The organism is Fluviicola sp. (assembly GCF_039596395.1).
Lineage (GTDB): Bacteria > Bacteroidota > Bacteroidia > Flavobacteriales_D > Crocinitomicaceae > Fluviicola.
This window is the reverse complement of record NZ_JBCNJT010000002.1, coordinates 922,003-1,037,345: the sequence shown is the minus strand read 5'-3', so window position 1 is coordinate 1,037,345 and position 115,343 is coordinate 922,003. Positions and strand designations below refer to the sequence as shown.

Annotated in this window: 96 protein-coding genes (2 of these 96 only partly in view); 64 read left to right on the top strand and 32 right to left on the bottom strand. The window is 43.4% G+C overall.

Annotation, left to right across the window (positions count from 1 at the left end; all coding sequences use genetic code 11):
- Window positions 1-106: the 5' portion of an ATP-dependent endonuclease gene (locus ABDW02_RS13380; RefSeq protein ID WP_343635215.1), read on the bottom strand. It extends 1,988 nt beyond the left edge of the window; the window shows 106 of its 2,094 coding nt (coding positions 1-106); the start codon lies at window positions 104-106; the stop codon falls past the left edge of the window.
- A 16-nt stretch (window positions 107-122) separates the two neighbouring features.
- A complete protein-coding gene (locus tag ABDW02_RS13375; protein ID WP_343635213.1) occupies window positions 123-1,118 on the bottom strand; it encodes a hypothetical protein in 996 nt (331 codons plus the stop codon).
- A gap of 422 nt (window positions 1,119-1,540) precedes the next feature.
- Between ABDW02_RS13375 and ABDW02_RS13370 the strand changes: the two genes are divergently transcribed.
- Together ABDW02_RS13370 and ABDW02_RS13365 are read left to right on the top strand one after the other, a co-directional pair.
- Window positions 1,541-2,584: a hypothetical protein gene (locus tag ABDW02_RS13370; RefSeq protein WP_343635211.1), complete on the top strand. Its 1,044-nt coding sequence runs from the start codon at window positions 1,541-1,543 to the stop codon at window positions 2,582-2,584.
- A 24-nt stretch (window positions 2,585-2,608) separates the two neighbouring features.
- The gene (locus ABDW02_RS13365) at window positions 2,609-3,232 is read left to right on the top strand and encodes an NADAR family protein (RefSeq protein WP_343635209.1); all 624 of its coding nucleotides are present in this window, start codon (window positions 2,609-2,611) and stop codon (window positions 3,230-3,232) included.
- A gap of 15 nt (window positions 3,233-3,247) precedes the next feature.
- Here the strand turns inward: ABDW02_RS13365 and ABDW02_RS13360 are convergent, their stop codons facing one another.
- Window positions 3,248-3,484 (bottom strand): helix-turn-helix transcriptional regulator, encoded by a 237-nt coding sequence (locus ABDW02_RS13360; RefSeq protein WP_343635207.1) that lies wholly within the window; start codon window positions 3,482-3,484, stop codon window positions 3,248-3,250.
- 464 nt (window positions 3,485-3,948) lie between these two features.
- Here ABDW02_RS13360 and ABDW02_RS13355 point away from each other — a divergent pair, with 464 nt between their 5' ends.
- The 4 genes from ABDW02_RS13355 (at window position 3,949) to ABDW02_RS13340 (ending at window position 5,979) form a co-directional block, all read left to right on the top strand.
- A complete protein-coding gene (locus ABDW02_RS13355) occupies window positions 3,949-4,272 on the top strand; it encodes a hypothetical protein (RefSeq protein WP_343635205.1) in 324 nt (107 codons plus the stop codon).
- A gap of 164 nt (window positions 4,273-4,436) precedes the next feature.
- A complete protein-coding gene (locus ABDW02_RS13350; protein ID WP_343635203.1) occupies window positions 4,437-4,904 on the top strand; it encodes a hypothetical protein in 468 nt (155 codons plus the stop codon).
- A 75-nt stretch (window positions 4,905-4,979) separates the two neighbouring features.
- On the top strand, window positions 4,980-5,270 hold the full coding sequence (locus ABDW02_RS13345) for a DUF3892 domain-containing protein (protein ID WP_343635201.1): 291 nt from the start codon (window positions 4,980-4,982) through the stop codon (window positions 5,268-5,270).
- 337 nt (window positions 5,271-5,607) lie between these two features.
- The gene (locus ABDW02_RS13340) at window positions 5,608-5,979 is read left to right on the top strand and encodes a four helix bundle protein (RefSeq protein ID WP_343635200.1); all 372 of its coding nucleotides are present in this window, start codon (window positions 5,608-5,610) and stop codon (window positions 5,977-5,979) included.
- Between the two features lie 48 nt (window positions 5,980-6,027).
- Here the strand turns inward: ABDW02_RS13340 and ABDW02_RS13335 are convergent, their stop codons facing one another.
- Both ABDW02_RS13335 and ABDW02_RS13330 read right to left on the bottom strand, forming a co-directional pair.
- Window positions 6,028-6,486, bottom strand: coding sequence for a hypothetical protein (locus tag ABDW02_RS13335; RefSeq protein ID WP_343635198.1), 459 nt, complete (start codon window positions 6,484-6,486; stop codon window positions 6,028-6,030).
- Between the two features lie 114 nt (window positions 6,487-6,600).
- On the bottom strand, window positions 6,601-7,359 hold the full coding sequence (locus ABDW02_RS13330; RefSeq protein WP_343635196.1) for a membrane metalloprotease: 759 nt from the start codon (window positions 7,357-7,359) through the stop codon (window positions 6,601-6,603).
- A gap of 117 nt (window positions 7,360-7,476) precedes the next feature.
- Between ABDW02_RS13330 and ABDW02_RS13325 the strand changes: the two genes are divergently transcribed.
- Window positions 7,477-9,021 carry an acyl-CoA carboxylase subunit beta gene (locus ABDW02_RS13325; protein WP_343635194.1) on the top strand — a complete coding sequence of 515 codons (1,545 nt, stop codon included), beginning with the start codon at window positions 7,477-7,479 and terminating at the stop codon, window positions 9,019-9,021.
- 61 nt (window positions 9,022-9,082) lie between these two features.
- Here the strand turns inward: ABDW02_RS13325 and recJ are convergent, their stop codons facing one another.
- Entirely contained in the window at window positions 9,083-10,807 is a 1,725-nt protein-coding gene (gene recJ, locus ABDW02_RS13320; protein ID WP_343635192.1) for a single-stranded-DNA-specific exonuclease RecJ, read from the bottom strand.
- Between the two features lie 25 nt (window positions 10,808-10,832).
- Between recJ and ABDW02_RS13315 the strand changes: the two genes are divergently transcribed.
- The 10 genes from ABDW02_RS13315 to ABDW02_RS13270 all read left to right on the top strand — a co-directional run bounded on the left by ABDW02_RS13315 (window position 10,833) and on the right by ABDW02_RS13270 (window position 20,111).
- Window positions 10,833-11,477, top strand: a complete 645-nt coding sequence (locus tag ABDW02_RS13315) for a hypothetical protein (protein ID WP_343635190.1) — start codon at window positions 10,833-10,835, stop codon at window positions 11,475-11,477.
- 10 nt (window positions 11,478-11,487) lie between these two features.
- Window positions 11,488-11,850 carry a hypothetical protein gene (locus ABDW02_RS13310; RefSeq protein ID WP_343635188.1) on the top strand — a complete coding sequence of 121 codons (363 nt, stop codon included), beginning with the start codon at window positions 11,488-11,490 and terminating at the stop codon, window positions 11,848-11,850.
- A 117-nt stretch (window positions 11,851-11,967) separates the two neighbouring features.
- Entirely contained in the window at window positions 11,968-12,141 is a 174-nt protein-coding gene (gene tatA, locus ABDW02_RS13305; RefSeq protein WP_343635186.1) for a twin-arginine translocase TatA/TatE family subunit, read from the top strand.
- Window positions 12,142-12,168: 27 nt separating this feature from the next.
- Complete coding sequence (gene gatA, locus ABDW02_RS13300; protein WP_343635184.1) at window positions 12,169-13,575, top strand: Asp-tRNA(Asn)/Glu-tRNA(Gln) amidotransferase subunit GatA; 1,407 nt, start codon at window positions 12,169-12,171, stop codon at window positions 13,573-13,575.
- 13 nt (window positions 13,576-13,588) lie between these two features.
- The gene (locus ABDW02_RS13295) at window positions 13,589-15,190 is read left to right on the top strand and encodes a LysM peptidoglycan-binding domain-containing protein (protein ID WP_343635182.1); all 1,602 of its coding nucleotides are present in this window, start codon (window positions 13,589-13,591) and stop codon (window positions 15,188-15,190) included.
- Between the two features lie 10 nt (window positions 15,191-15,200).
- Window positions 15,201-15,956: a glycosyltransferase family 2 protein gene (locus ABDW02_RS13290; protein ID WP_343635180.1), complete on the top strand. Its 756-nt coding sequence runs from the start codon at window positions 15,201-15,203 to the stop codon at window positions 15,954-15,956.
- Window positions 15,943-16,959, top strand: a complete 1,017-nt coding sequence (locus ABDW02_RS13285) for a glycosyltransferase family 9 protein (protein WP_343635178.1) — start codon at window positions 15,943-15,945, stop codon at window positions 16,957-16,959. The genes ABDW02_RS13290 and ABDW02_RS13285 overlap by 14 nt, the downstream gene beginning before the upstream one ends.
- A 1-nt stretch (window position 16,960) precedes the next feature.
- A complete protein-coding gene (locus ABDW02_RS13280) occupies window positions 16,961-17,776 on the top strand; it encodes a hypothetical protein (RefSeq protein WP_343635176.1) in 816 nt (271 codons plus the stop codon).
- Window positions 17,777-17,893: 117 nt separating this feature from the next.
- Entirely contained in the window at window positions 17,894-19,087 is a 1,194-nt protein-coding gene (locus ABDW02_RS13275) for a phosphoglycerate kinase (RefSeq protein WP_343635174.1), read from the top strand.
- A gap of 169 nt (window positions 19,088-19,256) precedes the next feature.
- Complete coding sequence (locus ABDW02_RS13270; protein WP_343635171.1) at window positions 19,257-20,111, top strand: hypothetical protein; 855 nt, start codon at window positions 19,257-19,259, stop codon at window positions 20,109-20,111.
- A 99-nt stretch (window positions 20,112-20,210) separates the two neighbouring features.
- Here ABDW02_RS13270 and gatC read toward each other — a convergent pair whose 3' ends face one another.
- Together gatC and ABDW02_RS13260 are read right to left on the bottom strand one after the other, a co-directional pair.
- The gene (gene gatC, locus ABDW02_RS13265) at window positions 20,211-20,504 is read right to left on the bottom strand and encodes an Asp-tRNA(Asn)/Glu-tRNA(Gln) amidotransferase subunit GatC (protein ID WP_343635169.1); all 294 of its coding nucleotides are present in this window, start codon (window positions 20,502-20,504) and stop codon (window positions 20,211-20,213) included.
- Window positions 20,505-20,531: 27 nt separating this feature from the next.
- Window positions 20,532-21,290 (bottom strand): lysophospholipid acyltransferase family protein, encoded by a 759-nt coding sequence (locus ABDW02_RS13260; RefSeq protein WP_343635167.1) that lies wholly within the window; start codon window positions 21,288-21,290, stop codon window positions 20,532-20,534.
- A 121-nt stretch (window positions 21,291-21,411) separates the two neighbouring features.
- On the opposite strand from ABDW02_RS13260, the gene trpS reads away from it, so the two are divergent.
- The 3 genes from trpS to ppk1 all read left to right on the top strand — a co-directional run bounded on the left by trpS (window position 21,412) and on the right by ppk1 (window position 26,571).
- Window positions 21,412-22,380 (top strand): tryptophan--tRNA ligase, encoded by a 969-nt coding sequence (gene trpS / locus ABDW02_RS13255; RefSeq protein WP_343635165.1) that lies wholly within the window; start codon window positions 21,412-21,414, stop codon window positions 22,378-22,380.
- Between the two features lie 225 nt (window positions 22,381-22,605).
- Window positions 22,606-24,324 (top strand): ABC transporter substrate-binding protein, encoded by a 1,719-nt coding sequence (locus tag ABDW02_RS13250; RefSeq protein WP_343635163.1) that lies wholly within the window; start codon window positions 22,606-22,608, stop codon window positions 24,322-24,324.
- A gap of 147 nt (window positions 24,325-24,471) precedes the next feature.
- The gene (gene ppk1, locus ABDW02_RS13245) at window positions 24,472-26,571 is read left to right on the top strand and encodes a polyphosphate kinase 1 (protein ID WP_343635161.1); all 2,100 of its coding nucleotides are present in this window, start codon (window positions 24,472-24,474) and stop codon (window positions 26,569-26,571) included.
- A 51-nt stretch (window positions 26,572-26,622) separates the two neighbouring features.
- Here the strand turns inward: ppk1 and ABDW02_RS13240 are convergent, their stop codons facing one another.
- Entirely contained in the window at window positions 26,623-28,524 is a 1,902-nt protein-coding gene (locus tag ABDW02_RS13240) for a histidine kinase (protein WP_343635159.1), read from the bottom strand.
- A 114-nt stretch (window positions 28,525-28,638) separates the two neighbouring features.
- Complete coding sequence (locus ABDW02_RS13235; protein WP_343635157.1) at window positions 28,639-29,442, bottom strand: outer membrane beta-barrel protein; 804 nt, start codon at window positions 29,440-29,442, stop codon at window positions 28,639-28,641.
- 261 nt (window positions 29,443-29,703) lie between these two features.
- On the opposite strand from ABDW02_RS13235, the gene ABDW02_RS13230 reads away from it, so the two are divergent.
- Window positions 29,704-30,582, top strand: coding sequence for a hypothetical protein (locus ABDW02_RS13230; protein ID WP_343635155.1), 879 nt, complete (start codon window positions 29,704-29,706; stop codon window positions 30,580-30,582).
- 120 nt (window positions 30,583-30,702) lie between these two features.
- Window positions 30,703-32,445: an aspartate--tRNA ligase gene (gene aspS / locus ABDW02_RS13225; RefSeq protein WP_343635153.1), complete on the top strand. Its 1,743-nt coding sequence runs from the start codon at window positions 30,703-30,705 to the stop codon at window positions 32,443-32,445.
- Between the two features lie 65 nt (window positions 32,446-32,510).
- On the opposite strand, the gene ABDW02_RS13220 is transcribed toward aspS, so the two are convergent.
- Together ABDW02_RS13220 and ABDW02_RS13215 are read right to left on the bottom strand one after the other, a co-directional pair.
- On the bottom strand, window positions 32,511-32,993 hold the full coding sequence (locus tag ABDW02_RS13220) for a copper resistance protein NlpE N-terminal domain-containing protein (RefSeq protein WP_343635151.1): 483 nt from the start codon (window positions 32,991-32,993) through the stop codon (window positions 32,511-32,513).
- Window positions 32,986-34,032, bottom strand: coding sequence for a zinc-binding dehydrogenase (locus ABDW02_RS13215; RefSeq protein WP_343635149.1), 1,047 nt, complete (start codon window positions 34,030-34,032; stop codon window positions 32,986-32,988). Before ABDW02_RS13215 ends, ABDW02_RS13220 begins: the two co-directional genes overlap by 8 nt.
- Before the next feature lie 94 nt (window positions 34,033-34,126).
- Here ABDW02_RS13215 and ABDW02_RS13210 point away from each other — a divergent pair, with 94 nt between their 5' ends.
- Window positions 34,127-34,948, top strand: coding sequence for a universal stress protein (locus tag ABDW02_RS13210; RefSeq protein WP_343635147.1), 822 nt, complete (start codon window positions 34,127-34,129; stop codon window positions 34,946-34,948).
- A gap of 43 nt (window positions 34,949-34,991) precedes the next feature.
- On the opposite strand, the gene rsmI is transcribed toward ABDW02_RS13210, so the two are convergent.
- The 4 genes from rsmI to ABDW02_RS13190 form a co-directional block, all read right to left on the bottom strand.
- Entirely contained in the window at window positions 34,992-35,663 is a 672-nt protein-coding gene (gene rsmI / locus ABDW02_RS13205) for a 16S rRNA (cytidine(1402)-2'-O)-methyltransferase (RefSeq protein WP_343635145.1), read from the bottom strand.
- Between the two features lie 11 nt (window positions 35,664-35,674).
- Window positions 35,675-36,427: an RDD family protein gene (locus ABDW02_RS13200; protein WP_343635144.1), complete on the bottom strand. Its 753-nt coding sequence runs from the start codon at window positions 36,425-36,427 to the stop codon at window positions 35,675-35,677.
- Between the two features lie 96 nt (window positions 36,428-36,523).
- Window positions 36,524-37,558: an endonuclease/exonuclease/phosphatase family protein gene (locus tag ABDW02_RS13195; protein ID WP_343635142.1), complete on the bottom strand. Its 1,035-nt coding sequence runs from the start codon at window positions 37,556-37,558 to the stop codon at window positions 36,524-36,526.
- Window positions 37,559-37,575: 17 nt separating this feature from the next.
- On the bottom strand, window positions 37,576-38,619 hold the full coding sequence (locus ABDW02_RS13190; RefSeq protein ID WP_343635140.1) for a M42 family metallopeptidase: 1,044 nt from the start codon (window positions 38,617-38,619) through the stop codon (window positions 37,576-37,578).
- Between the two features lie 302 nt (window positions 38,620-38,921).
- Between ABDW02_RS13190 and ABDW02_RS13185 the strand changes: the two genes are divergently transcribed.
- The 8 genes from ABDW02_RS13185 (at window position 38,922) to ABDW02_RS13150 (ending at window position 52,152) form a co-directional block, all read left to right on the top strand.
- Window positions 38,922-41,075 (top strand): PKD domain-containing protein, encoded by a 2,154-nt coding sequence (locus ABDW02_RS13185; protein WP_343635138.1) that lies wholly within the window; start codon window positions 38,922-38,924, stop codon window positions 41,073-41,075.
- 72 nt (window positions 41,076-41,147) lie between these two features.
- The gene (locus ABDW02_RS13180) at window positions 41,148-43,559 is read left to right on the top strand and encodes a TonB-dependent receptor (protein WP_343635136.1); all 2,412 of its coding nucleotides are present in this window, start codon (window positions 41,148-41,150) and stop codon (window positions 43,557-43,559) included.
- 45 nt (window positions 43,560-43,604) lie between these two features.
- Window positions 43,605-44,261, top strand: coding sequence for an SCO family protein (locus tag ABDW02_RS13175; protein ID WP_343635134.1), 657 nt, complete (start codon window positions 43,605-43,607; stop codon window positions 44,259-44,261).
- Window positions 44,262-44,374: 113 nt separating this feature from the next.
- On the top strand, window positions 44,375-46,141 hold the full coding sequence (locus ABDW02_RS13170; protein ID WP_343635132.1) for an MFS transporter: 1,767 nt from the start codon (window positions 44,375-44,377) through the stop codon (window positions 46,139-46,141).
- 175 nt (window positions 46,142-46,316) lie between these two features.
- Window positions 46,317-47,276, top strand: a complete 960-nt coding sequence (locus ABDW02_RS13165; protein WP_343635130.1) for a succinate dehydrogenase cytochrome b subunit — start codon at window positions 46,317-46,319, stop codon at window positions 47,274-47,276.
- Window positions 47,277-47,294: 18 nt separating this feature from the next.
- Window positions 47,295-49,307 carry a fumarate reductase/succinate dehydrogenase flavoprotein subunit gene (locus tag ABDW02_RS13160; protein WP_343635128.1) on the top strand — a complete coding sequence of 671 codons (2,013 nt, stop codon included), beginning with the start codon at window positions 47,295-47,297 and terminating at the stop codon, window positions 49,305-49,307.
- A gap of 72 nt (window positions 49,308-49,379) precedes the next feature.
- Entirely contained in the window at window positions 49,380-50,144 is a 765-nt protein-coding gene (locus ABDW02_RS13155) for a succinate dehydrogenase/fumarate reductase iron-sulfur subunit (protein WP_343635126.1), read from the top strand.
- Window positions 50,145-50,361: 217 nt separating this feature from the next.
- Window positions 50,362-52,152, top strand: coding sequence for a PA domain-containing protein (locus tag ABDW02_RS13150; protein ID WP_343635124.1), 1,791 nt, complete (start codon window positions 50,362-50,364; stop codon window positions 52,150-52,152).
- Window positions 52,153-52,258: 106 nt separating this feature from the next.
- Here ABDW02_RS13150 and ABDW02_RS13145 read toward each other — a convergent pair whose 3' ends face one another.
- Genes ABDW02_RS13145 through ABDW02_RS13135 form a run of 3 tightly spaced genes read right to left on the bottom strand, consistent with a single transcriptional unit; the run spans window position 52,259 to window position 57,680 of the window.
- The gene (locus tag ABDW02_RS13145; protein WP_343635122.1) at window positions 52,259-55,867 is read right to left on the bottom strand and encodes an ATP-binding protein; all 3,609 of its coding nucleotides are present in this window, start codon (window positions 55,865-55,867) and stop codon (window positions 52,259-52,261) included.
- Window positions 55,852-56,469, bottom strand: coding sequence for a hypothetical protein (locus tag ABDW02_RS13140; RefSeq protein WP_343635120.1), 618 nt, complete (start codon window positions 56,467-56,469; stop codon window positions 55,852-55,854). Before ABDW02_RS13140 ends, ABDW02_RS13145 begins: the two co-directional genes overlap by 16 nt.
- Window positions 56,466-57,680: a hypothetical protein gene (locus ABDW02_RS13135; RefSeq protein WP_343635118.1), complete on the bottom strand. Its 1,215-nt coding sequence runs from the start codon at window positions 57,678-57,680 to the stop codon at window positions 56,466-56,468. The genes ABDW02_RS13140 and ABDW02_RS13135 overlap by 4 nt, the downstream gene beginning before the upstream one ends.
- 52 nt (window positions 57,681-57,732) lie before the next feature.
- On the opposite strand from ABDW02_RS13135, the gene ABDW02_RS13130 reads away from it, so the two are divergent.
- From ABDW02_RS13130 to ABDW02_RS13085, 10 genes are all read left to right on the top strand, one after another.
- Window positions 57,733-58,380: a thioredoxin family protein gene (locus ABDW02_RS13130; RefSeq protein WP_343635116.1), complete on the top strand. Its 648-nt coding sequence runs from the start codon at window positions 57,733-57,735 to the stop codon at window positions 58,378-58,380.
- 22 nt (window positions 58,381-58,402) lie between these two features.
- Window positions 58,403-60,676 carry a T9SS type A sorting domain-containing protein gene (locus tag ABDW02_RS13125; RefSeq protein WP_343635114.1) on the top strand — a complete coding sequence of 758 codons (2,274 nt, stop codon included), beginning with the start codon at window positions 58,403-58,405 and terminating at the stop codon, window positions 60,674-60,676.
- Between the two features lie 62 nt (window positions 60,677-60,738).
- Window positions 60,739-62,100, top strand: a complete 1,362-nt coding sequence (gene radA / locus ABDW02_RS13120; protein WP_343635112.1) for a DNA repair protein RadA — start codon at window positions 60,739-60,741, stop codon at window positions 62,098-62,100.
- Window positions 62,101-62,212: 112 nt separating this feature from the next.
- Complete coding sequence (locus ABDW02_RS13115; protein ID WP_343635110.1) at window positions 62,213-64,597, top strand: T9SS type A sorting domain-containing protein; 2,385 nt, start codon at window positions 62,213-62,215, stop codon at window positions 64,595-64,597.
- Between the two features lie 84 nt (window positions 64,598-64,681).
- Window positions 64,682-68,158 (top strand): T9SS type A sorting domain-containing protein, encoded by a 3,477-nt coding sequence (locus ABDW02_RS13110; RefSeq protein WP_343635108.1) that lies wholly within the window; start codon window positions 64,682-64,684, stop codon window positions 68,156-68,158.
- A 174-nt stretch (window positions 68,159-68,332) separates the two neighbouring features.
- Entirely contained in the window at window positions 68,333-71,728 is a 3,396-nt protein-coding gene (locus ABDW02_RS13105) for a T9SS type A sorting domain-containing protein (protein ID WP_343635106.1), read from the top strand.
- A gap of 121 nt (window positions 71,729-71,849) precedes the next feature.
- Entirely contained in the window at window positions 71,850-73,175 is a 1,326-nt protein-coding gene (locus ABDW02_RS13100; RefSeq protein WP_343635104.1) for a PhoH family protein, read from the top strand.
- 38 nt (window positions 73,176-73,213) lie between these two features.
- Window positions 73,214-73,819 (top strand): hypothetical protein, encoded by a 606-nt coding sequence (locus ABDW02_RS13095; RefSeq protein ID WP_343635102.1) that lies wholly within the window; start codon window positions 73,214-73,216, stop codon window positions 73,817-73,819.
- Between the two features lie 97 nt (window positions 73,820-73,916).
- The gene (locus ABDW02_RS13090) at window positions 73,917-74,618 is read left to right on the top strand and encodes a DUF1003 domain-containing protein (RefSeq protein WP_343635100.1); all 702 of its coding nucleotides are present in this window, start codon (window positions 73,917-73,919) and stop codon (window positions 74,616-74,618) included.
- Entirely contained in the window at window positions 74,615-75,808 is a 1,194-nt protein-coding gene (locus tag ABDW02_RS13085; RefSeq protein WP_343635098.1) for an oxygenase MpaB family protein, read from the top strand. Before ABDW02_RS13090 ends, ABDW02_RS13085 begins: the two co-directional genes overlap by 4 nt.
- Before the next feature lie 7 nt (window positions 75,809-75,815).
- Here ABDW02_RS13085 and ABDW02_RS13080 read toward each other — a convergent pair whose 3' ends face one another.
- Window positions 75,816-76,214, bottom strand: coding sequence for a hypothetical protein (locus ABDW02_RS13080; protein WP_343635096.1), 399 nt, complete (start codon window positions 76,212-76,214; stop codon window positions 75,816-75,818).
- 42 nt (window positions 76,215-76,256) lie between these two features.
- Here ABDW02_RS13080 and ABDW02_RS13075 point away from each other — a divergent pair, with 42 nt between their 5' ends.
- Window positions 76,257-76,478 carry a hypothetical protein gene (locus tag ABDW02_RS13075; protein WP_343635094.1) on the top strand — a complete coding sequence of 74 codons (222 nt, stop codon included), beginning with the start codon at window positions 76,257-76,259 and terminating at the stop codon, window positions 76,476-76,478.
- 181 nt (window positions 76,479-76,659) lie between these two features.
- Here the strand turns inward: ABDW02_RS13075 and ABDW02_RS13070 are convergent, their stop codons facing one another.
- From ABDW02_RS13070 to metG, 4 genes are all read right to left on the bottom strand, one after another.
- Window positions 76,660-77,826 carry a T9SS type A sorting domain-containing protein gene (locus tag ABDW02_RS13070; RefSeq protein ID WP_343635092.1) on the bottom strand — a complete coding sequence of 389 codons (1,167 nt, stop codon included), beginning with the start codon at window positions 77,824-77,826 and terminating at the stop codon, window positions 76,660-76,662.
- Window positions 77,823-83,492: a hypothetical protein gene (locus ABDW02_RS13065; RefSeq protein ID WP_343635090.1), complete on the bottom strand. Its 5,670-nt coding sequence runs from the start codon at window positions 83,490-83,492 to the stop codon at window positions 77,823-77,825. The genes ABDW02_RS13070 and ABDW02_RS13065 overlap by 4 nt, the downstream gene beginning before the upstream one ends.
- Before the next feature lie 189 nt (window positions 83,493-83,681).
- Entirely contained in the window at window positions 83,682-84,104 is a 423-nt protein-coding gene (locus ABDW02_RS13060; protein ID WP_343635088.1) for a hypothetical protein, read from the bottom strand.
- A 202-nt stretch (window positions 84,105-84,306) separates the two neighbouring features.
- Window positions 84,307-86,364: a methionine--tRNA ligase gene (metG, locus tag ABDW02_RS13055; protein WP_343635086.1), complete on the bottom strand. Its 2,058-nt coding sequence runs from the start codon at window positions 86,362-86,364 to the stop codon at window positions 84,307-84,309.
- Window positions 86,365-86,567: 203 nt separating this feature from the next.
- On the opposite strand from metG, the gene ABDW02_RS13050 reads away from it, so the two are divergent.
- The 15 genes from ABDW02_RS13050 to ABDW02_RS12980 all read left to right on the top strand — a co-directional run bounded on the left by ABDW02_RS13050 (window position 86,568) and on the right by ABDW02_RS12980 (window position 99,513).
- On the top strand, window positions 86,568-86,927 hold the full coding sequence (locus ABDW02_RS13050) for a VOC family protein (protein ID WP_343635084.1): 360 nt from the start codon (window positions 86,568-86,570) through the stop codon (window positions 86,925-86,927).
- Between the two features lie 32 nt (window positions 86,928-86,959).
- Window positions 86,960-87,484: a hypothetical protein gene (locus ABDW02_RS13045; RefSeq protein WP_343635082.1), complete on the top strand. Its 525-nt coding sequence runs from the start codon at window positions 86,960-86,962 to the stop codon at window positions 87,482-87,484.
- A gap of 34 nt (window positions 87,485-87,518) precedes the next feature.
- The gene (locus ABDW02_RS13040; protein WP_343635080.1) at window positions 87,519-88,229 is read left to right on the top strand and encodes a hypothetical protein; all 711 of its coding nucleotides are present in this window, start codon (window positions 87,519-87,521) and stop codon (window positions 88,227-88,229) included.
- A gap of 478 nt (window positions 88,230-88,707) precedes the next feature.
- The gene (locus tag ABDW02_RS13035) at window positions 88,708-89,427 is read left to right on the top strand and encodes a hypothetical protein (protein ID WP_343635078.1); all 720 of its coding nucleotides are present in this window, start codon (window positions 88,708-88,710) and stop codon (window positions 89,425-89,427) included.
- Between the two features lie 13 nt (window positions 89,428-89,440).
- Entirely contained in the window at window positions 89,441-89,911 is a 471-nt protein-coding gene (locus ABDW02_RS13030) for a hypothetical protein (RefSeq protein WP_343635076.1), read from the top strand.
- Window positions 89,908-90,282 (top strand): VOC family protein, encoded by a 375-nt coding sequence (locus ABDW02_RS13025; protein ID WP_343635074.1) that lies wholly within the window; start codon window positions 89,908-89,910, stop codon window positions 90,280-90,282. Before ABDW02_RS13030 ends, ABDW02_RS13025 begins: the two co-directional genes overlap by 4 nt.
- Window positions 90,279-90,632: a hypothetical protein gene (locus tag ABDW02_RS13020; protein WP_343635072.1), complete on the top strand. Its 354-nt coding sequence runs from the start codon at window positions 90,279-90,281 to the stop codon at window positions 90,630-90,632. Before ABDW02_RS13025 ends, ABDW02_RS13020 begins: the two co-directional genes overlap by 4 nt.
- Before the next feature lie 101 nt (window positions 90,633-90,733).
- A complete protein-coding gene (gene xseA, locus ABDW02_RS13015) occupies window positions 90,734-92,185 on the top strand; it encodes an exodeoxyribonuclease VII large subunit (protein ID WP_343635070.1) in 1,452 nt (483 codons plus the stop codon).
- Between the two features lie 38 nt (window positions 92,186-92,223).
- Window positions 92,224-92,430: an exodeoxyribonuclease VII small subunit gene (xseB, locus tag ABDW02_RS13010; RefSeq protein ID WP_343635069.1), complete on the top strand. Its 207-nt coding sequence runs from the start codon at window positions 92,224-92,226 to the stop codon at window positions 92,428-92,430.
- An 83-nt stretch (window positions 92,431-92,513) separates the two neighbouring features.
- Window positions 92,514-92,732, top strand: a complete 219-nt coding sequence (locus ABDW02_RS13005) for a FeoA family protein (RefSeq protein ID WP_343635067.1) — start codon at window positions 92,514-92,516, stop codon at window positions 92,730-92,732.
- Window positions 92,732-94,675 carry a ferrous iron transport protein B gene (gene feoB, locus ABDW02_RS13000; protein ID WP_343635065.1) on the top strand — a complete coding sequence of 648 codons (1,944 nt, stop codon included), beginning with the start codon at window positions 92,732-92,734 and terminating at the stop codon, window positions 94,673-94,675. Before ABDW02_RS13005 ends, feoB begins: the two co-directional genes overlap by 1 nt.
- Window positions 94,675-94,821 (top strand): hypothetical protein, encoded by a 147-nt coding sequence (locus tag ABDW02_RS12995; protein ID WP_343635063.1) that lies wholly within the window; start codon window positions 94,675-94,677, stop codon window positions 94,819-94,821. The genes feoB and ABDW02_RS12995 overlap by 1 nt, the downstream gene beginning before the upstream one ends.
- Window positions 94,822-94,919: 98 nt before the next feature.
- Entirely contained in the window at window positions 94,920-97,178 is a 2,259-nt protein-coding gene (locus tag ABDW02_RS12990) for a VWA domain-containing protein (RefSeq protein WP_343635061.1), read from the top strand.
- A gap of 90 nt (window positions 97,179-97,268) precedes the next feature.
- Window positions 97,269-97,787: a LemA family protein gene (locus ABDW02_RS12985; RefSeq protein ID WP_343635059.1), complete on the top strand. Its 519-nt coding sequence runs from the start codon at window positions 97,269-97,271 to the stop codon at window positions 97,785-97,787.
- Window positions 97,768-99,513: a DUF2207 domain-containing protein gene (locus ABDW02_RS12980; RefSeq protein ID WP_343635057.1), complete on the top strand. Its 1,746-nt coding sequence runs from the start codon at window positions 97,768-97,770 to the stop codon at window positions 99,511-99,513. Before ABDW02_RS12985 ends, ABDW02_RS12980 begins: the two co-directional genes overlap by 20 nt.
- Window positions 99,514-99,515: 2 nt before the next feature.
- Here the strand turns inward: ABDW02_RS12980 and ABDW02_RS12975 are convergent, their stop codons facing one another.
- The 3 genes from ABDW02_RS12975 to ABDW02_RS12965 are packed head-to-tail and all read right to left on the bottom strand — an operon-like array spanning window position 99,516 to window position 101,975.
- Window positions 99,516-101,216 carry a carbamoyltransferase C-terminal domain-containing protein gene (locus ABDW02_RS12975; RefSeq protein WP_343635055.1) on the bottom strand — a complete coding sequence of 567 codons (1,701 nt, stop codon included), beginning with the start codon at window positions 101,214-101,216 and terminating at the stop codon, window positions 99,516-99,518.
- A gap of 29 nt (window positions 101,217-101,245) precedes the next feature.
- A complete protein-coding gene (locus ABDW02_RS12970) occupies window positions 101,246-101,641 on the bottom strand; it encodes an RNA-binding S4 domain-containing protein (protein ID WP_343635053.1) in 396 nt (131 codons plus the stop codon).
- Window positions 101,622-101,975 (bottom strand): MmcQ/YjbR family DNA-binding protein, encoded by a 354-nt coding sequence (locus ABDW02_RS12965; protein WP_144332320.1) that lies wholly within the window; start codon window positions 101,973-101,975, stop codon window positions 101,622-101,624. Before ABDW02_RS12965 ends, ABDW02_RS12970 begins: the two co-directional genes overlap by 20 nt.
- Before the next feature lie 63 nt (window positions 101,976-102,038).
- Between ABDW02_RS12965 and ABDW02_RS12960 the strand changes: the two genes are divergently transcribed.
- From ABDW02_RS12960 to ispG, 5 genes are all read left to right on the top strand, one after another.
- Complete coding sequence (locus tag ABDW02_RS12960) at window positions 102,039-102,944, top strand: zinc-dependent peptidase (RefSeq protein WP_343635050.1); 906 nt, start codon at window positions 102,039-102,041, stop codon at window positions 102,942-102,944.
- 52 nt (window positions 102,945-102,996) lie between these two features.
- Window positions 102,997-103,422, top strand: a complete 426-nt coding sequence (locus tag ABDW02_RS12955; RefSeq protein ID WP_343635048.1) for a hypothetical protein — start codon at window positions 102,997-102,999, stop codon at window positions 103,420-103,422.
- 4 nt (window positions 103,423-103,426) lie between these two features.
- Complete coding sequence (locus ABDW02_RS12950; RefSeq protein ID WP_343635046.1) at window positions 103,427-103,825, top strand: hypothetical protein; 399 nt, start codon at window positions 103,427-103,429, stop codon at window positions 103,823-103,825.
- A 173-nt stretch (window positions 103,826-103,998) separates the two neighbouring features.
- A complete protein-coding gene (locus ABDW02_RS12945; protein ID WP_343635044.1) occupies window positions 103,999-104,301 on the top strand; it encodes a helix-turn-helix transcriptional regulator in 303 nt (100 codons plus the stop codon).
- Window positions 104,302-104,339: 38 nt separating this feature from the next.
- The gene (gene ispG / locus ABDW02_RS12940; RefSeq protein WP_343635042.1) at window positions 104,340-106,250 is read left to right on the top strand and encodes a (E)-4-hydroxy-3-methylbut-2-enyl-diphosphate synthase; all 1,911 of its coding nucleotides are present in this window, start codon (window positions 104,340-104,342) and stop codon (window positions 106,248-106,250) included.
- A 260-nt stretch (window positions 106,251-106,510) separates the two neighbouring features.
- On the opposite strand, the gene ABDW02_RS12935 is transcribed toward ispG, so the two are convergent.
- The 5 genes from ABDW02_RS12935 to ABDW02_RS12915 form a co-directional block, all read right to left on the bottom strand.
- Window positions 106,511-107,386 (bottom strand): class I SAM-dependent methyltransferase, encoded by an 876-nt coding sequence (locus ABDW02_RS12935; protein ID WP_343635040.1) that lies wholly within the window; start codon window positions 107,384-107,386, stop codon window positions 106,511-106,513.
- 6 nt (window positions 107,387-107,392) lie between these two features.
- Window positions 107,393-109,264: a tRNA uridine-5-carboxymethylaminomethyl(34) synthesis enzyme MnmG gene (gene mnmG, locus ABDW02_RS12930; RefSeq protein ID WP_343635037.1), complete on the bottom strand. Its 1,872-nt coding sequence runs from the start codon at window positions 109,262-109,264 to the stop codon at window positions 107,393-107,395.
- 147 nt (window positions 109,265-109,411) lie between these two features.
- Window positions 109,412-109,852, bottom strand: coding sequence for an rRNA maturation RNase YbeY (gene ybeY, locus ABDW02_RS12925; protein WP_343635035.1), 441 nt, complete (start codon window positions 109,850-109,852; stop codon window positions 109,412-109,414).
- Window positions 109,852-110,265 (bottom strand): ATP-binding protein, encoded by a 414-nt coding sequence (locus ABDW02_RS12920; protein WP_343635033.1) that lies wholly within the window; start codon window positions 110,263-110,265, stop codon window positions 109,852-109,854. The genes ybeY and ABDW02_RS12920 overlap by 1 nt, the downstream gene beginning before the upstream one ends.
- Before the next feature lie 26 nt (window positions 110,266-110,291).
- Window positions 110,292-113,630, bottom strand: a complete 3,339-nt coding sequence (locus tag ABDW02_RS12915; RefSeq protein WP_343635031.1) for a hypothetical protein — start codon at window positions 113,628-113,630, stop codon at window positions 110,292-110,294.
- A 181-nt stretch (window positions 113,631-113,811) separates the two neighbouring features.
- On the opposite strand from ABDW02_RS12915, the gene gltX reads away from it, so the two are divergent.
- The gene (gltX, locus tag ABDW02_RS12910) at window positions 113,812-115,338 is read left to right on the top strand and encodes a glutamate--tRNA ligase (protein WP_343635029.1); all 1,527 of its coding nucleotides are present in this window, start codon (window positions 113,812-113,814) and stop codon (window positions 115,336-115,338) included.
- A protein-coding gene (gene folB, locus ABDW02_RS12905) for a dihydroneopterin aldolase (protein ID WP_343635027.1) crosses the window boundary here: on the top strand, window positions 115,335-115,343 show its 5' end (the start). 354 nt of this gene lie beyond the right edge of the window; the window shows 9 of its 363 coding nt (coding positions 1-9); the start codon lies at window positions 115,335-115,337; the stop codon falls past the right edge of the window. The genes gltX and folB overlap by 4 nt, the downstream gene beginning before the upstream one ends.

Below are 115,343 nucleotides of genomic sequence, written 5' to 3'. Positions count from 1 at the left end.
TCCCTGTATTGTTTTTGCCAATGATTAAGGAAAGTCCTTGTTCCAAATCCATTGAAAAGGCTTTAAGAAGTCTGAAATTGTCTACCTCTATTTTGAATATTTTCATTTGTTCTTTTTTGTGGTTATTCATTAATCGAATCCGGGATAATTTCTTGTTCGCTTGTCCAACAATTGATATATACAAACTCTTCCAGGTGACTATTTAAATGATGTCTATAAGATGACTCTGCTGCGGATTTTTGTATAGGCTCCAATCTCTCTAATTCTTCTACATGTTTCTGGTATGCCTGAAGAGATCTTTCATCCGTGGCTTTATATAATGTGACGAATTCATTGGAATGGAAGTCTGTTGCAAGCAAGTTTCCGTTTTCTATACGGACATTTGTTAAGAAAAATCTAAATGGGGATCCAAAACTTCCTCTACTGAAGGATTCATAAGTATCTGTGAGTATAGGATTTGCTTTCCAGTACTCACAATTGGTGGATTCCAATTCAATATTTTGGAGAAATTCAAGGCCATGGACTAAGATTTTTTTTCCATCATAAGAGTGAATGAACACATTATTTGAGAAGATGTTTTTATCTCTCCGCATTTGGGTATCGTTATTTATCTGGAGAGTCAATTTATTAGGGTCAAGAAAAAGCCGGTTGATTATATTGATTCCAGGCATGATTGCAACTTTTTTAATTGCTCCAGCAAAATGATGCCCATCAGGATGTGATTCCTGATTTCTTAATTTTCTCAACCAATGCAGATCACGAATCACAAAACCCGGATATCCAAAGTTTTTTAATTCTTTTATCAATCGCCATAATTCTTTATCCTTAGTTTCATCACTACGATCTTGATATTGCAATGGATTGTCGAGTTCTTTCGATCTTAATTTTACAGCCATTTCAAAAATGGAAAGCAGTTTTGCAAGTACCTGGTCATACATCTGCCAATGATAATAGGCATGAGCCATTAGGTATTCAACTGTTTTGAAACTATTGATTACATCTTCGTGAACTCCGGAATGGAAGTTTCCTTTGATTACATATTTTTTTACGTAATCATCCTGATTTTCGATTTTCAAATCTGTTAACCAAATTGGATCGGGAGTATAGTAGTCGGGCATGATATGATTTAAGAGCTATTTCCAGTGAATAATATGATTGCATATTCTTTCTTGCAATCCTTCAGCAAAGGAAATAATTATTTTGTTCCATAAACCAAAACACATCAGAAAAGACTAAAAATTATTGTGTTAGGTATTTAATTGATATTGTTTCTAGCTAATTATACCAGGATTTGAGATTTTAAGTTGTCCTGAGCAGCGTTAATGAAAAGTTCTTCTTTTGGAAGCAAGAATATATTGAATGACTATAAATTGTAATTGAGTACAGAAACAATTACATATTATCCAATCGTTTTCTATTAACTTTACAAAAAAATCACTATTTCATATTTTAAAACCTTATAATTCCTATAGATTCCATGATAAATAAAGTTATTACCATTACCGCTTCACTTTCTGAAATGCACACCAATTAAGATGATATGAAAGATTTGGCAAACAGTGTTTTAGAAAAAATTAAGGATTACAGAAATAGTGATGGTATTCAAATAACAGTGGAAAGTATTCTGAAATGGGCAGAACAATTTGGAAAGGATGCTGAGTTCATGTTAACTGAAATCAATCACATATTGCCACAAACATATATACCTCTTGAAATTGCGAGAAACTGGATCAAAAGCCATATTGAAACAATGCTTAGTGATTCCAAGTATGGATCAATCACTGAGTTTTTATCAGAAACTGAATTTCTCGATATGCAGCCAATTGGAAAGAGCCAGAATGTAATCCTTGAGTTGGTGGACGAAGTACTCGTTGCTGAATACCAGCATTCATTCAAAGATTATGTGACTTTCCCAAAAACCAATTTTGTTTATTTTGATGATGTGCTGGCTTCAGGAGGTACAATAGGCGGACAAGTTATCGACTGGCTCAAATTAAAGAATGATGGACGTAATGAGAATCATTTGAGAATTTCAAAGGATGAATTCCGGCTGTCGATTCACCTGTTTTGCTTACATACATGGGGACATTCTTTTCAAAAAATCAGGATATCTAAAACATTCTCTCAAGCACTGGAAAGAAAAATCAAATGGTACAGGAATTTCGAAATTCAGAATCATATCAAATTCCATGGGGAAGAATTGAATATTGCTATTCCGGTCAAAGATCAGCCTAACAATGCTAAAACTTATCTGGCTAACTTGAACGCACAAAAATATGAAGATTATGCTTACCGACCGGATAATATTCCAGCTAAAGAAAGCTTTTTTTCTTCTCCGGAAAACAGAGTCAAATATGAAGGAATATTGCTTCAAAAGGGGCTGTTGATTATTGACATGATTCAAGGTCCAGTTTCGCCCAATATCAGACCATTGGGGTTCATCAATCCTAATTACAAGACTTACGGTTTGGGTACTCACTTTTTTACCTGGCGCAATATCCCGAATAATGCACCGTTAGCGTTGTGGTGGGAGGTTCCGGGGCATGACTGGCATCCATTGTTTCCAGCGAGACGAAGAAATTAATAAAATTCATTATCTTAGTGTAGCATGAAGGTATCACAAAGAACATATATTGCATCCGAAGTCATTACATTTAGTAATACAAAAGGAAAATTTGGTGGGTTGTCAAACATGGCACCTGATTATACTCTTTTTGTAAATGAAATTATTATTCCCAATGTGGAGGCATTGTATCAGGCTTGCAGATTTCCTTTGTTTCCTGAATTACAAAAGAAGATAATCAGCCAATCAAGCCCGATGGATGCGAAGCGGATCAGTAGGGAATACACACAGTACACACGACAAGATTGGGAAAACGTGAAGTTTGAAATTATGCGTTGGTGTGTGATGGTAAAGCTGGTGCAAAACTGGGAATCGTTCGGCTCTCTTTTACTCAGCACAAGCAACAAGCCGATTGTTGAATATTCCACTAAAGATCAATTTTGGGGAGCAGCACCATCGGATGATAAAACCCTGAAAGGTGTAAACGCACTCGGAAGGTTATTAATGGACATTAGGGAAAAGTATGTGGTAGATGGTTCAAAAATAAATTCAATATCACCTCCAAATATTCCTGGTTTTTTACTATTTGATCATATTATTACAACTGTTTATGATCCGTCCTATGTATCCATGGATTTTGAAAACAGATATGCTATGGAATTAGCATAAACTAATGTGTTTTTTCTAATCTCTAGTTTTTGCAGGTGTTGGCACCAATAATTCCTGAACATTTACTTCAAGTGCTATTGCAATATCTCTAAGAAATTTGACTGTCGGTTGACTTTCATTGTTACAAATTCGCGTAATGGTATTGGGAGTCTTATTTACCATTTCAGCTAAAGCCTTTTGAGAAATATTCAATTCAGCCAAAACAACTTTTATCCTGTTCATTCGAATCTTCTCTTCTTTGTCTTTAGTCATCGTAATTTGTTTTTTCACTCTAAAATATCCATAAAATGAATGAAAGCATACGTTTTACAAAGAGATCAGAAAGACTAGTGAATCTCAAAAAATACATTTTATGGATTATTTAATTCATAAAATTTGTATTAAAATTCATTTTATGTATCTTAGCATTGTTTAAAACTTTTTTATTTCATGTAAAAACAATTAAAATATGTCAAATCGTACCTTTGTGAAAGAACAAAGAAGGTACTTCTAAATATTAAGAGTAGCGTTAGCTATTAGGTCTTGTCTCACGAAATCGCCAAATTTAGTACACAAGAACTGATAGACTAACCACTCCCAAGAAACGGGCGTGGTTGTCTTTGGTTTATTGTGTACAAGGCGTTTGGCGATGCCTGTGAGACAGTAAGCTGAGCACCACGCCTGCTTGTTTATCAACGTTCTGTTTTGGTGCTGAACAGAAATTAACCCTCCTTCTAATGGCACTTCCAACTCCTTCACAAAACACTTTCATCTGTAATAAGACTATCATAATCAATCTAATAAAGCAGGATTTGATTAACTGGAAAATGATCTACTCACTTCAAAAGATGCAGATTCGTGCGGATGATTATCAACTGGATATAGGACCGATCATCTTTGAAATGATGGACCTAGAAAATCGCAATGATGCAAGTGAAATCTTTGATAAATATGTGGAAATGTCAAAGCCGATACTAAAGACGAAAGCAAATCAATCAAATCGAAGAATTGATCTACTTGCTTCCAAAATATATAATTACCTAGAAAGCTTAAGTCAATAATAAACTGCTAGTTAACACTAGCGAAACCGCTTTTCAAATTGGATGGTGGGGTTTATGTTTTTACTCAAATTGTCTTCGAAAAATTACACTCAAAAATGTTTTCTAGAATTTTGAGTATAGTCATTTTCTTATATCTTCGATGACTATTAACCATATTCCACTCCATGAGCGAAAAGACAGTCCATATCCAAACCATTGGTGAAGCTATAACAACTATTGCGACCTCTAATATTGATCTTATACTTTGGTACAGCTTCTCAATAACTATAATAGCCATTATAATGGTTGTAAGAATACTTAGGAAAGAAAGTAAGTATAGGACTTGGAAAACAGATAAAATAAATCTTTTTGGATTGTATGAGCGAGAATGGTCTGCTACTGAAGACGAAGTTCTCCGGCAGCTTTGGGATGAGAACCAACGGCTTGAAGGTTCTGTTGCTGAATACAAGCAAAAGTACAGAGCAGCACGTACTACTAACATTATAATTGCAGTCATTTTAATGATTTATGCTTACATCTTTGTTACAGATCATAAACATTTTGGAAATAAACTATTCGCATGGACGATCAGGATTGCAATAATTTGTTCAGTGATTCTTTTGGTTAATTATACTGTTAGGGTTGTGAAGTAAAAAGTTTCTAGAAATACAATTGGTTTTTGAAAATCAAATATTTAGATTCGTCACTTAACTATTATTCATTGAAACATGGCAACAACAAAACTTGAAGTAAAATGCATTAAGAGAGCTGGAAACGTAAATGCACATGAACATATAACTCATATAGGAGGAATCCATCTAAATCAAAAATGGGAGGTTTCCGTACCAAATGCAATTGCCAGAATAGAAGCTGGAACTCACCAGTTCTTTGTAACTCAAGGATTCAACACTGCTGAAATAGGGGTTGTAAATATGTCAAATGGAACCAAGTATCTAAGAACAATAAAAGATGGAACACTTACAGATAATCTCTTGAGTTTACCCGAATGTTCAATTTGATGATTGATTTGAGATTGGCTCATTGTTCATAATATACGAGAAGATCAACTTCATTGATTACAAAACAGTTCTTCTTTTATTCCGACCATAATTCTCTATCTAGATTTTTCAAGGAGTTAAAAGTTCGGATTGTAAATATGAAAATTACCGCTGCACCGAATTAATCTGACCCCTAATCAAACTATCTTAAACTTTTTAATACCTTTATTTTCCAGTAGGATTTCAATTCATAACCTTTTTCTGTACCCATAGTGTGAAAAGAATCAAAACATGAGTGTTTTCGGCAGTTATAGGATATTTTCATGACTTACTTAAATAGGAAACAGTTATAAAACCCATGAAAAACACAGAATTCGACATCAAGAAAAGAACCTTTCAATTTGCTCTGGAAATATTACTTCTTTGTAAACAAATCCAGGAAACAGATCGCGAATATATTCTAACCAAACAATTGATTCGTTCTGCGACATCCGTTGGCGCAAATATTCGTGAATCCCGAAGTGCTCAAAGTAAAAAAGACTTCATTCATAAAGTTAGTATTGCACAAAAAGAATGTGATGAAACAACCTACTGGATTGAACTTTTATTGGCTTCAACTGCTAATTACGAATCAAAACTTAAGCCCTTACATCAAGAATCGGAAGAATTAATGCGCATACTTAGCGCAACGATTATAAAGTCAAAAGCAAACCTGCACGCTACCAAGTGAATTTACATTTCATTTTTACTTTTAACATTTCATCATTTTACATTTTAACTACTTCGTATTTTGAATCCCCAGATAAACCAGCAAAGCCGGCACAACAACGGTCACCAACGTTACGATCGCATTGATGTTGAACTTCTTCTGATCCACCTTTGAATCGGTAGGCCTTGACTCAAACCGGTATGCCACATCGGTGGAATCGTAATAAGCAACCAGGTCCATGTATTTCCCGATCTTTTTCTTCCCATTTGTTTCCTTCAGCATAAATGGAATGGTTTTGCGGTCCGTGGTGCGGTATTTATAAACAAATGACCGGTATCCGGTAGAATCGTAGATATCCATATCGTAGGGCTGTATTCCCAGCCGGGCGTTTACGGTATCCAGAGTCATACCGGTTTTCAATTGCATGACTTGTTCTACATGCGTGTACTTAGGTGCCGAGATAATGCACGACTGAACCAGCATTGCCGGAATGAGAATAACTGTCAGGATCTTATTTCCTTTTTTCATAGCGAATCACTAATTGGTAAGAGGCATCCAATCAGGCAAATCGAGGAAACTGCATCAGCAGGGAGTCACAAAATACAAAAAATGAACAGGAAGGAAGATTTAAAAAAGCTTAATTTATCTTCCGCCATTCTCTTTTAAATCTCTCAGGCAATTTTCATCAAAGGCCGGAACCGGGGAATTCCCGATCAGGTTATTGAAGACATTTCCGGTTTCTACTTCCCAGTACATCAAACAATCCGTATTATCGCAATGAGCACCGTGAGCTGTATCCTGGTGAGAACTATACATGGTGGAACCCAGATTCACCAGGCCTAAAATATGGCCGAATTCGTGATTGATCACCGTACTTTCCAGTTTGTACAATTCAGGCTCGCCGAAACCACCGGCATTATCTTTCAGGGATTTTTCATAAATCACCATGGACGTATTGAAATAAGCCTGCCCCAAAACCATGGCGGAACCTTCGTTTTCAGCCGAAGGGCCGTCGAGGAAGATAAAACAGGTTGCAAGGTCTTTCTTATAGGTAAATTCCTGCCGGTTATCATTTTCAATCGTTTTTACATCTTCGATGGAATAAGAACTTTTTCCCTGTGCCACAATTTCACGAAGCACCACATGAATTCCTTCCGGCTTATTGCAGACATTCGTTACCAGTTGTTTCAGGTTCTCAACCGCCTGGTCCGTGGGTTGGAACCCGGTCATGTAAATAATTTCAATTGTAATCGATTTATATTTCTTGTCCGAAAGGATATCGTTGGCGGAAGAACCTACGTCCTGCCGGTGGAATTTCCGGATTCTGCGGTCGCTGTCTTTTTTGCAGGAATAAGGCACAAATGCCAGGAAGAGCACGAAAACGAAGTGGAGAGTACGCATAACTGATCTTTTTGAGAAAGATATCATTTTTCCCGAAAGAAAAAAATACCGCCTTTTAAATCGGTAAGATGATTTTTAAGCTGAAAGTGTATCTTTGGTGCCCACAAACCTTTTTTCATGAAAGAAAAGAATGCTGAACTGATTCAAAAACGCGACGCTGCACAATTAGGCGGTGGCCAGGCACGAATTGATAAACAACATGCGCAAGGGAAACTAAGCGCAAGAGAACGAGTGACCTTATTGATGGATGAAGGATCATTCCAGGAAATCGGGATGTTTGTGGAGCATCGTGCTACTTCCTTCGGATTGGATAAAACAAAAAGTCCGGGTGACGGTGTAATTACCGGTTTCGGTACGATCCACGGAAGAGTGGTTTACGTGTTCTCGCAGGATTTTACGGTTTTGGGTGGTTCACTTTCCGAAACACATGCTCAGAAAATCTGTAAAGTATTGGATTTGGCCATGAAAAACGGCGCTCCTGTTATCGGTTTGAACGACTCTGGTGGCGCACGTATCCAGGAAGGTGTTGTTTCCCTGGCAGGTTATGCAGATATTTTTTACCGCAACACCCGCGCTTCCGGAGCAATTCCGCAAATTTCCGTGATTATGGGACCTTGTGCAGGTGGAGCGGTTTATTCCCCGGCATTAACCGATTTCGTTTTCATGGTGGAAGATACTTCGTATATGTTCGTAACCGGGCCAAACGTTGTAAAAACGGTCACGCACGAAGAAGTTAGTTCGGAAGACTTAGGTGGGGCGAAGGCTCACGCTGAAAAATCCGGAGTTACGCATTTCACCGCTGCAAACGACGTGGAATGTTTACGCAAGGTTCGCGAACTATTGACCTACATGCCTCAAAATGCCATGGAATTGGCACCGCAATTCGGAACAGCTTTGTTTGCAAAAGAAAAATTGAGCCGCATTCAGAATATTGTTCCGGATAATTCCAATTTACCATACGACATTCGTGAGATCATCGATTGTTTGATCGACGACGACACCTTCCGCGAAGTACAGGCAGATTTTGCGCCTAACATTGTAGTTGGTTTTGCACGCCTCGACGGAAGATCCATCGGAGTTATTGCCAACCAGCCCGCATCCATGGCCGGAGTATTGGATATTGACTCTTCCCGAAAAGGTGCGCGTTTTGTGCGTTTCTGTGATTCCTTCAACATTCCGCTGCTGGTATTGGAAGACGTACCCGGATTCTTACCGGGAACCGACCAGGAATGGAGAGGAATTATCACCCACGGGGCAAAATTATTGTACGCATTCTCCGAAGCAACCGTTCCAAGAATTACGGTAATTACGCGTAAAGCTTACGGTGGTGCATTCGACGTAATGAACTCCAAAAACATCGGGGCAGATTTGAACTATGCATGGCCGACTGCAGAAATTGCAGTAATGGGGGCAAAAGGTGCTGCGGAAATTATCTTCAAATCCGAAATTGCCGCTGCAGAAGACAAAGAAGGAAAATGGAAAGAAAAAGAAGCGGAATACGCCGATATGTTCGCCAATCCTTACCGTGCAGCAGAAAGAGGTTTCGTGGATGCGGTTATTTTACCGGAAGAAACCCGCGCAACATTGATTGCGGCATTCCAATCCCTGGAGAAAAAATCCGAAACATTACCGAAGAAAAAACACGGAAATATCCCGTTATAAAATAAGGGCGAAAAATTTTTCGCCACACGTAGGCACGCGACGCATCGCGTGCCTACGTGTTTTATAACGTTTCCCGGATATCCCGCACCTGGATTTGTAAAGTCGTTCGGTTTTGCCAGGTATTGGTTTCAAGCGTAAAGGCACAATCAAACGCACAACCCGAAGCAATCAAATCCGCTTTATCCGGCATATTGAAGCCGATCGCGGAAAGTTCGATTCCTGAAACAGGATCTACCAGGTCGAATTTCAAATGCGCTTCTTTCAGCACTTTTCGTTTACTCGCATAGGCATTCCGGATACAGAAAACCGGTTTGTCATTTCCCGGCCCGAAAGGTTCCATTTGTTCCAGCATGCGGTAAATTCTCGGTACCTGGTGCACCGATTCTCCCGCCAGGAACAAATCCGAAGCCTTAATTTCCAGGTCAATCACCAAATCTTCCACCTCATCCAATGGCTGGATGTTCTGTTGAACATATGCATCAAAATGTTCGGTGAACAGCGCAATATTTTCCAGAGGCAAAGTCAGTCCTGCGGCGTGCTGATGTCCGCCGTATTGTGTCAGTAAGTGTTCGCAAGCCGAGATGGCCTCGTACACATTGAACCCTGAAACCGAACGTGCCGAACCGGTTGCTTCGCCCTTGTTCTGGGTCAAAACAATCGTCGGACGGTAATGATGTTCAATTAACCGCGAAGCAACAATTCCGACAACACCTTTGTGCCAGTCGGATTGGAAGACCACCGTTGATTTGCGGCTGATAAACAATTCATCTCCCTGAATGATTGCCAACGCTTCCTGCGTTGTTTGCGCATCCAGGATCCGTCTCTCGGAATTGTACTCATCGATTTCCAGCGCAATACTTTTTGCCTGTTCCCTGGATCCTGCCAATAACAACTCAACCGCCCGCGAACCGCTTTTTAAACGTCCGGCGGCGTTGATGCGCGGTGCAATGGTGAAAACCACATTCGACAAATCAAGCGGGAAAGAGCGTTGCGCCTGTTCTACCAAAGCAGCAATTCCCGGGCGCGGATTTTCATTCATGCGCTGAATGCCATGTTTACACAAAATCCGGTTTTCACCCGTTACGGAAACGATGTCCGCACCGATGGCAACTGCCACCAAATCCAGGTATTCAAACAATGTTTCTTCCGGTTTACCGGTTCTTGAAAACCAGGCTTGCAATAATTTAAACCCGACACCGCATCCGCACAATTCCTTGAAAGGATATGCGCAATCTTCCTGCTTGGGATCCAAAACAATGCAATCCGGAATAATTGCTCCGGGAGTATGATGATCACAAACAATGATGTCCAGGCCTTTTTCCCGTGCATAAGCTACTTTATCCACTTCTTTTATTCCGCAATCCAATGCGATGAGCAGGCTGCATCCGTTTTCCAGTGCCGTGTCAATTCCTTTGTATGATAAACCGTATCCTTCTTCATAACGGTCCGGAATGTAAAAATCTACGGAAGCATATGTTTTTAAAACGCTGTATACCAAAGCTACCGAAGTCGTTCCATCCACGTCATAATCTCCGAAGACCATTACACGCTGGTTTTTTTCTATAGCCGTTTGTAACCTTTCTACCGCTTCTTCCATATGTAACATCAAAAAAGGGTCGTGCAGATCGCTTAACTGTGGAGTAAAAAATGAACGAATTTGCGGAAGTGTTGTAAGATCTCTTTGAGTAAGTAAGGATGCCATGACCGGGCTCACTTTCAGGTTGTCAACTGCGGCTTGAATATTGTCGGGACTAGGTGTTTGTTTGATAAACCAGTGTTTTTGCATAAATTTCCGTTTTCTAATATAAGTTATGAAAAAAGTTCTTCTTGTTTTTACCCTTTCCCTTCAATTTTTCAGTTTTTCCCAAAAAAGTGTTCAGTTCTCAGACCCGCTTCCTTTCGGAAGCAGTGCCCAGCTGACAACAGACAAAATTCACTTTGGAAAATACAAAAGTAGTGATTCGCAGGTGACCTATGTCATTGATGAAAAAGGTATCTCCATTGTTACCGTTGCTATTGCCAGCATTTCACGCGAACAGGTACGTGAATCTTCCAAATTACAGGTAAGAGGAAATTATTTGTTCGGGATCAAGGCCAATGATTCTGTTCCCTGCGTGCTGGAAGGAGAAAACTATTACTACGGAATTGAGTCCAAACTGGTTATTGCCGGGGAAGGTTCCATGAATACATTCATTAAGATCAACACCAACAAATACGTGATCAACTTCCACGAAGGATCTTATTTCGAGCCAAGCATTGTTACTTTTGCAGGAGGAAAAATGACCATCGTTCACAGCGAATTGAGCTACCAGCCGCTGTTTCAGTCTATTTTGCAGGTGAATACCATCACGCGTTACGGTTCGGAAGTAGCCATTCTTGCTCCTACTTATGAGCAGTGGGAACGTTTGGAAGCGGGTTTGTTTACCGGGAAAAAGCTGGTTTACATCAAAGAATAATCCTCCGGAAATGTCGAAACACTGGAAAGAGAAAACAAACCCGGAAGAACATATCGATTATATGTCCACTTCTCATATCGGTGGTTTTCCCATTCAAAATTCATCGGAAAAAGGTGAATGGGTCTATTTTGTCCGGGAATGCTCCTTTACATTTCAATTTGCTTCCATAGATCAGTTAAAGGTTGCAAAAGCCTATTTTTCAATGAAGGTCCACCCTTCTACCAAGCGATTCAACAACGGATTGGAACATTATTGGCAAAGTTGGTTTGAGCGGTTACCTGCCGGATTAATTCGCGGAACCAAACGCGTACGTATCTTAAAAGCCCTGGAAAAAGCCCTTCAGGAATTCTCACCGGATCAACCAAACAGCTGATCCCGGCGAAATAAGATTCGTTAAAAATTCAGGTTTTTTCGATCAAATGCCCGACAGTCGCATTTTTAACACTCATCTTAACTTATATTTCCTTAATTTTGCAACAAATTAGAAGTTATGAAATTAGGTGCAACAGAAATTATTTTAATCCTTGCAGTTGTTCTTTTGTTATTCGGAGGTAAAAAAATTCCTGAATTAATGAAAGGTCTTGGAAAAGGGATCAAGGAATTCAAAGACGCTAGCAAAGGCGAAGACGGAGCTGCTCCATCCACTACGGAAGAGAAAAAATAGATTTAAGCTTAAGCCAATCCATTCTACATGTATAAAACATTTTCGGAAGTTAAAGTTGCACTCTCCGCAGGGAAAACTGTGGAGAGTATCGTGCTTTCCTACTTAGAGCAAATTGAAAAAAACAACCATCTGAATGCCTTCCTGGAAGTATTTACCGAAAGCGCATTGGAACAGGCTCGTGTGGTAGATCAGAAACGGACTTCCGGAAAAGCAGGCAGATTAGCCGGCATGGTGATCGGATTGAAGGATAACATTTGTTACAAAGGACATCAAGTGAGCGCAAGCTCCAAAATCCTGGGCGGGTTCGAATCGCTTTACTCTGCAACGGTCGTAGAGCGGCTTTTAGCAGAAGATGCTGTAATTATCGGCCGTTTGAACTGCGACGAGTTTGCGATGGGAAGTTCCAACGAAAATTCCGCTTACGGTCCGGTGAAAAACAACTTGAGACCAACGCACGTACCGGGAGGTTCTTCCGGGGGTTCTGCCGTTTCTGTTTCTGCAGGAATGTGCACCGTTGCATTGGGATCGGATACCGGTGGGTCCATCAGACAACCGGCTTCTTTCACAGGAACTTACGGATTCAAACCGACATACGGAAGAGTGAGCCGCTACGGCCTAATTGCTTACGCCTCTTCTTTTGATCAGATCGGCCCGTTTGCAAACAACCTGGAAGATACGGTTTTGGTCATGGAAGTAATCGCCGGAAAAGATCCGATGGATGCAACCAGTTCTTCCAAACCGCTTGGTTTCTCTACAGACATTCCCGCAATCGGGAAAAAGAAAATTGCTTATTTGAAGGAAGCACTCGAAAACGAAAGTATGGATGCGGAAGTTCGTGCCATGATGGAAAAAATCATTGCGGACCTGCGTGCTTTGGGCCATACCGTTGAAGGAGTAAGTTTTCCTTACCTGGAATATTTGGTTCCGACTTATTACGTATTAACCACCGCGGAAGCATCTTCCAACCTTTCCCGGTTTGACGGTGTTCACTATGGGTATCAATCCCCGGAAGCTAAAGGAGTAGAACAAACCTACACCCTTTCCCGTTCGGAAGGATTCGGCCCGGAAGTGAAAAGACGTATTATGGCAGGAACATTCGTATTATCTCACGGATATTACGATGCTTATTACACCAAAGGAATGAAGGTAAGACGTGTTTTGAAAAACAAAACCAAAGAGATTTTCAGTCAATATGACCTGATGATCTTACCGACCACTCCTTCTACTGCATTTGAGTTCGGATCTATCAACGACCCGATCCAGATGTACTTACAAGACATTTTTACCGTACATGCGAACTTAACAGGAAATCCGGCGATTGCAATTCCACAGGGAACGCATAGCAACGGATTACCCATGAGTTTACAGATTATGGCTGACGATTTCAATGAAGAAGCAATTTTCTCATTGGCAAATCAGATCGCACATAATTAATCCCATTTTGCCTATGAAACGATTCGGAACCGTACTTCTTTTGCTTTTTATCACGTTGCTGAACTCAACCGATTTGATAGCGCAGCGCAGACAGAAACCTCCTGTAAAGGACACAGTAACCGGGGAAGTATTTATCCGAATAGTTGATCAGAGCCTGAGTCTTTATTACGACGATTTCTCCAAAGGAACCAATTACGATTCCATTGTAGATGCGCTGGATTACGAAGCAGGTACTATTCCATCCTTTTCGGACGAAGATTACTGCAAGCGCCTGGCGAAACTGAACGAAATCTCCTCTTTTGGCTTTGATTGCAACAACGTTTCACTGACAACCATCAAATTTTTTGCTCAAAACCGCCGGAATTTTGTTCGCGTAGCATTGGGCCGTGGCCGTTTGTATTTTGACCTTTACGAAGAAAAGCTGGCCGAATACGGACTTCCGCTTGAATTGAAATACCTTTCTGTTATCGAAAGCGGTTTGCGGCCACAGGTAAAATCCAGAGCCGGAGCATTGGGTTTGTGGCAATTCATGTATGCAACCGGGAAGCAATACGGCCTGAAGGAAAATTCCTACCTGGATGAACGTATGGACCCTGCAAAATCAACGGATGCTGCTTGCCGCTACCTGAAAAAACTGTACGACATCTACGGTGACTGGAACCTGGCTTTGGCAGCTTACAATGCTGGTCCGGGTAACGTGAACAAAGCTATCCGCCGCTCAGGAGGAAAAAGAACGTATTGGGAAGTACGGCCATTTTTGCCGCGCGAAACACAGGGTTACGTACCGAATTTCATCGCCGCAACTTACCTGATGACTTACCATGCGGAACACAATTTGCTTCCGGCAGAACCGAAAATGCATTTCTACCAATTGGATACACTTTGCCTGAACCGCGGTATTCACATGCAAACCATTGAAAAACTGGTTTCCTGGTCGGTGGAAGATATCCAAAGCCTGAACCCGGTTTACAAGACATCATACATTCCACCGACGTTTCCACAGCAATGTGTAACCGGGCCGCTTCAAAAGATCGGTTTACTGGTGAGCCTGGAAGATTCGCTTTATGCGCTGGAACAACGCATCTACGGTATTGGCGGGTACCGGAACACTTTACCTACTGATGTGGCCGTTGATCCTCAAAACGATCAGCTGGTTATTTCCAATCCGGCAACTAAAATTGATGTTCCTAAAACCAAAGTGATTACAACGATCAATTACACGTATCACAAAGTGAAGCCGGGAGAAAGCCTTGGAAGCATCGCAGCACAATACAATGTAGCGATCCAGGAATTGATGGATTGGAACGACCTCACAACCGCGCGGATTACGGTAAACCAGTTGCTGAAGATACAAACGAAGGTCAGCACCACTGTGGAAAATGAAGCATACCAGGAAGCAGTTGCAGACAGCATAGAGAATGCCGGGAACAAAACCATCATTCCTCCTGTTCAAACTCCTCTCCCTGTTGCCAAAAAATATTATTCGGTGCGAAGCGGGGATACCTTCTCCAAAATCGCTTCCAGACACGGATTAACGATGAACCAATTGGCTCGCCTGAATCCGGGAGTTTCTGCAAGCCGCATACGTGTAGGACAGCGCATACGTGTCAAATAAACTTTCTTTTATGAATTCGCTTGCAGTTGTCATCATCACGTTAAATGAAGAGCGCAACATCGAACGCTGCCTGAAATCCATTCGCGACCTGGCAGATGAGATCATTGTACTCGATGCTTTTTCTTCCGACAGAACAGCCGAAATTTGTGCAAAATACCCTGTTCGCTTCGAGCAAAGGGTATGGGAAGGCTATTCTGCCAGTAAAAATTACCTGAACAGCCTCGTTTCTTCCGATTATATTCTTTCTCTCGATGCCGATGAAGCACTGAGTGAAGCATTGTACCAGGAAATCAAAGCAGAAAAGGAAAAAGGATTCACAGGTACTTATTCTGTGAACCGCATGACGAATTACATGGGGAAATGGATCCGCCACAGTGGCTGGTACCCGGATATCAAACCGCGGTTGTTCCCGAAAGAGGGATCTTACTGGTCGGGCGAATACGTGCACGAAGAACTGGTGCACCCTCCTTCCGAGGTCAAAATTTTCAAAGGCGTACTGGAACATTATTCCTACTATTCGTATGAAGATCATCGTGCAAGAGCGGATAAATATTCACTGCTGACAGCCAAAAAATTCCATGCCAAAGGCAAAAAAGTGGGACCACTTAAACCCGCAATTAGTGCTTTGGGCCGTTTTGTTGCGATGTATTTTATTAAATTAGGATTCCTGGACGGCTGGAAAGGATTCAAAATTGCCCAGATCAGCGCCCAATCCAACGTTTTAAAGTACAAAGAACTAAGAAGACTGAATCGTGAAGGAAAATAAGAATTGGAACGGAAAACACATTGCAATCAGTCGCGTGGACAGCATTGGCGACGTACTTCTTACCCTTCCGATCACCGCCTGGCTGAAAGAACAATTCCCGACCTGCCGCATTACATTTATTTGCCGGAATTATACGGCACCTATTGTCAAATACTACGCGGCAATCGATGATATTGTAAAGGCCGACGATCTGTTTACCCTATCGAAAAAAGAACAGGCAGATGCCATTGAAAGCCTCGGAATTGATGCAGTAGTCCACGTTTTTCCGAAAAAAGAACTGGCAAAATTATTCAAAAAGGCCAAAGTTCCCATGCGTATCGGAACTTCACACCGCATGTTCCATTTGAGCACCTGCAATGTCAGGCCCAATTTTACCCGTAAAAAATCCCCGCTCCACGAGTCACAACTGAATTTTGAATTGCTTCGTCCGTTCGGGCTTACCGAAATTCCGACCTTTGAGCAGGTAAATACCTATACTTCTCATTTTGCGATTGAAAAGCAAGAGCTTCCGGAAGAATTTGAAACACTTTTGAAAAAGAAGTACGTGGTACTGCATCCTAAATCACAAGGAAGTGCCCGTGAATGGCCAATTGAGAAATACACTCAGTTAGCGGTTGAGTTGATCGGAAACGGTTACGAAGTTGTTTTTACAGGAACAGAACCCGAAGGAAAACAATTCCGCAATCTCATTCCGGTTGTCGATAAGTGTCATGATTCTACCGGGAAACTGACTATCGATCAATTGATCTGGCTGATCAAAAACGCTTCGGCTTTGGTTGCCTGCAGCACCGGGCCGCTTCACATAGCCGGTTTTATGGATGTGAAAGCCATCGGGTTATTTTCGCCGAGAATTCCCATTCATCCGGGAAGATGGAGGCCTTTGGGCAAGCATTCCACCGCATTGGTGTATGACCCCAACTGTGAAAAATGCGCTGCAAAAAAAGAATGCGATTGCATTTCCGACATTTCCGTTGAAAGCGTATTCAACGAAATCCTGAGATAACATGAGGACGGCTCTCAGCATATTGATATATAGCAATAGCTGGGTTGCTTTATGCGTCACAAGTCTGGTCTATGGGATCGGAAGTTATTTTCAATTACGCCACCTGGAATTGTTTGCAATCTGGAGTTTTACCGGAACGGTAAGTGCTTACCAGTTGCACCGCCTGTTCCGCCTGCGGCAACTCAAACATACCGTGCGCTCCAACCGTCGTTTGCTCTGGATGCAGAACACGTATACCTTCCAGGTTATTTGGTTCATTGTCAACCTCCTGGCCTGCTGCGCTTGTATTCTTTACATTCCCATTACGAAAGAAGCTATTATCCTGATAGGAATCAACCTGGTGATTGTAGCACTCTACGCTCTCCCGCTTCCGGTAATCGGGAACGGGATCCGGAATATTCCCTTTGCTAAAAACATCCTGATTTCCACCAGTTGGGTGCTGATCGTTCTGATTCCCTTTGCTTCGAATAAACAATTGACACGGGCAGGTTGGGAAATCCCTTTGCTGGTTTTCATCGCCGTTTTTGCGCAGATCATTCCTTTCGATAACCGCGATCTGGCTCACGACCCGAAATCCCTGTCAACCATTCCGCAACTGATCGGGGCACAAAAAGCGCGCTATGCAGGATTTGCATTGTTGATCATTGCTCTTGGAATACAAACGTGTTTACTGGGCTTTCACTGGCTGCTTCCGTTCACGATTCTTTGCGGAGCGGTCGGGCACTTGATTCCGTTTCTGATAGGCTATCAGCTGCGCCTGGAATTCATGTGGGAATTACCGCTTGGCTTGATGGGATTGTGGTTTTTATTAGCTTGAAACCGCGCATCTGTGGGAAAAGTTTGGATATTCGATCAGATGTAGTTCTACCAGCTATTACAAATTTGCGGTTTTCAGGTTTTAACCTAACTTTGCCCCAAAATTAAGATTCCATTAATGGCAACAATAGCAACTTACGATTTTCAAAACAAGCGTGCATTGGTACGCGTAGATTTTAATGTTCCTTTGAACAAAGAAACGCTGGAAGTAACGGACGATACGCGAATCCGTGCAGCTTTACCGACGATCAAGCACATTTTGGAAAAAGGCGGAAGCGTGGTTTTGATGTCTCACCTGGGAAGACCAAAAGAAGGCCCGGAAGACAAATTCTCATTGCGCCACATCGTAGGAAAAATTGAAAGCCTGTTGGGAAAACACGTGAAGTTTGCTTCCGACTGTATTGGAGCGAGTGCACTTGAAATGAGCTCGAACCTGAAACCGGGAGAAGTATTGCTATTGGAAAACGTGCGTTTCTACAAGCAGGAAACAGCAGGAACGGATTCTTTTGCTGCCGATCTGGCCAAGCACGGAGATTGCTACGTAAATGATGCATTCGGAACGGCACACCGCGCTCATGCTTCTACAACCGTTGTTGCCAACTACTTCCCGAACGATAAAATGTTCGGATACCTGCTGGAAGCGGAGATCAAAAGTGTAGACCGCGTGTTGAACAGCGAAGACAAACCATTGACGGCAATCGTTGGTGGGGCGAAGGTTTCTTCCAAGATCACGATCATTGAGCGTTTACTGGAAAAAGTAGATAACCTGATCGTTGGCGGCGGAATGGCTTATACCTTTGTAAAAGCACAGGGCGGTTCGGTAGGAAGCTCGTTGGTTGAAGACGATTTCCTGGCAACAGCCAACGAAATTTTGGAGAAAGCAAAAGCAAAAGGAGTGAATTTATACATTCCTACAGATACCATTGTTGCAGATAAATTCGACAACAATGCAAGCACACAATTAGTTCCGATCGGGCAAATTCCTGCAGGTTGGATGGGACTGGACGTTGGTCCGGAATCCATCAAAGCTTGTGCTGAAATCATTGAAAACTCCAAATTGATCTTGTGGAACGGCCCGATGGGCGTATTCGAAATGAGTAATTTCCAAAAAGGAACGGTAGAAGTTGCCCAGGCAATTGTGCGTGCAACTGAGAAAGGCGCATTTTCACTGATCGGTGGCGGTGATTCCGTTGCAGCAATCAATCAATTCGGGTTGGCGGATAAAGTAAGCTACGTTTCCACTGGTGGAGGAGCCATGCTGGAATATTTGGAAGGAATTGAATTGCCGGGAATCAAAGCGATTCGTTCTTAATCAGAAAACATACAAGAGAATCCCCGGTTTGTTTAGCAGATCGGGGATTTTTAGTTTACGCTTGTTCATTTTACGGGCAAAAATCTTCGTTCCTGAGCAACAGATGTTAATTTCGCGTTTTGAATTCGTGAATTATTTCTTCCTTCGAAGCCAATAGCGTTTCCAAATTATGAAAACAATCATCCTGATCCCGCTTTGTCTTGTCTCCATTTTCTCATCCGGACAGCATACCGAGAAATTTGTTGCTGAGATTTCACCGGTCAATATAGGCCTGCACACGACTCTTTCTTATAACTTCCAGGGGAAATTGAGCTACCAATTCAACAAGTACTTTTCGTTGTCTGCACGACACAACCAGGAATTGTATGCCGACATGATCTCTTCCACACAAAAAAGCAGTCCGTATCCCTACAAGAAGAATTCGCTTTCCGATATCCAGCTTGGAATTACCCTGGTGAATTCCAAACAGCCCAGACTTGATCCTACGGAAGACATTTCCCCGAAATCATGGAATCAGAAGTTATTCCGGGCAGACCTGGGCCTGACTTATTATAAATTTGCAGCGATGCAAACCGATTACTATTCCTACGATTTGGACGACCAGGGAAATTACAGCGTGATCAACAGCATCAACCGGCTTTCCGTTTCTTTGGGATTCTCCTTCATCATTCGCGAAAACAACATCAAAGACCCGAACGCTATCAAACTGAAACGCCAGCATTCTTTCTCAGCAGGTGTGTATTACGGACTCAATTACGACCTGCAGGGTTATGTGAAAATAGACGGTGAAAATCCTTCCATTCGGCCACCGAAGAACTACGGCTTTGACAGGTCCGGTTATTATTTACGCTATAACTTCCGTCAGCAAATCAACAAACATTTGTTCCTTGGAGCGGATCTGTTCCTTTCCAAAATGCCATACGTCAAATACACGCCAAATACCGATCTGTTCGTTCTCAGAGGAGGAGAAGCGGAACCGAAAATTCAGCCTTATGCAGGAATTATCATCGGCTGGGCATTTTAATTTTGTTCAAAGGCAATCTTTTCACGTTTCTCCCGTCTAATCTTCAAGAGGAAAATAAACCGAATATGACCCCGAATCAATTATCCATTTTCAATTGAATTACTTATCCAATACCTTCGCAATGCGGAAATAATCGGAATCTTTCTTCGGTGCATTTTTCAATGCTTCAGCCTGTGTTACGGTTACTTCCGGCTCATCATCCCGAAGCACATTGACTTCGTCGCTCATAAAGATCAACGGTTCCACATCATCGGTAGGAATTTCAGACAATTTACCCATGAAACCGATAATTTTATCCAAATCCTGGCGGATGGCTACTTTATCGTCTCCTTCAAAACGCAATCTTGATAAGTGCGCAATGTGATCAATTGTTTCTTCTGAAATCTTTTCCATGATGCAAAATTACAAAATTTGGCCGAATCATTTCTTCATCAACCCTCTTTCTCTGAGCGGCCCGGCTAAAATAGCGAAAACCAGGTCCGACAATTCAGCTTCCGTGAGTTCGTTCTGTTGTTCCACCGAAATAACATCGTGCATATAAATCCGCGAAATTCCCGGGTGCGCGTAACCCAAAAGCTGATCCGGATCGGAGAACATGTGGTAATGATCTAAAAACGTAATCGGAACAATCGGGATTTGCGCATTCTTGGATAATTTGAATGCACCGGATTTAAACTCCACCATTTCCGGCAGGTTATCGTCGGGGATTCCACCTTCAGGGAAAATTACAATGGACCAGCCACACTGAACCGCGGTCTTTGCCTGAATGAATGATTTTGCCGCTTTCATCCTGTCGTTGCGGTGAACCGGAATATTCAGTTTCTTGAAAAAAGTCTTTACCAGCGGATAACTCAGAATCTCACTTTTACCCATGAACAAAAACCGGTGTGTAGGTAAAATGGAATACATGATGAAAATATCAAAGTAAGAAGTGTGGTTCGAAACTATGAGGTAAGGACCTTTGGGCAATTTCACCCTTCTGAGCCGGTGAACCCAAATCACACACAAAAGGCGCACGGTAAAACTCCAGACTACATTAATCGGAAAACTCCATTTACGCCAGGAAACGCGGGAAAGTGTCAGACAAATAAACGGATAAAAGAACAGGAGTGTCGCTACGAAGATCAGCCCGACATAAAACTTGTAACATAAACTTAAGACTCCCAGGAACTGCTTCACCACTCAAAAATAACGCTTCCCGCCAATAATCAGGTACAAAAAATCCGGCATTCTTGGAATTTCTATCCAAATCCTTCCTTTTAGCTGAAAGAAACCCCTAAATTCGCAGAAAACAATTTGAATGGCACGAGTTCTTACAGGTATACAAAGCACGGGAACCCCGCATTTGGGAAATTTGCTCGGTGCGATCTTACCTGCAATTGAGATGGCAAAGGATCAGCAGAATGATTCCTTTCTTTTCATCGCAAACCTGCACACGCTGACACAGATCAAAGATGCAGAGTTGATGCGCGAAAACACTTATTCTACGGCTGCTGTTTGGTTAGCATGTGGATTGGATCCTGAGCTTACCACTTTCTACAGGCAAAGTGACGTAGCGGAAGTAACCGAACTGATGTGGCATTTATTGTGTTTTTTTCCTTACCAGCGTTTAACGCTCGCTCACAGTTTTAAAGACAAAGCAGACTATTTATCCGATGTAAATGCCGGGTTGTTCACCTACCCCATTCTCATGGCAGCGGATATTCTTTTATATGACGCGGAAGTGGTTCCGGTTGGAAAAGATCAGCAGCAACACCTGGAAATATCACGGGATGTAGCAGTGAAATTCAACCTGAAAATGGGTGAAACTTTTGTCCTTCCGGATGCAAAGATTAACGAAGCAACACAAATCATTCCCGGAACAGACGGCGAAAAAATGAGTAAGTCGCGCAACAACACGATCAATATTTTCCTGCCTGAAAAACAGTTGAAAAAGCAGGTGATGTCCATCGTTACCGACAGCAAAGGACTCGAAGAACCGAAAGATCCGGATACTTGTCATATTTTCCGTTTGTACGAATTACTGGCTTCCCCTTCCGAGATTAAAACCATGCGCGCCAATTATTTGGGTGGCAATTACGGATACGGACATGCAAAAAATTCACTTTTGGAATTGATTTTGACCAAATTTTCAACAGAAAGAGAAAAATACGATGCCCTAATGGCGGATAAGTCTCAGATTGATAAAGCCTTAGAAATAGGGGCTTCCAAAGCGAGAACTATTGCGCAGGAGACTCTAAAACGTGTTCGCAGTAAAGTTGGATACTAAAAATATTTTTATTGAACTATACCGTTTAATCAAAAAATACTATATTTGAATCAACTTATGTTACACCAACATAAACTACTCTTATTAAACCAACATGCTGAAGCTCCAATTATGGGGCTTTTGCCTTTTTAGGGGGAAAGGACTAAAAATTAAGGTGTATTTTCCCCGAAACCACTAACATTTGTTTTAAATGTTATTTTTGTAAAACACTGCAACGCGCTTACTATGTTTAAACGGTTCGTTCTTATTTCCATGATCGCTGTCGGGTTTGTCGGCTGCACAGATGACTCTGTGAACGTTGAAGATCTGAAAGCAATAGGTGGCGCACGGTACGGAGGAACATTCCGGTTCATGTCTTCGGAAAAAATCGAAACACTCATTCCGCTTCAGGCCACCACTCTTTATATTCAGCGAATTACATCCCAGCTTTTCGATCCGATTTTGCGCTTAGATGCTTCGGGGTCCAAAGTCATCCCATCTGTTGCCGAAAGTTTTACGGTTTCTCCAGACGGGAAATCCTATACCCTGAATATCCGGAAAGGAATTTACTTTCACCCGGATGAATGCCTGGACGGTGAAGGCAGGGAATTAACGGCGGAAGATGTGAAATTCACCTTGGACATGTCCTGCAGCGGATTGAAATTAAACGAAATCAGCTTCATGCTGAACGATCGTGTAGTAGGCGCTTCCGAATTCAACAAGGCAACCAAAACACAATTCAAAGCGGGCGGAGTTTCCGGTATCAAAGTATTGGACCGCTATAAAGTACAGATCAACCTGGTTGAAGCATTTGCAGGATTCGATAAGCTATTGACTTATTCCGGTTTCGGGGTCTTTCCGAAGGAAGCTTATGATTTCTACAAAGACGATATCAAAAAACACCCGGTGGGAACAGGTCCTTTCATGTTGGAAGAATTCTCCGGGAAAGGGTTGAAAATGAAACGCAATCCGAATTACTGGGCAAAAGACCAGTTCGGGAACCAGCTTCCTTTCCTTGCCGCAATCGAGTTGAGCTATACCAAAAACAAGCGCAGCGAGCTCATTGCGTTCCGCGAAAGAAAAATTGATCTGGTACTTGAGATTCCGAGAGAAGACGTGGACAATATCCTCGGATCGCTCCAGGAAGCGCAGGAAGGAAAGACCGTGAAGCATAAAGTGGATTCCAAGCAATCTTTTTCGGTAACCTTCCTGGGAATGTCTCAAAGGAATCCTGTTCTGAAGGATGATCGTGTCAGAAGAGCATTGAATCATGCCATTGACCGTAAGAGCCTCGTTGATCGCACCTTATTGGGAGAAGGATATCCGGTTTTGAACGGATTTATTCCAAACACCGAATTCTTTCCTGCAAATCGTGTAAAAGGCCCGGACTTTAATTTAAACAAAGCAAACGCCTTACTTGCCCAGGCCGGATACGCTAACGGAGAAGGTTTCCCGGAACTGGTGATTTACGTAAGCGGGAATAAAGATGCGGCAAACCATTTACTGGCAAAGGGAATCTCCAAACAACTGAAGGAGAACCTGGGAATTATCACTTCGGTGGAATTGATCGATTTCGACAAAAGAAATGAGTATGTAAAATCAGGAAAAGCCAGCTTGTGGGTTTCCGGATGGATCGCAGATTACCCGGACGGAGAAAGCTTCCTGAGTATTTTCTACGGAAAATATGCGAACCTGAATTCCGAGTTCATGAACCCGTTCAAATACCGGAATGCCCGCTTCGATGACTTGTATGTGCGCCTTAATAAAGAACTGGATCCCAAAAAACGCACAGATATTATGGTGGAATGCGACCAGCAAATTGTGGATGATGCGGTTGTCCTTCCTCTTATAAATGATGACTTTATCACGATGATTAATTCACGCGTTCGAAATTTTAAGACAAATTCTTTGGAGAATCTGGATTTTTCAAGTATATTTATAAAAGAACCAAAGGGTTCAGAATAATTATTTTTTAACTAACTCTCAGCTTGCAAAAAGTTAAAGGCAGTCCAAGGCGGATTGCCTTTTTTTGTTGCCTTAACAAAATCTCAAAAATTTCTTAACTTAGAATCAAATCCTACCTGCTAAGTTTGTCGTTTTTATAATTCATTCATGGTAAAAATTCAGGAAAACGGTTCTTCCAAACACAAAACACACAGCGCTAAATATTTCAACCGCGAATTGAGCTGGCTTGCTTTTAATGACCGCGTGCTGCAGGAAGCACTGGATGATGAAGTTCCGCTGGTAGAGCGTTTACGCTTTTTGGGAATTTATTCGAATAACCTCGATGAATTTTACCGGGTTCGTGTTGCGAATGTCAAGCGCATGATCCAGGTAGATGATCAAAAAGTAGAAGGCTACAAAGGAACAGCCGAAGAATTATATGAAGAAATCCGGAATGTAGTGATTAAGCAGCAACGCAAGTTCGAGCATGCTTATGCTTCTATTCTTCACAAATTAAGACTGAAAGGAGTCCGGCATTACGATGAACTGACCGTCAACGATAAACAGAAAGAAGAATTAAAGAATTACTTCTTTTCTTCGGTTATTCACGACATTGTGCCGGTACTGATCGATAAAAAAATGCCTTTTCCCAGATTGCGTGACAAGGCCATTTACCTGGCAGTGCGCATGGAATGGGATTACAAACGGAAAGCGCGCTTTGCCTTGATTGAGATTCCCAACCTGGTTTCGCGGTTCTACATCCTGGAATCCGAAAAAGGAAAAGGAATTATTCTCATCGACGACATTATCCGCCTGCACCTGGCAGATATCTTCCCGATCTTTTCCTTTGATACGATAGAAGCCTTTACATTCAAATTCACCCGGGATGCCGAACTGAACCTCGATGATGATGTTTCCATGTCTTTCATTGAGAAAATGGAGAAAAGCATCAAGCAGCGCAAAAAAGGCGAGCCGGTCAGAATGGTTTACGATCACCGTATGCCACAGGATTTGCTGGAAATGCTGATCCGGAGTTTGAACCTGACATTGGGAATCAATACCATCGCGGGCGGAAAATACCACAACTTCAAGGATTTCATGAAATTCCCGGATTTCGGGAATACCGATTTTGTGTATTCACCCTACAAGGCGGTGGACCATCCGAGTTTTCACAAACAACACAGTTTGATTAAAGTCATTCTCGAGAAGGATGTGTTATTGCATTATCCTTACCACCGCTTCGATCACGTAGTGGATTTGCTCCGGGAAGCAGCTATTGATCCGAAAGTGGTTTCTATCAAGATTAATATTTACCGCGTTGCGAAGAATTCACAGGTTATGAATGCGCTGGTAAATGCGGTTAGAAATGGAAAAGATGTGACGGTAGTTCTGGAACTACAGGCGCGTTTTGACGAAGAAAACAACCTGTTCTGGTCTGAAAGAATGCGAGAAGAAGGCGCCAAGGTTCTTTACGGCCCGGAAGACCTGAAAATCCATTCCAAACTGATCCAGATCAAACGGGTTTCCGACAAAAAGGAACAACTGATCACCTACGTGGGAACCGGGAATTTCAATGAGCGCTCGGCACAGGTATATACGGATATGGGACTGATTACTGTCAATAAGAAAATTGCGGAAGAAGTACACGAGGTTTTTCACATGATGGAACATCCGTTGCACCAGTACCATTTCAAAACGCTGATCGTTTCCCCGGTAAATGCCCGGAAAAAGTACCTGCACCTCATTGAGAACGAAACCAAAAATGCCAAAAAAGGATTACCGGCGTTCATTCATCTGAAAATCAACAACCTGGTAGATAAGCAACTGATAGATAAACTTTACGAAGCTTCCCAGCACGGTGTGAAGATAAAAATGATGGTTCGCGGCATATGCTGCCTGGTTCCAGGAATTAAAGGCCTGAGCCAAAATATCGAGGTTCTGAGCGTGGTAGACCGTTTCCTGGAACATACCCGCTTCCTGGTTTTCGGAAACAACGACAAACCGCTTCATTTCATTACTTCTGCGGATTGGATGGAGCGAAACCTCGACAAGCGCATTGAAGTAGGAGCACCGGTTTACGATAAAGAGATCAAGAAACTCATTGACCTGGTATTTTCCTTTCAATGGGGCGACCGGGAAAAAGCACGGATTATTGATAAATACCAGAAGAACGCATACAAAGAAGCAACTGGAAACGAAGCTGTCATCCGGTCACAGGTTGAATTGCAGAATTATTACCGGCAATTGATAGAGCATTTGGGATATTGATATACATGTAGGGCCGAAAAATTTTTCGGCCCTACATAATACATATTTTCATTAAAATCCTTCTTTCTTCAGTTCCTCCGCATACGCTTTGGTGATCAGCGGAATGAAAATCTCTACGGAAACTCCGCCCCGTGACCTTTCACGGATCAGGTAGGAAGAACTTGTTTTATTGAGTTTGTTCAACAAGTATAAACGATCGTTGATAATTTCCGAAGCTCTTGAAGAATCGATTGCTTTCAGCCCTTTTCCGTTATCTTCTATAACGATCGCCAATTCGTTCAATCCTCTTAATTTGAAGCGGATTGTCAATTCACCCACTTTGTTTAAGTTCGAAAAACCTTCCAGTACCGTACTTTCCACAAAAGGTTGCAGGATCATAGTCGGCAAACACACATTGGAAGGATCCAGGTTTTCATCTACCTCAAACGAGAAATTAAAGGCATTCTTAGAACGGTCTCTCTGCAAAGTCAGGTAGAACGTCAGGAATTCGATTTCCCGGTCTAGTGTCATGAAATCGTCATGCGTGCTGTCCAATACCTGTTTCAGCAATTTGGAGAACGACTGAATTTTCTTTTTGTAATCGGTTCCCTGGCTTAGTTCGGCATTCTGCAACTGGTTCAGTGCATTGAAAATAAAATCCGGGTTGATCCGTGCCCTGTTGAGGCGTTGCTGAATTTCCAGGCGCTTTTGTTTCTGCTTAATGGATTTTTGTCTGAAGACCATCAACACATACGCTGCAAGCAATGCGAAAATGATACTTCCTACTAAGATCAAACGCCACTTCAGATGTCCGATCTGCTGTTGTTGCTGCAACAAACGTCTATCCTGTTCGTATTCCGCATCCGATTTTTCTTTCCGGACCCGGTGGTACTTTTCTTCCAATTGCGTATAGGCCCGGTCATTCTGAATCTTCAGAACGCTGTCTTTCATCTTGGACAGATCCTCGTAAACAACCAGCGCACGCTCGTATTCCCCGCTCAGTTTTGCGCAATTGTAAAGCAATTCCAGGGCATTGGTCACGTCATACGGATCACCGATCTTTTGGGCATAAACCAAATTGGAATCTGCATATTGGTACGCTTTATCGTATCGTTTCAATTCCAGGTAAATGTCTGAGATATCGCCATAGATTGCCCCGCGCTCTTTCCAGTGATATTCCGGGTTGGTTTGTGCCAAAGCACTGTCCAGGTATTTTAAAGCCAGGCGGAAATTGCGGTTGTAATAAGCATGGTCCTCGAATAAATTGTAAATCTGCAGGTAACTTTCCGAATACTGGATTTTCTTTGCAATTACATAAGAGAAAGAAACCGTATTCAGTGCAGAATCCAGGTAAGATTTGTCTTTTTCAAGCTGGTACAATTTGTAATAGCGGGAAGATAGCTGGCCCAGCAAATCTATCTTTGCTTCGTTATCCGATAAAACCCGGACGATCGGATAAGCCAGGTTGGCGTAATATTTCGCTTTTTCCTTGTCTTTGGATCTTCCGTAACTACCAGATAAACCCAGATAAGCTCTGGAAAGCATCGTATTATTTCCCGACCTTTGAAGAATCCGGATCGTTTTCGAGTAAGCGTCGATGGATCCCGGATAATCTCCCTGCAACATCAAAAGCTCGCCTAGCGTGAGGTTATTCTCTACATAAGAAGCGGATTTGCAGCGAATACTGTCTAAAATAAACTTTTCGCGGTCCAGGCTCTTTCTGGCATCTTCAAACTGTCCGTTTTTAATCTGAACCTGGGCTTTCAACTGAAACGCAAACGCCTGGCATCTCGGGCTCTTGTCTTTCTCCAGCGTTTTGGCATATTTCCAAAGACTGAATGATTTGTGAACCGCGGTACTGTCCATATCGCGCTGCGCAATGAAATCCTGCATGGATTTGCACGAGCAACCGGATTGTGCCTGAATGAATTCGGCAAAACCTATAAAGACCAGACAGATAATAAAACGTTTCATAGAGTTCTTGTTCAAAGTTAGCAAAAAGCTCTTAACTGATTTTACAAAAAAAAGAAAAGGAGCCCCTTTTGACGGACTCCTTTTCTTCGCTTTGTTACTTATGAGGTGAAATCACTAAAAATTGACTGTTAAACCAAATGTTAGTGGGTAAACTCCGACCGTTTTATCGGTGTCGAAAAGAGGCAGCAAATTGTAATTTGCAAACACTCCAATGTCTTTGTATCCCAGTTTAACTGCTGCATCCAGTCGGAATGCATTCAAACCGTAAACTCCTTTTGTTTTTGTGCGGATTTTCGTCTTGTCTTCTTCGATAACCTGTTTGGTGCTTGATCCCAAACGAACACCTCCGATTACACCCGCAGCGAGGTAAAATCCTTTGTCAGATTCTCCGTTCGTACAGAACTCGACCATGATTGGAGCTGTCAGGTAAACGGCTCTGAGTTTGTTTTTCTGGTAATCGTTTACCGTATCTTTCATCACCCACAGGGAATCTGAATTGGCAAACAACAAATTATTCTTCAAACCGATCTGTGTCCAGTTGATCCCCAAACCGGTAGTCAACCCGATGTAATTCTTGTAGATCTTGAACTTGTATTCTGCAAAGTTGAAGTTCCAGCTGAAAGACCTTCCCGGATCATTTTCCCACTGCTTGTCGTTCGGGAAACTGCTTTTCATGGCACTGTTCAACAAAACGGTTGGTCCGAATTCAACTCCCGCCCAATGTGCCTCGAAATGTTTCAGGGTTTTGTGGTCGGGTGCAGCATCGATGGTATCGTTGTCGTCATCATCGTCACCGCCGTTCTTGATAATCAAAATCTTTTTTCCCTTCATGCGGACGGTTGTTGTGTCCGGATCTTCCTGGCTGTTCGCATAACCGAACAGGAAGAAAATAAATGTAATAAATAAACCTGTTTTCATATTTTCTAATTTTTATCGTTTTCTAATAGCTGAGTACTTCGGGCTTTTCGAACGTATGACCATCTCGGGGATGATTTTGTTACAGCTGATACAAAAAAAATGCTAATTATTTTTCAATCGCTTATTTATCAACGGTTTATACTTACATATTTTTTGAATAAAATCACTGCTTATCGTAGGAATAAAGATTCTTTTCAAGTTTCAATTCAACTTTTCCTTCGATTTCTTCGTCTTACCTACTCAACTCATAAACTATTCAATATGCGCTATTCTTTACTACTTCTGTTTTTTCTGCCGTTCTTATCGTTCGGTCAAACAAACCTGTTCGATTCGATCGGTTCTAAATGGTACACTACCAGCGGATACTACATTACCGGTCAGAATGTAACTATTAATTCCATGACTTACAAAGAACTCCTCCGGTCTGGCCAGCCTGATTTTCTGAACGGAGAATACGTTGGTGCCATTCGCTATGAAACTGCTTCTTCCCGCGTGTTTTTCGTACCGGGAATGATAGCCGGTATGCCCAACGAAACGGAATTCCTGCTTTATGATTTTGATGTGAACCTGCAGGACACAGTTACTGTTTTCAACGATCTAACCGGTTTCAGTCAGCCAACCAGAGTGCAAGTCAATTCTTTGTCCACCGTTACTATCGGTTCCCAGCAGTACCAAAAAGTGGGAGTGGAAGGAGTGGATCAGTTCTATCCTTATCCGCCGGAAAGCTGGCAGTTCGGAACAGGAAGTAGTTTCGGTGTTTTAAATCCGGGTCTGACAGGTGTGACAATCTTTGACATTACTTATCCCACGCTTATTTGTTCGGAACTTGATACGATCTACTACCACAATCCCGACTTCCAGACTTGTATCAACGATTTAGGAATTTCCGATGTTTTGCTGGATCAATTAAACGTTTATATCCGGGATCACCAAATCGTTGTGGAAGGTGTAGAGGCTAACAAGGTTCAGAAAGCAGATTTCGTAACACTTTCCGGAAGCAGGTTTCCCGTTCGCAACATCATTCCATCCGACGGAGGATTCCGGTTCGATATCCCTGAACAGGTCCGCGGTTTGTTATTCATCCAGGTATTGACCACCAAAAACAACTGGATTTCTTCCAAAGTATTTGTGACTGATTGAATTATTTTCTGATCTGCAGGAATGTACTTTCTTAAAAAAAACGTGCGAACGGCGTCAAAGCTTTCGGACAATCGTTAATTTTGCTCCCGGTAAAAACTACCGGGATAAATTTTCAAGTACATGTACAGATCACACACAAACGGCGAATTACGCGCCACACATATCGGACAGGAAGTAACATTGGCAGGATGGGTCCAGAAATCAAGAGACCTTGGAGGAATGACCTTTGTTGATTTGCGTGACCGTTATGGAATCACCCAATTGGCTTTCAACCTGGAAGAAAATAGTGATTTGTGCTTGCAGGCCAGAAAATTGGGACGTGAATTCGTGATCCAGGTAAAAGGGTTAGTGATTGAGCGAAGCAGTAAGAATGCGAACCTTCCTACCGGAGAAATTGAGATCAAAGTTTCGGAACTGAACTTACTGAATGCTGCGAAAACTCCTCCATTCACGATTGAAGATGAGACGGATGGTGGAGAAGAATTGCGTGCGCAATACCGCTACCTGGATTTGAGAAGAAACCCGGTGCAGCAGAAATTGCGTTTGCGTAACCACGTAGCATTGGAAACACGTAAATATTTGGATTCAAACCAATTTTTGGATGTAGAAACTCCTTATTTGATCAAATCCACCCCGGAAGGAGCACGCGATTTCGTGGTTCCAAGCCGAATGAACCAGGGCGAATTTTATGCTTTGCCTCAGTCTCCGCAAACATTCAAGCAATTGTTGATGGTTTCCGGTTTCGATCGCTACTATCAGATTGTGAAATGTTTCCGTGACGAGGATTTACGTGCTGACCGTCAGCCGGAATTTACCCAAATCGACTGTGAAATGGCTTTCGTGGAACAGGAAGACATTCTGAACATGTTCGAAGGATTGATCAAACATTTGTTCCAGACCGTTCGCGGGATCACTTTCGAAGGAGATTTCCCGAGAATGAGTTATGCCGAAGCCATGGCAACATACGGATCCGACAAACCGGACATCCGTTTTGATATGAAATTTACAGATCTGAAAGCACTTTCAGCAGGAAAAAACTTCCAGGTATTTGACAATGCGGAAGCTGTGATCGGAATTGCTGTTCCGGGAGCAAGCGAATACACCCGCAAGCAACTCGATGAAATCACCGACTGGGTAAAACGCCCGCAAATCGGTGCGCTTGGGTTGGTTTACGTGAAATGCAACACAGATGGAACCTACAAAAGCTCGGTAGATAAATTCTACGACGAAGCGGCTTTGAAATCCTGGGCGGAAGCTGCAGGTGCAAAAGCAGGAGATTTGATCTTTGTTTTGAGCGGCGACCTGGACAAAACCCGCAAGCAAATGAATGAATTGCGTTTGCGCATGGGAACCGAATTGGGACTTCGCAAACCGGATGAATTCAAGCCTTTATGGGTATTGGATTTCCCGCTGTTGGAATGGGACGAGGAAAATGGCCGTTACCACGCCATGCACCACCCATTCACTTCCCCGAAACCGGAAGATTTCCATTTAATTGATTCCGAGCCGGGTAAAGTACGGGCAAATGCATACGATTTAGCCATGAATGGTGTTGAATTGGGCGGAGGGTCTATCCGTATCCATGACAGAGCTTTGCAATCGCGTATGTTCGAGTTGTTAGGGTTCACGCCGGAGCAGGCACAGGAGCAATTCGGATTCTTACTAAATGCTTTCGAATATGGTGCTCCTCCACACGGTGGACTGGCATTTGGGCTTGACCGTTTGGTAGCAACCATGGGCGGTTCCGACTCCATCCGCGATTACATCGCATTCCCGAAAAACAACAGCGGAAGAGATGTGATGATTGATGCGCCTTCGCAAATTGACGAAGCGCAATTGAAAGAATTGGGGATTAAATTATAATTTGGATCATATGAAAAACCGCAGGGACTCAAAGCATTGCGTCCCTGCGGTATCAATTTACGCGATCATTTCGATTGCCGGACCATCTTCAAATGGTAAGCATGTGTATTCTTAAAACGATTTTCATCCAGCGACAATTGAACGATTTCTTTCGGGTGGAATTCATATTCCATTCTGCGCACCGAATCATTGATTCCACCTTGCGATAAAATCAACAGGTCTTTTGATTGATTGCGGATCCTTTTCCACTGACCGCTGCAAACAAGGGTTGCATCGCCGTCCTCTGTGGCATTTTTATAGGTTTCCGTCAAGCGGAAAATTCCCATGGTATCGCCTTTTACGACCAAACGCTGCTCTATTCCGTCGCAATCCTCGCAAGGAATTTTTCCTTCATAAATGCGGAATACTTTATAATCCTTATCGCGGATGTATTTTTCTTCCTCTTTACTTGCAGCAGACAGTTTTACCGGTTTCTTTTCATCTTCCCGGTGCTCAATGCAAGCACCCAGGATCAATACTGAACTCGTAACAACAAACAAACTATTCATTCGGTTTATCATCCCACTCAATTATTAATTTTCCAACAGTTTTGCCTTCTTCCAGCAAACGATGGGCCGTTTTTAATTCTCCTGCTTTGTAAACACCACCTACAACCGGATGAATTTGCCCTTGTTTAACCAATTGTACTACTTCGTTCAGACATTGAGCGAGCACTTTTGGTTTGAAGTCAGCTATCTTAAGCATGTTTATTCCAATAATGGATTTAGAACGCATCATTAACCCGATTGGTACAACAAAACCCATCTTTCTAACAAAATTAAGCGTTGAAAGCAGTCCCCACTTACCGTTTGATAATTCAGAACCACCAAATAACACCATCCTTCCACCGGTTCCCAAAAGTGCCTGGTCTTTTTTGAATGTAGCACCGGCTACCGGGTTGAAACTCACATCCAATCGTTCTGATCCTAAATACGTTGACACCTGATCTTCGTAAGCACTTTCTTTATAATTGACCACCTCATCGGCACCCAGTTCCTTTACCAGTTTTGCTTTTTCGGCAGAACTGACTTTCGCAATCACGTGCGCTCCTTTCAATTTACACAATTGAATCAGAGCCGTCCCAACGCCTCCTGCCGCTGCATGCACCAAAACCCGTTCGCCGGCTTGTACATTGGCAGATCTGTTAACCATGTAATGCGCCGTTACGAATTGTGTTGCCAGCGACAAAGCAATTCCGGCTTGCATGTCATCAATGACAGAAACTGCATAATTCTCCGTAATAACATGCTTTGCATATCCGCCGAACCGGCAAAATCCAACGACCCGCTTACCGATCAGTTCTTTGTTACCGTTCACTCCCGTTTCAGAGATAATCCCAACTACTTCGTACCCGATTACACAAGGCATCGGCGGAGCTTCCCGGTAAAGTCCCAAACGAGCCATAACATCGGCATAATTCAATCCGAATGCTTCTACTTCGATAAGAACCTGATCGTCTTTTAATTCAGGCAGGCTATGGCTTCTCAATTCGAAAGCACTTTCAGCGCTTCCCTTTTTTACCAGGTAAAATGCTTCCGTTTGTCTCATACACAAATTTAACTTAAAAAGTATGCGGCACCGTTCCATTTTGAACCTGTCTGCCGAAAAAATGTTATTTTTAATCAAACTTAAATTTGATACAATGGCTTCAACGTTCCACTATCTGGTTCCGATCGATTTTACTCCAGTAACCGAAAACGCTTTGGTTTTTGCGCTGGATGCGGCCAAATACAACAAAGGCGATATTGTTTTATTGCACATCATTGCTCATACGAAAGAACGTATTGCAGCTGAAAAGAACTTACGCGACCTGGCAGCTAAATACCAGAATGAGGACGTAAAAATCTCCACGCGTGTTGTTATCGGAAAAGTTTTGAGAGACATCGGGATCATTGCAGATTCTATCGGTGTGCAGCTGATTATTATGGGAACACATAGTACTTCCATCTGGCAAAAGATTTTCGGAAGCCCTGCTTTGTCTGTTATTTCCAACAGCAATGTTCCCATCATCCTGACGCAGCAAGATACTTCTTTCCACAAGATCAAGTCGATTGTGATGACAGTTGATTTAGCACGTGAAAGTGTGCAGGTTGTGCGTTATGCTTCCCGCGTTGCACAAGTGTTCAATTCTAAAGTTTACCTGGTGGGCCAGCGTTATTCCGATGAAGGATTGATGCAGAAAATCGAGGTGAATTTGCGTGTGGCTAACGGTTACCTGGCAGATCAGGGCCTCGACACAACCGTTCATTTATTGGATTCAACGAATTTTGAAAAGAACCTCATCGAATACAGCCGTGAAGTAAGTGCCGACTTGCTTGCAGCAACGCATTACCAGGACATGTTCTCTCTTTTCTCCACGAACCTGATCCAGAGTTTAGCTCAAAATGAGCTGGCAATTCCTGTGATGACTTTTGACGGAGAAGATACGTCATCAGGAGCGCAATTCGGGTTTATTACACAATAAAAAAATCCAGCAGGTAAGCGGTTAATCGCTTACCTGCTATCTATTAAATTCCTTTTACAAGCAATACGATTTCTCCTTTCGGCGGAGTTTGCTGAAAGTGTTTCAGCACGTCTTCTGCCCTTCCCCGAACGAACTGTTCGAATAATTTGCTGATCTCACGAGCTACACACACTTCCCTGTCAGGCCCCAGGAAATTGACACATTCTTCCAGTGCTTTGATAATCCGGTGCGGTGATTCGTATAAAACGATGGTTCGTTCTTCTTCCTTATAGGAAAGCCATTTGGTTTGTCTTCCCTTTTTATGCGGAAGGAATCCTTCGTACACAAAACGGTCGCATGGAAAACCACTGGCAACCAGTGCAGGAACAAAAGCTGTAGGTCCGGGCAAACAAGTTACTTCGAGGCCCGCTTCCACACAAGCTCTCACCAGCAAAAATCCGGGATCCGAAATAGCCGGTGTTCCGGCATCCGAAACCAAAACCGTGCATTGGTTTTCCCGAACTGTTTGAACGGAACGTTCCAGTTGCTTGTGCTCATTGTGTGCGTGAAAAGGTATGATCTGCTTCCCGGTAATTTCCAGGTGAGACAGTAATTTCTTCGTTACACGCGTATCTTCCGAATAAATGATTTCTGCTTCTTTCAGCAGGCGGATCGCTCTCAACGTAATATCTTCCAGATTTCCAACAGGAGTCGGAACAACAAATAACACACCCATTTTAGTTCGTTTTAGCGTGTTAGTACCACGTAATCCTGTAATACGGTTTTCAGGAATTCCATTCGCTTAGCCGGAGTTTCCGGTAAACCGATCAAACGCGCTGTTTCATCCGCCAATTCAATCGCAAAATCTTTATTGGACTGATTCGGATAGCGCTGTACACGCAAAATGGTGTTTTTAATCAAAAGCATGTCTTCGTCTGAAAAGCGGACCACATTCGGATAAGTAGGAACGTGGTTATCGGAGCTTTTGATCGAAAGCACATCTCTCAGATTATAAATTTGTGTGTCTTTCACTTTAATAACCACCGTATCCGCCATGATATCCCCGATGCGCTGTCTTTTTTCCGTTGTACCGGAAACCAGTAAAGCCAGGAAGCCGAAACCTCCGACCCAGATATCCACTACTCTGAAAATCCAGCGGGTAAAATATTCTCTCAATCCGGCAGTTTCCCCGTTGCTCTTTACCACGCGAATTCCCATGATGAGTTTCCCTAAAGAACGCCCATTGGTGAGGTATTCCATCACCGGAGAATATAATAACCAGGGCAATCGCAGGAGAAAAATACTCAAGAGCGACCACCGGTCTTTCACTACGTCCATATTGACATCGAACAGGTTCATGGAGATCACATAACTGGCAATTGCCATGTAGATCAGCAGGAAGATCACGTCCAAAAAGGCAGCAACCGCTCTGTAGACCGGGCTTGCAAGCTCATAGTCTATCGTAACAAATTGCGATGTTGTGAAAGAAATTGTTTTCATACCTTAAGCGATCTGAAACCGAAAATACACATTTTATCTCAAAAAACAGGGCCGCAAAAATTTACGGCCCTATTTTATCGAAAGCAGTGCTTTCTCTTACTTTAAAATCAACTGGATCGGTAAATGATCCGAATAACCTCCGTAATAATTTGGTCCGCCATAAGTCGTGGAAGGTTTTTTACTTCCGTCTTTTCCAGTGAACAATAATTTTTCCTCATAAACGATCTTCCCGTCATTCGGTGAAAGGGCGATTCCACCTGTTCCGTTGTAAAGCGCTTTTGAAACGATAAAATGATCCAGAACACCCCATTCACCTTTGTAATTGTGTGTTCCTTTTCCGGCTTTATGATCGTCTTCAAACAAATCCACCAGGTCAGCATTTGCATCCGTAACGGATTTAGCTTTCAGCACTTTCTGGATGGACGTATTATCCGGATGATCGTTAAAATCACCCATCAGAACAATGTTTGCTTTCGGATCAGCTTTCAGGATTTGCTCCACTTTTGCACGAGCAACCGTTGCAGCCTGGATCCTGCGGATTTCAGATTCCCCTTCTCCGCCTCTTCGGGATGGCCAGTGATTGACGAATAAGTGAATGATCTTTCCACCTTCCAATTGCCCTTTGACATATAAAATATCGCGTGTTTTGAAATCCGGAATGGAATCGATAGCAACTTTCAGGGTTTCCATCTTCAGCAGTTTGAAAGCGCTTTTATCGTAGAGCAAACCACAGTCAATTCCACGTGCGTCCGGAGAATCTTTATGAGCGATCTCATAACCGGTTTTTGCCAGACGGCCTGTTTTCTTCAAATCCATCAAAACTCCCTTGTTCTCAATTTCCACCAAACCGATCACAATCGGGTTTTCCGGAAGGTTCATCGTGATTGCTTCCACCAAATGGTCCAGTTTCACATGGTATCTTCCCGAATTCCATTTCAATTTTCCATCCGGAAGGAATTCTTCATCGATCACATCCTTGTCATCAATGGTATCAAACAGGTTTTCCACGTTGTACGAAACAATCGCACGGCCGTGAAATGACTGAAGCGCTCCTTTTTTGGATTCTTTTTGCGAAAATCCGTTTACCGAACAAACAGTAAACAGGACCGAAAACAAAATAATTTTTCTCATAATCGAAATCTATAATCTTAATATTCCAGCCTAAACTGATCGAGCTCTAACAAACATGAAGCCAGTAAATCGATACTTGCCTGGATATCGTCTTTGTGCGCCATTTCAATCACCTGGTGCAAATGCCTGGTCGGGATGGAAACCGCTCCTGCGATGGATCCGCCCGGCGACATACGCTGAATTCCTGCTGTGTCCGTTCCTCCTGCTGTCAGGATTTCCGGCTGCCATTTTATCTTATTTCTATCGGCCACTTCTTTCATGTAACGAACCATCCGCGAATCACAAATGGTTGAGGCATCCATGATTTTGATAGCCGTCCCTTCGCCCAGTTTGGTAATTTGCTCGTGAGCCGCCGCTCCCGGTAAATCGAATGCAATGGTGGTATCCAAACCAAAACCGAACGTCGGTTTGATATTCAAACTTGCCACGTTGGCACCGCGGATTCCCACTTCTTCCTGAACGGTGAAAACCATGTATACATCATGCGGAAGTTCTTTGCCCTTCAATAATTTAAGTACTTCAATAGCAATAAAAACTGCCAGGCGGTTATCCAGGGACTTGCTGTTGAAACACTCTCCCATTTCGATGAATTCCCTTTCACGTGTGATCACATCACCGATCGAGATCAATTCTTTCACTTTCTCAGCAGGCAAACCGGTATCCACAAAGTAATCGGAAAGTTTCGCCACCTTGTTGCGTTCGTCCTGTGTCATCACGTGAATCGGTTTTGAAGCCATCACCCCGATTACATCCTCTTTTCCATGAATGATTACACGCTGAGCCGTCAGTGTTTTCGGGTCAAAGCCGCCCAGAGTCGTAAAACGGATAAATCCTTTGTCATCAATGTAAGTAACCATGAACCCGATTTCGTCCATGTGCGCACCGATCATAACGGATTGTTCGGATTTCCCTTTACGGATTCCGTAAACGTTGCCCATATTGTCGACTTCTACTTTGTCGCAAAGAGACTCTATTTCACGCAATACCAGTTTTCTGACGCGGTCTTCATATCCGGGTGCACCGGGAGTTTTACATATTTCGGCTAAGAGCTTTTTATTCATTTCTTCGAGTTTGCTTCAAAAATAATAGAAATCCACGGGTGTTGGTTCATTCCGGAGTTTAAAGAATCGTTAAGAGCTCCGGGAAACGATTTAGCAGGAATTCAATACTAAAAAGCCATTTTTAAAAGCTCCATTTCAGGATGATTCCGGCCTCCGGTTTAAAATCCGAAAAAACGGGTATCTGCCTAAAAATCCAAGGTTTACCCGGGTCAACTATGTTAAAAACTGGTTCGATTCAATAAATCGGTTAAATTTGTTTTTACTTAAACCAGATTCTATTCGGAATCTTAAATCAACGTACTATGAGAAAAATTTTACTCAGTTTATCTTTATTCACACTTACACTGCAAGCTTCTGCCCAAACACAGATGGGAAATGGTGGTTTTGAAACCTGGGAAACATCTACCAACGAAAATGCTGAACCTGTTAACTGGAACAGTTTCAAATCCGGAACAGGAGGAGTTGCTTTTTTGTTTGGTGGCTCTACAATGGGAAAAATAACTGATCACAGACCTGGATCCACAGGAATATATTCTGTCAGAATTTGGGCGAAGGAACCAATTTCAGGAACTATTGCTCAAGGAAACATGACATGTGGTATTATCAATATGGGAAGTTCAACACCGTCGAGCACATCCAATTACAATTATACAGATAATAGTTCTACTGCTAAATCAGAAGCTTTTACAGACACTCCTGATTCAGTGGTTGTGTGGCTGAGATACAAACCTACAAATACAGCACAAAATGATTCGGCACGGGTTAGTTTTGTGATCCATAAAAATGTCAACAATTTCAAAGATCCGAATGACGTAAACGGGACAAACGTTGTTGCTAAAGCCATCAAAAACATCCCTTATACCGGCGGTGGTTGGAAAAGAATTTCTATTCCTTTTGACTATGTAACTACTCCCAACCTCGGAGCATATGTTATAGGTACTTTTGCAACACACAAAACTCCCGGTGGTGGTTCGGATAAGGATTCGTTAATCATCGATGACGTAGAAATGATTTACGTTCCTAAAGCATCTTTCACCAATACTGCTGCAACTATTTGTACCGGAGGAAACGTAACTTTTACAAGTACGTCTACTAACTATCCGACTTCTTATTCCTGGAACTTCGGAGACGGAACTCCTAATGGAACAACAGCTAACCCTGTTCACCAATACAATGTTGCAGGAACTTATACCGCAACATTAACTGTAACGAACCAATGGGGATCAACAACTTCAACACCTGTGACTGTAACTGTAAACGATTATGATGATGCAACATTCAGTTACAGCAGTGCAACTTATTGTTCAGATGCAGGAAACCAAACGCCAACAGTTGTTGATGCAGGGACATTCTCTTCTACCTCAGGATTGGTTATCAACTCAACAACCGGAGTAATTGACCTTGCTGCAAGTACTCCGGGAACTTATACCGTTACCAATACAACTTCAGGTGCTTGCCCGGATACGAAAACAACCAGCATTACAATCAATGCTGCTTCTGATGCATCATTTAGTTATCCTTCCAATACGATTTGTCTTTCCGATGCCAACCCAATTCCTACTACAGCAATGGCAGGAACATTCTCTTCCACTTCAGGGTTGGTATTTGTAAGCACCACAACCGGAGAAATTGATGTTACAACAAGTACGGCCGGAACTTACACTGTTACTTATAATGTAGGCGGGATATGTCCCAGCATGAGCCAAACAAATGTAACTTTAACATTAACTCCGGATGCTGCATTCTCCTATTCTCAGGCGGCTTATTGTACGAATGCAACAGACCCTTCTCCTGTATTCGGAACAGGAGCAAACGGAGGAGTATTCTCTTCTACAACCGGTTTGGTAATAAACTCCAACTCAGGAATAGTGGATTTATCTGCATCTACAGCCGGTACTTATACCGTTACAAATACAATCGCAGCAGTTGGTTCCTGCCCTTCAGATGTAGAAACAGCTACCATTATTGTAAATGCAGCTCCTAACGTGACTTTGGCAAACTTCTCAGATGTATGTGTTTACAATCCTGCATTTGCTTTAACCGGTGGTGCACCTGCTGGAGGAAACTATAGCGGAACCGGTGTTAGCGGTGGAAACTTTAACCCGGCAACAGCTGGTATCGGAACTGAAACAATCACTTATTCTTTCACGGATGCAAACGGATGTTCAAATACAGCTACAAATACGATCATGGTTGATGAGTGTTTAGGATTGAACGAAACTGAACTGGAAGCTATCACTGTTTATCCGAATCCAACGGAAGGTAAATTGATCTTGTCAAACATTACAGGTAATACAACTTACACCGTTGTTTCTGTTTCAGGACAAGTGGTTTCAAACGGAGTTGTTTCAAGCGCAGCTAACAGCATTGATATTTCTGCGTTCGAAAATGGAGTCTATGTTCTTCAATTATCTCAGGAACAAGGGGTTCAATCAATTCGCATTATCAAGAAATAAAAATTTCATACCTTTGTCGTGTAACCACCATTCCTAATCAGGATGGTGGTTCACTTTTTTAAAGCTACATTTATGAAGTACCTGCTTTCCATTCTATTACTTTCCATATCCTCTTTTATTTTTGCTCAAACCGGCAGGATTACAGGTAAAGTTCGCGACCTTCAGGGAGAAGCTGTAGTAGGTGCAACTGTTTTTGTAAAAACCAACCAGCTTTATGGAGCCAATTCGGATGAGAACGGTCAGTTCGTTCTGGAACTTCCTGTAGGGGTTTACAACCTGATTTGCCGGATGGAAGGAATGAATACGGATACCATTCAAATCAATGTGACAGAAAACGGATTGATTGAATTGGACATCCCGATGGAAGAAATTTCAACCGTATTGGATGTAGTAGAAGTCAAAGTAGGAAAATTTGACAAGCCTCTGGAAGATCAGACGGTTTCCATGGAAGTACTGAAACCACGATTAATAGAAAGCAAGAATACCCGAAGCATTGAGACGGCATTGGACCAAACTCCCGGATTGAATATCCTGGACGGAGAACCGCAAATCCGGGGAGGAAGCGGATTTACTTTCGGTGTTGGTTCCAAAGTAGCTGTGATGGTCGACGATATGCCGATGCTATCGGGAGATGCCGGGAGACCTGAATGGGGATTCATACCGGTTGAAAATATCAGTCAGGTAGAAGTAATCAAAGGTGCGGCTTCCGTACTTTCCGGAAGTGCTGCTTTATCCGGATCAGTAAACATTAGAACTGCTTATCCGACAGCCAAACCTCTTACTAAAGTTATCTTATATTCCGGGTTGTACAGTACCCCAAATGAAGAAGGTTCAAAATGGTATGACGATACACCATTAATCGCAGGAGCAACTTTTTTACACTCCCGTAAATACAAACAATGGGATTTGGTCTTTGGAGGGAATTTCAATTATGACCATGGTTATATGGGACCTGCAATAATTACAGACAGCATTGTTTGGAAAGATACGATTACAAATTTTTCCAATAAGCAGATGGTAAGTAAGCGTGCGCGAATTAATTTTAACTTATCCAGAAGATCCATTAAAACAAAGGGATTAGTGTATGGGATAAACGGAAATTTCATGCTTTCCCAATCCAATATGGTTTTTGCCTGGCTGGATGATTCCTCCGGACTTTACCGTGCATACCCCGGAGCGGCGTTTCTTCAAAATCAGTTGATCTTTAATATTGATCCTTACATTCTTTATTCCACAAAACGCGGAGCCAAACATAGTTTACGCACGCGATTGTTCCGCACGGTTAATGAACTGACAGCTAATCAGGACAATCAATCCACCGTTCTATACGGTGATTATCAATACCGCACCTCTATTAAACAAATAATTCCAGTTGATTTTGTGGGCGGCGTCACAGTTCAGCATACACATTCCTATTCAAATATCTATCGTGCCTCCGGTTCCCCTTACAATCAACTATTGAATATCTCTGCTTATGCCCAGGCTGAAAAAAAATTCTGGGAAAGGTTAACCATTTCATTAGGCGGCCGATTAGAATATTTCCAATTAAACGACAGCCTGACTGCCCTTAAACCTATTTTCAGAGCCGGAACCAATTTCAAAGTTCACAAAGCAACTTTCTTAAGGGCATCTTATGGACAAGGGTATCGTTTTCCAACCATTACAGAACGCTACATTAAAACCGGAGTTGGTAACTTCGGAGTATTTCCTAACCCGGAGCTAAAAGCAGAAACCAGCTGGAATGCAGAATTTGGTATCAAACAAGGGTTTAAAATCGGGCCGGTAATGAGTTTCTTTGACGTTGCGGGATTTTGGCAGGAATATCAAAACACAATTGAGTATATGTTCGGTATCTGGCATCCGATTACTTCTGCTGAAACGATGTCTTCTTCTGCCGGATTTAAATTCTTAAATACAGGTAAATCCAGAGTAAAAGGGATTGACGCTTCTTTAGCAGGTACAGTAGTCATCGGTAAAAAAAGTGATCTGACATTCCTATGCGGATACACTTACATTGTACCGACTACTTTAACTCCCAATTATTTATACGCAATAGACTCCCTGAATAGAAAATTCACATACAACTCCACCTCTTTGGATTCTACATCAAAGATCCTGAAGTACCGCTTCCTGCACAATGTGAAGATTGATATGGAATACACTTTTGCCAAGAAATTTTCAATCGGAATGAGTGCAAAATACTTTTCTAAGATCGTTAATATGGATGCTATCATTAAAGATTTTGAAAAGCTTACGAAAGACATTGAGTTCCTTCAGGATATTTATTACATGGATTATTTCGAAAAACACCGACATGGCAACTGGATTTTCGATGCGCGTATTTCGTATTTATTAAAAGACAAACACCGCTTTGCGATTATCGGAAGTAACATTTTGAATAGAACCTATTCATTAAGACCATTGAAAATTGAACCGCCAAGAACGGTGATGCTTCAATATACGTTGAAATTAGGGGGAGATTAATATCCATCCAATTCATTTAGCGCGTATTTTTGTGAAAAAACAAAGATGCGCGTTTTTATTGTTGCCCTTATCTTCGTTGCCGGAGTCATCGTAGCTTATTTTTTTACCCGGCCGGGTGAGAAACCATTGAAAATCTACAATCCGATTGATGTAGAATCCGAGATGGTGGACAAAGACCTGGCAAGAAAAGGATATGGACACCGCATCCAGGAATTTTCTTTTCTCGATCAAACAGGTCAATCCTATGGATCCAAAGACCTGAAAGGAAAAATCTACGTGGCCGAATACTTTTTTACGACTTGCGGAACCATTTGCCCCATCATGAATTCTGAAATGCGAAGAGTACAGGCCGCCTTTAAGGGGAACGACAACTTCAAAATTCTGAGTTTTACGGTGGACCCTGAAACCGACTCCGTTGCACAAATGAAAACGTATGCAGAAGGACATGGGGCCGATCCCAACCAGTGGCATTTTTTAACCGGAGAGAAAAAAGACCTGTATAAGCTTGCCCGGAGAAGTTTTTTTGTTCTGAAACCCGCTGAAGCTCAAAACCAGGGAGATGTCGGTTCGGATTTTATACATACCAACTACTTTGTGCTGGTAGACACGCAAAAACGCATTCGCGGATATTACGACGGAACAGATTCCAAAGAAGTGGATAAACTGATTAAGGATATTCAAAAATTGCTGAATGAAAAATAAAATCCGTACTATCGCAAAACGAATCAGTTAATAAAATGATCACAAATTGTAAAAAGTACCATTATTAATTTTTTATACTTATTTTTCGCTTATATAATTTGAAAAAACTACCCATGCAAACTACAAAAACAAACTACGGAGCACTTTCCACCCTGACGACCGTCTTCTTCTTCTGGGGATTCATTGCGGCAGGAAACAGTATTTTCATTCCATTTTGTAAACATTACTTCGGGCTGGACCAGTTTCAAAGCCAGCTGATTGATTTTGCTTTTTACGGGGCTTATTACCTGGGTGCATTGGGTCTTTTCGTGTTCAGCACTCTTACCCGGCAGGACCTGGTTTCTACCTGGGGATATAAGAAAAGTATTGTCAACGGATTGCTTTTTTCTGCTTTGGGTGCAACCATGATGATCATTTCCGTTTACCTCAATGTATTTGCAGCGATGCTCTTCGGTTTGTTTATTGTTGCGTTGGGATTTTCCCTGCAGCAAACAGCGGCCAATCCATTCATGATTTCATTGGGTGATGAAAAAACCGGAAGTAACCGAATCAACCTCGGTGGTGGTATCAATAGCTTCGGTACAACGATCGGGCCTGTGGTTGTGTCCCTGGCACTTTTCGGAAGTTCGGCGGCCGTAAGTGATGAAATGATCTCCAAACTGAGCCTGAATAAAGTAATCTTTCTTTATGCCTGCGTAGGGTGCTTATTCCTGGGAGTCGCGGCGTTATTCGGTTTCTCTAAGAAAGTTCCCGCAGGTAAAATGGATTCGGAAATACCCGCAAGTGAAAAAGCAAAGAAAACCATGGTAACCCTATTAGTCGTAACCGGTTTGCTGATCGCTTGTTTCGCTCCTGTTTTCAACAGCTACCGTTCCGATGAAGCCAAGCAATTAACTGAATTAAAAGGAGATCTGGAACAACTGACAATCGGAAAAGACAACAAACCGATCAAGCAACTAACGACTGCTCAGCAAGAGACGAAAAAAGACATCGAAACAGAGATCAAAAAAATTTCCGGGCCACTTGAGAAAAAACGGATGATCTGGCTTTCTGCAGGAATCCTGGTGGTACTTGGAGGAATTTTATTTGCGAATCGTTCTGCCAAAAAGAATGAAAGCGGCTGGGGAGCAATGCAATATCCGCAGTTAAGTCTCGGAATGCTTGCCATTTTCGTTTACGTGGGTGTGGAAGTTGCCATAGGAAGTAACCTGAGCGAATTATTGAAACAACCGGCTTTCGGTAGTTTGGAGTCGTCCGAAACTACACCCTACATTGCCATGTATTGGGGAAGTATGATGATCGGTCGCTGGTCGGGATCCATTAATGCCTTCAATTTGTCGAACCAGGCAAAAATGATCCTGAAATTTGTTGTTCCACTCATTGCCTTCGGAATTATTTTGGGGGTTTTCAAGCTTTCAGGTTACCGCATCGATATGCTTTACTGGTACATTGTCTGCGTACTTTTGCAAATTCTTGCATTCTATGTAACCAATGACAAACCTGCCTTTTCCCTTGCTTTATTCGGAACACTCGGATTGGTCTGCATCCTTATCGGGTTAACAAGTTCCGGAACAGTTGCCATTTACGCCTTTTTAAGCGCAGGACTTTTCTGTTCAACCATGTGGTCATGTATTTTCTCACTTTCCCTTGCCGGATTGGGAAAACACCAGGCGCAGGGTTCAGGCTTCCTGGTAATGATGATTTTGGGTGGTGGATTGATTCCGCCAATCCAGGGAAAATTATCCGACATCATTGGAATCCAACCTTCTTTCATTGTTGGAGCTATTTGTTTCGCTTACATTACCTTCTTTGCGATTTTCGTAAATAAACTGTTGAAAAAGCAAGGTATTTCCCTTGATAGCGATGTAGTAAGTCATTAAATACCCGGTTCATAATTTTCGAAAAGCGGTCATCTGGCCGCTTTTTTTGGCTCCAATCCGCATTTATTCTCACTTTTCTAAAATAATCTATATTGTTTCTAAATAAGAGGAAAGGGTCATTCGGGTTGTTCTAGCTATTAAATTTGTAACGTTTGAAACATTTTTTAAAAATACTATGAGTAAATCTGGAATATTTACGTCCTCATTAGCAAAGAAGTATTGGGTGGCTCTCACGGGGCTTTTCCTGATCACCTTTCTTATCGGACACTTGCTGGGAAATTTGCAGCTAATTACAAAAACGGGAGAGGAAGGAAGACGTGCTTTCAATGAGTATGCTTACTTCATGGGCCACAACATCTTTATCAAGATCCTGGCTTATGTCACTTACTTCTCCATTTTGGCGCATGCCTGCATCGGATTGTACCTGGCGGTTCAAAACAAAAAAGCTCGTCCGCAAAACTATGCTTATAACCGTCCCGGAACAAACTCCAGCACAGCTTCCCGCTACATGGCGATTTTGGGTACGATCATTTTAGTGTTCATTGTCACGCACATGGCGAATTTCTGGTGGTCCCAAAAGATCACTGAAACGGTTCCGTTACATACCAAAATTGTTGACCGATCGGAAAAACAGCAAAATCCGGTGACCGGACAAACTACGGTATCCAATATCCGCATCAACTATTTGCTTACGACAAAAGGTGAGTACATTCCTTACACCATCAAAGAAATGAATCAGGGTATTTATTTCAATCCTCAAACAGGACAAGCAGTTGCAGGAAAAGACACAGCACTTTTCGATGTGAAAGAAGTGTCTCACCTATACGACAAACAAACCGGTTTGCAGGTGGGTGAAGGCTACAAAGATCTGCACACGGTGGTTATGAACTTCTTCGGGCAATCCCAGCAGGGACAGCCTACCAACAAACTGGCTTTGGTTGCAGTTATTCTATACGTGGTTTCCATGTTTGTTTTAATGTTCCATTTGTGGCATGGTTTCGCTTCTGCATTCCAGTCATTGGGACTAAACCACCGAAAATACAACGGATTGATCTTATTTGTGGGAAGAGCATTCTCGATCGTAGTTCCGTTCTTATTTGCGATTATTCCAGTTGTTATTTATTTAAGAAGATAATATTCAAAAAAGTACTTTATGTCTATTCTAGATTCAAAAATACCAGAAGGTCACATTTCGAAAAAATGGACCGACTACAAAGATCACCTGCGCTTAGTTGCTCCGAATAACCGCCCGAAAATCGACATTATCGTTGTGGGTACAGGTTTGGCAGGAGCTTCTGCAGCAGCATCCCTTGGAGAAATGGGATACAACGTAAAAGCGTTCTGTTTCCAGGATTCTCCACGTCGTGCTCACTCCATTGCAGCACAGGGAGGTATCAACGCAGCAAAAAATTACCAGAATGACGGTGACTCCATTTACCGTTTATTTTACGATACGATCAAAGGTGGTGACTACCGTGCACGTGAAGCAAACGTTCACCGTTTAGCGGAAGTTTCCGGAAACATCATCGACCAGTGTGTTGCCCAGGGTGTTCCTTTTGCACGTGAGTACGGAGGTTTGCTGGATAACCGTTCATTCGGTGGTACACAGGTACAACGTACGTTCTACGCTGCAGGACAAACAGGACAACAGCTTTTGCTGGGTGCTTACTCGGCCATTTCCCGCCAAATCGGTTTGGGGAATGTACAGATGTACAACCGTCACGAAATGCTGGACCTGGTGAAAGTGGACGGAAAGGCTCGCGGAATCATTGCACGTAACTTAATTACAGGAGAAATTGAGCGCCATTCTGCTCACGCTGTAATCTTGTGTACAGGTGGATACGGGAACGTTTACTTCCTTTCAACAAACGCGATGGGATCAAACGTAACGGCTGCATGGAAAGCACACAAACGTGGTGCTTACTTCGCTAACCCATGTTACGTACAAATTCACCCGACATGTATCCCGGTTCACGGAACGAACCAATCCAAACTGACTTTGATGTCGGAATCATTGCGTAACTCAGGTCGTATTTGGGTACCAAAGAAAAAAGAAGATGCGGAAGCAATTCGTGCAGGAAAATTAAAACCTACACAGATTGCGGAAGAAGATAGAGATTATTACCTGGAGCGCCGTTACCCGGCCTTCGGAAACTTAGTTCCTCGTGACGTTGCTTCCCGCGCAGCGAAAGAGCGTTGTGATGCCGGATACGGTATCGAAGCAAATGACACGATGGAAGGTGTTTACCTGGATTTCTCCTCGGAGATCCGTTCAAAAGGAAAACAAGCTGCTTTGGTAGCCGGAGATCACAATCCTTCAGAGGAAAAAATCATGGCGCTTGGTAAAGCCTGGGTAGAAGAGAAATACGGAAACTTGTTCCAGATGTATGAAAAAATTACAGATGAGAACCCGTATGAAACTCCGATGAAAATTTATCCGGCGGTTCACTATACGATGGGTGGCGTTTGGGTGGATTACAACCTGCAGTCTACCATTCCGGGATGTTTCGTGGCAGGTGAAGCAAACTTCTCCGATCACGGTGCAAACCGCTTGGGAGCTTCAGCCCTGATGCAGGGATTGGCAGACGGGTATTTCGTTCTTCCTTACACCGTTTCAGATTACCTGGCAGGAGATATCCGTACAGGGAAAATCTCAACGGATTCGCCGGAATTCGAAGAAGCAGAAAATCATGTAAGAGGTCTGATCTCCAGATTCATGAACAACAACGGTTCAAAAACAGTAGATCATTTCCACAAGCGTTTGGGACACATCATGTGGAACAAAGTAGGAATGGCCCGTAACGCACAGGGATTAACGGAAGCTATTTCGGAAATCGCGGCTTTACGTGAAGAATTCTACAAAGAGGTTTACGTTCCGGGAGACGCAAATGAATTGAACCCTGAATTGGAGAAAGCACTTCGCGTAGCAGACTTCATGGAATTGGGCCAATTGATGGCAAGAGATGCTTTGCAGCGTAACGAATCTTGTGGTGGTCACTTCCGCGAGGAGTACCAGGATGCTGAAGGTGAAACACTGCGTGATGACCAGAACTTCAACTTCGTTGGGGCATGGGAATACAAAGGAATGGACATCAACCAATCCGAGTTGCACAAAGAAGTATTGAATTACGAGTATATTAAAATCGCAGCGAGAAATTACAAATAATTGAATGATGGGCCGGTAGGAAGGCGAAGCATCGCATTCCTACAACCCAATCAACCATTAAAATATTGAAAGATGGCATCAAAAACAATTAATATAAACCTGAAGATTTGGCGTCAGAAGAACGCGAATTCGAAAGGAAGTATGGAAACATACAAACTGGACAATGTTTCAACAGACAGTTCTTTCCTGGAAATGCTGGACCAATTGAACGAGCAGCTGGTAAACGAACGCAAAGAACCTATCGCATTTGACCATGATTGCCGTGAAGGGATCTGCGGAATGTGTTCCCTGTACATCAACGGAGAAGCTCACGGACCGGATCGCGCGGTAACAACTTGCCAGTTGCACATGCGTAAATTCAAAGACGGAGAAACGATCTACGTAGAGCCATGGAGAGCAAAAGCTTTCCCGGTAATCAAGGATTTGGTGGTAGACCGTTCGGCATTCGACCGTATCCAGCAAGCAGGAGGTTTCGTTTCTGTAAACACTTCCGGGCGCACCATGGACGCAAATGCTATTCCGATCGGGAAAGCAGAAGCAGACAAAGCATTTGAAGCTGCAACATGTATCGGTTGCGGAGCTTGTGTTGCAAGCTGTAAAAACGCTTCTGCCATGTTGTTCGTTTCAGCGAAAGTATCCCAGTTGGCATTATTGCCACAAGGACAGGTTGAAGCTCAGCAGCGCGTTCTGAATATGGTGAAACAAATGGACGAGGAAGGATTCGGAAACTGTACCAATACCGGTGCTTGTGCCGTTGAGTGCCCGAAAGAAATCTCTTTGGAGAACATTGCACGCATGAACCGCGAATATTTCAAAGCAATGGTTGCTGCGGAGTAAAAAAGATTAAAAATCAGGAAGTGATAATCGATTCGTTATATTTCCACGATATATCAACTAAAAAGGCCTTTCAATTGAAAGGCCTTTTTCATTTAACACACCCAGCGTGCGGGTAATCGTTCAAAATCAAGACAATAATTAATTAGTTTATTGAAACAAAAATTTTTTGTTTGTTAATTTTTCTTTACATTTAGTGCATCTTTAATTTACTTATGTTATGAAAAAACTTTTACTTTCCCTTGGGTTAGTACTGGTTGGTTCAACTGCTATGTCACAAGTGATATTTTCAGTTGAAGCGCCAGCTTCTATCGCAGGGTTCTACGATTTCACATCAAATGGTGATGGTTCAAGCTGGGGAACAGCAACGCTGGCAGGTCTGCCACCGGTTATCGACACAGTTGTAGTTGCAGATGATGGTACTCCTGGTTTCAATGCGCAGGGAAACCCGGCATCAGCTACAGGTTGTAATGCTTTTACTGCTCCACAAGCACAAAATTTGGCGGGAAAAATTGCACTGGTATTCCGTGGTGACGGAGGAAACCCGGGAGTTGGTGCATGCGGATTCGGTGTGAAAGCACAGAATTGTTACAATGCCGGAGCAGTTGCGGTAATTATCGTAAACCGTGATGCAACTGTTCTTGCAATGAACGGTGGTACGGAAGGTGCGGCAGTTCCGATTCCTGTTGTGATGGTAAACCTGGCTACAGGTCAGGCAATCATGAACGCTATTAATGGTGGCGCTGATGTAGTTGCAATGATCGGTGACAAAACCGGTTACTACGGGGATGACCTATCTACATTTGATAACAGTTCCGCAAGAGCAGAGTTTGGTTCCAAACCAGTGGAATTAGCACAAAATGCTACTGAATTCTCTTTCGATCCGGGAACATGGGTGTACAACTTTGGTCAAAACAGCCAGTCAGGTGTTACTTTGAATACTGTGATCAAAAGAAACGGAACACAGATCTACACACAAACATCTTCCGCAATTACAATTCCTTCAGGAGACTCTGTTTACATGACAACTCCTACTTTCTCTGCTGCTTCTTATACAGCTGGTCAGTATGAGGTTACTTACACAGTTGCCATGACAAACGCAGATGAATTCTCCGGGGATAACGTATCTTCGAACACTTTCGCTTTAACAAGCAATGGTCTTTGGTCATTGGCAGGTTTGAACGCGACTGCGGATACGATCAAATCTGATGGTTTCTACCGCGCAGCTACATTGCCTACAACACAGTTCGAATCTTGTATCGTATTGAAAGATCCAAATGCAGGAAGATTGAAAATGGACGGTGTAATGTACGGTGGTATGACTGTTGGTGCAGCTGATACAGCAACTGTAACATTAGACGGAGTTGAGGTAACATGGACATTGTACGCATGGAATGATGCGGATCATTCAGTTTCAACCGGAACTTTTGATCTGTTGAGCCAGGTTGCTGAAGGATCTTATATTTACCCGGATCCGGCTGATCCGATGTTGGAAAAACCTGTTTTCATGCCGATTACAAGTGCACCAAACTACCAATTGGTAAATAACCAAACTTACTTGGTATGTATCAACAACTATTCTCCGAAAGTATACATGGCTTACAGCACATCAGATCATTACGATCTTGCAATGAATGATGATGACGAAATCCGTTTCCCTATCCGTTCGGATGCCGGTACATGGACTCCTGCAGGATTCAGCGGACTTCCGGTTCCTGCTATCGCATTGCATACAGGAACTAACTTAGGTGTTTCTGAAAATGAATTGGTAAGTGCTTCTGCATTCCCGGTTCCTGCGAAAGAAACAATTACAGTTAAAGTAAATGCTTCCGGAGATGCTGCATTGAAAATTGTAGACATGGCTGGTCGTCAGGTTTCTGCTCAGCAAGTGAAAATTGAGAACGGTCAGTTCCAGACTTCCGTTGCCGGAATGAACGCTGGTACTTACGTATTCACATTGGATTACGCAAACGGTACTACAAGCCGCTTCAACGTGGTTGTATCCAAGTAATCAGCTATAAAAATTCAAAAACCGATCTCGTATCCACGGGGTCGGTTTTTTTTATGGGTTGTTTTAACAGGTAGGGACGTGATTAATTGCGTCCCTACTGTTTTTATTATAATCTTGGAAGCGTCACCAAAACCGTCGTTCCTTCGGATGACGTATGTTCTATTTCAATCGAACCGTGATGCGTTTCAACAATTTGTTTCACCATTGCCAGCCCCAAACCTGTGCCGGTTGATTTCGTGGTGAAATACGGCTCGAATATCGTTTGGATCTGATCTTCCGGAATACCCGTACCATTGTCCTTCACACGGACAAGAGCAAGCTCTCCGGTAGTTTCAACAGTAATCAAAATAGTTGCTTTCCGGTTCATTGCAACTGCCTGAATTCCGTTCGACACCAAATTGTTCAATACACGGAGCAGCATTTCTTTGTCACCGGGTATCAAAATCCGCTGCTGTGAGTTGTTTAACTCCAAACTGATATCCACGTTCGAATCACTGTCAAATAACGCCACAACGGCCTTAATTAAGCTCCCCAGGTCAATTTCAGCAATGACTGGTTGCGGAAGTTTCGCGAAATTCGAAAACTCGTTTGCAATGTGGGTTAATGCGTCTATTTGTTCGATCAAAGAACTCGTCACACGTTCGATGCGCTCCGCAGCCTTGGGATCATTCGGATCAAACACGCGCTGTAGGTGCTGAATGCTCAATTTCATCGGGGTAAGCGGATTCTTAATTTCATGCGCAACTTGTTTTGCCATTTCCCTCCACGCACTTTCACGCTCCGATTGGGCCAGTTTTGCTGCAGCTTCCGCCAGTTCATTTAATTTATGATTGTACTCGGCAACCAGCGAACCAATCTCGTCCTGTGCTTTGTAATTGATCTGCGAACTGTTTTTTCCCAATTCAAACTGGGAGAAACTTTTTCGCAATAACATCAACGGACCCGTCAACCAGGAAGAAACAAGCAACGCAACCAGGATGGACAAAACCAGCAAAAGCATGAAAACGTTCAGGATAGCCACAAAGAATTGCCGTAATTGTTCCTCGAAAACATTGCGCTGGTCAAAGTGAAGAATATTCAGGTAACCCAGCAATTCATTCTCGTGGTTGAATACCGGAACATATCCCGACAAATAAACCAACGAACCGATATTTTCTTCGTGGATAAACTCCGAACGCATACTGAACTGAAGCTCATACAAAGCCTTCGGGTTCATTTGTTCACTGAGCAAGCCCATGTTGTAGATCTTGGTGCGCGATGTTCCCGCCAGGATCCCGTCAGATTGATACAAATTGATATCTGCCAGGAATACTTTCGACCACCGGCGCAACTGATAATCCAGTTCTTCCTGGTTTTTATCGCTGAATTTCTCCGACATGAACCGTTGCCTGGAATTGATCTCGTTGATCACCGATTTCACTTTTTCACGGATCTGGTCGGTGGAATAACTGCGGTACTGGCCACTCAGCATGGTGGTACTCGCAATACTGAATCCACCCAGGGAAATGACAATCAATCCGATCAGCACCAATTGGATTTTGGTAATCATCGAAATTCCGGTCGAAACTTTGACCTGGTTCAATTGTTTCAACAGCAGCACAATCGTTAGCATCGCACCGAAACAAACCAGTAAGATGGAAGTGGTTGTCAGGTAAGACAGCCAGGAAGGAATGGTTTTGCTCAATATAATGGCATCCGTCCTGGATTTCTTAAAAATCAGGTGCTCAAAACCGTCTTTTTCATACCACTGATGCCCGCCCTCATTGTCATCACCAAAGACTCTCAGATCTGTCGGGTAACTGTAAATCCCGTAATTCAGGACCAGTTGGCTGTTAAAATACTTGGCGATGGAATAGCGTTCCAGGGATTCAAAAACAGCGGTTTGTTTTGAGATAAGCAGGCGCGGGAAACCAATTTTTTCAGGGATGCGCTTGGATTTCATGGTTCCGTAAAACTCCACATTTACCCCGTTCCGTTCCAGCGGCAGGTAAAAGACGTAGTTAAACTGGCTGGTATAATCTTTTACGTAGTACAAACTGGAATCAATTTCAGACCGGATTCCGTGTCTTTCAATCAATTCATCCAATTGCTTTTTGTACATCCCGTTCAAACGGATACCCAAACTGTCTTCCAGGTAGTAGTAAAAATCCACATCAAAACGGTCCCAGTATCCTTTGAAAACCTGGTACTCCATGGCCTCTTTCAATTCGGAAAAACTGGGTTTGGTATCGTGGTGGAATAATCGTTTCAGGAATGGTTCCGAAATCAGTTTTTCTTTTGCATAGGTGAAATCAACTTCTGCATTGATATCCCGGTCATCGGCCAATTGATTGGCAAAAAGCAGGCGCTCTTCCCGCTCCTTCTTCTTGGCTTCCATTTCAAGGTTCATGGTAATTCCAAAGGAAACCAGGAAAGTAGCCAGCAAGTAAAACGTGAAATTCCAGCTTCCGCGAAAGTGAATGACTACAGAAACGATGAAAAGCGCAAACATCCAGATGATCCAGAAACCGTGCAGGCGGAAAATCCATTCGTTGGCAATAATCACGGAAGCGAATACCGCAAGAAGTATCCCATAAATTTCAATCCGTGCCGGTTTCAGGTTTCTCCATCTTTCCAGCACCAGCAAGTAAAACCGGAACAGCATTAAAGAACTCAGACCGATCAGGAAAATAAATACAATGGAGAAAATATTCAGCTTCAGAAGCTCACTCAAATGAATCGGGATCGTGGAATTGACAATTATCAGCTTGATGATCTGCGGGTAAATCATCATCAATACCGGGATGAGCAGCAACAGTGCATATACCAAAAATCGATTGGTCACACCGGCAATGATTTTTCCAATGGAAGGAGTGATCATGAGTAGTGCAACAAACCACACGAGTACTTCTCCGAAATTCGGGATCCAGCTGTTTAAAGCCATAAGGCCCGGATCAAACAAAGAAGTATTCTCCATCCAGTCAAACCAATCGAAGCGTAAAGCCAGGTAGCGGAGCATCAGAACCGCAAACACGAAAATCACCCGTGAAAGTGTCGTTTTCAGGTAAGACCGGATCCTGAAGGCAAGCAGCAGGATAATTGCACCGATCGTTGCAAAAATAGTGGTCAGTAAAAATCCATTGTCGGGGTTTTGCTCCAGCTGGTCTATTCCGAAAATAGCTTCCCCGTGCTGATCAAAAATAGTATGGTCTTTTTCCGTTACCAGTGAAACCGTTCCATGTATGGCCGGAAAAGGTTTGAAAAAGTAATCTTTCAGCTGATCATTGGCAATTGGAAAAACACGTTTGATTCCGAATGTGACAACAAAAATATCGGGGCCTTGCTTCAGCAACTGCGCGTAATACCAGCCATTTTGCAGCTGCACGACACCGTTGGTCGGAAAATGAAGATCCGTGAACCGGTTTACGGGACATTTATTCGTATTCCAGAAAACCAGGGAATCTCCGTGATAAACATGCACGAAAAGCGTGTTTTCCAGGTTGTTGTATTTCTTTGAAAATGCGCCTTTGCTAAGGGATTTCCAATCTCCGGGAACGTGATTCAATTGATTTTTCGCTTTCGCAGTCTGGCTTAAAAAAACCTGCTGGAATTGCCGCATGTCTTCGCGCCCGGATCGCTTTAAGCTGATCAATAATCCGATTAATAGCAAAAAACATGCACTTAGAATAAATGCAAATCCTCTTTTTGCGAAAAATTGAATTATTCCTTTAAACATAATAATTTGGGAGTCAGCATCTGGATCAACCGTTCAAATTCCAAATCTGCCTGCTGGTCATTCTCAAAAACGAAATCCGCCAAATGCATAAACGGCTCCAGGTATTGCTCGTAGCATGGAACCACGTGATTTTTCCACTGGTACATAATCGCTTCACGCGAATAGCCTCTTGTTTCCTGGTCGCGATACAATCGTCTGTCCAGCTGTACATCCGGGTCCACATCCATAAAAATGGAAAAATCCAATAACTCATTAACTTCCGAATACTCGAACAAAAACAATCCTTCAACAATAATAATCGGGGAAGGGTCCAGGGTAATCAGTACATTTTTATTCGGCGGAGCATTGAAATGATATTCCTTCACTTCGATGGACTTTCCTTCCTTCAAATCTCTCAGGTCTTTTACAAGGCGCTCTCTGTCCAAAGCTGTAGGCAAGTCGAAATTCACGTGACCATTCTCATCTGAAAGCTGCTGATCGATAGGACGATAGTAATTATCCATGGAAAAAACCGTAGGGTGAATTTCACCGTAAAATGCCGCCAGGCGCTTTAAAAGAGTTGTTTTTCCGGATCCACTTCCGCCACAAATTCCAATGATCATTTCTGTATGTATTCGAAGGTTAAACTGTTCTTTGTCGGTAATTGTTTTGGATCAAAAACCAACCATTTCGTATTCAATTCAACTACAAATTTACTCGGAAATTCCGCAGTAAGCAAACGACTTGGATTAGAAGTTGCCTGATCGATCGTTCCGGATACGATTCCGGTACCCGATGTAAAAGGGTGAAAATGCCCTTCCGGCTTTCCGGAATTGACGTACCAGCCGATCCCTTCATCCATTCTGAAACAGCCGACTTCCAGGTCTTTTTTAGTATTGTATGACGAATACGGAGAAGTACAAACTTTCTTCCATTCCTTTTCTTCCATCTTGTAACTGATCAGGTTTGCTGAAGTTCCGTTCATTTCAATTCCACCTACATAATATGCACCGTTTGCAAAAACCAGCGTTCCTTTTTCATTGGGTTCACTTCTTTTCAGCAAGGCACTTCCTCTTCTTCCGAAACCGACACGTGCATGAGCCATGAAATTCGTTCCGCGCTGTTCCAGGACCTGTTCTGAAACCATCACACCTTTCGGATTGTATTCTTTCACTTTCCATCCGGCTTCCTTTCCGGCGTGCAAACGTGCAGCAAACAAAATATTCTCTCCTTTCTCGCCGGCAACGTACCAGGAAATCTGGTCTTCGATCTTTGTTGAACTGATCACATTTTCAGAAACCACGAAAGCATACATATTGAAATTATGATGAGTCATGGAAACCGCGATCGTAGTCAATTTTTCCTTGTCGCGGTGTTTGAATATCCACAGAAGCGCTTTTTCCGTAGTAATGATATCCGTTAAGTACAGATCCGAAGGACTGAAATCTCCCAGGCGCTTTAAAGGTGCCAAAAAGGTGAGATTCATGACTTTAATGTTCCCGGCAGCACTCAACTGGTGGATAAAAACCTTGTTATCTTTGAGTTCCAGGTTTTCAAGAAAGTAAGCATATTTACCTCCGTCTTCCGATATGAAATAAGTTTCCTTCGCCATCGGGTTATACACCTGCTGCCAGGCACTCTTTCCGTCACCCGAAACCATTGTCAGGTCTACCTGTTTCTGGGTTAATGACAAATCCCGGCTTAGTGCCAAAGCACCGATGCCTTTCCACTCAATGATATCAAAATAAGGCTGTTTCAACGGTGGGATTTCGAAATTCTGGGCATAATTAGAAATGCTAACCAGCGCAAAAAGAATGATTAAAGATTTTTTCATATTGGGAATAAAGCGTAAATTGGCAGATAAATGTAAAATATTTCAACTGAATATGTTATTCTCCCGTGCAATTAAAAATGCCATCACCGGAATTTCCCTGTTGGTATCCACCGGTTCGTTTGCCCAAAATGAAGACATGAAAAACCTCCCGATCGGCCAGCCGGTTCCCATGATGGACCACAAGCTGGAAAGTTTGGACGGTAAAAGCACCCAGCTGGCGTCTCTAATGGGAGAAAAAGGATTGGTGGTTGTTTTTTCATGCAACACCTGTCCGTTCGTAGTAGGAAGCGATAATTTCGAAGGCTGGGAGAAACAATACAACGACCTGAACAAATTCGCCTCCGATCATGGTTACAAAATGGTCCTGGTAAACTCCAATGAAGCAAAACGCAACGACGACGATTCAGCGGAAGCCATGAAAAAAAGAGCCAAAGACAAAGGATATACCATGCCTTACGTGATCGATAAGAACTCCGTGCTGGCAGATGCGTTCGGCGCAAGAACCACACCGCATATTTTCCTGTTGAACACCAAAACGGAATTGATCTATACAGGTGCAATCGACAATAAAGTCGACGGAAAACGCACTTCCGATGAAAACTACCTGAAAAATGCCATTGAAGCTGCTTCTGCAGGAAAGGAAATCCCGACGAATTCCACTCCGCCAAGAGGATGCAGCATCAAACGTGTCAAAAAGTAAACTCTCCAAATAAATATAAACTATGAACAAAAAACTACTCACAGTTGCACTGTTAGGAATTGCCTTCTCCGGGATTTCACAGGTGCAACTCTTAGGAACTCCCGTTTCCTGGAAAGAAAAGGTTGGAATGCCTAAGGAAACCATTCAAATGGTTGCTGTTGACAATGAACTGGAAGGCAACAATGAAATGACCCGAAGAGGTGGTACTCTGGAAAAAGAACTACGTTTCGGAAAAGAATTGCCGGTGAACATCAATTTCATGACCACCGCAGAAATCAAAACACTTCCCAATGGAACGGTAGTAAGGCAATTAAAAATAAAATCGCCAGGGGCCTTGTCATTGAATTTGATTTTTGATGCCTTTCAGCTATCCGAAAACGCAAGGCTTTATTTGTCCGATGGAGATAAAAAAGAGTTTATCGGTGCTCACACCAGCTTGAATAACAACGAAAACCACGTATTGGGAACGGAGTTGATTCACGATGATGTCGTAGTAATTGAATTGCAGGAACCGGCAAACGAGGCAGGTACTTCTCAATTACACATCGGAACGGTTGTGCACGGCTATTTCGACCTGGAATCAGAAGTAAAAGCCCTGGGTAGCTCCGGAAATTGTGAGTATGATGTGAATTGCCCGATCGGGGCAGGCTGGGAAAATCAGCGAAATGCCGTTGCCATGATGGTAAACGGAGGTGGATTCTGTACAGGATCATTAATCAACAACACTTCGGGAACAATTATCCCTTACTTCCTTTCGGCAAACCACTGCGGAACAACTCCTGCAAGCTGGGTTTTTCGATTCAGATGGGAAAGAACCGCAGCTAATGCAATTTGCGCAACAGCAAATAATACGTCCAATAACGGACCAACGACTATGAACATAAATGGTGGAACATTGCGTGCCAATTATTCTCCTTCAGATTTTACTTTAACCGAATTGAATTCGGCTCCGAATCCTGCATGGGGAGTTTATTACAATGGGTTCAATGCAACCAACGTCCCGGCAACATCCGCAGTGGGTATTCACCATCCTGCAGGAGACATTAAAAAAATCTCCTTTGAAAACACCCCGCTGATCTCTACTACCTTTGGTCCAAGTCCTGCGGATAGCCATTGGGGAGTAACCAGTTGGGACAATGGTGTGACTGAAGGAGGTTCGTCAGGTTCTCCTTTGTTTGACCAAAATCACAGAACTGTCGGTCAATTACACGGGGGTGCATCTATTTGCGGTGGCTCTTCCCTATCGGATGAATACGGAAAATTGTACACTTCCTGGTTAGGGGGCGGAACAAGCGCTTCACAGCTTAAATTTTGGTTAGATCCATCAAACACAGGAACCTTAACCCTGGATGGAGTTGATCCGGCCGGACCGGGAGTTGCATTAGACGCAGGTCTGGGAACCATATCCGGAGCTTCGGGAACAATTTGTTCCGGAACAGTAACTCCTTCTTTTACCCTGGTAAATTATGGAAGCACTCCATTGACCGCTGCAACTATCCATTACGGATACGATGGTAATTTCGGGCAAACTTATTCCTGGACAGGTTCACTCAATCAATACCAAAATCAGGTCGTTGCTTTACCATCTGCTACTCTCGCAGGAGGAAATCACGTTTTCAACGCGTATGTGACAAATCCGAATACAGGAACAGACGAAAACAACAATAACGATACGATCCAATCTAATTTCACAACTGTTGTCAATCCAACTACTGTTGATTTATCCCTGACAACCGATAAATGGGGAAGCGAAGTAACCTGGTCTTTGACCAATGAAGCAGAAAATATTACTTATTATACAGGTGGGCCTTATGCAGATTTATCCAGCGGCGTTGCTACCTATTCTTCTTCCTTTTGTTTATCGGATGGTTGTTATCATTTCATCATCAACGATGATTTCGGTGATGGTATAGCAGGAACTCCAAGCGGACATTACGAAATCATGTCCGGTGCAGATACGCTTGGGGCATTGTTGGAGGCAGATGCCGATTTCGGAGATTCTCACACCACTATTTTCTGTGTAGGTGGGCCTGCAGGACTGAATGAGTTATCTGCCTTGCAGGAATCCTGGAGTTTGTATCCGAACCCTGCGAATGAGTTTGTTCAATTCGGGTTGACAAATGATGACTTACTGAAAGAAATTACGTTGATCACAGCACAAGGTGCAGTTGTCAGACAAGTAAGTACATACGGTGTTTCAACCAGTATGAATATTGCTGATTTGTCTTCAGGAGTATATTTCGTGCAAATGAAAAATGCCCTTGGAAACAGCACAAAACAGTTGATCATTAAATAATTCCTTAGAACTATTTTTAAAAGCCGTCTGCTCAGGTAGGCGGCTTTTTTTATTTTTACACTATGGCTAAAATAAAATCAGCTTTCTTCTGTCAGAATTGCGGGTACGAAACTCCGAAATGGTTGGGCAAATGCCCTTCTTGCGGGGAATGGAACACTTTTGTGGAAGAACTGGTTGAAAAGCAATTGCCACAAGTCATCGCCTTTTCCACCTCATCCGGGCGTACGGCCAAAGCACAGGTTTTGCAGGAGATCGTTTCAAACGGTCAGCGCAGGATCGTTCTTCCGGACAGTGAGATCAACCGCGTGCTCGGAGACGGATTGGTTCCCGGATCACTCATTCTTTTCGGCGGCGAGCCGGGAATCGGGAAATCTACCCTGCTCCTTCAATTGGCCGTACAAACCTCTTTACGCGTTTTGTATGTTTCCGGGGAAGAAAGTGAGCAGCAAATCAAAATGCGCGCCGAACGGATCGGGCAGAAAAACGAATCCTGCTTTATCCTGACCGAAACCAATATCCAAAACATTTTCAAACAAGCTGAAGACACCAGCCCGGAGCTTTTGATAGTCGATTCCATCCAAACGCTTTTCAGTTCACAGATTGAAAGTGCGCCGGGAAGCATTTCCCAGATCCGCGAATGTACCGCACAGCTATTGCGTTATGCGAAAATGACCGAAGTTCCGGTATTTTTGATCGGGCACATTACCAAAGAAGGTTCATTGGCCGGCCCGAAAGTATTGGAACACATGGTAGACGCCGTCTTGCAGTTCGAAGGCGATCAGCACCACGTTTACCGCTTGCTCCGCGGGATCAAAAACCGCTTTGGAAGCACCAACGAACTGGGAATCTACGAAATGAACGGTTCAGGTTTGAGAACGGTAGAGAATCCATCCGAAATCCTGATCTCTTCCGGGGACAGCAAACTGAGCGGTGTTGCCATCGCTGCAACGCTCGAAGGATTAAGACCTTTACTGATCGAAGTACAAGCTTTGGTAAGCACAGCTGCTTACGGAACACCTCAGCGTTCATCCACCGGATTTGACCTCCGCCGGTTAAACATGCTGCTGGCCGTTATGGAAAAACGCTGCGGATTCAAACTGGGCGCAAAAGATGTCTTTTTGAACATTGCCGGTGGAATCCGGGTAGACGACCCGGCCATTGACTTGGCAGTAGTAGCCGCTGTATTGTCAAGCAATGCCGATATTGCCATTGACCGTTCGATCTGCTGTTCCGCAGAAGTCGGGCTATCGGGAGAGATCCGCCCGGTAAACCGCATTGATCAGCGAATCCGTGAGGCCGAAAAATTAGGTTTTGAGAAAATCATTATTTCCAAACACAACAAAGGAATCGATCAATCGAACTTCAAAATCGAATTAGTACCTTGTTCGCGAATTGACGAAGTTTTAAAGGCTTTATTCGCATAAAACAATCCATATTTTGTAAGCTACACACTCTAACTGGGAAATTACTTATTCCAATGACCTCTATTGCAATACTTTCCTTAATTTTGGCTTTCTAAATTAAAACGCTACATAAATGAGAGTATTAGCTGCCACTGCCATGATCTTATTGGGTTTCAGTTCGTTTGCAAGCGCCCCTGTACTAAATCTATCTCAAACAGTTCTTAATTCTTTTCTTTGTTCTTCGGACGATAGTGAGGTTCAGATTTTCCAGCCTTTCGAGATTACGGACGCGGACGGTGACTTCATTACCATTGTCGGAATGACTTCTTCGAACCAATCTGTTATCCAGGATGCTTCCTTGTATGCAGGAAATACGGGTTCTACAGGAACGTTGAGTTCTTATTTATATTCCAGCTGGGGTTTCAGCGGTGCAGGTACCTGCATCATCACTTTGGAAGTCAGTGACGGAACACAAACCGTATTCTTACAACTTCCTACCGTTACGGTTACTGAATCTCCAAACATTACTGTAGCACCTTACGCACAAATCTGCTCCAGCCAGGGAACAGTTGACCTGAACCAGTTCGTGAGCCCGGCAGGAGGCGTTTTTGACTATGACGGAATGGTTTATCCGAATGCAGAATTCAATATGATTGAACAAGGATATACTTTCAATGATGTCATCGGGATTAACTACACCGTATCCAACGGGGTTTGTTCATCGTATGATTTCCTGACGCTGAATTTATTTATGTCACCGACAGTTTCCGTAGCTACAACACCAACTTCCTGTGGTGGCGCAACCGGAACAGCCGTTGCAACAGTAAGCGGCGGAGCACCACTTTCCAGCCAAAGCTGGTCTAACGGAGTTACCGGAACTTCCAGCATATCCAATTTGCCGGCAGGCCAATATATGTACTATTTTGTCGACACGAACAATTGTTCTACTACCGCAGCGTTTTCCATTGATCCTGCAGGAGTTTCAATCAACGAAACAGTTTCCAATGTGGTTTGTTACAGCCAGGCAAACGGTGGAATTACGATCTCTCAAACAGGTTTAACAACTCCTGTAAGCTACATCTGGTCTTCCGGGCATACGGGAACGTCTGTTACCGGTTTGTTGGCTGGAACCTACACCGTTTACGCAACAGATGCCAATAACTGTACGGTTTCCAAAGCAATTACGATTACACAACCGGATAAAATTACCTTTGAAGCAGGCGTAAACGTTGGACCTACATGTGGTGGCGGTACAGACGGAGAAATCGAAGTTTGGGGAATAACAGGTGGAACTCCTCCCTACACTACAACCTGGTCAAACGGCGCAACAGGTGATATCAATTCAAACCTTGCAATGGGTATTTACTCGGCAACCGTGAAAGATGCGAATAACTGTATGGCTGTGAAACCCGTTTACTTGAGCGAAGATAACTCCGCAGATATTTCCGGACAGGTTATTCCGGCGGGATGCGGGGACGACGACGGAAAAATCTTTACCAATGTGTGGGTGTGGTCAGGAGATCCGATCCAGTCTATTGTTTGGTCGAACGGAGCAACAACCCAAAACTTACTGGATGTCCCTGCTGCAAACTATGTTTGTACGCTGACAGTAGCCAATACGGGCTGTAGAGCGATCAAAGGATGGGATATCCCGGTTGTAAAACCATTGAGACAGGATATTTGTATCATCACTGTTGACAGTTTGACAACTTCCAACCTGATTGTTTGGGAAAAAACACAAACAGTTGGAATCGATCATTACAACATTTACCGCGAAACATCCGTTCAGGGTGAATATGTCCTGATTGATACCGTGAATTTTGATAACATTTCCCTTTTCAACGACGTAATCGCATCACCTTCCGAGCGTTCATGGAGTTATAAAATCAGTGCCGTAAATGTTTGCGGAACGGAAAGCCCGCTGAGTATTCCTCACCGCACCATTCACCTGGACTTGCTGGATTTGGGAAGCAATTCCGTACAGGTAAACTGGAATGCTTACGAAGGAACAACTGCCTTTACAGATTACATTGTTTGGAGATACACCACAGCAGATGGCTGGGTGGCGGCAGATACTGTTCCAAATACCACATTGACATTTACGGATGGGGTAGATTACGCTACTCCGGGATTGGACTACCTGGTGGAATTTGAATTAACCACGCCGTGTTCTGCAGAAAAAGCACAGGATTTCAATACTGTAAGATCCAACCGCGAAAGAGGCCAGCTTACAGCCGGAGAAGGAGTTGACGGAGCTTCGTCTAATGGAATCGGTGAAAATTACCTGAACAGCATCGGGATGTACCCGAACCCGACTACCGATAAATTGACTTTTGTACAGGATGGAAATGAAAACGTAACTTATACGGTTCTTTCATTGTCCGGGCAATTGATGCAGACAAGCCAGAGCAGCCAATCGAATACGGTTCTTGATATGAGCCAGTTGAATGCAGGCGTATACCTGGTGGAACTGAAATTAAACGACATTAAAATCATTAAGCGGGTAGTTAAACTTTAAATTGCCCGATAATAAACATGATAAAAAGAATCATTGCTCCAACCGGGAGCAATGATTTTTCCTGCACTATTTAATTCTACGCTGATGAAAAAGCTCTTATTCTTCCTGTTTCTGCTGCTTGGTGCTGCGAATGCACAGGGACAAACGTACGACTGGTCGTCTGACATGCCCGCAGATCCATATGTTTCTGCCGGACAAGTGAAATCGTTGATGTACCAGGGAAAACTCTATCACTTTAGTGACTCCATCGGAAATTACATCCGGGTAACCATGTATAACCCCGAAGTGGGTAGCTGGGTTTGGCTGGATGCTGAAAACACTTACATTTCTGCCTTGACCCAAATAGAAGGAGAAGTAATCGGCAACAAGGCTTACCTCGTAACATGTGGTTTCGGCGGCTTGTATGCACACATGTTCGACTTTACAACCAATACCATTGTCGGGTACAACTCCCTGATCGCTACTCTCGGGCCGGGTTCCTGGGCATTCAAAGCAGATCCTGTATCCGGAACAATCGTGGTGATGTATACAGAGAACACCAATACGAGTATTTGTACCTTTAACACAACTACCAATACCTGGAATTCGGAATTCGGTGTAAACACGCTGCTTGATCCCACTTTCAGTTCAAACGGACGGTTTGTGATCCATTTTTCCTCCAACTTCATTTACTACGGTATTTCCGGAGGAGGAAACAACCGCTTAGCCGTTGCTCCTATCAGCAATCCGTATGCTTTAACGTATTACAATTCAACCGGAGCGAATGACGGCCGTTTGAAAACCAATTCCGGGGTGAATTTTACATCCGGAAGTTATATCCTGGTCGGAAACGGGCAAAATGAACCGAATGTGTACATGCGCAATTACAGCGATCAGAAAACGTACGAAAAATCGCTCTCCGGAACAGGAAACGTGCAATTGAATACAACTACAGATCCTTCCCTGTTCTTCAACTTTGATACGCTTCACTTTGCTACTACTCAAAACGCCAGTTATTCCTTCCTGCTTTCCAACTTTACACTAGCCGGGAACGGTTCTTTCGGAGATACATATGTCTTCCGGAAAGATTGGGGAACGGGTGATTGGGATACCCTGGGAATTATGGTTCCGCTTACGGCCGGTTTGAACGATTTACTGATGATCTCACTGGACCAGAATGCGGAACATTTGGCCATCAATTACCAGAATGACGGATATTACTACTACAAAGTATATAATATCAAGCCGGAAATCAATCCTGCTTCCATTGTGGCAACCGGAGGAACCTGTGCAGGCAATCAGAACCTCATTTACCATGCATTGGAATTTTACGACGACAATAAGGACGGGCCTTTGAAAATACAGAACCTGGCAGATGCAACCGGTACGATTTCCGGTATGACCGCGCAATTGATCTATTTCGACAATACCGTTTCACCATCCATCAGCAAATATGCTATTTACGGGTATATCTCTTCCGGAGGAAATGCGAACATCCAGTTGCAGCTCTTCGACGGATACAGTATTACTCCTGTCAATTTGCCGCAAATTACGGTCGGAACAACTCCCGCTCCCGTAGTGAGTTTCTCTTCCAACCCGCTGACTCTGTGTAAAAACGACAACCTGATTGATCTGACGAACTACGTCAATTACTACGATCATGGAACTTTTAGCGTTAACGGAACTCCCGTTTCAGGAACAACCATCGACGGAACCGTGTTTTCACAAACATTTACCGGTGGAACCATCATCCTGAATGATGAAATTGACGGGTGTATGATCATTGCATCCGCCACTATGACATTCCCGGCTCTCGGAAGTGCTTCTGTAGTTTCTACACCAAGCGCCTGCGGAGCTTCCTCAGGAACTGCAACAGTGACATTCACTCCCGGTACTTCTGCCAACTATACGTTGGAATGGTCGACAGGAGAAAGTTCCACTACCATTTCCAATTTAGCGCCGGGGCCATACTATTACAACGTCACGGATGATTACAACTGTCACATTACCGGAGTTACATCTGTTGCTGCAACAGGAGTTTCCATCACTCCAACCATTACCAATATCAGTTGTAACGGTGCAAACGACGGATCTATCTCTATCAACATTGTGAATCCGAATACCTATCATTTCATCTGGTCGAACGGTTACGGAACACAAACCATTTCAAATTTGGCTCCGGGATCTTATTCGGTAAACGTTTGGGATGATAACGGCTGCCAGGTTTCAGGTTCCTATGTGATCACCGAACCTGCACCGATTACTGCAAACCTGGTTGGAACAGAACCAACTTGCGGTGCTACCGACGGAAGTATCTCGGCAGTTGTCAATGCAACCGGAACTCCGGCTTACGATTGGATCGGGACCGGGCAAACGGGACCAAATTTAACAGGTGTAGGACACGGTTTATATACATTGAAAGTTACCGACGGAACAGGATGTATCAAACAATTCACGCACCAGCTGGATGATGAATTTGCCGCAGACATCAACACAAGCGTTTTGAATACACAGTGTAACCAAAGCAACGGTGGAATTACTGTAAACTTCTCCGCAGATCCGAATGGCGGAGGCCTTCCTTATTCCTGGACCTGGTCGAATGGGACAACTACCCAAAGTAACTTCAACCTGGGAGAAGGTTCTTATACCATTACAGCTTTGAGCGGCCCGGTTGCACAACCTTGTTATTCTGAAAAAACCGTTTTTGTTGGAACGAGAGCTCCGCTTGCTCAGCCAATCTGTTTGGTAACGGTTGATACTTCCACAACAACAAACCTGATTGTTTGGGAAAGAACAGAAACTTCCCGAATTGACCATTACAACATTTACCGGGAATCGGATCTGGCAGGAAATTACCTGTTGATCGACACCGTAAACGCATCCAGTCTGTCCTATTTCAATGATGTGGTTGCTTCACCGATGGATCGTTCCTGGAGGTACAAAATTTCTGCTGTTAATGCTTGTGGAGCAGAAAGTCCCATCTCTACAGAACACAAAACACTGCATTTGAATACCATCGTGAATGTAGGGAACGGATCGTTTGATGTGTTTTGGGATGATTATGAAGGTTCGGGTAACGTAAGCAGTTATGTAGTCTGGAGAAAAACGGACCAGGCCGGCTGGACTCCGGCAAGTGCACCCATTTCATTGGGAACTTCTTTTTACAATGATGCTCCGCCTACCGGATCAACCGGGGTGGATTATTACGTGGAAATGCTCTTAAACTCCTTTTGTACCGCTGAAAAAGCACAGGATTTCAATACCACCCGTTCCAATCGTGAGCGCGGCCAGTTTGCAACAGGAGAAGGTGTTGACGGAGCGTCTTCAAATGGAATAGACGAAAATTACCTGAATGGAATCAACATGTACCCGAATCCGACTCAGGGAGCAATTACTTTTGTACAAGAAGGGAATGAAACGATTACTTACCGTGTAACGGATCTTTCCGGAAAAGAGGTGATTACTGCAACCAGTTCCGACTCCAAAGTTTCCATTCAATTGAATGATATTCAATCAGGTATCTACCTGGTGGAGATCCGTTCAGCCGGTTCCAAAATAACCAAAAGAATCTGTAAAGAGTAAACTATATGGTTTTAGTACATAAGAGAGTCTGCCTTGGCAGGCTCTTTTTTTTACCATCCATTTGCAGAAAGACCGAAAACACTCAAAGAAAATTACTAGACACGAGTCTCCATAAACCTCCAAGGTATATTTGCATACCTTTGCTCCTTGTGAATTGCTAACATCAAAGTACTTATGAAAAAACTACTTACGCTATTCGTCCTGCTTGTTTCAACGGTTTCCTTTTCACAGGGTTGGAACTTCATAGGAAGTAATCTCGGTATCGCAAATGCTACAGAAGTCGATATTGAAACTACTCCGGGCGGAAATCTATACGCTGCCGCTCTTAGCGGCGGAGTTGTTACCGTATACAAATGGAGCCCTGTAACCGCTCAGTGGGTATCCATGTCGGGAGCTACTATTCCCGGAACATCATCCGGACTGGATTTACTGGTAATCGGGGAAACAACACCTGTTTTTGCCGTAAAATCAAACCAGGGAGCTTTACCAAGCCAATTCCTGTACATTTACAAATTCAATGGAACATCCTGGATTTTCCAAACCATGGGGCCCGGAGGTTACAATACCGTGAATTACAACCACAACTACTCCTTAAAAGTAAATTCCACGAACCAGCTGATCCTGACATTTTACAATGAAAACGAACAGGCAACCGGCTATTCTCCGGATGATGCATTGATGACCGTGAATATGGGAAGTCAAACAGTATTGGGTGGAGCGAGTGCCAACCTGGAACAAACGGATATGACAGGTATTCTTGCTTCTCATGTAGACGGAAATACCGCTTACGTAATCCATGAAGAAGCAGACATGTCAAACTATATTCCGTTCGACATTTCCGTGAACGGTGGTGTTTATACCAACAACACCATTGACAACTCCGACGGGGCCTCTAAAATGCTGATCGACAAAAATAACGGCGCTTCTGCTATCAGTTCAGTCTGGGCAGTTCCCTATTCTGCTTTCCCGTTGAAATTCCGCGCCTACAATCCCACAACATCGGCATTCGGGACACAGGTAAACGTCAGTACCGGATCCAATGTGGCAGATTTTGATTTCGACACCCAAAACAACGATGCATTCGTATTCTATAAAACAACTTCCTGCTTCTTTAAAAAAGTAAGCTCTGTGATGGCAGCTACACCAACCATCAGTACCATTTCTTCCGGATCCGGCTTTGTTCCTTCCACGGCAACCTGCCTGAGAACAGAAGTAAACAACGGTGTTTACGTCATCGCTTATGTGGACGGAGGTAAATTCTATGTCAAAGAATACAATATCCTGGCAAACATTGAAGATTACGATTTGTTCGCTATGTGTGAATCTTCCGTTTTCAATAACTCTGCAAGTAATTCCGTTTACTGCCTGGATCCGAATTTCAGTCACCAGGGCTTAACAATGACCTGTGTTTCTCAGAACGTGGGAATTATTCCGAACTCTGCAATCACTGTATTCCCAACTACCGGAGGTTTAACCTTTTCGCTGAATATCAATAATACGAATGATGTCAGTTCACCGACAATCGTGGATCTTCAGTTTGAGCTATTCGACAATGGAATCTCTTGCGGAACCATGCTGATCCCGATTACCGTCAATCCGAAACCGGTCATTACATTCACCAACCCGGTAAATGCGGTCTGTGAAAACGCAAATCCGATCAACTTAAATAACTGGTCCTCACCAAACGGAGGAACCTGGTCCGGAACGGGTATTACGAACAATACGTTCTACCCTTCCTACCCGACTGTTTCAAACGTAACGATGAATTACACGAAAACCAATCAATTCGGGTGTACAAGCTCAGCGCAGCTTCCGTTTACGATCAATCAAACTCCGGATCTGAGTGTTACAACAGGTTCCTCGAACTGTAATCAAAGTACGGGAAGTGCTTCGGTAGCCATCACCAACGGGCAATCGCCATATTCCATCTACTGGAGTAACGGTTCTACCATTTCCAGTGCTTCCGATCTGGCTCCGGGGCAATACCTTGTTTCCGTTACGGATGCAAACGGGTGTTTATCCACTTCTACTGCAATGGTTGGGTCGAACGGAATTTCCCAAACAGGAGTTCCTGTGGGAGCATCTTGCTACGGCACCAATAATGGTGCTATCAACGTAACGGTTTCAAACGGAACTGCTCCTTTAACTTATGCATGGTCAAACGGTGCAACCAGCGAAGACATCACAGGTTTGGCCGGCGGACCTTACGAATTGACTATTACCGACGCTGTGGGATGTGTTTCTACGGCAACATATACCGTTCAGGAACCGCAACAAATCATGTTGAACCAAATGACCGTTACCCAGCCGTCATGTTCCACAACAAACGGACAAGTAGTTGCTACTTTCAACGGTGGAACAACTCCTTTCACCTATGCATGGGAAGACGCACAGGGAAACAGCATAGGAACCAACAGTGCAACGCTGGCAAGCATCGGTGCCGGAACTTATACGTGTAACATTACCGATGCAAACGGGTGTTCATTCACTTCGTCAGCTATGGTTTCCAATAATTTCGGACCGACCCTGGCAATTGATACCATTATTCCTTCTTCCTGTTCAGGTGACGGACAAATCCAGTTGACGGTTATTTCCGGGAACCCGACAGATTACCTGTGGACCAACGGTGCAACGACACCCAATATCACGAACCTGAATCCCGGTTTCTATTCCGTTTCTGTAACTGGTGCAAGCGGATGTATTACCGTATTGGGCGGAACGGTAGAATCTACTTTACCGGATCCGATCGAGATTTGTATGGTTACCGTTGATTCCACTACGAATACCAACCTGGTAGTTTGGGAAAAACCAATCACCACAGGGATTGACCACTTCAATATTTATCGTGAAACTTCCCAGGCCGGTCTGTATCAATTAGTAGGCTCCGTGCTTTATTCCGATGAATCCATTTACAACGATTTGGTGGCATCACCGAATGTGCGTTCCTGGAGATACAAGATTTCCTCGGTGGATGCTTGCGGAAATGAATCCGAATTGAGCCAGACCCATAAAACGATCCATTTAGTGATCAGCCACGGGTTGGGGAATGATATCAACCTGTTCTGGGACAGCTACGAAGGCTTCAACTATTCGAATTTCATCGTGAGAAAACATACAGATGCCGCAGGATGGACAACCATTCAAACCATGCCGAATAACTTGTTTACGTTCACAGATCAGGCTTTGGATACAGACGGATTGTTCTACGAAGTTACCGTTGCGGCTCCGAGTTTGTGCTCCACGACAAAAGTGGCCCAGGACTTCAACACAACGAGATCAAACCGCGATAACCGCCTTTCAACAGGACAACCGAATTCCGTTTCTGAATTGCTGAACCAGGTGGTGGATATCTATCCGAATCCGGCCAATACTTTCCTCAATATTGACAATGGTTCCAGCCAAACGATCGAAGCACATATCCTGGATCAAACAGGCAGAGTGATTTCTTCGACAACACTTGTGCCGGGTCAAACTAAAATGGACTGTGGAAAACTAGCAGCAGGAGTCTACAACATCGAATTGCAATCACTGGGCGCTAAAACACTGAAGCGCTTTGTGATAGAAAGATAAAGAGAACATTAAAAGGGAGTTAAAAGCTCCCTTTTTTAATCACATATCTTTGTCAATAAGTTTGATTGTTTTTGCGTGTAACAGGTTTGCGAAAGAAGTACTTTAATAGAAATACTTCAGCATGGCTAAAAAGAACAAACTATTCGTATTAGATACTTCTGTACTATTACACGACCACGATGCGATCATGCACTTTGAAAGACATGACGTCGCCATTCCGATTACCGTTTTGGAAGAATTGGACAAGTTCAAGATTGGAAATGACACCAAAAATTTCTCAGCCCGTGAAGTAATTCGTTTCATTGATAAAATATCAGCAAACGGAGGTTTACAACAGTGGATCAACCTGGGACCGAATTTAGGGTCATTTAAAGTCCTTCTCGACTCACAACCGAAAGGTGTGGATGCAGAAGCGGTTTATGGTGTTGGAAAGAATGACCACAAGATCATCAATGCAACCCTTGCAGTGAAAGAACAGGAACCCAAAAAGGAAGTGATCCTGGTTACAAAGGACATCAACCTGCGCATCAAGGCAAAAGCGCTTGGAATTCTTGCGGAAGATTATGAAACGGGCAAAGTCCATTCACACGAATTGACCCAAACTTCCAGTTCCACCATTGAAGGCATCGAATCGGAAACGATCAAACAACTCTTCCTGAAAGGAACAATTGACGAAGAAGGTATTTTGGGAAATCAGAAAGTAGCCAACGGATATTACATCCTGAAAAACGGGAAAAGCTCCGGTTTGGCCTATTTCGATCCGCATACGGACACCCTTCAGCGCGTGGAGAAAGAATATACTTCCGGGATCAAGCCCAAAAATGCAGAACAGGCATTTGCCATCAACGCACTGATGAATAATAACATCAAATTAGTTGCCCTGCAGGGTGTAGCCGGAACCGGGAAAACATTGCTTGCTCTGGCGGCGGCGTTGGAACAGCATAAACTCTTCCAGCAGATCATTCTGGCACGGCCGCTTGTCCCGTTATCCAACAAGGAAATCGGTTTCCTTCCGGGTGATGCCAAAGACAAGATCGGCCCGTACATGGAACCATTGTGGGACAACCTGAAGTTCATCAAATCGCAATTCGGTGAAAACGAGAAGCGCCACAAACACATTGTTGAAATGGAAGAAAGTGGCCGCATCCTGATTACTCCGCTTGCTTTCATCCGTGGTAGAAGCTTGTCCAACATCCTGTTCATTGTAGATGAAGCGCAAAACTTAACTCCGCATGAAGTAAAAACGATCATTACCCGTGCAGGCGAAGGAACGAAAATCGTGTTTACAGGAGATGTGCACCAGATCGATACGCCTTACCTGGATGAAAACAGTAACGGGCTTGCATACCTCATCGACCGCCTGAAAGGTCAAAACCTGTTTGCACACGTTCGTCTGGAAAAAGGAGAACGGTCCGAGCTGGCAAACCTCGCAAATGATTTGTTATAAACGAATAAAAATGTAATTTAACATCCTAAAAATCAATTATGAAAAAACTTAGTTTAGGACTATTATTTATTGCCGGCTTTGGGTTAACGTCCCTGGCTCAGAAAATTCGCACCGAATCAGGAGACCTTTCCTTTTTGAAAGGACAAACAGAATTGAACGTGAAATACGATTTCTCGGATTTCCAGGTTGGAGGTTTTTCCAGTGAAGGCGATTACAAGAAAAAGAAAATCAAAGAATACAACGAAAAGGAAGCAGGAAGAGGCGATACCTGGGAAAAATCCTGGGAACGCGATAAAAAAGAACGTTTCCCGAACAAATTCGAGGAATTGTTTGACAAAGGTTTAACCGGAAAAATTCACGCTGCTCAAAACAACAGCAAAGCAACTTACACCTTGATCGTTAAAACAACGTTCATTGAACCGGGGTTCAATATCGGTGTGGCACGCAGAAATGCAGCAGTTGCGTTCGAATACATCTTTATCGAGGGTGACGATGAATCAAAAGTAATGGCCAAATTGAAACAGCCGGATGTACCCGGGTCACAATTCGGAGGTTATGATTACGATACAGGCGCACGTATTTCCGAATCCTATGCGAAAGGTGCAAAAATGCTTGCAGCATATATGCTTAAAAGCATCAAGTAATCTGTTCTTTTAAATCAAATGCCTTCCGCTCAGTGGAGGGCATTTTTAGTTTAAATCGTTTCTTCTCCGTAAATTTACCGGACAAATTCATACCGATATGGGCACTTTCCGCAGCGATTTATCCAAAACAGATTTCCCGATTTCCGAACGCATTTCCGCAAAAACTATCCGCGGTTCTATTTTGGAATTGATCCAAAAGGAAAACCCCGATTTCGACGAAAGCTGCCATTTATCGATCGGTGAACTGAACAATTACCGGGAAAAATACCTTACCGATATGATGCAGGCGCAATTGGGCGAACTATCCGACCTGGACAAAACAGTTCTGAACTCGCTCAATGAGAAAAAACTGCTTTCCGACCAATTGGAAGACCAGGGGCCGGCCGATACTTTTGGTCAACGCGTGGCAGACCGGGTAGCAAGCTTTGGAGGAAGCTGGACTTTCATTATTTCTTTCATGTCCTTTTTACTGGCCTGGATCGGTTTCAACGCTTTTTTCCTGCTCAACAAAGGATTTGATCCCTATCCTTTCATTCTCCTGAACCTGATTTTATCTTGTTTGGCAGCCCTTCAGGCCCCGGTAATTATGATGAGCCAGAACAGGCAGGAAGAAAAGGACCGTGAACGTGCCAAAAAAGATTACATGATCAACCTGAAATCTGAAGTGGAAATCCGCTTGCTGCACGATAAAATCGATCACCTCATCATTCACCAGCAGCAGGAATTACTGGAAATGCAAAAGATCCAGCTGGATACCCTGAAAGACATGCTGATCAAACACAAAGAAGGAAAGGAATGATACCAACCCGCTTCTATTATCCTTCTCCGGGGTTTTCCATTTACTGGGAAAAAGGTAACGGAAAAAAACTGGCCGAAAAAATGACCGGAGCTTTTCCTGAAAAAGCAGCAATCGAACACCTCGTTCCGCGTTTGTTTGAAACAGACGAACTGGCAGACCGGGTTATCCGGGAAGTTTACCAGGTACATGGCTTCAAACAGGCAGACCAATGGATCAATCAACTGCTCGACGGTGAAACACCCGATAATGTTCCGGAATCATTGCAAACCATTATCCGTCAAATTACCCGCAGGCCAGACTGGTTAAATGACGAGTTGCTGGAACAGGGAGCATCCCTTTGCAGAAGATCCGGTTCACTCGGGTTAATGGTCCTGCGCAATTACTGCCTGATGGGCGGATATGAATCGTCGGCAATTAACAAACCGCTTGTTTTTACCGGGGCATTGAAAAAGGGCGCAGCTAAGCGCTTAACGGAAACTACCGAGTTCTGGGTTCGTATTGTAGGAGAAAATGCCATTACGAGTCCTCAAAACGGCCTGAAAGAATGTTTGAAGATCCGGTTGATGCATGCCTATGCCCGGGTTAGTATCCTGGAAGAAGGAAACTGGCAGGAAGCAAACTGGGGAGCACCGCTCAACCAATGGGACATGCTGGCAACCAACCTGGGGTTTTCCATTATTTTCCTGGACGGCTTGCGAAGACTGGGAATGAAACCAACGGAAGCCGAAATAAAAGGCCTGTTCCACTTCTGGAAATACGTCGGTTACTTACTCGGAACTCCCGAATCTTATTTCCCAGAAACAGAATCCGATGCCATTCGCGCCATTTATGCCTGGACCATTACACAGGCACCCGCAGACGAAGACACACTTGCACTTGCCAAAGCATTGACCCTCGAACCCCTCGACGGACCGTTCCCGGATAAGAATTGGCAAAAGAACCTTGTTTACAAAACGCATTTGGGATACAATTGGTTTTTCCTGGGAAAGAGTTCCTGCCAAACTATGCAACTGCCACAAACAGCCTGGCGCTTCTTCCCTCCTATTCAATCTTTCTTTGTAAGCCTGGGGCAAATCTTCGTTCACCGTTCCGCTAAAAGTTACCGGCGCTCCGTACTACGGAACCGAAAGGCACAAAAGAAAGTAGTCAATGCCTACCTGGAAAGTCACGGGAGGAAAACGATTGCTTGAGAAGGAATCAGCTTTTCAGTCTTCTTACACTCGATAAAACCCAAAGGGTAAAAAATCCCAACAAGAAATTTACAAGTGCCGGAACAAGCAAAATTCGCCCGTCAGAACCTATTTCATGTCCTTCGATCAAATCATTCAACAGGAAAAACACCAGTACCAGGGATGAACTAAAAGAACAGCCAATCAGCAGGATCAAATCCAACAGGCGGTTCTTCAAACGGATTAATCCCAAAAACTGAACGGCATGAATCAGCAGCAACCTGCCTAAAACCAAAAGAGCCGCTACGAAAATCAACACGTTACATTGACTACAGTCTTCTTCCTGAGTAATTAGTCCGCTGATAATGAGTGCTATTGGCGGCAGAAAAGAAGCCAGCAAATAACTAAGGAGGAGTCTGTATTTCATTGGAATGAAATTAATAACTTTCAGCTTCCTAAAAAACACACTATGAAAAAAGTAATCCTTGTTTCAACTGCCATTCTTCTAATCGTTTCAACTTCCTGCACCAAAAAATATTCCTATACCTGCAATTGCAAAACACCCGGAAGCAGCGGTTTTGGAGAACCGGTCGGAGAATCTTATCCGAAGGCCAAAAAAGAAAAAGCAGAAGAAACCTGTGCCGCATTTTCAAACCCGGAACGTACCTGTAGCCCGGTATTCGGCAAATAAGAACTTATCCGGGGTATTTATCCTTCTTTCGCTGACGGATTCTCCATTCCTTCATACGTGTAAATATTATACGGCAAAATGGATTTTGCAATGCGCTGAGCGAGGAAACTGCTTATCAAAACCGGAAGGAATAATACATAACCGTTCGGATGTCCAATTATCTTAAAACCTGTAGAATCGATTACTCAACGATAATCCGTTGAATAGCGCTTTTCTTTTGCCCACTGCAAAGCTCAGCAAAATAGGTCCCAGGCGAAACCGCGACGCGAATCTGGCTGCTTTGTGCAGACAGTTCCTGTACGTACACTTCACGGCCAGTATTATCGGATAAAATCAATTGGGCCTTCTCTTGTAAAGGTTGATCCATATCAAGCGTGAAAGCTCCTTTATTCGGATTTGGTGCTATTTTAAAGTTCGAAAGTGCTAACTCCTCCAGACCCAAACCGATTACGAAAACGGTTACGGTGTCCGTGGAATAAATTCCATTCAGTGTTTGCTCAACCACATAAGTAGTTGTCACCTGTGGCGAAACGTACAATCCTCCGGTGTTAGAAGCTATAGGAGTTCCATCAAGTTTCGACCAAAATCCCGGCAAATTACTGATTTTCTGACCTATAAATACCGAGTCCTCAATATAGATCGTTTGGTCCGGTCCTGCATAAGCAGGAATCCCTCCGGTTAGGCTGTCAAGCGGAATTACGGAAACATTATCAATAAAATAATAGGCCTGCCAGGCTGGATTTCCCGGAAACAAATGGCCTGGCGTTGTTGCTGTATCCGAATGAAAATTTCCGATTGTTAAGAACAGTTCACTCCCCGTTGCCTCATACAAACCACTTATTCTTACCCAGTTAACCGTATCTTCGATGATTTCGTTATTGAAATTCAAAACATGGGTTTCCACATTGAAATAAAGGGTGTTAGCAGCATGCAATGCAGTGTCACTGAAATTTACTCCCAGGTTATCAGCTGTAGAATGAGACAACCCTTCCGAGAGACTCGCATAGAATGAAACGTAATACAACTTGTTCGCAATCAATGTGTCCAGTAGTTCACATGAAACGTACTCCCTCAAGTTGGAAAGTGCAGGATCATAAGCAGATATCCCTATGCATGCTTGTCCGTCCGGGATATTCTGGTCTATAAACTCAGGATAAACAGAAATGCTGTAATAATCAGGTGTAGCGGTGTTAGGATTAAACCAATCATACAGATCAAAATCATAAAAAGATCCGCCACCTCCCGGATTGATCAGGCAATTCTCAAAACTTGGATTCGGGACGAGGTTACTCTGCCCCAGTAAAAACTGGGGCAGCAATAACAACAATATCCATCCGTTTCTTATCATTTCTGCAAGATAACGATTCTGTTTCGATAAAGTTCCATTCCGGATTTGTTCTGAAGTACCACCAAATACGTTCCGGTACTTAGTTTTGTATGGATTTCCGTCTCTGCTTCTGTTTCAGCTAATTCCTGCTCGCAAACAATTTTCCCGTCCATGGAAAGAATACGCATTCTGTCGCCGTTTGAAACCTTCCCTGTCAGATAGAAAGTTCCCCCATTCGGAACAGGGTATAACCCATAGTTCGGAGTATCAGACAGTTCCAATCCGGAAGAAGGTGCGCTCTTATCAAAATAAGACGGGCAAACCTGTGTAAAGACTTCCGCTTCTCTGAAAACTTCATTGTACAATGCACCAGCCAGGTATACGACACCTCCCTGCAAAGCAGGACATCCTTGCGCTATATCAACAATAGCACGCTTGTCATCCTCTGTAAACACCCCGTTTTCATAATTTAGCAATGCCTCGTAATACCGTTTGAAGCTTTCTTCCAGGAGATTTTCAGGAATAACAGCCGAAATGACCTGGGTGGAAGTTACATAATCACCCAGATTAACCATTTTCTCTACCGCCTGGAAAGCACCTGTATTCGTCGGATTAAGATCGGAATAAAAAGTATTTAGTTTACCGGAAGCAGAAATCAATGAAGGATCTTCGTACAGGTAACGGTAACTTTGGTTCTTCACTACTGCTCCCGGGTCAGTTCCGTCGAGAATGTTTGCCAAATCTACAGCTGTTTCCATTCCTGCAACGATATCCACCTGCGGGAAAAAACTGCTTCCGCTAGGTGTGGAGCCTACGGTACAGGCAGTATAGTTCGGCGGACTTGTTACCGCAAAAAGACTCGCAGGTGTCGTTGTTGAATACCAGATTGTTCCGGCAAAATTAGTGGTTGAATTTAACGGAGAATAAGCTCCTGTGAGGGTTCTAACGTACATTTTTGAGTTCAGGGTGCTACTTGTATTCAGAGAAGCATTCTTAAAGCTGCCGTTAGCAGTTCCGGTAGTGCTCCAGTTAGTTCCCAACCAACGGTTATCTGCCGGCACTGTATTGGATCCCTGCTGACCGATAATTCCGTTATTATCCAGTACAAATCCGTATTTCAGGTTTTCCATACTGTTATTGAAAGTCTTGGTCGGGCTACAGTTTCCACTGAAATATAATCCATGATAACCTGTGTTGACGCTGTTGCATCGGATATCGTTTCCAATGGAAAGATCCAGGGCAATCCCATAAAAATTAGTGCTTGATCCTACAAAACCGTTGATCGTATTGTCATAAATCTGACTTGCCGAACTACCCTGAGTACACTGGTTTAATTTGATACCGTAACTCGGGGTCAGCAAAAACGTACCATCTCCGCCAAGCATGATCAAATTGGCATTGACCTGTATATTCAAACGCTTCCAGTTGTCCAGGGTAATCGCTCTTCTGGTAGCCTTAATACTGTTATTGTTCACCCAGATCAATCCTCCGCTGTTCATAATTCCAACCGATTCCTGGATAATGATTGCATCCTGGGTATTAATACCAACCGTTGAACCCAAATCCTTATCAAAAGTGTTGTTCGTAACCTTAATAGTTGCTACTTGCCCGCCAACCGGAACCGAAGACGGAACGATGGAAACTCCCTTCTCAATGTTATAGATCGTATTGTTCGCAATTCCGAAATTATCAAACTTGGCATGGTCTGCATAAATACCGTATTTACCGTTATTCTGACCGGATGCCGGTGGATGCGGCGGTCTGTAACTTCTGATTGTAGTATAAACAACCTGCAGGTCGTTATACTTCTTAACGTCCAGGCCATAGTATAATCCATAAAATCCGTTAGGTTGAGCGGACGTACCGGCAATATCCATTTTGAACCTGCCACCACTGGTGTTTTCAGCAAATACTCCGGTTCCGATACTCGGAGAACTTCCGGCATTAACCATCGAATTGGTAATTGCTGCTGTAAACTGCATCGTGGTATTGATTACCTTGACATTCGAGTTATTGGCATGAATACCCGTTTTCAAATAGTCAAAGACATTGTATTCAGCCAATACAGAGGATCCGATTGTCACCGAATTGTAAGTAATCGGAGAAGTCCCGGTAGTAGTACCTACATTGATTAATTGGATTCCCTTGTTGGAAAACGTCGTGCTTTGTGGTGCTTTCAACGTTGTCACAGGATATCCGGATGGAATATAAGGGTTCAGGAATGCACTGCTGTTTCCGCTTGCTGCTTTTAAATTAGTAGTCAAAGGCCAGCTTGTAGTGGTTGACGCGATATCTCTGCAGGTAAACAAACTATTCTTTACTGTAAACATCGTTCCAGCATTGGCAAAAGCATAACCCTGCACCCGTATACCGATCCCATTCCTGTTAAAGGTCGAATTATTTACCTGAAGCATCACAACACTTTGCTGAGTCGTCACAGGAAGAAAATCTACCGCAACCGCCGCATCTTCGATAAATGGCGTTTTTGTGACTGTTGAGGAAACAATATAAGGCTGCATATTCACTCTTCCGCCCGGCTGAACAACAATTCCGTTCCACATATCCTGACAACCATAAAAATGAGATCCGGTAATATTCAACGTCGCATTCGAAGCAACAGTAATAGTAACGCCCGGCATAATCTTCACCGCATTATTGGTAAAAGTAACGTTTGCCGAAATGGTAATGTTATTGGCAACTCTTAAAGTTGTTCCGGCAGTCGGTGATGTACTGATGTTACCAGATAACAATGTTCCCCCGGTACAATCCGTGCAGGCATTAACCGTAATGGTATTCGTAGCACTGCCGGTACATCCGGTAGTGGTCGATGTTCCGTTAACCGTATAGGTAATAGTAGATGTCGGTGAAGCCGTTACTGAAGCTCCCGTGGTAGCTGATAATCCCGTTGACGGTGACCACGTATAATTATTGGCTCCGCTCGCGGTAAGTAAAACCTGTTGTCCGGAACAAATAGAACTGCTGGCGGGATTTACTGAAATGACCGGAAGGGGAATAGCTGTAACATTCACTGAAGCTGTTGCAATACATCCCTGAGCGTTGGTGGTAGTAAGGTTATAAGTGGTCGTCGCATTGACCGGACCCGTTACAGGATTTCCGCTCAAATTACCCGGATTCCAGTTATAGGAAACCGCTCCGGGACTATTGGCAGTCAGCGTAGTCGACGAACCTGTACAAACATTGGTAGAGGCCGCACTGGCGCTGGCTGTTAACGTTGAATTTACAACTTGAATATCATCGTAAATGGTTAACACGCATCCGTTGTTATTGGTATAAGTATAACTGATCGTATGGGTTCCAACTCCGGCAGCAGATGCACTGAAGCTATAAGTACTTCCACTGGCTGAAACTCCGTTTCCGGCAAAAACACCACCCGGTACCGGCGCATAAAGCATCATGTCTGAAATCGTTTGATTGATACACATCACATTCGGTAAAGTGAGAGATGTTGTTGGTAATACCTCCGTGATATTCACATCATCTATGAAGAAATAAACATATGGCTGACCTGTTAGCGTATTCATATTGGAAGTGTTGATCAAAATGAAATTATTCAAATTTGAACCGCTGTTGTAGGTAAATGTTTGTGTAAACAAATGCCACGCGTTGTCATTCACAATAGAAATAGGCGTTCCCAAAGAAGTTATTGAGCTTGGCCAAACCGTAAACGGACCCGAAATCGGGGCCAGAACAGACGCTGTTCCTCCGAATCTCAATTGCCCGCTTGCACCCGCTGGGAAAACCGGACCAAAACTGGTTCCTTGGTTATTAGCTACTTTCGCACGAAGACTAAGTACATAGGTATGACCCGCAATCAACGGAGAATTCAACATACTCTGGGTACCTTCATTCCAGTGAGGAGTCCCCGAGCCCCCGGAACTACCGATCCCGATAAAAGTATTATTCGGTGTTCCGCTCCAGGTATCCGAGGGGGAAGTGGTGTAAGTGTTACCGGTTGGAATAGTATGCTGGGAAGGTAACCCGTTAGACGGATTCAAACAATTCCGTTGGAAAATATCCGGCGTATTGGTCGCACCCGTCCAGCAATTGCTGGTAACAGCAACCGGTGACATATTATCCATCTGTCCACAGGTAGTGGAGTTCTCAAAAGTTGAATTATTCAGGAAGCTGCAACTCGATGGAGTACAATTTCCGGATTTCACATAAATGTAGATATAGGTAATGTTTCCGCGAACTCCTGAAGCTGAAACAGGAACATACCTTACAATAGCAATCCCGGGTGTGGTTGCTAAATAGCTGAAACTTGTCGCAGATGCAGGACTGGGCGTTCCGTTTCCGTAAAGATCCTGCAAGCAATCATAAGAATTTCCGCCCAAGTCATTGCTAAGAAAACCGGAAATGGGAAGGCTGGAACCCACCGAAACAACATGTTGAAAGACCCCGTTCGGATCAATTCCGTCATTAATTCCAACCACTTGAAGCCCGGGACACACAGATCCTCCGTAATTGTAATTAGTCAGGTTTCCACTGGAGCCATAGGTCGTATTTACTTTATAACCGATGTCACATAATACACTTCGTTCTTCGGGTTTCAGGTACCTTTTCATGTAAGCCGAACCCTGCCCGTTTGCATTTGACATCACGTAATATTGATCGTCCGGATAACTTGGAACAGCTGGAAGGTGGCATAAATCTTCCAAGTGGCTCAAACTGCTCTCATTGGTAAATGTAGCAGGTGTGTATGCAGACTGGTTTACGGATCCCGCAAACTTGATCTGCGTAGAACAGCTGAACGTAGATGGTGCCATTACATTGGTATTCAGCGAAGGATTAAACCCGTAATTGTACATGGAACATCCGCCTGAATTGGTAATCAAAGGAACATTTCCGGCGGTTTTCAGGTATTGATCGTAGCGGGAATAATAATTGAACCCCGTTCCGAACTTGGATGTTCCGTTGGCGGAAATCAGTGAAGCAAAACCGAGTGCATGTGTAATTTCGTGCAAAGCCACCGTATACAGGTCATACAAACCGGTGGCAGTCGGATTTGACAGGTCAAGATGCCAGTTTATGGCCGGATTGTTGAAGTTAAACGCCGCCATCCCATGATAAAAATAGGCAGCTGAACTTGATCCTGCTCCATTACTTGCAATCAAGGGAGATACCACATTGGTATAAGAATCCGTCCCGGAATTAATCGTTTTCCAAATTTCATTATCCGCAATTCCGGAAGCTGAAGGAGCATTGGAAGGAAGCACATAAAAACCGGATGCTAATCCCAAAACACCACTTGTAGCCGCTGGATTCGGGTTGGTGTTGGGATTATAATTAGGTAAAAGTGTATTAATGTTTTTAATCAGGATATTTACCTTAACCGAGGGGTTTGGAGTTTGAATAAAGTTGGAAATATCCGAGAAAACCTGGCAAATGAGATTTCTTCGTGCCATCTCCGTAGTGGAATTCCCTTCCATCCCGCTTCCGGTTTCGAAATACAAATCGAAATAACCGCTGGAACAAAGCATTAAGGCTTTTGGCGGCCCGCCCGGATCTCCATTCCGGATAATTTTTATTTCATCCAGGGAATATTTATTCCCGTTTTGGTCAAATACCCGGTCGAAATTACCTCCGGGAGAAATATTACCCGGTTCAACCTGCGCCTGTATGGCAAAGGAAGCCAAGGCAAAAAAAATAGTGATTAAATGTTTCATCGGCGATCAAATTTGATTGATATGTCAGGTAAATATTGGTAAAAAAAATCTGACAGATCAAACTTAATCGGGAAATTCTTTTCAAAAAGGCCGAAAAATAATTAAATGTAACTAGAGATAAATCGTGTGGTTCCAAAAATTCTTCAAAAAAAACACGAGCAAACACCTCTAAAGATTCACATAGTGAAGTTACTGAATATCTGCATTTGTAATTCCAATCTGGCATTCGCAGTCACCTCCGCCTCCAAGTTCTTTATTCTTGGTAAAATAGTTCCAGTTGGATCTGTCAGTCAAATCAAGAGTCAGATGCAGGCTGTTATTTCCCACTACGATAGCCTGGAGTGTATCCGCGAAGGCGCTGCACGATTTGTAATCTTTTAGCCCGCTTATTTGCCTCATGTCGAAAATCGCTGTCCGGCTGTGCTTTCCCACGAAAATAGAATCAGACACGTATCCGACAATATCTGCTGATGTATTCCGTGAAATAATAATCAGGTCGTAGTCGGAATTATTGATGATCAGTTTCCGATGCTGCGTTGACTGATCACAAGCACAGAAAATCATAGAAAATGAAAGGAGTCCGGTGAACAGCAGTGATTTATAGTTCTTCATAAAACGTATTTCTCCCGCTAAAAATAGCGCAAGCAACCGGCACGATAAAATTTTCGCTATCAACCATTTGGTTACTTTTTTGGAAATGTTCCCGTTCTAATTTAGAGTATGACGACCTGAACAGCAATATAATCAGAAAGGTGAATAATTACAAACTCATTCACCTTTCAATATCTGCGAAATCAGCGTGATCTGCGGGAATTTAACGGATTTCTCCGCCGGCCTCAAATCCCTTTTCCGGGATCATGAAACTCAGTTTTCCTTCTTCATTTTCTGCCATTAAGATCATTCCCTGCGATTCTACTCCGCGGATCTTTCTTGGTGCCAGGTTCATCAGCACAGCAACTGTTTTACCTACTACTTCTTCCGGCGTATAATGTTCTGCTATTCCGGATACAATGGTACGTGTATCGATTCCCGTGTTTACTGTCAACTGCAATAATTTGTCTGCCTTCGGAACACGGATCGCTTCCGTGATCGTTCCCAAACGGATGTCCATTTTGGTAAAATCATCGAAAGAGGTTTCTTCCTTCTGCGGAGGGAAATTTGTAGCGGCAGCGGGCTGGGAAGCATGCAAATATTCCACTTCCTTCGCTACGAATTCGTCGTCGATCTTTTGGAACAAAATAGTCGGCGCATTTGTCTGATCTCCTGCGTTTAATAAAATTTCTCCTGCTTTATCCCACGATTGTGGCTGCGTTCCGACAAACCCACGGATCTTTGCAGCTGTTTCCGGTAAGAACGGGTCCAGCACCAAGCCTAAGTTGGCTGTGATCTGCAAAGCAATATTCATAATCGTTTCCACACGCTTCGGATCGGTTTTCACCAATTTCCACGGTTCGTTATCTGCCAGGTACTTATTCCCGATACGCGCCAGCATCATTGCTTCCGCCTGTGCATCACGCAGTTTGTACTGGTAAACCAAGTCTGCAATACGCTGCGGAATTGCTTTCATATCAGTCAAAACCTGCTGGTCTTCGGCTGTCAGTTCACCGCACACAGGAACTTTTCCTTCGTAGTATTTTTGCGTCAGTACCAATGCGCGATTGATGAAATTCCCGAGAATATCGGCCAATTCATTGTTTACACGTGCCTGGTATTCTTTCCAGGTAAATTCGGCATCCTTCGTTTCCGGGGCAATGCAGGTCAGCGTATATTTCAACTCATCGATCTTATCCGGGTATCTTTCCAGATACTCGTGCAGCCAAACAGCCCAGTTGCGGGAAGTAGAGAATTTATCTCCTTCCAGGTTCAGAAACTCGTAAGCCGGTACGTTGTCCGGTAAAATGAACCCGCCGTGATCCTTTAACAGGATCGGGAAAATGATGGCATGGAACACAATGTTGTCCTTCCCGATGAAATGTACCAGTTTGCGCTCTTCGTTGCACCAGTAATCTTTCCAGTCTTTTCCATTGTCCAAAGCCCATTGCTTGGTAGCGGAAATATACCCTATAGGCGCGTCCAGCCACACATACAATACTTTTCCGTCGGCACCCGGAAGCGGAACAGGAACTCCCCAATCCAAATCGCGGGTCATGGCACGCGGGTGCAAACCACCGTCGATCCAGGACATGCACTGGCCGATTACCTGGTTTCTCCACGTTTTCGGGTCGTGTTGTTTCTTACCATCCAGGATTCCTTCTTTGATCCACGGACGCAGCCATTCTTCATGACGGTCCATCGGCAGGAACCAATGGGAAGTTGTTCGCAATACCGGCGATTTCCCGCTCAGGGTAGAAACCGGGTTTTTCAAATCCGTAGGGCTCAAATCCGAACCGCATTTCTCACATTGGTCTCCGTAAGCATTCGGGTTCCCGCAATTCGGACATTCCCCGGTAATGTATCTGTCAGCTAAAAATTGCTGGTATTCTTCGTCGTAATATTGTTCGGTTGTTTCCTCAATGAATTTCCCGTTTTTCTCCAGCACCTTGAAGAAATCCTGAGCCGTTTCGATGTGGATCTGCTCGGAAGTACGGTGGAAAATATCGAATGAAATATTAAACTGTTTGAATGAATCACCGATAATTTTGTTGTACTTGTCTACGATCTCACGAGGCGTAATTCCTTCCTTCTTGGCACGCAAAGTGATTGCAGCACCGTGCTCATCCGATCCGCAGATAAATGCCACATCGTGTCCGTTGGTGCGCAGGAAACGCACAAAAATATCAGCAGGCAGGTAAACACCGGCAACGTGTCCTAAATGAAGGGGTCCGTTCGCATATGGGAGCGCAGCTGTTACAGTAAATTTGGATTTGTTCATACAACAAAGATAAGTTTTTGCATGTGAAGACCGACTTACATACGGATTTTAGCAGGTGAAAACCTTCAAATGTGAAGAAATGGTAAGGAATACCGGTAAATGGATTAGTACCACAGTTCAATTTCCTTATCTTTAACTTCAATCATTCGCAATTCGCAATTCGCAATTCGCAATTCGCAATTCATAATTCATAATTATAAAAAATGTTCACATCCATACATCCCAAACTTCCCATGCGGGACAAACAGATTACCCGCGATTTCTACGTGAATAGCCTCGGCTTTCATGTCTTCGGGAATGGCGATTTTCCGGATTACCTGATGGTCGAAAAAGAAGGTATTCAGATCCACTTTTTCCTGTTTAAAGACCTGGATCCGAAGGAAAACTACGGGCAGGTATATATTCGAACTAATGATATCGATGCGGCTTACACCCATTTTTCAGAGTGCGGCGCCCCTATTCACCCCAACGGGCATTTGTCCGACAAACCCTGGGGACAACGCGAATTCTCCATCCTCGATCCGGATCATAATTTGCTGACTTTCGGACAGGAAATTGTGTAATTTAGTTTCTTTGTTATCTAAAACCGGCTCCTGTGAAAAACAACCTCATCTTACTCATTTTGCTGGCTGTTTTTTACTCCTGCAGCCATCCGTCTCCGACAAAGATTGCTTTTGACGGCAGAAAATTTGAACTTCCTATCCGCGTAGAAAAAGCAAAGAAGCTTTTTGGCATGATGTATATGCCTTATTATGGCTTTTTGGGACATGCAACAAAAGAAGCGCCGGTTATCAAGGCGCAACTCGAAGGATATCCTTTGTTTATGGGAAGTGATAACGATTCCGAGGAAGAATATTACGATGACTATTTTGTAGGTATTTCGTTCATGCAACCGGTAGAAGTCTATCAAAATCAAGCAAAGGCTCTGGAAGTCAAGTATGGTAAGAAATTTATTGACCGGAAAAATTATTCCTATTTTCAGACAAGCAATGGATTGTTCGTGGTTCTGAAAACAACCGCATTGCAAAGTATGCCCGGTAAAAAATACCTGGCGATTACCTTTTACAAAGGAATTTCCCGGAATGAATTGGACAAATACGTAGAACACGTGTACATTTAGTAACGCTATGAAACACCTTCCCCTACTCTTACTTATGATCATATGTTCCTGCGGAAACGAGCCGGAAGCGCCTGAAAATAAAAAGGAAAATCCCGTTACGGTTCAGTTCTTCGAGACTTACGATATAGACGATATAAAGGAAGAATGGCTGGATGCTTTTAAATGGACTGCCGAAACAAGTCCTCAATCAACGGATTCCGAAAAGGAATGGGCGGAACAGTTCACTGTCAAAGGATTGAGATCCGTAGTGATCAACGGATACGAACATGCCATCGCACTGGTTAAAACAGAAGATATTCCGGCAGTTGACTCCATGCTGGCCATTCCCGAAGTAGCGAAACGCTTTCCGAAAGACCTCAGGTTTATGTGGTCCAAATACGAACAGGAAGATCCTGCCACACCATTTAAAGGCTGTTTCCTTTATGCTGTCCGGATACCGGCAAACCAAAAAGCACCCGTTGATTCCCACGACATCCTGGAATCGATTCCCGCAGATAGTGACCAAAACCAACTGGTAGATCTGCATATCACCATGACCGAAAATGGAGCGCGTAAACTGGAAAAATTTACACGTAAAAATGAAAACAAAGCCATTGCAGTAATCCTGGAAGGAAAAGTGGTCAGTTGTCCGCTTATCCGTGAGCCAATTAAATACCAAATGAATATCAGCAGTTTTACCATGGAACAGGCTGGGGAAATCTCGGACCGGATCAATGCCGGAAGGTATGAAACAACTAAGAAATAATTTTAAAAGGAAGAAATAGCTTCCATTGCACTCAACTAAATCAGAGCAAAACACCTTCAAAATTCACAAGGGTGAGAAATAAAGTTCAGTAAATTTTTCTCAAAAACACATAAGGATTGTCACGTATGGGTCAAGTACGGATCATGTATAGGTCAAGTATGGGTATAGTATCAAAACGTTATTCCTGTAACAAAATCCCTGATTTTTAACAACCCATCTTCAAAAAGCCCCGTAAACTTAGTGAGAGCAGGATTACGGAATAAATTCAGGACGAAAACCTATAAACAAAAAAGCCAGAAGTAAACCATTCACACCCGGAGGTACAAGTCAAACTTCACTTCACACAACTGTAAACAGGCATAAAATACCTTCGGAAACAGCTCAATTGCTCTTTAAATCGATTGGAATTCTACATAGTGTTCCGGCAACTGTGAATTCCAATCAAATCATTTGTACTTTTAGCAGAAATAACGGCCTTATGAAATGTATTCCTTTACTGCTGCTCCTGGCGATTTTCTCCTGTAGCTCCGGATCCAAACCACGAAACCTGAAAAATGCAAAACCCGGTAAACTGGAATTTTTTGAGACTTACACCTTTTCTGAAATAGCTCCTTCCTGGGACGCGGCCTGCAAGTGGGTTCATGAACAGGATACAGTAGCCATGCATGAAAATATACCCCTCACAGAAAATCCAAGGGGTTTAACTGCGCTTGTTCGCCCGCACACCAATTTTATGATTGGGTACGTGAAAGCCGAAGATCTGTTGGAGGTAGAGACTTTGCTTGCACTTCCGGAGGTTAAAGCCAAATTCCCCAAAAACTTGCGGTTTATGTTTTCTTACAGAGAAGAAGACATACAAAACTATCACAAAATGTATGCGTTGTATGCTATTAAAGTCCCTGAAAGCGGTAAAGCAATCATAGACGGAAGGCACATTGAAAATGCTGAAGCGGCTATTGCCGATTACAATGGAATGCCGGTTATCCGGATTACCATGAACGACCAGGGAGCTCATGACTGGGAAGTGATGACCCGCAGGAATATCGGTAGGGCAATTGCCATCAGCGTTAATGATCATGTGATTTCCTGCCCGGTTGTGAATAGTGTAATTACAGGTGGAGAAACAGAAATCAGCGGAAACTTTACCAAAGCGCAAGCAGAAGAACTGGCCGCTGGTATTTATCTGGGAAAGAAATAGTTTAAAACGCGGTATGAAACATCTATTGGCTCTATTTAGTGCTTGTTCAATCCTGGCCTCCTGTTCTTCGGAAAGCTCCGAAAAACCAACTCCGTCAAATGAAATTACTTTTAATAAGAACGAGGTTACCAAAACACCCGACGGAATCATGCTGAAAAAGGTTTTAACCTCAGCAAATCAATTCAGTTCCTGCAGGGAAGTGTGGATTAACAGCTACAAATTTGACCTGGCGGTTGAAGGAAAAGACACGACTTATTTAGCCACCTCCGACCACTTGTTCCGGACACCTGAAAAGTTGCATGTGGGAACTACTTTCGCAGAAATTCCTGGAAAATTGCGGAAAACGCTATCCAAAGAACCTGGTTGGGGTTATTACGTCACACTTCCATCCGGTTGGAATCTGGGATTTTGTGAAGGAGCCGGCTGCACCGACAGCGAGCCAACCGTTTCTTCGAAAGTGAAATGGATCTTTAAGCGAAAATGAACTTAAACCAAATTACCGTTCCTTCATTGGACATTCCAAAGTCGATTGCTTTCTACCAGGCATTGGGATTGAAACTGATCGTCAAATCGGAGCATTACGCGCGTTTCGAATGCCCGGATGGAACATCCACTTTTTCGATACATGCAACAGACCGGCTTCCAACCGGACACGGTGTTTCCGTGTATTTTGAATGTGAAGGCCTGGATGAAAAGGTGGAAGAACTGGTTCAGAAAGGGATTGTATTTGACGAGCTTCCGAACGATAAATCCTGGCTCTGGCGCGAGGCATACCTGAAAGATCCCGACGGGAACCAGTTGATTTTGTTCTTTGCAGGTGAAAACAGATTAAATCCACCGTGGAGAATCCAATGAAAACCACAGCAAAATACACGTACAAGCTCCGCCCGGGTTATGGTTCGGAAGAACTGTTGATCGAACTCGACGGAAAAGATCAACCAGATCAACTGGAAATCGATCTCATTCGAATCCTGCTGCAAAACGGTTTCGAACAAGGAAAAACGGAGGATATCTGGCAGAATGATGAGTGGATTTTTCACTTTCATTCCGAAGCAGGAACCATCCTGCTTTCCCGGGATACCGTTTGGGATTTCTTTTTCCTCCTGGGTGAAAACAATCAGCCGGATATCCTGAAGCTCGACTGGATTCTTGCAGAAAATCCTCTGTTTGAGAAGGTGATCGTAAACTATTCCGATTATAAATAACAATAGCTCTCCCGAGTTTCTTTTAGCTGCTTCTAGAGATGATTTCCAGCTGCCGCATCCTGTTTGTTGACTAAGTGAATTGCTTTCCGTACTTTTAGGTAATGGAAAGTCCGCAGCATTTTACCCTCAAACAAGTCGCAGAATCGATCCGCAAAACCATTGCAGAACGCTATTCGCGTACCTACTGGGTAACTGCCGAAATGCACAAACTGAACCAGACCCGGAAAGGCCATTGCTACCCGGAACTGGTCCAGAAAGAAGACGAATCGATCGTAGTAGAAATGCGCGGAACGATCTGGAAACAGCACTTTGAGCGCATTCAGCAAAAATTCTTCGAGATCGTTAAAGAACCTTTGCACGACGGCATGGAATTATTGTTCCATGTGAAAATCACCTACCACCCGCTCTACAACATCGGGCTGGAGATTATCGATATCGATCCGAATTATACTCTGGGTGCTCTGCAGCGCGAACGCCAGGAAACACTCGAACGCCTCAACAGGGAAGGAATCCTGAACGCCAACCAGGATCTCGAAATGGCTTTGGTTCCCAAACGGCTGGCAATCATCTCGCAAGCCGACAGCAAAGGGTATTCGGATTTTGTGACTTTGCTCAACGGCCATCCGAAACGCTATCATTTCAGCACCTTCCTGTTCGAAGCAACTTTGCAGGGAGATGCGGCCATTACCTCGATTCAGAATCAATTGAAACGCATCGAAAAAATAAAGCACCATTTCGATGCCGTGGTGATTATTCGCGGTGGTGGCGGTGAAATAGGAATGCATTGCTACAACAATTACGAACTGTCCAAAGCCATTGCAACTTTCCCCTTGCCCGTCCTCACAGGAATCGGGCATTCCACCAACCTCACCGTTTGTGAAATGATCGCTTTCCGGAATGGAATCACTCCTTCAGATATGGCTTATTTCCTGCTCCGCATTTTTGAAGAACTGGATGAACCACTGGATGAAATTCTAGTGAAACTTCCCCAGCAAATCCAGCATTTCATGCAGGGAGCAACGAACCAATTCGCTCAACTGGCACGGGCATTCCAACAGGAAGTACAGGCAGCTATCCAATTTGAAAAGAATGATTTTTTGAATACGGTGAAGGATTTTGAATTCCGTGTAAAACACAAAATGTCTTATTCGAACCAACTGTTATCAGAACTTCGTAATCAAATACGTTCTTCTTCGTCCTACCGCCTGGAAACCCAGAAACGAAAACTGGACAATAACATCGATCTGCTACAGATTCATGGGAAATCATTCATTAATACCGGGCGTCAAAGTGTCCTGAACCAGGAAAACCAATTGATCCGTTCCCTTCCGCGAACATTCGAATCGGAAGAATTGAAACTGGAAAAGGCTGAAGTTCGCTTAAAACTGCTTGATCCCATTACTGTTCTGCAACGCGGTTACGCCATTGTGACCAACGAAAAGGGCGTGCTTTCTGCCAAAAACAAAAGTAAAGTGGGTGAGGAATTGAAAATTGTTACGGATGCACAAACACTGACGGCTGAAGTGAAAGCCGCTTCTTCCGATAAGAATTAATGTCTCCAATGTGATTAAATTTTTCGTAAATTCGTGTAGTGAACGAAGAAGGATTGACATACGAAAAGGCTTACGAAGAGTTGCAGCAAATCATTTCGGACATTGAATCCGGTGAGATCTCTGTAGACCTGCTGTCTGAAAAAGTGAAGCGTGCTGCCGCTTTGATACAAATCTGCAAAAACAAGCTGACGTCTACTGAAAACGACGTTCAGCAGATCCTGAACGACCTGAAATCAGATCAGTAGATATACCACAAACAAGGTATTTAGTTTTTGCCCGACTTCCGTTAATTTTGCTGCACAAAATTTTCAAATTCGATTCGGTTTTCATGAAAAAACTCGCGCAGCTTCCATTGCATCAAAAAACCAGGGTACTTGGTATTTCTGAAAGTGAGCTCAAACCCAAACTGTTGGAGATGGGTCTTTACCCGGGGAAAGAAGTTGAGGTTCTTTTTAAAGCACCTTTCGGAGATCCTATCGCGGTTGATATTTCGGGTTACACCTTGTCCATGCGCCTTTCCGAAGCGAACCTGATTGAAGTCGAATAATGAAAAAGATCGCACTCTTCGGAAATCCCAATACAGGAAAAAGTTCGCTTTTCAACCGCTTGACCGGTCTTCGTCAGCATGTTGGGAACTTCCCGGGTGTAACGGTCGACAAACATTCCGGCTTTCTGAATATCAGCGGAACTGAAATCGAACTCATTGATTTTCCGGGAACTTACAGTATTTACCCAAGGAGCAAAGATGAAGAGATTGTTTACAAGGTCATTTCAAATCCGACCGATCCTAATTTCCCGGAGAAAACAATCGTGGTGCTGGACAGCACCAACTTAGAACGTAATCTTTTACTATTTACCCAGATTTACGACCTGGGATTCCATACTGCATTGGTGCTGAACATGACAGATGTTGCTTCCAGGAACGGTTTTGAGATCAATCTGTCTGCCTTGCAGGATTCTTTTCCGGATGCAAAGATTATTCGTACCAATGCGCGGATCGGGACAGGCCTTTCCGAACTCAAGGAATGGATGAATGAAGATGCTGTTCCACGTGAAATCAAAACCGGAACCTTAAAAGCAAAAAACGATTTGCAAGGACAAATCGCCGATACAAACAGCCGTTTTGAACGGATTCAGCAAATTGTCGGACAGGTTGTCCATAAAAAACCTACAGAAGTTACTTTTTCCACCAAACTGGACAAGTGGCTGATCCATCCCGTTTTCGGTTATTTGATTTTCCTGGCTCTTTTGCTGATTATTTTCCAAACGGTTTTCACGTTGGCTTCCTACCCGATGGACTGGATCGACCTGGGAACCTCATCACTCGCATCGTGGTTGGGAACCATCATGCCGGAAGGTATTTTCACTTCGCTGATCGTAGACGGAGTAATCCCTGGAATTGGCGGTGTGTTGATTTTTATTCCCCAGATTGCCCTGCTCTTTTTCATGCTTGCCATTTTGGAAGAAACCGGCTACATGGCCCGCGTGGTCTTCATCACCGATAAATTAATGCGTCCTTTCGGGCTGAACGGGAAAAGTGTTGTTCCATTGTTATCCAGCGCTGCCTGTGCAATTCCGGGAATTATGGCTACACGCACCATCAGTTCGTGGCAGGAACGTCTGACTACCATTTTGGTCGCACCCCTGATCAGCTGTTCGGCTCGCCTGCCTGTTTATACCTTGTTGATCGCATTGGTGATTCCTGCTAAAACATTCTTTGGTTTTCTCAATCTCCAGGGATTGGTACTTTTCGGATTATACCTGCTGGGAGTGATTTCTGCTTTACTCGTAGCCTGGACCATCAAGCAGTTTTTCAAAAAGAAAGAATTGAGTGTTTTCCTGCTGGAAATGCCTGCTTACAAAACTCCGCGCTGGGGGAATGTGGGCATTGAAGTCTTTGAAAAAGTAAAGATTTTCGTGTTCGATGCCGGGAAAATCATCCTTGCAATTTCCATCATTCTATGGGCTCTGGCAAGTTTCGGGCCGGGCAACGACATGGAGCGTTACTCCGAAAAAATCCAGGAACCGAAGGTTCAAACCGCAGAAGCCATGGAAGACTATGAAAGCCAGGTTGCTTCCGTGAAATTGGAACATTCTTACATGGGCCATTTGGGGAAATTCATCGAACCGGTGATCAAACCTTTGGGCTACGACTGGAAAATGGGTATTTCATTGCTCACTTCCTTTGCAGCCCGCGAAGTTTTTGTAGGTTCACTCGCAACCATCTATTCCGTGCATGAAGTAGACGACAATCCCAAACAACTGATTGATAAACTGAAAGTCCAGAAACGCGACGACGGAACTCCCACTTACACGCTCGCAAGCGGTCTTTCGCTATTGGTGTTTTACGTCTTCGCCATGCAGTGTATGGCAACTCTTGCGGTGGTAAAACGTGAAACCAAATCCTGGAAATGGCCAATCATCCAGGTTGGATATATGGGCGTTTTGGCGTATCTTGGAGCTTACATTACTTTTATCGTATTCAGCTGATGCAGATCGTTTTAGTCATAGCAGCCATTTCCGCAGCGGTCTTTTACCTGGTTCGTCGTTTCTACTTGTCTTCACAACGCAAGAAACAGGCCGGGTGTGAAAAATGCGGGCTCAATCCAAATCAGAAGGAAAAGCAGGTTATCTAAGGGGAAACCGGTTCATTGATCCGTCAATTTTAGTTTGAACCTGTAACCAAATTGGAATCAGTGAGTTTGAATGATACAAACCCATTTTTCCAAAACTTATGAAACCAATTCGACTCTTTTTGGCGGCGCTTTGCTGCATCCCTATTGCAGGCGCTCAAACCAGCTATCATTTGCAGGTCGTCAATAATCAAAACCAGCCCGCTGCCAATCTCTCCGTGCGGTTCGTAGAATCCACGACTTTTGAACGCATCGAGAAAAAAACCAATTCTTCCGGCTCTTTAGACATGGTTTTTGATCACGGTTCCCTGTGGATCGGATCCGTGGGCGATATGACCAACTGCCTTTGGGTGGAAGCCTGGGGAAAAGGCAGTGCCAGCGGCCACATCACTTACGACCTCGAAGTCTGGGAACGCGAAAACCGCATTTTACCGGATCGCTCGACCATCGTTTTCAAAAAAACACCTCAAAAATACCCGACAATGCCACGTCCGGATGCTGCACACTGCGCCTTGAAGGTGGTTGTAAAAACGCGTGAAGACAGGCCACAGGCAAACATCCCGGTTACTTTGACTTGCTTTGCTTTGTCGGAACAATTCACCGGAACAACAAACGCCCAGGGAGAATGCATTTTCCTCGTACCGAATAAGAATGATTACGAGATTGACGTTGCAGATATCAACTCCATGGACTGGGCTGACTTCGGCGCTGAGTCCACAGCCAGAACTGCATTTCTGACCTACGAGAAAAAAGCGTTCACTGAGAAAACAGAAGGCAAATACACTGTCCAAACCATTCCGGCCGGAATCAAACCAAGCAGTTCCCATGCAGTGGTAGATCTGACAATTCGAAAAGGAGGTTCGCCCATTTCCAATGAACCCGTTTACCTGAAAACCGTTGGCGGTTCCATCAAATACAAGGGAAAAACCGATGCAAGCGGCAAAGTGGTTTTCATGCTTCCACTAAAAACAAAATACGTCGTTGATTTTACCTTTCAGAAAGACGCCGGAGTGGTTGACTTAAGCCGGATGAAAGGATTTGCTACCATGAGCCGCACCGTAAATTACATTCCGGACCCGCGCCTGGAGAACATCGAATCCTTTATTCCACGAGTAAAAGATTTGGTGGCTTTGAATGTGAACGACTTTGTAACCGCACAATATCCGTCCGGCGAAAACGAGGTAGAACTCTTCCTGAAGTGGGGAAATAAATTCAACGCCTCTTCCAAGGAAGCCGTGCTGGAAGTAGGTTTTAAAGTGAATTCCAAAAACAAAAAAGCAGCCATTCCCAAAAACCTGATGCTGGTAATCGATGTTTCCGGATCTATGTCGAATGACAACAGGCTCGAACTATTGAAAAAAACCCTGACCGAACTCGTAAACCGCATGTCACCGCAAGACCGGATCGGAATTGTGGCTTTTGACGACAAAGTATACAAAGCGCTGCCTTCCCAGGCAATTACGAATAAAGCCGCTATCTGCGACATCATCAACGCCCTGCAGCCCATGGGAGGAACAAATATCTCCATCGGTTTCGAAGAAGGCTTGAAACAGCTGGAAGCCAACAAAAAAGCGGGAATGGTCAATCGACTGATTTTGCTGACAGACGGCTACGGCGGAGACGAACCCGAAATTTCCGTGAAACTGGCAAAAACTTACGCCACAAAAGGGTTGCAGATTTCGGCCATCGGTGTGGGCTACGACTACAATGCCGCTTTACTGGAACAACTGGCAACAATCGGTGGAGGAACCATGCAAATGGCAGGCGATCCTTCGCACTATAGCCAGGCTTTTTTGAAAACTTTCGACGGAATTATTGATCCGATCGGGACGGACGTGAAACTGGAAATCCTGTTCAATGACCAGATCGTTTACCGTCAATTACTGGGCTATGAAAACGCGAAGGTCGGTGCCGGAAAAGTAACCGTAGACGTGGATCATTTATTCCCGGGACTGCAAAAAATGGCCCTTGTGAAAATGGATATCATTCACTCTACGCCGGCAATCGAACAACAAAAAGTGGTCGCGCGTATGACTTACACCGATCCGGTAAGCAAGAAGCAAAAAGTGGTCGAAAAAGAACTTCACCCGGAGTGGAGCACGGCAACCGGTTTGCTGGACATGACACTGGATATGAACCACAAACGCATGATGACCGTGGCAATCGTCAATCAAAGTATGAAACTCATGGCCGAACGATTCGGTGCCGGAGATAAAGCAGGAGCAGAAAAAGCAGCCAGTGGCGGAGTGGCACAGATCCAAAAGCTTTTCCCGCAGGCAATTCCGGCAGATTTGAAAGGTTTGTTTGAGAAATTACAGGAATACGTGAGCGTGTTTGAGCAGTTGCGTACAGAGCCCTAAAATTGCTCATTGAATGTTGGAATGCAGGGATTTTACGATCTCTGCATTTTTCTTTTTCCTCCGACATGAATTATTTGAGTATTTTTCGGCATGGTTATCTTGCTTATTGCCGGTATATTGTTGTTCGTGATTTTGATCATTTTCCTGATCTTACGAAACAGCCTGATCCGTGCTCAGAACTTAGTGGATGCAGCTTTTGCAGATATGGATGTTCAGTTGTTGAAGCGTCATGAACTCATCCCGAAATTGGTCCGGGTTGCATCCGGGTATGCGAAACACGAAGCGGTGCTATTGGAAGAACTGGCAGAAAAACGTGCGGGCATTTGGGACAAAGACGACAATTTTCCGCAAATTTTAGCTAAAATCAACGTGATTAAAGAAGCGTATCCCGATTTAAAAGCAGATCAAACGTTTGAAAAATTATTACAGCAGATTGCAGAAACCCAAAATCACCTGCTTTATTCCCGTCAATTTTATAACGGAACCGTAGAAGCTTACAATGCCCTCCAGGAAAAAATTCCTTATAGTTGGTTTGCCAAAAGCGGGCAACATACCAAACGCAATTATGTTCAGGCAAAATCAGAACAACATGACATTCCGAACCTTTAAAACACTTCGCGCTCTTCTCACCGGGCTATTTTTAGTGATCAGCCTGACTACACTGGCACAGGAAGAAGAATATGAACGCATCATTTACTTTGATGCCACTTACCAGGTAAAACAAAACTGCTCGATGCGCATTACAGAACGCATTACGATCTACTGCGGCCTAAACCAGATCAATCATGGAATTTACCGTGACATTCCGCTGAATTACGACTACCAGGGCGGTAGAACGGATGTTGATTTCCGATTCATTTCCCTGAAAAGGGACGGCAAGGCAGAGGATTATCACACGGAAAATATGGACAACGGAATCCGGACCTATTTCGGGAGTGCTGAAACCATGCTTTCTGTAGGAAAACACACCTACGAATTCACTTACGAAGTGAATCACGTACTGCGTCTTTTGAAAAATTCGGATGAACTGTATTGGAATACGAACGGGAACGGCTGGGTTTTTTCAGTCGACTCTTTGCGCGCAATCGTGCAGTTACCGGAAGGAATTAAATTCAAACAATTCACCGCTTATACCGGGAACCAGGGAGAGGCAGGCAAGGATTTTACGGTTTCACAACCACGTGACAACGAATTGGTTTATAAAACTACCGGGCCTTTATTCAGTTACCAGGGACTGACATTCGCAGCATCCTGGGATAAAAACAAGCTGACTTATCCGTCGGCGATGGAAAACTTCCTGTATTGGGTGAAATCCCACGCGCTCTGGACGCTGCTGATCGTTATGGTCATCTTCCAGGTTTCACGCAGCATGCTGTTGTGGTTCCGTTATGGCCGCGACCCGAAACCAGGCACCATTATGCCGCAATACGATGCTCCTGAGGGATTTTCACCTGCGGATGTTTCTGCAGTAATGAACCGCGGCTTGGTTACTTCCGACGCCTTTACCGGTCAGATTGCTTCTCTCGGAGCAAAAGGCTGGATGAAAATCGATCAGGAAGAAGTTCACGGTGCTCCGAAATATACATTTACCCAATTGGAAAATCCCAAAAAGGAATTGACTTCTGCGGAAAAGAAGGTTTACGATGCACTTTTCGCTCATGCAAAAACCTTCGTGTTCCATGAGAACAGCTACAATCCAACCCTGAAAAAAGGAATGGATTCCCTGATAGTACACATCCTGAAAACTCACGGTGAAAAATACCGGAAACTGAATTCCCGGATTAACGGAACACAGTACTTTTTCTGGTTGGGTTTCCTGGCATTGGCTTTCGGGCTGAAATTCCTGTTCGGCGGTTCTTACCTGATTATCGGAACAATAGCGGTCGTTGGCCTGGCTATCAATTTGTTATTCGGGTATTTACTGGAACAGCCTACTCCGGAGGGACGCAAGATCATGGATCACATTTCGGGGCTGAAACTATATATCCAATACGCAGACAAAAAACGCATCGCTTTCAACAATCCTCCGACACTCAACTTTGAAACCTTTGAGCGGCTTCTTCCTTTTGCTATTGTGTTGGGACTTGCTAAAGAATGGGAAGGCCAGTTCAATTCGGAAGAGTTGCAAACAGGATATGGCATGCCCGGCTATTGGTATGTCGGCATGGGAATGCATGGCTTCTCCCATTTTAATTCAGACACTTTTTCCTCAGCGATTTCTTCCGCTTCTGTTCCGCCAAGTGCTAGCGGCGGATCATCGGGTGGATCTTCTTTCTCCGGTGGTGGTGGGTTTTCCGGCGGAGGAGGAGGTGGCGGTGGCGGCGGTGGCTGGTAATTTTACCGGTCGGGCTTTTCTACCAGGAAGTGATTCAGCACCAATACATCCAAAGCGGATTCTAGGAACAAATTGAGCGCTTGTTCCGGTGTTTCCACAATGGGCATTCCCTTTTTGTTGAAGCTGGTATTGAGCAACACTCCTATTCCGCTTTCTTCCTGAAAGGCTTCAATCAATTGGTAAAACAAGGGATTCCAGTCCTTCTCGACAGTTTGAACACGCGCCGTTCCGTTTACATGCGTAACATTTCGCAAAACTTCGAGGTATTCGGGTTTGGTGTGATCCACCAAAATCATGTACGGGCTTTTTCTTCCGGAACGGAAATAAGTCTCCGCAAATCCGGAAAGCACAGCCGGCGCAAAAGGCCGAAAATCTTCCCGGAACTTGATATTGGCATTGATATGGTCTCCCAATCCTTCTATTCCGGGATGCCCCAAAATACTGCGATGTCCCAACGCTCTCGGCCCGAACTCACACTGATTCTGGAACCAGCCAATTGTTTTTCCAACCGCCAGTTTCTTTGCCGTAAGTTGCACCAAGTCCTCCGGTTGCAATTCCTGAAGGATATAATTCTCCGGTAAAACTTCCAGCGCTTTTTGTATTTCCTCTTTCGCATAGCTTTTCCCGAAACAGGTGCTTGCGTTGTGTTTTACCTTTTGTTTTTTCAATACTTCCAACCAGCCGTAATATGCGCAACCCAGAGCCAGACCGTTATCTCCGGCAGCCGGTTCGATATAGAAATTACCGACGACTTGCTCGTTTAACAATTTAGCGTTCGCTACGGCATTTAAAGCAACACCGCCGCTATAACACACATTTTTATGCGGAAACCGCGTTAAACGGTCTTTAAAACACCAAAAAACGGCTTTTTCCACTTCCTGCTGTGCCCAAAAAGCCACATCGGCATAGTATTGAAAATGTTCTCTGAAAAAAGCATACCCGCTTGAAGGCATGTTCAGCACTTCCCGCCATTCGTTCCGCACCAGCAAAGATCCGTCCTTGAAATCAAAAGCTTCCTGCCCAATCAGGCCTGCTTTCCCATAGGGAGCAAGCCCCATCAATTTCCCCACATCGTCCATATTTCCGAAGACATAGTGACTGATCGCAGCATAAAATCCACCGATGGAATGGGAAGTTACCGGAAGTTTCAATTGGTCCTGAGCCGGAGTTTCAACCGGGCTGAAATCTTTTAAAAGCGGGGTCATTTTTTGCCCGTCGAATAGGTAAAAACTGTCTTTTTCGCACCACATTCCTGTTCCGGAAAGTCTGGAAATATTCGCCGGAAACAGCGTTCCCTGTGAAACATCCATGCACTGTTGATAAGGACTTCCGCAACCATCAATCACCATGACAACGCATGCATCAAACTCACACGTCCCAGCCGCGCTGTAAGCATGTGCCAAATGATGTGAAATACTTACCAATTCGGGTTTTTCATTTCCGGCAAACACTCTTTTTCCGTGAAACCTTTCCCGGTCCGGAATTTCGAAATTGGCCGTTTGAACAACCAGTTTCACATCTTCGAGTGAAATTCCTTCCGCATCCAGGCAATACTGAATAGCATCCGAATCGTTTCCGCCATCGTGCTTGATGCGGGTAATGCGTTCTTTTTCAATGGCCACACAAATAACGCCGTCTTTCAACAACACTGCAGAACCATTGTGCGAAAGTCCTGTTCCCAGGACGTAAATGGGTTTTGACATGAATAGCGGTTTACGGTAGTTAGTGAATTTTAATCTTCGTCATCATCCTCTTCCAGCCATTCGAAAAATGAATCCAGGTTATCGCGGTCTTTACGCGACGGACGGCCTGTTCCATACTCCCGGTAAACACTTTGTGCCGCCTGGTATGTTTTGAATTTTTCCAGTTCCAGCGGATCCGTAATATCGATCAGGTAATCCGCAACGAGTTTCGCTCCCACTCTCCGATCCAGTAAATCTTTGATCTTGTAGCTGAAAGTTGCGTTGTTTTTGATAATGGAAACCGTATCACCGATCTTTACTTCCTTTGAAGGTTTCACGGGCATATCGTTCAACTTGATCTTGTTCCGCTGAACGAGTTCTGTGGCCAATGTCCGGGTTTTTGCAAGGCGCACAAACCACACGTATTTATCTATTCTTAAGCTCATCCTGTAATTTTTTCGGCAACGACGAAACCACTAAATCGTAAGAATGTACGATCAGTTCTTTTATGAGCGAGTCATCCACCAATCCTTCGAGTGAAACGGTATTCCAATGTTTTTTGCTCATGTGGTAACCCGGTTGAATCCCGTCGTAACGCTCACGCAGTTCAATGGCTTTTTCCGGATCACATTTTAAATTAATTCCCGTAGGATCTTCCACATCTACCAAAGCAAACATCTTGTTTTGTACCTTGATTACCAGTGTGCGTTTATCAAAGGGAAATGTTTCCGTAGCTCCGGGAAGCTGAAAACAAAAATGGATCAATTCGTCGAAATGCATGGTGGAAAGGTAGTAAAATTGATACTTTTAGAGATAGTTCTGAATTAATTTTATTATTCTGATATGGTCATTATTGCTTTCATCTTCATTATCCTGCTCGTCGGATTCGGATGGGTTTCCTACAACAAAGCTGCAAATCCAAAGTGGAAAGTCCCACGTGAAACATTCCCGCTGCAGTGGAGAGAAATCCTGGTACAGGAAGTCGCATTTTACAACTCTTTGGACGCTGAAGAAAAAACCCGTTTTGAATTCAAAGTGCAGGAATTTTTGCTCAATTGCCGGATTACCGGGATCAAAACAGATGTGAGTTTAAAGGATAAGTTACTGGTTGCTTCCAGCGCAGTGATCCCGATTTTCGGCTTCGATTCCTGGAAATACACGAATATCCGGGAAGTCCTGCTCTATCCGGCCATGTTCAATGAAAATTATGAATTTGAAGGAGAATCCGAGCGGCGTATCCTGGGAATGGTCGGCAATCAAAGCATGGAAGGCATTATGATCCTTTCGAAAGAAGCGCTGAGACTGGGATTTAAAAACGAATCGGACAAACAGAATACCGCCATTCATGAATTCGTGCACCTGATTGACAAAACAGACGGTGAAGTTGACGGACTTCCGAAAGTGTTGATGAACAAACAATATGCACTTCCCTGGATCAACTTGATGAACAAAGAAATCGAGCGGATATACGCCGGAAAGTCGGACATTAATCCTTATGGCGGAACCAATCGTGCGGAGTTCTTTTCCGTGATCAGTGAGTATTTCTTCGAACGCCCGAAATTACTGGAAGAAAAACACCCGGAACTTTATGCCTTGCTGGAGAAAATTTTCAATCAACACATGTCCGACCGGAACCTTTCCAGGAGAGCAAAAGTCATTGGAAGAAATGATCCGTGCTTCTGTAACAGCGGTAAAAAATTCAAACACTGCTGCGGAAATGTGCATTACACCAAAAAAACAAGCGTTTGATTTTTTTAATTGTCATTAATTTTTTAGCTTTCGGGTATAAATATTCAATCTTATGCACCGATCATCCATCATCATTCTTTCATTCGCGGCCCTTTTTGCAGTTAATTGTTCCAAGAAAAAGGTAGAACCCACAATTGAATCACCAACAGTAGATTACCGGGAAAAATATACGGGCAATTATTCCATTTTGTGGCATTCCACCTATTGGCAAATGAGTGGCATCACTGAAGATACAACCTTTACGTATACCGGCCAGGTAATGCTTGGAAGCACGTCGAATACACTTAAGTTCTTATGGCGCGACAGCACTTACCAGGAGTTTAAAGTTACGGAAACGGGAAAAATACTCTTCTGCGATTCTGTTGAGATCGGCAGTTTTACAAATGATCATCACTTCGAGTTCGCATACACTGACGACACTTGTCAGCCCGGCCCGCTAGGTGAAAGCTATAGTTATCATTTAATCGGAGACAAGTAATTTCATGCTTTCAAACCAGAATCTAGCCGGATACGCCACGTTTTCTTTTGATTACTTCCTGAATGGCGGAATTATTTCATGTACCTGTCCGGATTGCGGTTCGGATATTCGATTACCCATTCGGATTTATCAATCGGGGAAATTGGTAGAAGGGCTTGCAGATGTGTATGGTCCGCAGCTGATTGATGAATTGGTTGAAAAACGAATCGTGAATATCAAAGACGAAACGAGTAGTGTGCATTCGAATCTGAGAAAGTACATTCTCTGGAACATGGATGCCCGCTATGAACTTATTTCCTGCAAAGGCTGCAATAATTTGTTCCTTTCGGTATTTGGAATGGCCGAGTTGCAACCCGGAAGGGAGGAAGTGCAGTTTAAAGGGATCTGGAAAATCATTCGATAGTGTCTTCTCTTAAATCAAAAAACTCAATCATTCCCTCGTAAAATTCACACAGCTACGCAAATTCGCGAATTTGCCAAGATGCCAATTTGCCTGTTTGCCAAATGGCAAACCGAGGCGAGGAAATTTTGTTTCGAATCAACTTTTTTCTTAAATTAAGTAAGAAACGATAAATTATGGGAACAACTAAAATCTATCCTTATTCAAACCAAACTCTGCAATTAGCCCAAATTGCAAAGGCCTTAGGGCATCCAGCAAGAATTACGATTTTAAAATATCTTTTCGAAAACAGAATTGCAACCAATGACACTTTTCAGGGAATTACAACACTCAACAAATCAACTATTTCAAAACATATTAAAGAATTGATACATGCCGATCTGGTTTATTCCGACTACAGGGATTTTGAAGGCAACTATTATTTAAAGAAAGAAGCCGCACATCTCATCGAAATGCTTGTGCAAGAGATTCATCAGTAAAATTCATTCCGTACCTTTGCTTCTGTAAAAATGCTTTAATGTCTGATAGAACAGAATTCTGCAACGATTTATTCAATCGCGAACGCTTTGAGACTCGTGAGGTAAAGATCGGGATTACTGCAATCGGAGGTAAAAATCCAATCCGCATCCAATCCATGACCACTACCGATACGATGGATACGGAAGGTTCCGTGGAACAATCTATCCGCATGATTGATGCAGGTTGCGAATTGGTTCGATTGACCGCGCCTTCCAAAAAGGAAGCAGAAAACCTGGATATCATCAAAAAAGAGCTTGTTAAACGCGGTTACGAAACTCCGCTTGTAGCAGATATTCATTTTACACCAAACGCTGCGGAAATCGCCGCTAAACTCATTGAAAAGGTCCGCGTGAACCCGGGCAACTATGCCGACAAAAAGAAATTCGAAGAAATCGATTACACCGAAGAAAGCTACCAAGCCGAATTGGTGCGCATCGAAGAGAAATTCACACCGCTTGTTTTGCTTTGCAAAGAGCACGGAACAGCCATGCGGATCGGGACCAATCACGGCTCGCTTTCAGACCGCATTTTAAGCAGATACGGCGACACGCCGGAAGGAATGGTGCAATCAGCCATGGAATTCATTCACATTTGCAGAAAGAATGATTACCACGATCTCATCATTTCCATGAAAGCAAGCAATACGCTGGTCATGGTTCAGGCTTATCGTCTGCTGGTGAAAACTATGAAAGAGCAAGGTATGAATTATCCTTTGCACCTTGGAGTAACAGAAGCGGGAGACGGTGAAGACGGACGGATCAAATCGGCGGTCGGGATCGGCGCTTTGCTGGAAGACGGATTGGGAGATACGATTCGTGTTTCGCTCACAGAAGATCCGGAATTCGAGATCCCCGTAGCACAAAAACTGGTGAAGAAATTTGAAGAAAAACCGGATTACAAACTAAATTATTCGTCAAAAATAAATTTCGATTATTTTCATCATAATAGACGAATAACCAATTCTTTATTAAACATAGGTGGAAGCAATACTTCAATTGTTTTTTCAGACTTATCAAAAAAAGAAAAAATAGTTTCAACTAATTTTTTTGGGTTTGGATATGGGTATTCCGAGCAGTTGGACAAATGGAACATTTTTGACCAGGCCGCAGACTATGTATACCTTGGAGATCAGAACATTGATTTCGAACTTCCGGGAACGCTTCGTTTGGTACAGAATTACGAAACCTGGAAAAAACACGAAAGGCCGGATGCTCATCCGCTTTGCACTCTGGAGGAATACCGGAAATACCGTCCGGCGGGGATTGTCTTTTTGTTGGTGGATCTCGACTCGGAATTTGAGGTTTCAACTCTTCCGACAACAAAAATTATTTACGTAGTTGAAACTAAAAAGAAGCAAAAAACACAAATTATCCGCAAATTTCAACATGAATTAGCGAAATTAAATAACCAGATACCGGTTATTCTCAAACTGAATTACGAATTGGCAGAATTGGAAATGCTCCAGTTATACGCCAGTTCCGATGCCGGAATTCACTTCATCGACGGATTTGCTGACGGACTTTGGATTACGGCTCCGAGGTCACTTGTCGACCTGAACAGCTTATCTTTTGGAATTCTTCAGGCCACACGCGCACGAATCTCTAAAACAGAATACATTTCCTGTCCGTCTTGTGGAAGAACCCTGTTTGATCTCCAGGAAACCACTGCGAAGATCCGGGAACGTACATCGCACTTGAAAGGAATCAAAATAGGAATTATGGGTTGCATTGTAAATGGTCCGGGAGAAATGGCCGATGCAGATTACGGATACGTTGGAACCGGTCCGGGAAAGATCAATCTCTATAAAGAAAAAACAGTTGTAAGAAAAAATGTATCCGAAGAGGAAGCGGTAGACGCGTTGATAGAATTGATCCGGGAAAACGGAGATTGGATTGAACCGAATAACTAATTCTTGCGGTTGAGGTCATTTCGATTTCCATCCAATGAACTTGCAAAATTTTCAGGTCAAAAAATTCTATGATTTTAAGAACACTTTACACTAATTTGAATCTTTTCTTAATACGGTCACTGAGCGGAGTCGAAGTGCCGTATTATCCAAAAATGGCTCAAAAAAGTTAAGAATTTCACTCGATTTCCTGCCAGATCTCCCGACAACCAAGGTCTTTCCCTTCCAAACACAAAAAAAGCCCTTCAGAGGGCTTAAAAACACTATTTCTTACGGAAAATATAGATCTGGGAGCTCGAAAAACCTTCTTTAGCTTTCTTATTCGACAAAAATCCAATTCTCATCGCTTTCAGCATCGAACCGCCCTTGTATTTTTCACTGAGCATCGAAACATAATAACTATCGAATTTCATCGGAAGCATTTTTTCAAATTTCAAGCCTTTCGATTCAACTAAGGGAATAATGGACTTCGGAGAAAAATGATACAAGTGTCGTGGAACATCATAAGCCGCCCAATACTCTTTGTAATACTGTGCATCGAAAGAAGTGTAATTCGGAACAGCAATAATTAACACACCATTCTGGTTTATCAACGAAACGATTTTCTCTAAATCAGTTTGCAGGTTATAAACATGTTCCAACACATGCCACATGGAAACAACATCAAACGACTCATTCAGTTCATGCAGCAATCCCAGGTCTTTCAGTTCAATTCCATTTTCAGATAAAGCAACCTTTCTTGCATCTTTATCCGGTTCCAACCCCAAAACAGTATAACCGGATTCTTTTGCTTTAGCCAGGAAATGGCCGGTTCCAGCACCGATATCCAAGAGACGTTTCCCATCTGTTAGTTGTTTCAACAGAGCAATCTTTTTCTTCAGGGTATAGGATCGAACCCAGCCGTAAACTTTATTGACGAATCCTTTCTTTGTAGAACTGTGTGAAACATACTCTTCCGACTTATAATAATCACCGATATGTCCCAGGCTCGGCCGGGGATTTGTAAACAGTAAACTGCACGAACCACAAAGCTCCAACTTAAAGATTTCTCCGGAAAGAAAATGGTCTTTTACGGTCAAATATGTACTAAAGGATTGCGCTCCACAAGAAGGGCAAGACGTTTGATTTAAATGTTCCACGTGAAACTATCTTCCTAAATGAATTAATAAAACAGAAATATCGCTAGGGGAAACTCCACTAACTCTGGATGCCTGACCAATAGTCACCGGCTTAATTTTGCTTAGCTTTTCTTTTGCCTCCGAAGACAAGGATTTCATTGAAAAATAATCCATTGAATCAGGAATCGAGACCTCTTCCAAACGAGACAGTTTCAATGCGACTTCTTCCTCGCGAGCTATATATCCTTCGTACTTTAAAAGAATTTCAGCTTGCTCAACAGCATCCTCATGTTCCACGTGTAACTTTTCAGCCAACTCACGAACATTCTGGCTCATTTCCAACACGTGTTCCATAGTTACATGTGGTCGTGTAAGAACCGATGCTAATTTCACCTGCTGGGAAAGGGGAGAACTACCAACCAAATCCAAGACCGGATTTGCAACTTCCGGACTAACTCCTTCTTTACGCAAAGCACCTATCAACTCTTTTGCTGCACTAATCTTTCTATTCACCCGATCCATCGCTTCCTGATCCTGTAAACCCAGTTCAAAAGCAATCGGTGTCAAACGAACATCCGCATTGTCCTGACGTAACAAGATTCGATATTCTGCACGGGAAGTAAACATGCGGTAAGGTTCCTGAGTTCCTTTCGTGATCAAATCATCGATCAACACACCGATATACGCTTCACTTCGTGAAAGTATAAACGGTTCCTTTTCCTGTACTTTCAAAGCAGCATTGATTCCAGCCATCAATCCCTGGCAAGCTGCTTCTTCATATCCGGTAGTACCATTGATCTGTCCAGCGAAATACAATCCATCTATCAACTTTGTTTCCAACGTGTGTTTTAGTTGAGTAGGGGGGAAGTAATCGTACTCGATCGCATATCCTGGTCGGAACATTTTAGCTTGCTCAAATCCGGGAATAGATCTCAACGCTTTCAATTGAACATCTTCAGGTAAACTGGTAGAAAACCCGTTTACATAGATTTCCACCGTATTCCATCCTTCCGGCTCCACAAAAATCTGGTGTCTGTCGCGATCAGCAAAACGATTGATCTTATCCTCAATACTCGGGCAATATCTTGGCCCGCTACTTTTAATTGCACCATTGAACATTGGTGAACGATCAAACCCTTCGCGCAATAAATCGTGGGTGAGAGTAGAGGTGTAAGTAATGTGACAAGCACGTTGTACTTTCAACGCCTCTGTATTTCCGTAAGAAAACTTGCTGGGATTTTCATCTCCATCCTGCAATTCCATTTTGGAATAATCCAGTGAACGGCCATCGATACGTGGAGGTGTTCCTGTTTTCATTCTTCCGGATTCAAATCCTAAAGCGACCAAATCCTCCGTGATTCCGGTTGCACCTTTCTCACCGATTCTTCCACCGCCAAACTGTTTTTCACCCAAATGGATCAATCCATTCAGGAAAGTTCCGTTTGTCAAAACAACCGCCTTTCCATAAACCGGAATACCCATTGAAGTGCGAACACCCACAACAGAACCGTTCTCCACGATCAATCCATTGCACATGTCCTGCCAAAAATCAACATTTGGATTTCGTTCGAGCAACAAACGCCACTCCTCAGCAAACTTCATTCGATCGTTTTGAGTTCTCGGCGACCACATCGCCGGACCTTTTGAACGGTTCAACATACGAAACTGAATTGCCGACAAATCCGAAACAATACCGGACCCTCCGCCAAGCGCATCAATTTCACGAACGATTTGCCCTTTCGCCACACCACCCATTGCAGGGTTGCAACTCATCTGAGCAATGGTATTCATATTCATTGTAATCAACAACACCGAACTTCCCAGTTTTGCCGCCGCATTCGCAGCCTCACAACCAGCATGTCCGCCACCCACTACAATGACATCATAATTCTTCAACATATTCTCTCACGTTTCACGTGGAACAAAATTACTATCATTCCTGCCAAGCTTTCCAATGTTCCACGTGAAACTTACGCAACATTAACATTTGGCCTTTTTACAAAAACTCGAAAATCAAAAAATGTGTTCCACGTGGAACAAACAAAATCAACCCTTCAAATGTTCCACGTGGAACTTTCGCAACTCCAACATTTCATTCTCCTTAGAGCGCATTAACCTCTCATCACTTTCTGATTTATCCTTGTAACCGCACAAGTGTAACAGACCATGAACACAAACCCGGTGTAATTCATCCTGGAATAACACATCAAATTCATCTGCATTATCCTGAACACGATCTACACTAATAAACAAATCTCCTGAAACGAGATTGTCTTGTGTATAATCGAACGTGATAATATCTGTGTAATAATCGTGGTCCAGGTATTCCTTATTCATATCCAGCAAATGTTCATCCGAACAAAAAATAATGGAAATCTCTCCCAGGGTTTTGGACTCCACATTACAAACATTCGTATACCATGCAAACAAAAATTCCGGGTTTACACCCGGAACTTCATCTATATCTTCAAAAAAAACTTCTACCATTATCTATTAAAAAAAACACTCACTTCATTTCCCTGTTCATTGAACAATACTTCATCAGCCAAGTTTCTCATCAGGAAAATTCCTCTTCCGTTTTCCTTCTCTATGTTCTCCGGAGCCGTTGGGTCGGGTAGGTGTGAGTGATCAAAACCACTGCCTTCATCACAAATTTTAAAACCAAAACCATCACTGGTTTCATAAAATTCCAACTTCACTTCTTTACCAACGTGCATCGAGTTCCCGTGAATAATAGCATTATTTACTGCTTCAGTAACCGCTATCAATACATTACCGTACATGTCTTCATCAATGCCAACCGTCTGACAAGCTTTGTCAATCATCGACTCAACAACCGGTAAATTATTCAACTCTGAAGGAATGCTTAACGAATCAATTAAAGTAAACCCTTCTTTCATTCTATTCATTTAATGTTCTACGTATACTAGAACTGATTGAAGTACTTCCCTGCCTTGTCTTTGTAGTACTTCGTCAACAAAGGATCAACCGCACGCAGCAACTCAACTTGTCCAAGCTTGTTACGCTTATACTCATCAAATCGAATAAGGTTACCATAATTTATATTTTTTCCGGAAGTCGATTCTCTTTTCTCTTCAAAACCTCTTTCTTTCAGCGCTTTCTCACTCTCCAACAAGCGCGTTAAAATGTCCTGCTGACGACGAATCATCTCCGGTGAGAATTGCTTATTGATTAATTGTCTCTCTTGTTCCTCCAATTCTTTGATCAAAGGATTTAATTGGTTTCCTTTTCCCTGACCCTCTTTATTCATTTCATTCCGGATTTGTTCCAGGCGCTGACGAATGGCCGTTTGCTGAGCAGCCATTTTAGCTACTTCCTTATTTCCCAATCCCGGCATTCCCTGGCTCCCTTGTCCCTGCTTATCGCCTGGTTCTTTACCTCCCGGATTCTTTCCTTTCTTCATTTGCTCCAGCTGTTTCTTCAGCATCTCCTTCATATCTCCCGAAGACATTTGACCGGAACTTGGTTTTTGACCGGCACCTCCAGGATTGTCACAAGAACCAGAACCAGGTTTCTGTTGAGCTTGTTGTTGCTGTTGCATGGATTGCAAACTTTCGTTTAGCATCAGTGCAAGGTTGTTGTAACTCGTCATCACATACTGTTGATGCTGTTGCATTCCCCTTCGATTGTGCTCACCGATTTCACCTGTAATCAATCCGAAGTTTGTGCGAATATCTTTTAGTTCTTTGTCAATGAACGGAGCAATTTTCGTTTGACGCTTGGCCAAAGCCATCAAACTGTCCTCGATCAATTTGTTGTCGTCGATGATACTTCGCTGTTTTCTTCCCAATTTATTATAGTAAGGATCCATGTCCTTCACTTTCCCGAAACGGTTCATCACATATTCCTGGTCAAAGCTCAATGACATCAGATTCTCCAGTAACAATCGAATCAAACTCATGTCTTCTTCATTCTGCTTTTTGTTGGCGGATTCCTGTTGATTGTTTAACTGATCGGAAAGTTCCTTCATTTTCTCTGCAGCTTTCTTCTGATTCTCTCCGGCTTTACTTTTCTTGCCTTGATCCAGTTTACTTTTTGCGTCATTCATTTCATCGGAAATCTCCTGCTGCTCCTGTTCAAAAGAATCCATCGGCATTGGCCGTTCCAATTCTTCATTCAGCTTCTGCATTTCCTGCATGTCTTTTTTCAGTTCATCAAACTTCTTGTTTAATTCCTCTTGTTTTTTCGATGCGTCCTTCTCAGAAACTTTTTCCTCCTTGATATCTTTCTCAAGCTTTTCCTGCTCCTGGGCCAACTGGTCCAATTCCTTTTCCAAATCGTCAATCTTCTCATTCACCTGCAAACGTTTCAGCATTTCCATGGTACGATCCAATTGCTTTTTCATTTCGTCGCTGGAAGCATCCAACTTCTCTGTTTCATTTTTCATCTGAAGCTGATCATTCTTCTCCATCAACTTCTCCAGTTCATCCAGAAGTTTTTTGAGTTCATCATCCATTACTTCTTTGAGTAATTCTTCAATGAGTTCCTGTTGCTTCAACAACTCCTCGTCCTGCTCACTGAGTTTATTCTTCTCTTCGTTACTTGCATCCAATTTATCCTTTATGGATTGCAATTCTTCCTGAAGCGATTGTTGTTGCTGTTTCAACGATTGAACCTGCTCCATATTCTTAAAGTCGCTCTTTGACTTGTTCATCAACGATTTCTGCAACTTGTTCACATCCTTCTGGAACTGTTCTGTTTTCTTGAAAACATCTGTCAACGCATTCTTCAATTCCTTTTGAACTTCATCGCGTTTTTCATTCAGGTTCGTAAGCGTTGGCAGTTCATACACGAAATTCTGGGAAGAAGTACTTTTCGAACCATTCACCCCATCGTTATCATATACCAGGAAGTGATAAGAAATTTTGTCTTCCACATCGATATTGTCTCTGCTGAAGTCCACCGCAAACGAGAATTTATCATTGGTCGATGTATACTTGTCTACCAGCATTTTTCGCTTCAACTCGGTTCCGTTCTTCTTTTTAATCGTGTACAGGAAATAAAGCGAAGTCAATCCATAATCATCAGAGATCAATCCTTCAAAAGATCTAACGGAAGCTTTGACAGAATCCACGCTTTCAGAAACCAGGATAGAAGGGTAGGCATCCTTGACTACGTGAACCTGAATATTGGAAGTGTCCAATACATTCAGATCCTTGTTCTTCAAAATGAAGTTGATTGAACCATCGTCTTTGTATACCGATTGGAATGTCCCATTCTCCGCATTGAACTGCTTCGAGAATCCCTTACTGCTTACCTTAAACCAACTTACATTTCGCGCTTCTACATTCCAGTCCACTTTTGTTCCTTCCGGAAGATCCAGGTCAGCAATGTTCAACAAGCGTTCATCTTTCCTGTGTAAATACTTCGGGTAATGCAAAGTCGCTACTACTTTTCCCAAAGAGGAATTTCCCAGAATCTTTACTTCGAATTGTTTGGATTCAAATCCTTCACTTTCAAAGTGGAAAATGAAATCAGATTTCAAATTCTCAATAGGGAAGGACAAGCGATTCTTTCGAATCTTATTCATTTTATATCGTCCGCGGTTCGAAACCAGGAACACGTGTTCCGGAACATACAACCCGGTAATATCCACCTCCACATTGTAGGAGCTTCCTTCACGCAGTTTATCTTTTTTATTCACCAGGTTAAAGTCGAAAGGTGCTTCCTGTGCCTGGGAGAAATTCACTACGTTTGAAGAACCCTTGGTAATCCATCTTGGAGCAAAGACTGCAATTGTCCCGAAAAGCAAAACTATCGGAATCACATACTTCAGGTATTTTTTAGACTCTTCGTAACGAACCGCTTCTTCAAACTTAACGGCAAGCAGTTCATTTGACTTTTGTGAAACACTCGCCCGGATCAATTCAAAACTGCGATCGTTTTCGTTCACGATTTCATTCAATTGAAGCGTATTCAACAACCTGTCAGAAACATTCGGGAAAAATGCTCCGATAATCTTTGCCGCCTGGGTTCTGTTAATGCGTTTTCCAAAGGAATACAAACGCATGAGTGGAAGCGCAAAATAACGCACCAGCAAATAACCGTTCATTCCCAGGAACAAAATCAATAATATAAACCGCACCGAACTTGGGAAACGGCCAAAATATTCCAGGACACTCACTGTTAACCAGGAGGCCAATAAAAAGCCAACGACGATCAAAACACCCTTGAGGATTTCACTCTTGTAATACTTGCGGATGAAGGCGTCTATTTGCTCAATTAAGCGATCAAAAGCTGACATAAAAACAATTCTTATTGGAATAACTTACTAAAGTAGAAAAGTTCATACAGAACATCTTCTTCAAATTCTAACCGGCTGTACACTTTACTCTTAAAAAAGGTTAATCCGTCTCGTTTTTAACACTTTCCCATTTTGCAGAACAAGGTCAATATTTAATTACTTTTGCATAAAATTTACAAGCATGAGTTCGTCAAACGTACGTGTCCGTTTTGCACCATCCCCAACAGGTCCTTTGCACATGGGAGGTGTTAGAACAGCACTTTATAATTATCTTTTTGCAAAACACAATAATGGAACTTTCATTATTCGGATAGAGGATACCGACCAGGAACGTTTTGTTCCAGGAGCACAGGATTATATCATGGAATCTTTGAAATGGTGTGGAATCATGCCAACAGAAGGTCCGGGAATCGGTGGTGAATATGGTCCGTACATTCAGAGTGAGCGCATGGATCTTTATAAACCGTATGCGCTTCAGCTTGTTGAAAACGACAAAGCTTATTACGCATTCGACACTCCCGAAGAATTGGATGCTGTGCGTGAGCAAGCTAAAAATATGGGAATGCCCAACTGGCAGTACAACAGCGTTACGCGTACGAATCTGAAGAATTCACTGACACTTCCTGCCGACGAAGTACAAAGAAGACTCGAGGCCGGTGATAAGTACGTGATTCGTATGAAAATGCCTAGAAATGAAGATGTTAGATTTGAAGACATCATCCGTGGATGGGTCGTTGTAAATACGAATAACCTGGACGACAAGGTATTATTTAAAAGCGACGGGCTTCCGACTTACCATTTAGCGAACATTGTAGATGATCATTTGATGAAAATATCTCACGTGATCCGTGGGGAAGAGTGGCTTCCGTCAGCTCCATTGCACATTTTGCTTTACCAGGCATTCGGTTGGGATGCTCCGAAATTTGCTCACCTTCCGCTGTTGCTTCGCCCGGATGGAAACGGTAAACTTTCCAAGAGAGACGGTGACCGTTTAGGTTTCCCGGTTTTCCCTATTTCCGGAAGTTTAAAAGATCCGAAAACTGGAAACATGGAATCATTTACAGGTTACCGTGAGAGCGGGTACCTGCACAATGCATTTATCAACATGCTTGCTTTCCTTGGATGGAACCCGGGAACAACACAGGAAATTTTCAGCCTGGATCAATTGGTTGAAGCCTTCAGTTTGGATCGTGTAAGTAAAGCAGGAGCGAAGTTTGATCCGGATAAAACCAAATGGTTCCAGCAACAATATTTGAAAGCAACCAGCGACGAAGATTTGGCTAAAATGCTCAAATCTGAATTTAATCTTGCGGAAAACGATGAAAAAATCGCACAATTTTGCCATTTGATGAAAGAGCGTGCAACCTTCCTGAAAGACATGATGACCGAAGGTGCTTACTTGTTGAATAAGCCGGAATCTTATGACGAACAAACCGTCTCCAAGAAATGGAAGGAAGATTCTGCTGCTCTGATGAACGAGTGGAAAGGAAAACTGGAAGCAATCTCCACTTTCGATGCTCCAACCATTGAAGCTGCATTTAAATCCTTCCTGGAAGAGAAATCTTTAGGAATCGGTGCTGTCTTGCCTTTATTCCGATTGCTGCTTACTGGAGCCGGAACAGGGCCTTCTATGTTTGAAATTGCTGCTTACTTAGGGAAAGAAGAAGCATTGAACCGCATGAATGACGGATTAGCAAAATTGGGATGAATCAC

What these genes read in the sequence shown, in the direction of transcription:
- ABDW02_RS13375 (WP_343635213.1), bottom strand. Translation starts at nt 1,118, where the DNA reads ATGCCCGACTACTATACTCCCGATCCAATTTGGTTAACAGATTTGAAA.
- ABDW02_RS13370 (WP_343635211.1), top strand. Translation starts at nt 1,541, where the DNA reads ATGAAAGATTTGGCAAACAGTGTTTTAGAAAAAATTAAGGATTACAGA.
- ABDW02_RS13365 (WP_343635209.1), top strand. Translation starts at nt 2,609, where the DNA reads ATGAAGGTATCACAAAGAACATATATTGCATCCGAAGTCATTACATTT.
- ABDW02_RS13360 (WP_343635207.1), bottom strand. Translation starts at nt 3,484, where the DNA reads ATGACTAAAGACAAAGAAGAGAAGATTCGAATGAACAGGATAAAAGTT.
- ABDW02_RS13355 (WP_343635205.1), top strand. Translation starts at nt 3,949, where the DNA reads ATGGCACTTCCAACTCCTTCACAAAACACTTTCATCTGTAATAAGACT.
- ABDW02_RS13350 (WP_343635203.1), top strand. Translation starts at nt 4,437, where the DNA reads ATGAGCGAAAAGACAGTCCATATCCAAACCATTGGTGAAGCTATAACA.
- ABDW02_RS13345 (WP_343635201.1), top strand. Translation starts at nt 4,980, where the DNA reads ATGGCAACAACAAAACTTGAAGTAAAATGCATTAAGAGAGCTGGAAAC.
- ABDW02_RS13340 (WP_343635200.1), top strand. Translation starts at nt 5,608, where the DNA reads ATGAAAAACACAGAATTCGACATCAAGAAAAGAACCTTTCAATTTGCT.
- ABDW02_RS13335 (WP_343635198.1), bottom strand. Translation starts at nt 6,486, where the DNA reads ATGAAAAAAGGAAATAAGATCCTGACAGTTATTCTCATTCCGGCAATG.
- ABDW02_RS13330 (WP_343635196.1), bottom strand. Translation starts at nt 7,359, where the DNA reads ATGCGTACTCTCCACTTCGTTTTCGTGCTCTTCCTGGCATTTGTGCCT.
- ABDW02_RS13325 (WP_343635194.1), top strand. Translation starts at nt 7,477, where the DNA reads ATGAAAGAAAAGAATGCTGAACTGATTCAAAAACGCGACGCTGCACAA.
- recJ (WP_343635192.1), bottom strand. Translation starts at nt 10,807, where the DNA reads ATGCAAAAACACTGGTTTATCAAACAAACACCTAGTCCCGACAATATT.
- ABDW02_RS13315 (WP_343635190.1), top strand. Translation starts at nt 10,833, where the DNA reads ATGAAAAAAGTTCTTCTTGTTTTTACCCTTTCCCTTCAATTTTTCAGT.
- ABDW02_RS13310 (WP_343635188.1), top strand. Translation starts at nt 11,488, where the DNA reads ATGTCGAAACACTGGAAAGAGAAAACAAACCCGGAAGAACATATCGAT.
- tatA (WP_343635186.1), top strand. Translation starts at nt 11,968, where the DNA reads ATGAAATTAGGTGCAACAGAAATTATTTTAATCCTTGCAGTTGTTCTT.
- gatA (WP_343635184.1), top strand. Translation starts at nt 12,169, where the DNA reads ATGTATAAAACATTTTCGGAAGTTAAAGTTGCACTCTCCGCAGGGAAA.
- ABDW02_RS13295 (WP_343635182.1), top strand. Translation starts at nt 13,589, where the DNA reads ATGAAACGATTCGGAACCGTACTTCTTTTGCTTTTTATCACGTTGCTG.
- ABDW02_RS13290 (WP_343635180.1), top strand. Translation starts at nt 15,201, where the DNA reads ATGAATTCGCTTGCAGTTGTCATCATCACGTTAAATGAAGAGCGCAAC.
- ABDW02_RS13280 (WP_343635176.1), top strand. Translation starts at nt 16,961, where the DNA reads ATGAGGACGGCTCTCAGCATATTGATATATAGCAATAGCTGGGTTGCT.
- ABDW02_RS13275 (WP_343635174.1), top strand. Translation starts at nt 17,894, where the DNA reads ATGGCAACAATAGCAACTTACGATTTTCAAAACAAGCGTGCATTGGTA.
- ABDW02_RS13270 (WP_343635171.1), top strand. Translation starts at nt 19,257, where the DNA reads ATGAAAACAATCATCCTGATCCCGCTTTGTCTTGTCTCCATTTTCTCA.
- gatC (WP_343635169.1), bottom strand. Translation starts at nt 20,504, where the DNA reads ATGGAAAAGATTTCAGAAGAAACAATTGATCACATTGCGCACTTATCA.
- trpS (WP_343635165.1), top strand. Translation starts at nt 21,412, where the DNA reads ATGGCACGAGTTCTTACAGGTATACAAAGCACGGGAACCCCGCATTTG.
- ABDW02_RS13250 (WP_343635163.1), top strand. Translation starts at nt 22,606, where the DNA reads ATGTTTAAACGGTTCGTTCTTATTTCCATGATCGCTGTCGGGTTTGTC.
- ppk1 (WP_343635161.1), top strand. Translation starts at nt 24,472, where the DNA reads ATGGTAAAAATTCAGGAAAACGGTTCTTCCAAACACAAAACACACAGC.
- ABDW02_RS13240 (WP_343635159.1), bottom strand. Translation starts at nt 28,524, where the DNA reads ATGAAACGTTTTATTATCTGTCTGGTCTTTATAGGTTTTGCCGAATTC.
- ABDW02_RS13235 (WP_343635157.1), bottom strand. Translation starts at nt 29,442, where the DNA reads ATGAAAACAGGTTTATTTATTACATTTATTTTCTTCCTGTTCGGTTAT.
- ABDW02_RS13230 (WP_343635155.1), top strand. Translation starts at nt 29,704, where the DNA reads ATGCGCTATTCTTTACTACTTCTGTTTTTTCTGCCGTTCTTATCGTTC.
- aspS (WP_343635153.1), top strand. Translation starts at nt 30,703, where the DNA reads ATGTACAGATCACACACAAACGGCGAATTACGCGCCACACATATCGGA.
- ABDW02_RS13220 (WP_343635151.1), bottom strand. Translation starts at nt 32,993, where the DNA reads ATGAATAGTTTGTTTGTTGTTACGAGTTCAGTATTGATCCTGGGTGCT.
- ABDW02_RS13215 (WP_343635149.1), bottom strand. Translation starts at nt 34,032, where the DNA reads ATGAGACAAACGGAAGCATTTTACCTGGTAAAAAAGGGAAGCGCTGAA.
- ABDW02_RS13210 (WP_343635147.1), top strand. Translation starts at nt 34,127, where the DNA reads ATGGCTTCAACGTTCCACTATCTGGTTCCGATCGATTTTACTCCAGTA.
- rsmI (WP_343635145.1), bottom strand. Translation starts at nt 35,663, where the DNA reads ATGGGTGTGTTATTTGTTGTTCCGACTCCTGTTGGAAATCTGGAAGAT.
- ABDW02_RS13200 (WP_343635144.1), bottom strand. Translation starts at nt 36,427, where the DNA reads ATGAAAACAATTTCTTTCACAACATCGCAATTTGTTACGATAGACTAT.
- ABDW02_RS13195 (WP_343635142.1), bottom strand. Translation starts at nt 37,558, where the DNA reads ATGAGAAAAATTATTTTGTTTTCGGTCCTGTTTACTGTTTGTTCGGTA.
- ABDW02_RS13190 (WP_343635140.1), bottom strand. Translation starts at nt 38,619, where the DNA reads ATGAATAAAAAGCTCTTAGCCGAAATATGTAAAACTCCCGGTGCACCC.
- ABDW02_RS13185 (WP_343635138.1), top strand. Translation starts at nt 38,922, where the DNA reads ATGAGAAAAATTTTACTCAGTTTATCTTTATTCACACTTACACTGCAA.
- ABDW02_RS13180 (WP_343635136.1), top strand. Translation starts at nt 41,148, where the DNA reads ATGAAGTACCTGCTTTCCATTCTATTACTTTCCATATCCTCTTTTATT.
- ABDW02_RS13175 (WP_343635134.1), top strand. Translation starts at nt 43,605, where the DNA reads ATGCGCGTTTTTATTGTTGCCCTTATCTTCGTTGCCGGAGTCATCGTA.
- ABDW02_RS13170 (WP_343635132.1), top strand. Translation starts at nt 44,375, where the DNA reads ATGCAAACTACAAAAACAAACTACGGAGCACTTTCCACCCTGACGACC.
- ABDW02_RS13165 (WP_343635130.1), top strand. Translation starts at nt 46,317, where the DNA reads ATGAGTAAATCTGGAATATTTACGTCCTCATTAGCAAAGAAGTATTGG.
- ABDW02_RS13160 (WP_343635128.1), top strand. Translation starts at nt 47,295, where the DNA reads ATGTCTATTCTAGATTCAAAAATACCAGAAGGTCACATTTCGAAAAAA.
- ABDW02_RS13155 (WP_343635126.1), top strand. Translation starts at nt 49,380, where the DNA reads ATGGCATCAAAAACAATTAATATAAACCTGAAGATTTGGCGTCAGAAG.
- ABDW02_RS13150 (WP_343635124.1), top strand. Translation starts at nt 50,362, where the DNA reads ATGAAAAAACTTTTACTTTCCCTTGGGTTAGTACTGGTTGGTTCAACT.
- ABDW02_RS13145 (WP_343635122.1), bottom strand. Translation starts at nt 55,867, where the DNA reads ATGTTTAAAGGAATAATTCAATTTTTCGCAAAAAGAGGATTTGCATTT.
- ABDW02_RS13140 (WP_343635120.1), bottom strand. Translation starts at nt 56,469, where the DNA reads ATGATCATTGGAATTTGTGGCGGAAGTGGATCCGGAAAAACAACTCTT.
- ABDW02_RS13135 (WP_343635118.1), bottom strand. Translation starts at nt 57,680, where the DNA reads ATGAAAAAATCTTTAATCATTCTTTTTGCGCTGGTTAGCATTTCTAAT.
- ABDW02_RS13130 (WP_343635116.1), top strand. Translation starts at nt 57,733, where the DNA reads ATGTTATTCTCCCGTGCAATTAAAAATGCCATCACCGGAATTTCCCTG.
- ABDW02_RS13125 (WP_343635114.1), top strand. Translation starts at nt 58,403, where the DNA reads ATGAACAAAAAACTACTCACAGTTGCACTGTTAGGAATTGCCTTCTCC.
- radA (WP_343635112.1), top strand. Translation starts at nt 60,739, where the DNA reads ATGGCTAAAATAAAATCAGCTTTCTTCTGTCAGAATTGCGGGTACGAA.
- ABDW02_RS13115 (WP_343635110.1), top strand. Translation starts at nt 62,213, where the DNA reads ATGAGAGTATTAGCTGCCACTGCCATGATCTTATTGGGTTTCAGTTCG.
- ABDW02_RS13110 (WP_343635108.1), top strand. Translation starts at nt 64,682, where the DNA reads ATGAAAAAGCTCTTATTCTTCCTGTTTCTGCTGCTTGGTGCTGCGAAT.
- ABDW02_RS13105 (WP_343635106.1), top strand. Translation starts at nt 68,333, where the DNA reads ATGAAAAAACTACTTACGCTATTCGTCCTGCTTGTTTCAACGGTTTCC.
- ABDW02_RS13100 (WP_343635104.1), top strand. Translation starts at nt 71,850, where the DNA reads ATGGCTAAAAAGAACAAACTATTCGTATTAGATACTTCTGTACTATTA.
- ABDW02_RS13095 (WP_343635102.1), top strand. Translation starts at nt 73,214, where the DNA reads ATGAAAAAACTTAGTTTAGGACTATTATTTATTGCCGGCTTTGGGTTA.
- ABDW02_RS13090 (WP_343635100.1), top strand. Translation starts at nt 73,917, where the DNA reads ATGGGCACTTTCCGCAGCGATTTATCCAAAACAGATTTCCCGATTTCC.
- ABDW02_RS13085 (WP_343635098.1), top strand. Translation starts at nt 74,615, where the DNA reads ATGATACCAACCCGCTTCTATTATCCTTCTCCGGGGTTTTCCATTTAC.
- ABDW02_RS13080 (WP_343635096.1), bottom strand. Translation starts at nt 76,214, where the DNA reads ATGAAATACAGACTCCTCCTTAGTTATTTGCTGGCTTCTTTTCTGCCG.
- ABDW02_RS13075 (WP_343635094.1), top strand. Translation starts at nt 76,257, where the DNA reads ATGAAAAAAGTAATCCTTGTTTCAACTGCCATTCTTCTAATCGTTTCA.
- ABDW02_RS13070 (WP_343635092.1), bottom strand. Translation starts at nt 77,826, where the DNA reads ATGATAAGAAACGGATGGATATTGTTGTTATTGCTGCCCCAGTTTTTA.
- ABDW02_RS13065 (WP_343635090.1), bottom strand. Translation starts at nt 83,492, where the DNA reads ATGAAACATTTAATCACTATTTTTTTTGCCTTGGCTTCCTTTGCCATA.
- ABDW02_RS13060 (WP_343635088.1), bottom strand. Translation starts at nt 84,104, where the DNA reads ATGAAGAACTATAAATCACTGCTGTTCACCGGACTCCTTTCATTTTCT.
- metG (WP_343635086.1), bottom strand. Translation starts at nt 86,364, where the DNA reads ATGAACAAATCCAAATTTACTGTAACAGCTGCGCTCCCATATGCGAAC.
- ABDW02_RS13050 (WP_343635084.1), top strand. Translation starts at nt 86,568, where the DNA reads ATGTTCACATCCATACATCCCAAACTTCCCATGCGGGACAAACAGATT.
- ABDW02_RS13040 (WP_343635080.1), top strand. Translation starts at nt 87,519, where the DNA reads ATGATCATATGTTCCTGCGGAAACGAGCCGGAAGCGCCTGAAAATAAA.
- ABDW02_RS13035 (WP_343635078.1), top strand. Translation starts at nt 88,708, where the DNA reads ATGAAATGTATTCCTTTACTGCTGCTCCTGGCGATTTTCTCCTGTAGC.
- ABDW02_RS13030 (WP_343635076.1), top strand. Translation starts at nt 89,441, where the DNA reads ATGAAACATCTATTGGCTCTATTTAGTGCTTGTTCAATCCTGGCCTCC.
- ABDW02_RS13025 (WP_343635074.1), top strand. Translation starts at nt 89,908, where the DNA reads ATGAACTTAAACCAAATTACCGTTCCTTCATTGGACATTCCAAAGTCG.
- ABDW02_RS13020 (WP_343635072.1), top strand. Translation starts at nt 90,279, where the DNA reads ATGAAAACCACAGCAAAATACACGTACAAGCTCCGCCCGGGTTATGGT.
- xseA (WP_343635070.1), top strand. Translation starts at nt 90,734, where the DNA reads ATGGAAAGTCCGCAGCATTTTACCCTCAAACAAGTCGCAGAATCGATC.
- ABDW02_RS13005 (WP_343635067.1), top strand. Translation starts at nt 92,514, where the DNA reads ATGAAAAAACTCGCGCAGCTTCCATTGCATCAAAAAACCAGGGTACTT.
- feoB (WP_343635065.1), top strand. Translation starts at nt 92,732, where the DNA reads ATGAAAAAGATCGCACTCTTCGGAAATCCCAATACAGGAAAAAGTTCG.
- ABDW02_RS12995 (WP_343635063.1), top strand. Translation starts at nt 94,675, where the DNA reads ATGCAGATCGTTTTAGTCATAGCAGCCATTTCCGCAGCGGTCTTTTAC.
- ABDW02_RS12990 (WP_343635061.1), top strand. Translation starts at nt 94,920, where the DNA reads ATGAAACCAATTCGACTCTTTTTGGCGGCGCTTTGCTGCATCCCTATT.
- ABDW02_RS12985 (WP_343635059.1), top strand. Translation starts at nt 97,269, where the DNA reads ATGGTTATCTTGCTTATTGCCGGTATATTGTTGTTCGTGATTTTGATC.
- ABDW02_RS12980 (WP_343635057.1), top strand. Translation starts at nt 97,768, where the DNA reads ATGACATTCCGAACCTTTAAAACACTTCGCGCTCTTCTCACCGGGCTA.
- ABDW02_RS12975 (WP_343635055.1), bottom strand. Translation starts at nt 101,216, where the DNA reads ATGTCAAAACCCATTTACGTCCTGGGAACAGGACTTTCGCACAATGGT.
- ABDW02_RS12970 (WP_343635053.1), bottom strand. Translation starts at nt 101,641, where the DNA reads ATGAGCTTAAGAATAGATAAATACGTGTGGTTTGTGCGCCTTGCAAAA.
- ABDW02_RS12965 (WP_144332320.1), bottom strand. Translation starts at nt 101,975, where the DNA reads ATGCATTTCGACGAATTGATCCATTTTTGTTTTCAGCTTCCCGGAGCT.
- ABDW02_RS12960 (WP_343635050.1), top strand. Translation starts at nt 102,039, where the DNA reads ATGGTCATTATTGCTTTCATCTTCATTATCCTGCTCGTCGGATTCGGA.
- ABDW02_RS12955 (WP_343635048.1), top strand. Translation starts at nt 102,997, where the DNA reads ATGCACCGATCATCCATCATCATTCTTTCATTCGCGGCCCTTTTTGCA.
- ABDW02_RS12950 (WP_343635046.1), top strand. Translation starts at nt 103,427, where the DNA reads ATGCTTTCAAACCAGAATCTAGCCGGATACGCCACGTTTTCTTTTGAT.
- ABDW02_RS12945 (WP_343635044.1), top strand. Translation starts at nt 103,999, where the DNA reads ATGGGAACAACTAAAATCTATCCTTATTCAAACCAAACTCTGCAATTA.
- ispG (WP_343635042.1), top strand. Translation starts at nt 104,340, where the DNA reads ATGTCTGATAGAACAGAATTCTGCAACGATTTATTCAATCGCGAACGC.
- mnmG (WP_343635037.1), bottom strand. Translation starts at nt 109,264, where the DNA reads ATGTTGAAGAATTATGATGTCATTGTAGTGGGTGGCGGACATGCTGGT.
- ybeY (WP_343635035.1), bottom strand. Translation starts at nt 109,852, where the DNA reads ATGGTAGAAGTTTTTTTTGAAGATATAGATGAAGTTCCGGGTGTAAAC.
- ABDW02_RS12920 (WP_343635033.1), bottom strand. Translation starts at nt 110,265, where the DNA reads ATGAAAGAAGGGTTTACTTTAATTGATTCGTTAAGCATTCCTTCAGAG.
- ABDW02_RS12915 (WP_343635031.1), bottom strand. Translation starts at nt 113,630, where the DNA reads ATGTCAGCTTTTGATCGCTTAATTGAGCAAATAGACGCCTTCATCCGC.
- gltX (WP_343635029.1), top strand. Translation starts at nt 113,812, where the DNA reads ATGAGTTCGTCAAACGTACGTGTCCGTTTTGCACCATCCCCAACAGGT.